Annotated in this window: 107 protein-coding genes and 1 tRNA gene (2 of these 108 running past the window's edge); 68 read left to right on the forward strand and 40 right to left on the reverse strand. The window is 66.3% G+C overall.

Features of this window, described 5'->3' with window-relative positions:
* Positions 1-626, reverse strand: the 5' portion of a protein-coding gene (locus ACZYRS_RS14025; protein WP_463419750.1) for an HD domain-containing phosphohydrolase. It extends 901 nt beyond the left edge of the window; only the first 626 of its 1,527 coding nucleotides appear in the window; its start codon is at positions 624-626; its stop codon lies beyond the left edge, outside the window.
* Between the two features lie 201 nt (positions 627-827).
* On the opposite strand from ACZYRS_RS14025, the gene ACZYRS_RS14030 reads away from it, so the two are divergent.
* Positions 828-1,406 carry a DUF308 domain-containing protein gene (locus tag ACZYRS_RS14030; protein ID WP_463419751.1) on the forward strand — a complete coding sequence of 193 codons (579 nt, stop codon included), beginning with the start codon at positions 828-830 and terminating at the stop codon, positions 1,404-1,406.
* A gap of 36 nt (positions 1,407-1,442) precedes the next feature.
* Here ACZYRS_RS14030 and ACZYRS_RS14035 read toward each other — a convergent pair whose 3' ends face one another.
* From ACZYRS_RS14035 to ACZYRS_RS14045, 3 genes are all read right to left on the reverse strand, one after another.
* A complete protein-coding gene (locus ACZYRS_RS14035) occupies positions 1,443-2,327 on the reverse strand; it encodes a DUF2971 domain-containing protein (RefSeq protein ID WP_463419752.1) in 885 nt (294 codons plus the stop codon).
* Positions 2,328-2,384: 57 nt separating this feature from the next.
* Entirely contained in the window at positions 2,385-3,947 is a 1,563-nt protein-coding gene (locus ACZYRS_RS14040; protein ID WP_463419753.1) for an ATP-dependent nuclease, read from the reverse strand.
* A gap of 312 nt (positions 3,948-4,259) precedes the next feature.
* Complete coding sequence (locus tag ACZYRS_RS14045; protein WP_463419754.1) at positions 4,260-4,556, reverse strand: hypothetical protein; 297 nt, start codon at positions 4,554-4,556, stop codon at positions 4,260-4,262.
* 439 nt (positions 4,557-4,995) lie between these two features.
* On the opposite strand from ACZYRS_RS14045, the gene ACZYRS_RS14050 reads away from it, so the two are divergent.
* From ACZYRS_RS14050 to ACZYRS_RS14060, 3 genes are all read left to right on the forward strand, one after another.
* Entirely contained in the window at positions 4,996-6,174 is a 1,179-nt protein-coding gene (locus ACZYRS_RS14050; RefSeq protein WP_463419755.1) for a S41 family peptidase, read from the forward strand.
* Between the two features lie 43 nt (positions 6,175-6,217).
* Positions 6,218-7,216: a leucine-rich repeat domain-containing protein gene (locus ACZYRS_RS14055; protein WP_463419756.1), complete on the forward strand. Its 999-nt coding sequence runs from the start codon at positions 6,218-6,220 to the stop codon at positions 7,214-7,216.
* A gap of 182 nt (positions 7,217-7,398) precedes the next feature.
* Complete coding sequence (locus ACZYRS_RS14060; protein WP_463419757.1) at positions 7,399-8,412, forward strand: patatin-like phospholipase family protein; 1,014 nt, start codon at positions 7,399-7,401, stop codon at positions 8,410-8,412.
* Positions 8,413-8,562: 150 nt separating this feature from the next.
* Here ACZYRS_RS14060 and ACZYRS_RS14065 read toward each other — a convergent pair whose 3' ends face one another.
* Positions 8,563-9,216, reverse strand: coding sequence for a hydrolase (locus ACZYRS_RS14065; RefSeq protein ID WP_463419758.1), 654 nt, complete (start codon positions 9,214-9,216; stop codon positions 8,563-8,565).
* Positions 9,217-9,370: 154 nt separating this feature from the next.
* Between ACZYRS_RS14065 and ACZYRS_RS14070 the strand changes: the two genes are divergently transcribed.
* The 4 genes from ACZYRS_RS14070 to ACZYRS_RS14085 all read left to right on the forward strand — a co-directional run bounded on the left by ACZYRS_RS14070 (position 9,371) and on the right by ACZYRS_RS14085 (position 12,548).
* Complete coding sequence (locus ACZYRS_RS14070) at positions 9,371-10,300, forward strand: LysR family transcriptional regulator (RefSeq protein WP_463419759.1); 930 nt, start codon at positions 9,371-9,373, stop codon at positions 10,298-10,300.
* Positions 10,301-10,571: 271 nt separating this feature from the next.
* Positions 10,572-11,261 (forward strand): hypothetical protein, encoded by a 690-nt coding sequence (locus ACZYRS_RS14075; RefSeq protein ID WP_463419760.1) that lies wholly within the window; start codon positions 10,572-10,574, stop codon positions 11,259-11,261.
* 123 nt (positions 11,262-11,384) lie between these two features.
* Positions 11,385-11,810 carry a VOC family protein gene (locus ACZYRS_RS14080; protein WP_463419761.1) on the forward strand — a complete coding sequence of 142 codons (426 nt, stop codon included), beginning with the start codon at positions 11,385-11,387 and terminating at the stop codon, positions 11,808-11,810.
* A 150-nt stretch (positions 11,811-11,960) separates the two neighbouring features.
* A complete protein-coding gene (locus tag ACZYRS_RS14085) occupies positions 11,961-12,548 on the forward strand; it encodes a lipocalin family protein (RefSeq protein WP_463419762.1) in 588 nt (195 codons plus the stop codon).
* Between the two features lie 129 nt (positions 12,549-12,677).
* Here ACZYRS_RS14085 and ACZYRS_RS14090 read toward each other — a convergent pair whose 3' ends face one another.
* Together ACZYRS_RS14090 and ACZYRS_RS14095 are read right to left on the reverse strand one after the other, a co-directional pair.
* Positions 12,678-13,058 (reverse strand): nuclear transport factor 2 family protein, encoded by a 381-nt coding sequence (locus ACZYRS_RS14090; protein WP_463419763.1) that lies wholly within the window; start codon positions 13,056-13,058, stop codon positions 12,678-12,680.
* A 100-nt stretch (positions 13,059-13,158) separates the two neighbouring features.
* The gene (locus tag ACZYRS_RS14095; RefSeq protein ID WP_463419764.1) at positions 13,159-14,283 is read right to left on the reverse strand and encodes a 3-deoxy-7-phosphoheptulonate synthase; all 1,125 of its coding nucleotides are present in this window, start codon (positions 14,281-14,283) and stop codon (positions 13,159-13,161) included.
* A 130-nt stretch (positions 14,284-14,413) separates the two neighbouring features.
* Between ACZYRS_RS14095 and ACZYRS_RS14100 the strand changes: the two genes are divergently transcribed.
* Complete coding sequence (locus ACZYRS_RS14100) at positions 14,414-15,406, forward strand: OmpA family protein (protein WP_463419765.1); 993 nt, start codon at positions 14,414-14,416, stop codon at positions 15,404-15,406.
* A gap of 194 nt (positions 15,407-15,600) precedes the next feature.
* On the opposite strand, the gene ACZYRS_RS14105 is transcribed toward ACZYRS_RS14100, so the two are convergent.
* Positions 15,601-16,248, reverse strand: coding sequence for a hypothetical protein (locus ACZYRS_RS14105; protein WP_463419766.1), 648 nt, complete (start codon positions 16,246-16,248; stop codon positions 15,601-15,603).
* A gap of 46 nt (positions 16,249-16,294) precedes the next feature.
* Positions 16,295-16,732, reverse strand: a complete 438-nt coding sequence (locus ACZYRS_RS14110; RefSeq protein WP_443083345.1) for an Lrp/AsnC family transcriptional regulator — start codon at positions 16,730-16,732, stop codon at positions 16,295-16,297.
* 122 nt (positions 16,733-16,854) lie between these two features.
* Between ACZYRS_RS14110 and ilvB the strand changes: the two genes are divergently transcribed.
* Positions 16,855-18,645 carry a biosynthetic-type acetolactate synthase large subunit gene (gene ilvB, locus ACZYRS_RS14115; protein WP_463419767.1) on the forward strand — a complete coding sequence of 597 codons (1,791 nt, stop codon included), beginning with the start codon at positions 16,855-16,857 and terminating at the stop codon, positions 18,643-18,645.
* A 150-nt stretch (positions 18,646-18,795) separates the two neighbouring features.
* Here ilvB and ACZYRS_RS14120 read toward each other — a convergent pair whose 3' ends face one another.
* Positions 18,796-20,355: a cation:proton antiporter gene (locus tag ACZYRS_RS14120; protein WP_463419768.1), complete on the reverse strand. Its 1,560-nt coding sequence runs from the start codon at positions 20,353-20,355 to the stop codon at positions 18,796-18,798.
* A gap of 114 nt (positions 20,356-20,469) precedes the next feature.
* Between ACZYRS_RS14120 and ACZYRS_RS14125 the strand changes: the two genes are divergently transcribed.
* Both ACZYRS_RS14125 and ACZYRS_RS14130 read left to right on the forward strand, forming a co-directional pair.
* Positions 20,470-21,048, forward strand: coding sequence for a TetR/AcrR family transcriptional regulator (locus ACZYRS_RS14125; RefSeq protein WP_463419769.1), 579 nt, complete (start codon positions 20,470-20,472; stop codon positions 21,046-21,048).
* Positions 21,049-21,140: 92 nt separating this feature from the next.
* Positions 21,141-21,881 carry a 3-oxoacyl-ACP reductase family protein gene (locus ACZYRS_RS14130; protein WP_463419770.1) on the forward strand — a complete coding sequence of 247 codons (741 nt, stop codon included), beginning with the start codon at positions 21,141-21,143 and terminating at the stop codon, positions 21,879-21,881.
* Positions 21,882-21,904: 23 nt separating this feature from the next.
* On the opposite strand, the gene ACZYRS_RS14135 is transcribed toward ACZYRS_RS14130, so the two are convergent.
* Positions 21,905-22,738, reverse strand: coding sequence for an alpha/beta fold hydrolase (locus tag ACZYRS_RS14135; protein ID WP_463419771.1), 834 nt, complete (start codon positions 22,736-22,738; stop codon positions 21,905-21,907).
* On the opposite strand from ACZYRS_RS14135, the gene ACZYRS_RS14140 reads away from it, so the two are divergent.
* Entirely contained in the window at positions 22,737-22,973 is a 237-nt protein-coding gene (locus ACZYRS_RS14140) for a hypothetical protein (protein WP_463419772.1), read from the forward strand. The two genes, ACZYRS_RS14135 and ACZYRS_RS14140, sit on opposite strands and share 2 nt — an antisense overlap.
* Before the next feature lie 55 nt (positions 22,974-23,028).
* On the opposite strand, the gene ACZYRS_RS14145 is transcribed toward ACZYRS_RS14140, so the two are convergent.
* Positions 23,029-23,514, reverse strand: coding sequence for a MarR family winged helix-turn-helix transcriptional regulator (locus ACZYRS_RS14145; RefSeq protein ID WP_463419773.1), 486 nt, complete (start codon positions 23,512-23,514; stop codon positions 23,029-23,031).
* Positions 23,515-23,579: 65 nt separating this feature from the next.
* Positions 23,580-24,563, reverse strand: a complete 984-nt coding sequence (locus ACZYRS_RS14150) for an AraC family transcriptional regulator (protein ID WP_463419774.1) — start codon at positions 24,561-24,563, stop codon at positions 23,580-23,582.
* A 203-nt stretch (positions 24,564-24,766) separates the two neighbouring features.
* Between ACZYRS_RS14150 and ACZYRS_RS14155 the strand changes: the two genes are divergently transcribed.
* Positions 24,767-25,507: an aldolase gene (locus ACZYRS_RS14155; protein ID WP_463419775.1), complete on the forward strand. Its 741-nt coding sequence runs from the start codon at positions 24,767-24,769 to the stop codon at positions 25,505-25,507.
* Positions 25,504-26,808, forward strand: coding sequence for an MFS transporter (locus ACZYRS_RS14160; RefSeq protein ID WP_463419776.1), 1,305 nt, complete (start codon positions 25,504-25,506; stop codon positions 26,806-26,808). The genes ACZYRS_RS14155 and ACZYRS_RS14160 overlap by 4 nt, the downstream gene beginning before the upstream one ends.
* A 22-nt stretch (positions 26,809-26,830) precedes the next feature.
* On the opposite strand, the gene ACZYRS_RS14165 is transcribed toward ACZYRS_RS14160, so the two are convergent.
* Positions 26,831-28,573: a hypothetical protein gene (locus tag ACZYRS_RS14165; RefSeq protein WP_463419777.1), complete on the reverse strand. Its 1,743-nt coding sequence runs from the start codon at positions 28,571-28,573 to the stop codon at positions 26,831-26,833.
* 13 nt (positions 28,574-28,586) lie between these two features.
* Positions 28,587-28,997 carry a response regulator gene (locus ACZYRS_RS14170; RefSeq protein ID WP_463419778.1) on the reverse strand — a complete coding sequence of 137 codons (411 nt, stop codon included), beginning with the start codon at positions 28,995-28,997 and terminating at the stop codon, positions 28,587-28,589.
* Positions 28,998-29,140: 143 nt separating this feature from the next.
* Here ACZYRS_RS14170 and ACZYRS_RS14175 point away from each other — a divergent pair, with 143 nt between their 5' ends.
* Entirely contained in the window at positions 29,141-29,509 is a 369-nt protein-coding gene (locus ACZYRS_RS14175) for a response regulator (RefSeq protein WP_463419779.1), read from the forward strand.
* Positions 29,510-29,528: 19 nt separating this feature from the next.
* Here the strand turns inward: ACZYRS_RS14175 and ACZYRS_RS14180 are convergent, their stop codons facing one another.
* Both ACZYRS_RS14180 and ACZYRS_RS14185 read right to left on the reverse strand, forming a co-directional pair.
* Positions 29,529-30,197: an NAD(P)-dependent oxidoreductase gene (locus tag ACZYRS_RS14180; RefSeq protein ID WP_463419780.1), complete on the reverse strand. Its 669-nt coding sequence runs from the start codon at positions 30,195-30,197 to the stop codon at positions 29,529-29,531.
* Positions 30,194-31,057, reverse strand: a complete 864-nt coding sequence (locus tag ACZYRS_RS14185; RefSeq protein WP_463419781.1) for an SDR family oxidoreductase — start codon at positions 31,055-31,057, stop codon at positions 30,194-30,196. The genes ACZYRS_RS14180 and ACZYRS_RS14185 overlap by 4 nt, the downstream gene beginning before the upstream one ends.
* Before the next feature lie 99 nt (positions 31,058-31,156).
* On the opposite strand from ACZYRS_RS14185, the gene ACZYRS_RS14190 reads away from it, so the two are divergent.
* A complete protein-coding gene (locus ACZYRS_RS14190; RefSeq protein ID WP_463419782.1) occupies positions 31,157-32,053 on the forward strand; it encodes a LysR family transcriptional regulator in 897 nt (298 codons plus the stop codon).
* 129 nt (positions 32,054-32,182) lie between these two features.
* On the opposite strand, the gene ACZYRS_RS14195 is transcribed toward ACZYRS_RS14190, so the two are convergent.
* The 5 genes from ACZYRS_RS14195 to ACZYRS_RS14215 all read right to left on the reverse strand — a co-directional run bounded on the left by ACZYRS_RS14195 (position 32,183) and on the right by ACZYRS_RS14215 (position 36,478).
* Positions 32,183-32,344 carry a DUF2474 domain-containing protein gene (locus tag ACZYRS_RS14195; protein WP_198786114.1) on the reverse strand — a complete coding sequence of 54 codons (162 nt, stop codon included), beginning with the start codon at positions 32,342-32,344 and terminating at the stop codon, positions 32,183-32,185.
* On the reverse strand, positions 32,325-33,332 hold the full coding sequence (gene cydB / locus ACZYRS_RS14200; protein ID WP_463419783.1) for a cytochrome d ubiquinol oxidase subunit II: 1,008 nt from the start codon (positions 33,330-33,332) through the stop codon (positions 32,325-32,327). The genes ACZYRS_RS14195 and cydB overlap by 20 nt, the downstream gene beginning before the upstream one ends.
* Positions 33,322-34,776, reverse strand: a complete 1,455-nt coding sequence (locus tag ACZYRS_RS14205; protein WP_463419784.1) for a cytochrome ubiquinol oxidase subunit I — start codon at positions 34,774-34,776, stop codon at positions 33,322-33,324. Before ACZYRS_RS14205 ends, cydB begins: the two co-directional genes overlap by 11 nt.
* A gap of 210 nt (positions 34,777-34,986) precedes the next feature.
* Complete coding sequence (locus ACZYRS_RS14210; RefSeq protein ID WP_463419785.1) at positions 34,987-35,433, reverse strand: hypothetical protein; 447 nt, start codon at positions 35,431-35,433, stop codon at positions 34,987-34,989.
* A 163-nt stretch (positions 35,434-35,596) separates the two neighbouring features.
* The gene (locus tag ACZYRS_RS14215) at positions 35,597-36,478 is read right to left on the reverse strand and encodes an aldo/keto reductase family oxidoreductase (protein ID WP_463419786.1); all 882 of its coding nucleotides are present in this window, start codon (positions 36,476-36,478) and stop codon (positions 35,597-35,599) included.
* 114 nt (positions 36,479-36,592) lie between these two features.
* Between ACZYRS_RS14215 and ACZYRS_RS14220 the strand changes: the two genes are divergently transcribed.
* The 4 genes from ACZYRS_RS14220 (at position 36,593) to ACZYRS_RS14235 (ending at position 40,651) form a co-directional block, all read left to right on the forward strand.
* Positions 36,593-37,492 (forward strand): LysR family transcriptional regulator, encoded by a 900-nt coding sequence (locus ACZYRS_RS14220; RefSeq protein WP_463419787.1) that lies wholly within the window; start codon positions 36,593-36,595, stop codon positions 37,490-37,492.
* Positions 37,493-37,552: 60 nt separating this feature from the next.
* Positions 37,553-38,440 (forward strand): alpha/beta hydrolase family protein, encoded by an 888-nt coding sequence (locus tag ACZYRS_RS14225; protein ID WP_463419788.1) that lies wholly within the window; start codon positions 37,553-37,555, stop codon positions 38,438-38,440.
* A gap of 187 nt (positions 38,441-38,627) precedes the next feature.
* Positions 38,628-39,629, forward strand: a complete 1,002-nt coding sequence (gene dusA / locus ACZYRS_RS14230; protein ID WP_463419789.1) for a tRNA dihydrouridine(20/20a) synthase DusA — start codon at positions 38,628-38,630, stop codon at positions 39,627-39,629.
* Between the two features lie 233 nt (positions 39,630-39,862).
* Complete coding sequence (locus ACZYRS_RS14235) at positions 39,863-40,651, forward strand: IclR family transcriptional regulator (RefSeq protein WP_463419790.1); 789 nt, start codon at positions 39,863-39,865, stop codon at positions 40,649-40,651.
* Between the two features lie 17 nt (positions 40,652-40,668).
* Here ACZYRS_RS14235 and ACZYRS_RS14240 read toward each other — a convergent pair whose 3' ends face one another.
* Entirely contained in the window at positions 40,669-41,334 is a 666-nt protein-coding gene (locus tag ACZYRS_RS14240; protein ID WP_463419791.1) for a GntR family transcriptional regulator, read from the reverse strand.
* Positions 41,335-41,465: 131 nt separating this feature from the next.
* Here ACZYRS_RS14240 and scpA point away from each other — a divergent pair, with 131 nt between their 5' ends.
* From scpA to ACZYRS_RS14280, 8 genes are read left to right on the forward strand one after another with little or no spacing between them, the layout of a single operon-like run.
* Positions 41,466-43,628: a methylmalonyl-CoA mutase gene (scpA, locus tag ACZYRS_RS14245; RefSeq protein WP_463419792.1), complete on the forward strand. Its 2,163-nt coding sequence runs from the start codon at positions 41,466-41,468 to the stop codon at positions 43,626-43,628.
* A 14-nt stretch (positions 43,629-43,642) separates the two neighbouring features.
* Entirely contained in the window at positions 43,643-44,116 is a 474-nt protein-coding gene (locus tag ACZYRS_RS14250; protein ID WP_463419793.1) for a GNAT family N-acetyltransferase, read from the forward strand.
* Between the two features lie 44 nt (positions 44,117-44,160).
* On the forward strand, positions 44,161-45,159 hold the full coding sequence (gene meaB, locus ACZYRS_RS14255) for a methylmalonyl Co-A mutase-associated GTPase MeaB (protein WP_463422487.1): 999 nt from the start codon (positions 44,161-44,163) through the stop codon (positions 45,157-45,159).
* 38 nt (positions 45,160-45,197) lie between these two features.
* A complete protein-coding gene (locus ACZYRS_RS14260; RefSeq protein ID WP_198786126.1) occupies positions 45,198-46,742 on the forward strand; it encodes an acyl-CoA carboxylase subunit beta in 1,545 nt (514 codons plus the stop codon).
* A 20-nt stretch (positions 46,743-46,762) separates the two neighbouring features.
* On the forward strand, positions 46,763-46,885 hold the full coding sequence (locus tag ACZYRS_RS14265) for a hypothetical protein (protein WP_269823163.1): 123 nt from the start codon (positions 46,763-46,765) through the stop codon (positions 46,883-46,885).
* The gene (gene accC, locus ACZYRS_RS14270; RefSeq protein WP_463419794.1) at positions 46,878-48,926 is read left to right on the forward strand and encodes an acetyl-CoA carboxylase biotin carboxylase subunit; all 2,049 of its coding nucleotides are present in this window, start codon (positions 46,878-46,880) and stop codon (positions 48,924-48,926) included. The genes ACZYRS_RS14265 and accC overlap by 8 nt, the downstream gene beginning before the upstream one ends.
* Positions 48,926-49,957 (forward strand): biotin synthase BioB, encoded by a 1,032-nt coding sequence (gene bioB / locus ACZYRS_RS14275; RefSeq protein ID WP_463419795.1) that lies wholly within the window; start codon positions 48,926-48,928, stop codon positions 49,955-49,957. The genes accC and bioB overlap by 1 nt, the downstream gene beginning before the upstream one ends.
* A complete protein-coding gene (locus tag ACZYRS_RS14280) occupies positions 49,954-50,439 on the forward strand; it encodes a VOC family protein (RefSeq protein WP_463419796.1) in 486 nt (161 codons plus the stop codon). The genes bioB and ACZYRS_RS14280 overlap by 4 nt, the downstream gene beginning before the upstream one ends.
* Positions 50,440-50,551: 112 nt before the next feature.
* On the opposite strand, the gene ACZYRS_RS14285 is transcribed toward ACZYRS_RS14280, so the two are convergent.
* Positions 50,552-51,049, reverse strand: coding sequence for an Lrp/AsnC family transcriptional regulator (locus ACZYRS_RS14285; protein WP_463419797.1), 498 nt, complete (start codon positions 51,047-51,049; stop codon positions 50,552-50,554).
* 121 nt (positions 51,050-51,170) lie between these two features.
* On the opposite strand from ACZYRS_RS14285, the gene yedA reads away from it, so the two are divergent.
* On the forward strand, positions 51,171-52,082 hold the full coding sequence (yedA, locus tag ACZYRS_RS14290) for a drug/metabolite exporter YedA (protein ID WP_463419798.1): 912 nt from the start codon (positions 51,171-51,173) through the stop codon (positions 52,080-52,082).
* 14 nt (positions 52,083-52,096) lie between these two features.
* Here the strand turns inward: yedA and ACZYRS_RS14295 are convergent, their stop codons facing one another.
* The 4 genes from ACZYRS_RS14295 to ACZYRS_RS14310 form a co-directional block, all read right to left on the reverse strand.
* On the reverse strand, positions 52,097-52,735 hold the full coding sequence (locus ACZYRS_RS14295) for a LysE family translocator (RefSeq protein ID WP_463419799.1): 639 nt from the start codon (positions 52,733-52,735) through the stop codon (positions 52,097-52,099).
* Complete coding sequence (locus ACZYRS_RS14300) at positions 52,732-53,367, reverse strand: RnfABCDGE type electron transport complex subunit B (RefSeq protein ID WP_463419800.1); 636 nt, start codon at positions 53,365-53,367, stop codon at positions 52,732-52,734. Before ACZYRS_RS14300 ends, ACZYRS_RS14295 begins: the two co-directional genes overlap by 4 nt.
* A gap of 17 nt (positions 53,368-53,384) precedes the next feature.
* A complete protein-coding gene (locus ACZYRS_RS14305) occupies positions 53,385-54,824 on the reverse strand; it encodes a polyhydroxyalkanoate depolymerase (RefSeq protein WP_198786134.1) in 1,440 nt (479 codons plus the stop codon).
* Between the two features lie 156 nt (positions 54,825-54,980).
* The gene (locus ACZYRS_RS14310) at positions 54,981-56,177 is read right to left on the reverse strand and encodes an amino acid aminotransferase (RefSeq protein ID WP_463419801.1); all 1,197 of its coding nucleotides are present in this window, start codon (positions 56,175-56,177) and stop codon (positions 54,981-54,983) included.
* 105 nt (positions 56,178-56,282) lie between these two features.
* On the opposite strand from ACZYRS_RS14310, the gene uvrB reads away from it, so the two are divergent.
* From uvrB to ACZYRS_RS14360, 10 genes are all read left to right on the forward strand, one after another.
* Positions 56,283-58,400 (forward strand): excinuclease ABC subunit UvrB, encoded by a 2,118-nt coding sequence (gene uvrB, locus ACZYRS_RS14315; protein ID WP_463419802.1) that lies wholly within the window; start codon positions 56,283-56,285, stop codon positions 58,398-58,400.
* Between the two features lie 234 nt (positions 58,401-58,634).
* Positions 58,635-59,171: a Fe-S cluster assembly transcriptional regulator IscR gene (iscR, locus tag ACZYRS_RS14320; RefSeq protein ID WP_093237517.1), complete on the forward strand. Its 537-nt coding sequence runs from the start codon at positions 58,635-58,637 to the stop codon at positions 59,169-59,171.
* Positions 59,172-59,259: 88 nt separating this feature from the next.
* Positions 59,260-60,480, forward strand: a complete 1,221-nt coding sequence (locus ACZYRS_RS14325) for an IscS subfamily cysteine desulfurase (RefSeq protein ID WP_198786136.1) — start codon at positions 59,260-59,262, stop codon at positions 60,478-60,480.
* Positions 60,481-60,546: 66 nt separating this feature from the next.
* Positions 60,547-60,966 (forward strand): Fe-S cluster assembly scaffold IscU, encoded by a 420-nt coding sequence (iscU, locus tag ACZYRS_RS14330; protein WP_013542156.1) that lies wholly within the window; start codon positions 60,547-60,549, stop codon positions 60,964-60,966.
* A 1-nt stretch (position 60,967) separates the two neighbouring features.
* Complete coding sequence (gene iscA / locus ACZYRS_RS14335; protein ID WP_463419803.1) at positions 60,968-61,291, forward strand: iron-sulfur cluster assembly protein IscA; 324 nt, start codon at positions 60,968-60,970, stop codon at positions 61,289-61,291.
* Positions 61,292-61,354: 63 nt separating this feature from the next.
* Complete coding sequence (gene hscB / locus ACZYRS_RS14340; RefSeq protein WP_463419804.1) at positions 61,355-61,873, forward strand: Fe-S protein assembly co-chaperone HscB; 519 nt, start codon at positions 61,355-61,357, stop codon at positions 61,871-61,873.
* A gap of 6 nt (positions 61,874-61,879) precedes the next feature.
* A complete protein-coding gene (gene hscA / locus ACZYRS_RS14345) occupies positions 61,880-63,742 on the forward strand; it encodes a Fe-S protein assembly chaperone HscA (protein ID WP_463419805.1) in 1,863 nt (620 codons plus the stop codon).
* Positions 63,743-63,751: 9 nt separating this feature from the next.
* Positions 63,752-64,090 carry an ISC system 2Fe-2S type ferredoxin gene (gene fdx, locus ACZYRS_RS14350; RefSeq protein ID WP_013542153.1) on the forward strand — a complete coding sequence of 113 codons (339 nt, stop codon included), beginning with the start codon at positions 63,752-63,754 and terminating at the stop codon, positions 64,088-64,090.
* A complete protein-coding gene (gene dnaQ, locus ACZYRS_RS14355) occupies positions 64,090-64,812 on the forward strand; it encodes a DNA polymerase III subunit epsilon (RefSeq protein ID WP_463419806.1) in 723 nt (240 codons plus the stop codon). Before fdx ends, dnaQ begins: the two co-directional genes overlap by 1 nt.
* Before the next feature lie 57 nt (positions 64,813-64,869).
* Positions 64,870-64,944, forward strand: a tRNA-Val gene (locus ACZYRS_RS14360).
* Positions 64,945-64,996: 52 nt separating this feature from the next.
* On the opposite strand, the gene ACZYRS_RS14365 is transcribed toward ACZYRS_RS14360, so the two are convergent.
* Positions 64,997-65,794, reverse strand: a complete 798-nt coding sequence (locus ACZYRS_RS14365) for a DUF1266 domain-containing protein (RefSeq protein WP_463419807.1) — start codon at positions 65,792-65,794, stop codon at positions 64,997-64,999.
* A 238-nt stretch (positions 65,795-66,032) separates the two neighbouring features.
* Between ACZYRS_RS14365 and ACZYRS_RS14370 the strand changes: the two genes are divergently transcribed.
* The 4 genes from ACZYRS_RS14370 (at position 66,033) to ACZYRS_RS14385 (ending at position 68,508) form a co-directional block, all read left to right on the forward strand.
* The gene (locus ACZYRS_RS14370; protein WP_463419808.1) at positions 66,033-66,155 is read left to right on the forward strand and encodes a stereocilin; all 123 of its coding nucleotides are present in this window, start codon (positions 66,033-66,035) and stop codon (positions 66,153-66,155) included.
* A gap of 32 nt (positions 66,156-66,187) precedes the next feature.
* The gene (locus tag ACZYRS_RS14375; protein ID WP_463419809.1) at positions 66,188-67,291 is read left to right on the forward strand and encodes an NAD(P)/FAD-dependent oxidoreductase; all 1,104 of its coding nucleotides are present in this window, start codon (positions 66,188-66,190) and stop codon (positions 67,289-67,291) included.
* Between the two features lie 131 nt (positions 67,292-67,422).
* Positions 67,423-67,719 (forward strand): glycine zipper domain-containing protein, encoded by a 297-nt coding sequence (locus tag ACZYRS_RS14380; protein WP_198786144.1) that lies wholly within the window; start codon positions 67,423-67,425, stop codon positions 67,717-67,719.
* A gap of 69 nt (positions 67,720-67,788) precedes the next feature.
* Positions 67,789-68,508: a phage holin family protein gene (locus tag ACZYRS_RS14385; RefSeq protein ID WP_463419810.1), complete on the forward strand. Its 720-nt coding sequence runs from the start codon at positions 67,789-67,791 to the stop codon at positions 68,506-68,508.
* A gap of 18 nt (positions 68,509-68,526) precedes the next feature.
* Here ACZYRS_RS14385 and ACZYRS_RS14390 read toward each other — a convergent pair whose 3' ends face one another.
* Positions 68,527-69,603: a quinone-dependent dihydroorotate dehydrogenase gene (locus ACZYRS_RS14390; RefSeq protein WP_463419811.1), complete on the reverse strand. Its 1,077-nt coding sequence runs from the start codon at positions 69,601-69,603 to the stop codon at positions 68,527-68,529.
* A 40-nt stretch (positions 69,604-69,643) separates the two neighbouring features.
* Here ACZYRS_RS14390 and rpiA point away from each other — a divergent pair, with 40 nt between their 5' ends.
* The gene (gene rpiA / locus ACZYRS_RS14395) at positions 69,644-70,351 is read left to right on the forward strand and encodes a ribose-5-phosphate isomerase RpiA (protein ID WP_198786147.1); all 708 of its coding nucleotides are present in this window, start codon (positions 69,644-69,646) and stop codon (positions 70,349-70,351) included.
* A gap of 19 nt (positions 70,352-70,370) precedes the next feature.
* On the opposite strand, the gene ACZYRS_RS14400 is transcribed toward rpiA, so the two are convergent.
* The 5 genes from ACZYRS_RS14400 to ACZYRS_RS14420 all read right to left on the reverse strand — a co-directional run bounded on the left by ACZYRS_RS14400 (position 70,371) and on the right by ACZYRS_RS14420 (position 77,237).
* Entirely contained in the window at positions 70,371-71,024 is a 654-nt protein-coding gene (locus ACZYRS_RS14400; protein ID WP_463419812.1) for a glutaredoxin family protein, read from the reverse strand.
* 30 nt (positions 71,025-71,054) lie between these two features.
* Positions 71,055-73,103: a M3 family metallopeptidase gene (locus tag ACZYRS_RS14405; RefSeq protein ID WP_463419813.1), complete on the reverse strand. Its 2,049-nt coding sequence runs from the start codon at positions 73,101-73,103 to the stop codon at positions 71,055-71,057.
* A gap of 30 nt (positions 73,104-73,133) precedes the next feature.
* Positions 73,134-73,991: a bifunctional methylenetetrahydrofolate dehydrogenase/methenyltetrahydrofolate cyclohydrolase FolD gene (folD, locus tag ACZYRS_RS14410; protein ID WP_463419814.1), complete on the reverse strand. Its 858-nt coding sequence runs from the start codon at positions 73,989-73,991 to the stop codon at positions 73,134-73,136.
* 76 nt (positions 73,992-74,067) lie between these two features.
* Entirely contained in the window at positions 74,068-74,700 is a 633-nt protein-coding gene (locus tag ACZYRS_RS14415) for a response regulator transcription factor (protein WP_012747279.1), read from the reverse strand.
* Positions 74,697-77,237, reverse strand: a complete 2,541-nt coding sequence (locus tag ACZYRS_RS14420; protein ID WP_042577214.1) for a PAS domain-containing sensor histidine kinase — start codon at positions 77,235-77,237, stop codon at positions 74,697-74,699. The genes ACZYRS_RS14415 and ACZYRS_RS14420 overlap by 4 nt, the downstream gene beginning before the upstream one ends.
* A 216-nt stretch (positions 77,238-77,453) precedes the next feature.
* Between ACZYRS_RS14420 and aceE the strand changes: the two genes are divergently transcribed.
* The 4 genes from aceE to lpdA (ACZYRS_RS14440) are packed head-to-tail and all read left to right on the forward strand — an operon-like array spanning position 77,454 to position 84,331.
* Positions 77,454-80,183, forward strand: a complete 2,730-nt coding sequence (gene aceE / locus ACZYRS_RS14425; RefSeq protein ID WP_463419815.1) for a pyruvate dehydrogenase (acetyl-transferring), homodimeric type — start codon at positions 77,454-77,456, stop codon at positions 80,181-80,183.
* Positions 80,184-80,232: 49 nt separating this feature from the next.
* The gene (gene aceF, locus ACZYRS_RS14430) at positions 80,233-81,909 is read left to right on the forward strand and encodes a dihydrolipoyllysine-residue acetyltransferase (protein ID WP_463419816.1); all 1,677 of its coding nucleotides are present in this window, start codon (positions 80,233-80,235) and stop codon (positions 81,907-81,909) included.
* The gene (locus tag ACZYRS_RS14435) at positions 81,906-82,499 is read left to right on the forward strand and encodes an Ntn hydrolase family protein (RefSeq protein ID WP_198786153.1); all 594 of its coding nucleotides are present in this window, start codon (positions 81,906-81,908) and stop codon (positions 82,497-82,499) included. The genes aceF and ACZYRS_RS14435 overlap by 4 nt, the downstream gene beginning before the upstream one ends.
* Positions 82,496-84,331, forward strand: a complete 1,836-nt coding sequence (gene lpdA, locus ACZYRS_RS14440; protein ID WP_463419817.1) for a dihydrolipoyl dehydrogenase — start codon at positions 82,496-82,498, stop codon at positions 84,329-84,331. The genes ACZYRS_RS14435 and lpdA (ACZYRS_RS14440) overlap by 4 nt, the downstream gene beginning before the upstream one ends.
* 97 nt (positions 84,332-84,428) lie before the next feature.
* Here lpdA (ACZYRS_RS14440) and ACZYRS_RS14445 read toward each other — a convergent pair whose 3' ends face one another.
* Entirely contained in the window at positions 84,429-85,010 is a 582-nt protein-coding gene (locus ACZYRS_RS14445) for a C40 family peptidase (protein ID WP_198788557.1), read from the reverse strand.
* 241 nt (positions 85,011-85,251) lie between these two features.
* Here ACZYRS_RS14445 and ACZYRS_RS14450 point away from each other — a divergent pair, with 241 nt between their 5' ends.
* Positions 85,252-86,382, forward strand: a complete 1,131-nt coding sequence (locus tag ACZYRS_RS14450; RefSeq protein WP_463419818.1) for a PQQ-dependent sugar dehydrogenase — start codon at positions 85,252-85,254, stop codon at positions 86,380-86,382.
* 22 nt (positions 86,383-86,404) lie between these two features.
* On the opposite strand, the gene ACZYRS_RS14455 is transcribed toward ACZYRS_RS14450, so the two are convergent.
* Both ACZYRS_RS14455 and ACZYRS_RS14460 read right to left on the reverse strand, forming a co-directional pair.
* Positions 86,405-87,175, reverse strand: coding sequence for an alpha/beta fold hydrolase (locus ACZYRS_RS14455; RefSeq protein ID WP_463419819.1), 771 nt, complete (start codon positions 87,173-87,175; stop codon positions 86,405-86,407).
* Between the two features lie 10 nt (positions 87,176-87,185).
* Positions 87,186-88,823, reverse strand: a complete 1,638-nt coding sequence (locus ACZYRS_RS14460) for a 4-hydroxyphenylacetate 3-hydroxylase family protein (RefSeq protein WP_463419820.1) — start codon at positions 88,821-88,823, stop codon at positions 87,186-87,188.
* A 114-nt stretch (positions 88,824-88,937) separates the two neighbouring features.
* Between ACZYRS_RS14460 and ACZYRS_RS14465 the strand changes: the two genes are divergently transcribed.
* The 9 genes from ACZYRS_RS14465 (at position 88,938) to ACZYRS_RS14505 (ending at position 100,423) form a co-directional block, all read left to right on the forward strand.
* Positions 88,938-89,642 (forward strand): TetR/AcrR family transcriptional regulator, encoded by a 705-nt coding sequence (locus ACZYRS_RS14465; RefSeq protein ID WP_463419821.1) that lies wholly within the window; start codon positions 88,938-88,940, stop codon positions 89,640-89,642.
* A gap of 12 nt (positions 89,643-89,654) precedes the next feature.
* Entirely contained in the window at positions 89,655-90,257 is a 603-nt protein-coding gene (locus ACZYRS_RS14470; RefSeq protein WP_198788562.1) for an isochorismatase family protein, read from the forward strand.
* 98 nt (positions 90,258-90,355) lie between these two features.
* A complete protein-coding gene (locus ACZYRS_RS14475) occupies positions 90,356-92,323 on the forward strand; it encodes a propionate--CoA ligase (RefSeq protein ID WP_463422488.1) in 1,968 nt (655 codons plus the stop codon).
* 179 nt (positions 92,324-92,502) lie between these two features.
* Positions 92,503-95,379, forward strand: a complete 2,877-nt coding sequence (locus ACZYRS_RS14480) for a 2-oxoglutarate dehydrogenase E1 component (protein WP_463419822.1) — start codon at positions 92,503-92,505, stop codon at positions 95,377-95,379.
* A 55-nt stretch (positions 95,380-95,434) separates the two neighbouring features.
* On the forward strand, positions 95,435-96,706 hold the full coding sequence (gene odhB, locus ACZYRS_RS14485) for a 2-oxoglutarate dehydrogenase complex dihydrolipoyllysine-residue succinyltransferase (protein WP_463419823.1): 1,272 nt from the start codon (positions 95,435-95,437) through the stop codon (positions 96,704-96,706).
* Between the two features lie 16 nt (positions 96,707-96,722).
* The gene (locus ACZYRS_RS14490; protein ID WP_463419824.1) at positions 96,723-97,202 is read left to right on the forward strand and encodes a GNAT family N-acetyltransferase; all 480 of its coding nucleotides are present in this window, start codon (positions 96,723-96,725) and stop codon (positions 97,200-97,202) included.
* Between the two features lie 15 nt (positions 97,203-97,217).
* On the forward strand, positions 97,218-98,648 hold the full coding sequence (lpdA, locus tag ACZYRS_RS14495; protein ID WP_463419825.1) for a dihydrolipoyl dehydrogenase: 1,431 nt from the start codon (positions 97,218-97,220) through the stop codon (positions 98,646-98,648).
* A 12-nt stretch (positions 98,649-98,660) separates the two neighbouring features.
* Positions 98,661-99,761, forward strand: coding sequence for a cell division protein ZapE (gene zapE / locus ACZYRS_RS14500; protein ID WP_463419826.1), 1,101 nt, complete (start codon positions 98,661-98,663; stop codon positions 99,759-99,761).
* Positions 99,758-100,423: a hypothetical protein gene (locus ACZYRS_RS14505; RefSeq protein ID WP_198788569.1), complete on the forward strand. Its 666-nt coding sequence runs from the start codon at positions 99,758-99,760 to the stop codon at positions 100,421-100,423. Before zapE ends, ACZYRS_RS14505 begins: the two co-directional genes overlap by 4 nt.
* Positions 100,424-100,434: 11 nt before the next feature.
* On the opposite strand, the gene ACZYRS_RS14510 is transcribed toward ACZYRS_RS14505, so the two are convergent.
* Positions 100,435-101,223: a PP2C family protein-serine/threonine phosphatase gene (locus tag ACZYRS_RS14510; protein ID WP_198788570.1), complete on the reverse strand. Its 789-nt coding sequence runs from the start codon at positions 101,221-101,223 to the stop codon at positions 100,435-100,437.
* A 108-nt stretch (positions 101,224-101,331) separates the two neighbouring features.
* Here ACZYRS_RS14510 and ACZYRS_RS14515 point away from each other — a divergent pair, with 108 nt between their 5' ends.
* Positions 101,332-101,535 carry a YdcH family protein gene (locus tag ACZYRS_RS14515; protein WP_041943815.1) on the forward strand — a complete coding sequence of 68 codons (204 nt, stop codon included), beginning with the start codon at positions 101,332-101,334 and terminating at the stop codon, positions 101,533-101,535.
* The gene (locus ACZYRS_RS14520; protein WP_463419827.1) at positions 101,532-103,598 is read left to right on the forward strand and encodes an ATP-dependent DNA helicase; all 2,067 of its coding nucleotides are present in this window, start codon (positions 101,532-101,534) and stop codon (positions 103,596-103,598) included. The genes ACZYRS_RS14515 and ACZYRS_RS14520 overlap by 4 nt, the downstream gene beginning before the upstream one ends.
* Before the next feature lie 14 nt (positions 103,599-103,612).
* On the opposite strand, the gene ACZYRS_RS14525 is transcribed toward ACZYRS_RS14520, so the two are convergent.
* Positions 103,613-104,419, reverse strand: coding sequence for an outer membrane protein assembly factor BamD (locus ACZYRS_RS14525; protein WP_198788572.1), 807 nt, complete (start codon positions 104,417-104,419; stop codon positions 103,613-103,615).
* Between the two features lie 71 nt (positions 104,420-104,490).
* Here ACZYRS_RS14525 and ACZYRS_RS14530 point away from each other — a divergent pair, with 71 nt between their 5' ends.
* The 7 genes from ACZYRS_RS14530 to ACZYRS_RS14560 all read left to right on the forward strand — a co-directional run.
* The gene (locus tag ACZYRS_RS14530) at positions 104,491-105,459 is read left to right on the forward strand and encodes an RluA family pseudouridine synthase (RefSeq protein ID WP_463419828.1); all 969 of its coding nucleotides are present in this window, start codon (positions 104,491-104,493) and stop codon (positions 105,457-105,459) included.
* Positions 105,460-105,588: 129 nt separating this feature from the next.
* On the forward strand, positions 105,589-106,488 hold the full coding sequence (scpB, locus tag ACZYRS_RS14535) for an SMC-Scp complex subunit ScpB (protein ID WP_463419829.1): 900 nt from the start codon (positions 105,589-105,591) through the stop codon (positions 106,486-106,488).
* On the forward strand, positions 106,475-108,277 hold the full coding sequence (locus ACZYRS_RS14540; RefSeq protein WP_463419830.1) for a pseudouridine synthase: 1,803 nt from the start codon (positions 106,475-106,477) through the stop codon (positions 108,275-108,277). Before scpB ends, ACZYRS_RS14540 begins: the two co-directional genes overlap by 14 nt.
* Positions 108,278-108,429: 152 nt before the next feature.
* Positions 108,430-108,855, forward strand: a complete 426-nt coding sequence (gene ndk, locus ACZYRS_RS14545) for a nucleoside-diphosphate kinase (RefSeq protein ID WP_013542117.1) — start codon at positions 108,430-108,432, stop codon at positions 108,853-108,855.
* Positions 108,856-108,876: 21 nt separating this feature from the next.
* Complete coding sequence (gene rlmN / locus ACZYRS_RS14550; RefSeq protein ID WP_463419831.1) at positions 108,877-110,031, forward strand: dual-specificity RNA methyltransferase RlmN; 1,155 nt, start codon at positions 108,877-108,879, stop codon at positions 110,029-110,031.
* 4 nt (positions 110,032-110,035) lie between these two features.
* On the forward strand, positions 110,036-110,890 hold the full coding sequence (gene pilW / locus ACZYRS_RS14555) for a type IV pilus biogenesis/stability protein PilW (RefSeq protein WP_198788577.1): 855 nt from the start codon (positions 110,036-110,038) through the stop codon (positions 110,888-110,890).
* On the forward strand, positions 110,883-111,059 hold the beginning of the coding sequence (locus ACZYRS_RS14560) for a helix-turn-helix domain-containing protein (protein WP_463419832.1). The gene runs 789 nt beyond the window's last position; only the first 177 of its 966 coding nucleotides appear in the window; it begins with the start codon at positions 110,883-110,885; its stop codon lies off the right edge, out of view. Before pilW ends, ACZYRS_RS14560 begins: the two co-directional genes overlap by 8 nt.

The following is a 111,059-nucleotide window of genomic DNA, read 5'->3' on the forward strand; positions in this document are numbered from 1 at the left end:
CAGGCATCGACCAGCGCGCCCGGGTACACGCTGTCTGCGCGGCCGCGCGCGAGCGTCATCGCTTCGTCCAGGCCGTAGAGGCGGCTGAAGATCTCGATGTCGCTCGCCAGCGCCACGACGTAGGTCGCGAGCGGCACGGCATCGCCCTGCAGAAGACCGGGCACGCCGCCGCCGTCGTAGGTCTCGAAGATGGCGCGCAGCGCCGCTTCGGTGTCGGGGCCGAGGCCCAGCGTGTTCGCGATGTCGCCGGCGATCTCGCAATGGATGTTGGCCATGGCGAGCATCGCGCCCGGAATGGCCGCGCTGCGCGGTTGCTGCTGCTGTAGTTGCTGCTGCTGCGGTGCGCGCGGCTTCTGCGATGCGAGCAGCGCTTGCCGGCCCTGCACGTCGTCGTCCAGAAAGTCCGCGAACTCCTGCGCATTGGCCGTGCAGCCCGACCAGCGCAGCAGCGCGACGTGCCGGGCGGCCTCGACCTGCGCGGGGGCGCAGCGCGCCTCGGTCGCAATCATTCCCGCGAGCCACGCGGTGCGCAGCGAATGGTCGGTCGGCTGGCCCATGCTCAGGTCGCCGATGAAGGCGAGCGCGCGGATGGCGTCGAAAACGGCAATGGTCGAGTCGTCGGACATGAGGGGCGGAAGGCAGGAGAGGGTGAAAGCAAAAGCCAGCATCGCACAGTCTTTCGGGCCTTGTCGGTCATTCGACCGATACCGCGGGCGGGGCGGCTTCAACAGAATGGGCTGCACCCGCCTCGCTCGAGGGGCGACGAGCTTTCTTCCTCCTTTTTCTTCTTCCTCTTTTCAACCTCGCGGCCTTCAACCGCCATTGCCATGTCCAACACCAACCCCTCTGCACTTCAGCGAGCCGCGTGGCTTCGCAAGCTCTACTTCGTTCGCGCCGCGTTTTCCTTCGCGTGGGTCGCGCTCGCCTTCACCGTTGCCAAGGGCTCGCCCGTCGTGGCGAGCGCGCTGCTCGTCGTCTACCCCGCGTGGGACGCGCTGGCGAACCTGTGGGACGCCCGGATGACCGGCGGCGCCAAGGCCAACCCCACGCAGGTGGCGAACGCGTGGATGAGCGCGCTGGTCACCGTGGCCGTTGCGGCATCGCTCGGGCTCCATCTGCAGATCATCCTGGCGATCTTCGGGGTGTGGGCGATCGTGGCGGGGCTGCTGCAGCTGGCGACCGCCATTCGCCGGCGCAAGGGCGACAAGGGGCAGTGGGTGATGATGCTGAGCGGGGCGCAGTCTGCGCTGGCTGGCGGGTTCTTTGTGGCGCAGCAAGGGAGTGCGGCGCCTGTGGTGCAGACGTTTGGGGGGTATGCGGCGGTGGGGGCTGTTTATTTCTTGATTTCGGGGCTTGTGATTCTGCTGCGGCAGTCCAAGGACAGAACCGAGGTGGCGGCGTCCTAGAAGATCAGAACGTGTGAAGTGGAGCAGCGAAGAGGTTTACGGCGAGCTTGGTTGATCCTGGAGAGTTAATCGGAACTCCCTTGAGTCAGCCACCGCCTTTTTGACTCGAACGCCGGCGTATTCGGCATGGGAAGTCAATATCGCTAGCACTTTATTGAGAGTCTCAGGCAATACCCGAGCCCCCAAAATTACGGATTTAACTGCGCTACGAGGAAAGGTAAACAGGTCAATAGGATATGGCTTTACGTCGATCCTTTTACTTGCATCCGCGAGAGGTTTTAATAGCCTCCATTCGTTTTCATACGCCCAATCGCTGCTTTTTATTAAAAATAAAACAATTCCATTCATATCTTTAAAGTCAAGATTTGGGCGCTCCCGTCGATAATTGACGCGACGAAGTCGATTGAATTCGTCTTGCGCCGAACGTTGGGCATGAAAATATTCGTGGTGCGCATCAAATTCAACGACGAACCCTTCATGATTCTGCGCGTAATGGGGCCACATTAATATGTTTGTCGGCTCCTCCGTAAGGCACAGCGCGCCCACAAGTGTATCCATGGAAGAGAGAATTCTTCGCTTCATCTCAACTGATGTATTGGAGTAAAACGATATTATTTCGGACTGCTTTTCTGCAAATGCTGCATTAAATAGTTGCAGATAGGTAGCATAGGGAATTTTTCTTTTTTGATCGTCGCTAAATTGATCGTAAGAAGATTCGGCTTGCTCCAATGTTTCGAGTTCAAGCGCTTTTAGAAGTTCTTGAGGAGGCGTTAATTCTGAAATGTCAGGACGTCCTTCAAATGGGTCATTGAAAGCGCATAATGGTGTATATCGGATCATGCCGCTGTCTAAGCAGTCTAGCCTCTCAGGGCTGAAATACTTGTAGAGCCGTTGCGGTACATCTTCTCGTCCAATCGCCATATTTGCCGTCCTTACCCGCTTGAATTAATTCGATCTACTTCATCCGTTTTTGCTGAATCACAAATGCGTACCCAAGAGCTCGCAAATTTTTAGCCGAATGCCTTCAAGTTCCGAGTTTGCCGAAGCACATATAACGGGAATGAGCATGTCAATCGTTTGCTCGCGCGTCAGCCCAAGTTGCTTGGATATTTCGAAAAATTCGCTATGTTTTCCCGCCTGAAGTCCGTATTCTAAGTACATCGTCATATCGTCTTCCTCGGCAGAAACCACGGCAGCAATCGCTGGAATTATTTTCTTTGCTTCGCCAATTAGCCATAGTTCCGGCCAACTCTCGGATGGTAAATAGGAGATGCGATTGGCTAGCCAATCATCAAAATCATGCTTAATATTTTCGGCCATTGCCTTCGCATGCTTTGTATTGGCTAATTCTAAAGCGCGCTGATCACCATCAAATATTGCCAGAATTGGGCGGTTTTCCTTTCGCATATATGCGGCGGCCAATTGCCGTGCCATGGCAGTCGCCGACCCAATTCTTACCACGTCAACTCTGATTCTCAAGTTCGCCGGAAGCGCCGCTGCAATGATCGACTGGGCAATATCGTCTTCCACATAAATCTGTAACTCCTTGTCCTGAACGGCACCCAGCTTGGCCATTGCAAAATCAGATGATATTCCTGGCGTAATGCGAGTTTTCCCATTGACTTGCTCAATGAATATTCGAGCATCTTCCGGCAAAGAATCAAATATCTCGCGCGAGTGTGTCGTACATAGGATTTGAGTGTTCGTTTCGAAGCAAGTCGCTTTTAAACTCTGCATAAAGCGACGTTGGGCCTCGGAATGCAAGCCTAATTCAATTTCGTCAAGAACGATCAGCGAACCTCCGCCACATGCATAAATCGTTGAGAAAATTTCAAAAAGTGCATTTTCTCCTGCGCCCATGTTAAATCCCGAATAAACGGTTTGTCCAATTCGAACTAATGGCAGGCTGTATTTTGAATGGGAGAGCAACCGATATTCGTCGTATTGCTTTCCCAATATTTTCCCGACGATTGTTTTTACTTTATTTTCCCAGCCCTCCATTTTAATGCTGGAAAATGCCTTTGAATATGAGCGCGACTGACTTCTTTCGCTATGCGGTACTATGCGCTCGATTCCAAGAAATACCACAGGCTTTGCCAGGCGAGAGTCGTAATCGTTCCATTTTCCCCCGAGGCTTTTCCAGCGCCGCTGATACCCCAATCCGCAGCCATCAGGATATTTTGTCTTGTCGAAAGTATTGACTGCAAAGGTGTAATGAATGTCTACGCCATCAGGTGATTTTTCTGCGGTGTGCTGAATAAAAAAATCGCTAAATGTGTAGTAGCTGTTTTTTCTTCTTGGTAGCTTAAATCCACCTTTTTGATTATGATAAGCACAGCACGCAATAGCGATGAGGGTTGATTTGCCGGCTCCATTTTTTCCAGCAATGGCAGTTATTGGGTAATCAATGGCTAGCGAAAATGGCGTCACTCCTCTAAATGTTCCATCGACGAGTTCGATTTTCCGGAGCAAAGATTTGGTGTAGTCGTTGGCAAACCATTTGCGAAGATCTTTATCCAGCTTGGAATCGTTGTATTTCATGCTTCTATAGTCGCCGAGAAAATGGAGTTCTTGGCGTAGTCACTCCAAGCCAAGGTTGAGCTTATAGATGTAACGCCTTATTTCATTCGGCGTGAAGAGGGCGTACCCCAGATTGGAGGTCTCTGTCGTTCTTCTGCGCAGGTGCTGGATAGCAATCGGTACTGGAGATTTGCAGTCGAGTTGTCCCTTCGCACGACGCGGAGCGAGGGGCCTTGCTATGCCATTGGCCTCGCAAGACTCCACTTGCGGCCCAAATCCTGGGACCGGGGCCACTGGGCGCGGCGACGCGTCTCTGCGCGACGCGCCTTTCACTCATGCGTTATCGGTCGGCGCCACGCCGCGTTGCCCGGCCCGCTCTTTCTCACACCGCTGGTGCAACTCCCCCGCCTCATCCACCAGATCCGCAATCAGCCAGATCACGTTATCCAGATGCTTCGGCCCCACGTCACCGAACCAGTCGATGCTGTCGCCGTAGCAGCACGCCAGCAGCGATTTCAGTTGCGTCAGCCTGTTCTCAAGAAGATCCGCCGCGCTGGGCCCGTCCGGGGGAGTGGTCGAGTTGCCGCGGGGTGTGGGCGTGGGACGCCCGGCCATAATTCGATCAGCCATGTTTTGTGCTCTCTTTCAAAGTGTTTGCACGTCATGTGGTTAGACGGCTGGGGTGCTGACACACCCCGGCCGTCGCCTTTTGTGCCCCGCGTTTTTTTCATCGAATGCACATCGCACCGATGGCCCGCCGCGAGGCGAAGCGGTTCATCCGTCAAAGCGTGTGGTGTGTGATGCCTTCCTTGCCCACGGTGTGGGTCGTTGAGTGACGAGGCATCCACTTTAGAGAGAGCCGGCGCGTGCGGGGAAACTGAATGCGCTAGTAATTCTCGGAACGCGCAGGTTTCGCTTCATCGCTGCAAATTGCTAATGTTTGCGAGGCGAGGGCGCGCAGATTTCCGCGTCATTGGGCGCTGGCAGAATCACCCGGTTTTTCGCCGCGCAGACTCTGGCCCGGGCAGCGGCACCCGCACATCGACAAACCAAAACAAGGGAGGCCGCATTGAAACTCGCCGTCTTCGGAACGCTGCTCGCGGCAGCATCCGCCATTGCCATCGCGCAGGACAGGACCGAGATCCGGCCCATACCGCGCGACGAACTGCAGGCCCTGGCCGGTGCCTACACCATCCTGCGCGAATCGCTGCCCGAGAAGCCCGACGATCGGGCGCTCATCGTCTCGGCCATCAGGGGCATGGTGCAGGGCTCGGACCCCGAGGGAGGCGAGTACTTCACGCCCGCCGAGAACGAGAAGTTCATGGCGTCGCCGCTTCCCGATGCCGGCACGATGGGCGTTGAATTCCGCACGCGCCAAGGCCGCACCGTGCTGGCCCCCATCGAAGACGGTCCGGCCGCGCAGGCGGGCATCCGGTTCGGCGACCAGCTCTATGCCGTCGACGGCACGCACACGCAGGACCTGGAGGCGCATCAGGTGGTGCAGTTGCTCCGGGGCCGCCAGGGCACCAGCGCGACCCTCACGGTGTTCCGGGAGTCCGATCTGTCGGTCCGGGCGATTCCGGTGCAGCGGCGCGTGGTCTCGGTGGCGGGCCCGAAGGTCTCGCGCCCGGGGCCGTCCGTGGCGATGCTGCGCATTCCGTCGTTCAAGGAATCGACATTGCGGGACACCGCGGCGTTGCTGCGCGACGAGTGGCGGCGCCAGCCGTTCAAGGCGCTGATCCTGGACCTGCGCGCCTGTCCGGGCGGGCTGGTCGATGCGTCCATCGGCGTGGCCTCGATGTTCCTGCCGGCCGACACGCTGGTCGCCACGTTCAGCGGCCGCACGCCGCGCTCCCAGCAAGTCTTCCGCGCAACGCAAGGCGACTATTCGCGCGGCACCGGGCCCGACCCGCTCGCCGAGTTGCCCAGAGAGATTCGCACCCTTCCGCTGGCCGTGCTGGTCGATGAGGCCACCGCCTCGGGCGCGGAGATCGTCGCGGCCGCATTGAAGGACCACAAGCGCGCCACGCTCTATGGCCGCACCAGCTTCGGCAAGGGAAGCATCCAGACGATGACGCGCCTGGGCGATGCAAGCGCGATCAAGTACACCAGCGCGTACTGGGCCTCACCGGCCGGCTCGCGCATTCACGGCGTCGGCGTGGTGCCCGATACGGAGGTGGGCGGGCACAACCCCGATGCGTCGGTGCAGGCGGCCGTTGCGGCACTGCTCGACCGCAAGCAGCAATGAACTGAACGCAGACACCCCCTAGACACCCCCAGGAGGCAGCACCGTGCGACACCACTTCGGCGATTTTCTGGACCGCGAGGGCAGCTACTGGACCATCGTTCCCAACCGGGAGCGCTACGCCCATCGCATCGACGACGTGCCCGAGGCGAGTGCCGACATCACCATCCTCACGATCAGCAAGGACGACCCGAACTGGCAGCGCGTTCTCGCGTTCCCCCACCTCGTCGAGCTCACGCTGCACGAGCCCTCGGCCGAGCAGCTGGCGGCCATCGGCGCGCTCCCGTCGGTCCAGCGCCTGCGCATCACGCATGCGCGGCCGAAGACGCTCGATTTCATCCGCCCGATGCATGCGCTGCAAGAGCTCGTGCTGGAGTACGTCTCGGGCTTCAGCGACCTCTCGCCGCTGGGCGCACTGCCCAACCTTCGCGCGGTGCACATGGAAAACCTGCGCAGGGTGTCGAGCTTCGGCGGCCTCGCGGGCTCGACGAGTCTCAAGTACCTTGCGATCCACGGCACCACCGATTGGGAGCAGCCGATCGAGGACTTCGAGTTTCTTCGCGGGCTCTCGCAGCTGGAGGTGTTGGCGCTGTGGCAGGTCAAATGCCGCGCGCCGTATCCCGCGCTGCTCCCCGCGGTTCACCTGCGTCAACTCCAGAAGCTGAACGTGCACAGGAGCTATCTGCCGACGGACGAATACGCGTTGCTGGAAGAGGCGCTGGCCGGCGTCGAAGGCGTGGGTTGGGGCCCGTGCGGCACGGTGGCGCGCTCGGAGATTCCGCTCCCGGCCAGCGACCCGCGCGCGCGGCTTTCGGATGACGTCATCCGTTCGGATCATCCGGAGGTGGTGTTGCACTACACCGGCCGCCGCTTCATCGGCGACCCCGCTTCGCAGTGGTTCGAGTTCACGGGGCGAGCGGCCGGGCGGGTGAAGTGCAGCAGCGCGTCCGCGGAAGCGAAGCGCCTGGAGAAGTCGCAGCGCTACGAGGCGATGAGGCTGCAGGCGAGGGCGCTTGTGGCGCAAGAGCGGGGGCGCGCCGCGTAGCGTGCGGGGTGGCGCCTTGGTAGTGGGCTGGGCGCGTCGCGCAGCAGCCGGTGACCGCGATGTGCCTGTAATGACGTGAAATGGATCGGTGCACGAAGAAGCGCCACAGTGCGGCTCATCCATTCATCGACCGATCCACTCGTTCGTTCATTCGTTCACTCACTCAAGCAAGGAGCACTGCCATGACTTTCAAGATTCTCTGCTGCGACGGCGGCGGCATTCGCGGCGTCATCACCGCGCTGCTGATCCAGGACCTGGACCGCAGCTTCGGCATCGTCAAGGGCGCGAACGGTTTTGCCGGCACCTCCACCGGCGGCCTGATCTCGCTGGGCCTGGTGAGCGGCGTGGGCATCGACGCCATCGTCGATCTCTACGAGAACCAGGGCGCCACCATCTTCGAGCCCAACGGCTGGTTGCTGGAGGCCGAGGCCAAGCAGCAAGACCGCCGCCCGGCGCAGTCGACCGAAGAGCTGCTGCGCAGCGGCCCGGGCATCTTCAAGAGCCAGTACGTCAACACCGGTTTGCAGAAGGTGGCGCAGCAGCTGGTGGGCACCGGCGCGCTGTCGTCGGCGAGCCGCTTCGTGGCCGTCAACTCCGCGCGGCTGTGGGACGCGAGCGACAACAGCTGGGCGCCATGCACGCTCTCCAATGGCGGCAGCAACACCTACCGCGACGTGAGCATGGTGGACGCGGCGCTCGCCACCTCGGCCGCGCCGACGTACTTTCCGCCGTACCAGGTGGGCGGCTTCGGCTACTTCGCCGACGGCGGCACCTTCGCCAACAACCCCTCGATGACGGCCGTGGTGGAAGCGATCTATCAGGGCTACGCCACCGGCACGTCGGACATCGTGATGCTGTCGCTGGGCACCGGCGCCAATCCGGTGGGCGTGCCGCCGGCCTCGGTGCCCGATCCGCTGGCCTGGGGCGTCACGCACTGGCTGTGGCCGTTCAGCAATGGCCCGGTGCCGGCGACGGCGCTGCTCAACCTCACGATGGATGCGACCGCGCAGCTGGCGGCGATCCAGGCGCAGCAACTGCTGGGCAACAACTACATGCGCGGCAACGTGCCGCTGGCCCAACCCTTCGCGCTGGACGATTACAAGAACGTGGGCGAGCTGGTAAGCGCGACGCAGAACTATATAAAGACCGCCGAGTGGGCGGCGGTGCGCAACTGGGTGGAGCAGAACTGGGCCTGATTGGGGACGGGTGCGGGAAGGGCGCGGGGAGGGTGCCAGAAGGCGCGCGCATCGCTGATGGCGGCCTTGCGACAGCGAGGAATGAGGAGGTCCCGAAAGCCCTTGGCCTTCGCGCTACGTTAAGTCGAGACCTCGCTATCCCCGCTCAGGTCATGCCGCGTTGGCGGGCACCGGCGTGTTGAGCAACTGCTGCTCCCACAAAAACGCGATGCCGCTGCCCGCCGCATGGTGCTTGAGGATGTCGACGAACTCGGCGGTGTGCTCGGTCCGCGCGTGGTCGCGCTGCCATTCGGACACCAGTGCGAGCCACGTCATCATGTTCGCGCCGGCCGCGATCATGCGCTGGATGGCCACCTGATGCGCCTCCGTCGAGACCGCGCCGCACGCATCGGTGATCACCGTCACATCCCAGCCTTCGCCCAGGGCCTGGATCACGGGCATTGCGACGCAGATCTCGGTGTACAGGCCTGCGATGACCAGTTGCTTCCGGCCTGTGGCCTTGACCGCGTCCACGACCTTCTTGTCCTGCCAGGTGTTGATGAGCGTGCGGTCGATCACTTCCTGGCCCGGGAACACATCGGTGATCTGCGGAAAGAGCAGGCCGCCGCGCTCGGCGACCACGGTGGTCAGGATGGTCGGCACGCGGTAGGCCTTGGCGGCCTTCGCCAGCGCCGCGGTGTTGTTCACCACGGCCTGCGGGTCGTGGCTGTTGAGGTTCGCGAGCTGGAATGGCTGGTGGTCGATCAGAACGAGTACGGAGTCTTCGGGACGAAGAAGCGAGGCGAGGCCATTTCGAAAAGTCATTGATACATCCTTGATTGCCCTCGTGGAGGGGATTGGGTTTCGTCAGGGAACATGCGCCTAAAGCGCCGTTGCCTGAATGCATTGTGTTGTTCCTTAAATCGATGCGGTAGTACCATTTCGAGGCGAGCTGTGTCGCGAAACAAGGAACGCCAAGTTGGACATCGAAGAACTGGAAACCTTCGTGGAAGTTGCGGATGCCGGCGGGGTTTCGGCCGCGGCGCTGCGGCTGGGCGTGGCCAAGTCGATCGTCAGCCGCCGCCTGTTGCGGCTTGAAAAGGAACTGGGTGTCCAGCTGCTTTCGCGATCCACCCGCGGGGCCGCGCTCACGGAGGCTGGGGCCACGTTCCGGGACCATGCGGCCAGGGTCTGCGCCGAGATCGACGCGGCCCGCGATGCGATCCTGCCCGCCGGCGAATTGCGCGGGCGCTTGCGTGTGGCGGTGCCGCTTTCTTTCGGGCTGACGCACTTTGCGCCGATCCTCGCGGAGATGGCGCGGCGCCACCCGCTGCTTCACGTGCAGGCCTGCTACAGCGACCGCTTCGTCGATCTCATCGCGGAGGGCTACGACTGTGCGATACGGGTGGGCCATCTGCAGGACTCCGGCCTCGTCGCGAGGCGCATCGGTCATCTGCGTGGGCTGCTGGTCGCGAGTCCTGGCTACGTCGAGGCGCACGGGTCGCCCGAGACCCTGGAGGAGTTCGCCGCGCACCAGGCCCTCATGCAGGGCACCGAGGCCTGGCAACTCACGGACGGCGACAAGGTCATCACGGTGCGGCCGCAGGGGCGCTTCAAGAGCGACAACGGCACGGCGCTGGTCGCGGCCGCGACGGCGGGCCTGGGCATCGCCTACCTGCCCGAGTCGCTCATCCATGAGCAGCTGGCCTCGGGGGCGCTGGTGCCGGTCATGACTCGTCATCCGCCGCCACCGGCGGGGGCCTATGTCATCCGCCCGCCGGGCCAGCATCCCGCGCGGAAGATACGTGTCCTCACCGAGATCCTGATCGAGTATTGCGACCAGTCTGCGCACCTTGCGGGGGCTGCACCGGTCGAAGCCGATCTCTCGACGACACCTTTCGCGCAGTGATGACGCCACTGCGCAGTTGGGCTGCGACTGCACGCGCGGCGACGTACCGCTGAGCCAGTCGTTCGGTCTGGACGATTTACAAGAATGTGGGCGAACTGGTAAGCGCGACCCAGAACTACCTAAAGACGCCCGCGTGGGCGACGGTGCGCAACGGGGTGGCGCAGAACTGGGCGTGAGGGTCGCGGTCGCCGCCTAGGGGCGGCTCGGGTTGCCGCTTGCGCTGCGCTGCGTTAGCCTCCCGGCTCCAAACCACACTGCCAGGAGCCTCCCGATGCCCAGTCGCTTCATTCTTTCCGCGGGCGCCGCCGCCGCTGTTGCCGCCGCCGCACTGATCGTCGGTTGCGGTGCCATGGGTTCGTCATCGGGCGGCAAGCCCATGAGCTTCTTCATCACGAGCGCCAACCCCGGCAAGGGCGGCGACCTGGGCGGCCTCGCCGGCGCCGACCGCTTCTGCCAGTCGCTGGCCACGAGCGCGGGAGCGGGCGGCAAGAACTGGCGCGCCTACCTGAGCACCACCGCCGCGAACGGGCAGCCGGCCGTCAATGCGCGCGACCGGATCGGCACTGGTCCGTGGACCAACGCCAAGGGCGTGGTCGTCGCCACCGGCGTGGCCGACCTGCACAGCGCCAACGCCAAGGTCGGCAAGGACACCTCGCTCACCGAGAAGGGCGAGGTCGTCTCCGGTTTCGGCGACACGGTCAACCGCCACGACATCCTCACGGGCTCCCGCCCCGACGGCACGCTGGCCGTGCCAGAGGCCGGCAAGGACACCACGTGCGGCAACTGGACCAAGAGCGACGGCGGCTCCGCCATCGTGGGCCACCACGACCACAAGGGGACCAATCCCGATCCGGTCGCGAATGCGTCGTGGAACTCATCGCACGGTACGCGGGGGTGCAGCGTCGATCAGCTGAAGATGAGTGGGAGCGCTGGGTTGATGTACTGCTTCGCGGCGAACTGAATTCGGCGGGCGGTTGTGCGCGCGTCGGACAGGGTCAGGCCGGGCACAGTGTTGGGGGGCAGGCAGCGTTGAGCTGGGCCCTTATCCCGCTCACCACTGCGAACGCTTCGACCAAGGAAATCCATGGCAAAGATGATCTTCGTCAGCCTTCCCGTTGCTGACCTCCAGACCTCGATCGCCTTCTACGAGGCGCTGGGCTTCCGGCGCAACCCGAAGTTCAGCGACGACGCTTCGGCGTGCATGGTGTGGAGCGAGGCCATCCACGCGATGCTGCTCGCGCACGACAAGTGGCGCAGCTTCACCGACCGACCGCTGCCGGCGCCCGGAACCGCGGGGGTGATGCTGTCGCTGTCCCTGGAGAGCCGCGACGCCGTGGACGCGATGAACCTGGCCGCAACAGCCCATGGCGGCAAGGCGGATGTCAACCCGGTGCAGGACCTGGGGTTCATGTATGGCCGGGACCTCGCCGATCCCGACGACCACCTGTGGGGAGCGTTCTGGATGGACCCGGATGCGGCTGGGGCTGGGGCTTCCGAGCCCAAGCGCTGAATGCGGGTGTCGGCCGCCGCCCGCGATGCGCTTGTGCTTGTGCTTATATTCGGCCTGAAGCGAGAAGGCTTGCAAAGCCGCAGGCCCCCGTCCGACGCCTCCGGCGCGGAACGGCCGGTACCTTGCCAGCGAACTTCCGGAACCGCCACCATGAAACGTGCGCCTTCGCAATTCGCCAAGCCGACCATCCTGCTTGCCGCCGCCTTCTTCACGGCGCTGTTTGTCGCCGGCTGCGCCGTGTCGCCGAACGTCACGATCCGGCCGGTGCCACAGGTCGACCTGCAGCGCTTCGCTGGCGACTGGTACGTGATCGGCAACATCCCCACGCGGCCCGAGCGCAACGCCTTCAACGCGGTCGAGTCGTACACGCTGCAGCCCGACGGCAAGATCGCCACGCGGTTCCGTTACCGTGAAGGCGCGTTCGACGGCGAGCTCAAGACGATGAACCCGGTCGGCACTGTAGTGCCCGGTACCAACAACGCGGTCTGGGGCATGCAGTTCGTCTGGCCGATCAAGGCCGAATACGTGATCGTCGACATCGACCGCGATTACCAGCTGACCATCATCGGCCGCAGCGACCGCGACTACGCCTGGATCATGGCGCGCACGCCGCAGATCTCCGAGGCGTCCTACCAGACGGCGGTGGCGCGCCTGAAGGAGCTGGGCTATTCGGTGGACAACCTGCGCCGTGTGCCGCAGCGCTGGCCGGAGGCGCCCGCGGCGGGTGCAAGGCCGTAGCGCCTGACGCGTTCCACGCCGGGCAACCATCTCTGCGCCAGCCCGCCTCGTGCGATCGGCCGTCGGGCCTGCTGAACGAGTTTTCCAGCCTGGGCGCCCCTTTGCCGGTGGGCTGAGAGGGCGCCGCGGTCAGCGTTTCTGCGCGGCGGCTCCGGCCTCCAGGGACCCCTCGATGACGAACGCATGCAGCCCGGCCATCTTGCCCTCGCGAAAGCGCCACACATCGCAGTAGGCGTGGCGCGTGTCCTTGCCCGCTTCATCCTTCAGCGTGATCTCGCCGAAGGCCGCGACGATGTCGCCCTCCGCGATCAGGCGATGGACCTCGAACCGCGGCGGCGCCTTGTACGCGGTCGCCATCCACTGGCGAACGGCCTCTTTGCCGTTGAGCGTTTGCTCGCCCACGAAGGTCCATTGCGTGTCCTCGGTGCAGAACGCGAGGAACCCTTCGTAGTCGCCTTGGACGATGGCCGCGTTGGCCTTCTCCAGAATCGCTTTGTTTGCCACTGGCATCCGGGACTCTCCTGTGTGAGTTGAGTGAGCCCCGCGTACACGATGCACCCGATGTACCCGATGCAGCGGCGCCTCGCGAACGAGTAAGCGCCCTCGGGCTTTACGCCTTTGTCAGCCGCCGCCGCGTCTTGACCGCAGAAGCCAGTCCCTCGAGCACCGGCACGGTCTGCGCAAAGCCGATGCACGCATCGGTGATCGAGACGCCGTGTTTGAGCGCCACGCCAGGCTTCAGGTCTTGCCGGCCCTCTTCGAGATGGCTCTCGATCATGAGGCCCGTGATGCGCCGCTCGCCGCCCGCGATCTGCGCGGCAACGTCCTCGGCCACCACGATCTGGCGCTGGTGCTGCTTGCTGCTGTTGCCGTGCGAGACATCGATCATCACCTGCGGGCGCAGGCCGTTCGCCAGCAGCGCCTGGCAGCTGGATTCGACATCCGCGGCCGAGTAGTTGGGCGCCTTGCCGCCACGCAGGATGACGTGGCAGTCGTCGTTGCCGCGGGTCTCGAAGATCGCGGCCATGCCCATCTTGGTCATGCCCATGAAGGCATGCGGCGCGCGGGCCGCGAGGATGGCGTCGGCCGCCACCTTGACGCTGCCGTCCGTGCCGTTCTTGAAGCCCACCGGGCAGCTCAGGCCCGAGGCCAGTTGCCGGTGGCTCTGGCTCTCGGTGGTGCGCGCGCCGATGGCGCCCCAGGCGATGAGGTCGGCAATGAACTGCGGGCTCAACAGGTCGAGAAACTCGGTGCCGGTGGGCAGGCCCAGCGTGGTGAGTTCGAGCAGCAGGCGCCGCGCGCGCTCCAGGCCTTCGTTGATCGCGAAGCTGCCGTCCAGGTGCGGGTCGTTGATGTAGCCCTTCCAGCCGACGGTGGTGCGCGGCTTCTCGAAGTAGGCGCGCATCACGATGAGCACATCGTCCTGCAGCGAGTCGGCCACCTTCTTCAGGCGCTGCGCGTATTCGATGGCCTGGTCGTGGTCGTGGATGGAGCAGGGGCCGACCACGACCACCAGGCGGTCGTCGCGGCCGTGCAGCACGTCGGCAATGGCCGCGCGGCTGCCCTCGACCAGCGCGAGCGTGTTGTCGCGCACGGGCACGCGCTCCTGCAGCAGCGCGGGGGTGATGAGGGGGCGAACGGCACCGATGCGCACGTCGTCGATGCGGGTGGTGTCGAGCGTGCTGTCGCGGGAGCCGATTTCGGCGTCGTGGAGGGGATCGTCGAGGCGGGGCATGGTCGTGGCTTTGGTGTTGGTTTCGGGTGGCGCTGGCGCGATTGTCCACGGCATAGGCCATCCGTCGAATGCACAACGGCCGGGGCGCGTCCTAGCATCCCAGGCAATGCCGCTCTTCTCGATGCCCCAGATGAAAAAGCTCGCCTTCTTCGCTGCCACTGCCACGCTCGGCCTGGCCGCCTTCGCCGCTGCGCCGCCCGAGAAAGACCACCCCCTCGTCGGCCGCTACGAAGGCGCGGTGCTCGACGGCACCAAGGTCATGGCTTTCGACGAGGTCGGCCTCATCAAGGAGCCGTTCCAGAACTGGGGCGGCGGCAAGCCCGAGCTGCTCAAGCTCGAGGGCAAGATCTCGCTCTACCACTACAAGCTGCCCGATGGGCGCTCGACCCTGGAGGTGCAGCGCAACTACGAGTCGAGCCTGAAGGCCAAGGGCTTCGAGGTGCTCTTCACCTGCGGCACGGCCAACGCGTCCTGCTACAAGAAGCGGCCCAACAGCGTGGACACCAACACGCCCTACGACTTTGCGCTGGCCTTCGACGACCCCGAGTGGCCGCGCCTGGGCAAGGGCGGCGACTACGTGCGCAACTATTTTTCGGTGAGCGGCCGCTACCTGCTCGCGAAGAAGACGGGCCCCACGGGCACCGTGTACGCGAGCATCGCGCTGGCCGAGCACAACGCCGATGTCGGCAACCATGCCTTCGTGCGCGTGGTCGAAAGCAAGGCGATGGAGGGCGACAAGATCGTGTTCGTCGACGCCTCGGCCATGCAGAAGAGCCTGGCCGAGACGGGGCGCATCAACCTCTACGGCATCCTGTTCGACCTGGACAAGGACGTGATCCGCCCCGAGTCGCAGCCCACGCTCGATGAGATGACCAAGCTCATGCGCAACAACCCGCCCCTGAAGCTCTCGGTGGTGGGGCACACCGATGCGCAAGGCGAGGCCAGGCACAACGACGACCTCTCCAAGCGCCGCGCGGTCGCGGTGATCGGCGTGCTGGTGAAGGCGGGCGTGGACCCGCGCCGCTTCACCACGCGCGGCGCGGGCGCGGCCGAGCCGGTGGCGCCGAACGACAACGAGGCGGGGCGGGCGAAGAATCGGCGGGTGGAGTTGATCCGGCTCTGAGCGTGGGGCGCTTCGACAAGCTCAGCGGGAACGGCTCTGTCTTTTCGGGCACGACCTAGGTCGCTTCTTCAACACCGTTCGAGTTGAGCCAACACCGTTCGGGCTGAGCTTGTCGAAGCCTTGCGCGGCGCTTCGACAAGCTCAGCGTGAACGGTTTTGAGGTATCGAGCGCAACCGAAGCCAGCCCTCAGCCCTCAGCCTTTCAACACCGCGAACGTCGTGGACCAGTTCCCGGGCGCGGTATCGACCAGCGCGTTCAGGTGCGCCTGCAGCCGATCGGCGATGCCCGCGAGCGTCGTGCCTTCGGCCAGCGGTTCGTTGCCGCTGATGACGTCGATCCATTCGTCCGCATCTTCGGCGCCGGCTTCTTCCGGCACTTCCCATCCGCCCGCCGCGCCGAGCAAATAGCGCAGGTGATATTCGATGGCGAAGCCGGGCTCGACCGTGCCTTCGCGGCGCACGCGCGCAAGCCGCGTGACTACATCGGCCAGCGCCGTGCTGCTGAACGCGCGGCTCTCGGGTTCGGACGCGAGTTCGGAGCCTTCGACCGCGTAGCCCGCGAGCTCGCGCCAGTAGGCCTCGTCGTGCATGCCGTCGCGCTGCGCCATGTGCCGGCTCGCGAAGCGCGCGGCGAGGTCGATGTCGGCGATGAGCGGCGAGAGCACCAGGTCGCTCGCGAAGTCGAAGCCGAAGAAATACATCGTGCCGTCCAGCGTCACCGCCTCGATGGCGCCGACGTGGCCGTCGCGTCCGGCCAGAGGCAAGGGAACGGCGGGACCGGTCTCGGCGGGCTCGGCGGGCGCCGGGGCCGGCGGCTTTTTCTTCTTGAGGAAATCGAACATCCGAAGATCCTTTGGGGGAGTTCAGTTCAAGGCGATGTTCGCACCTTCAGATGACGGGCACGCTGGTCTCCTTGAGTACCCGAAGCACGAAGTGCGATTTGCTGTGGCGGATGCCGGGGATCTTGTAGAGCTTTTCGCGCAGCAGCCGCTCGTAGTCGCGCGTGTCGCGCACAGCGATGCGGATGTAGTAGTCGTAGTCGCCCGAGACGAGGTAGGCCTCCTGGATCTCGGGAATGGTCGCGAGCACGCGGCCGAAGTCGTAGAGGGTTTCGTCGGTGTGGCTCTCCAGCGTGACCTGCACGATCACCGAATCGTGATAGCCGAGCTTGGCCGGATCGATGGCGACGGTGTAGCGCTTGATGACGCCGTGGGCCTCCAGCTTCTTGATGCGCGTCCAGCAACTGGTGGGCGAGAGGCCCACCTCGTTGCCGATTTCCTGCAGGGTCTTGCGGGAGTCCAGCAGCAGCACGCGGAGGATGGCCATGTCGATCTTGTCGAAAGATCCTTCTTCGGAAGTGGCGGTTTTCCGATTGGTTTTCATAAATTGAACCCAAAGAGCCAAAAGAAAGAAGCAAATTCTGCCTCAGAAGCGGAAGAATTGACGGCATGAGATTGCTTGATCCAAACCTTCTACCCCTCACGTCTTCCCTGTCCCTTCATCCTGAAGCGCCGCCCCGCGTGCGCAACGGCGCGGAGGCCCTGCTCGATACGCTGGTCGAGTGCGGCGTCGACACCATATTCGGCTACCCCGGCGGCGCGGCGCTGCCGCTGTACGACGCGCTGCACGGCGAGCCGCGCCTTCGCCATGTGCTGGTGCGCCACGAGCAGGCCGCGGTGCACGCGGCCGAGGGCTATGCGCGCAGCACGGGGCGCGTCGGCGTGGTGCTGGTCACCTCGGGGCCGGGGGTGGGCAACACGATCACGGGGCTGCTCGATGCCATGAGCGATTCGGTGCCGGTGCTGTGCATCAGCGGGCAGGTGGCCACGGCGGTGATCGGCACGCAGGCCTTCCAGGAGAGCGATGCGCTGGGCATGTCGCGCCCGGTGACCAAGTGGAACCAGCAGGTGCGCGCGGCCGACGACGTGCCGGCGCTGGTGCGCCGCGCGCTGGAGATCGCATCGACGGGCCGGCCGGGGCCGGTGCTGCTCGATGTGCCGAAGGACATCCAGTTGATGCGCCTGGGTGGCGTTTCGACGCCGCTTCGTCCGCTGCGCACCAGCCGCGCGGCGCTGCCGCCCAAGGCGATGCTGCAGCGCGCGGCGGACCTGCTCTCGACCGCGCGGCGGCCGGTGCTCTATGGCGGCGGCGGGCTCATCAACTCGGGGCCCGCGGCGTGCGAGGCCTTCACGCAACTGGTGCACCGCCTGCATGCGCCGTGCACGCTCACGCTGATGGGCCTGGGCGCCTTCCCGGCATCGGACGCGAAGTTCATTGGCATGCTGGGCATGCACGGCAACCTGGAAGCCAACCTCGCGATGCACGAGGCCGACCTCGTGGTGTGCGTCGGCGCGCGCTTCGACGACCGCGTGACCGGCAAGCTCGACGAGTTCTGCCCGCATGCGCGAAAGATCCACATCGACATCGACCCCGCGAGCATCAACAAGATCGTGCAGGTCGATGTGCCGATGGTGGGCGACTGCGCGGCGATTCTCGATGCGGTGCTGGCGCTGCTGCCCGAAGAGGGCTTTGCGCCCGAGCGGCTCGCACCGTGGTGGGCGCGCATCGAGCGCTGGCGCGCCGAAGACTGCCTGAAGTTCGCGCCGCGCGCCGATGCCATCCTGCCGCAGCAGTTGATGACCTCGCTGCAGCAGGCCATCGGCCGCACGGGGCGCGACGCGATCGTCTCGACCGACGTGGGCCAGCACCAGATGTGGGCCGCGCAGTACCTGCGCTTCGACAGCCCGCGGCACTGGCTCACCTCGGGCGGCGCGGGCACGATGGGCTACGGGCTGCCCGCGGCCATCGGCGCGCAGGTGGGCCACCCCGATGCGCTGTGCGTGTGCGTGAGCGGCGATGCATCGGTGCTCATGAACATCCAGGAGCTGTCGACGGCGGTGCAGCACCGCGCGGCCGTGAAGCTCGTGCTCTGCAACAACGGCTACATGGGCATGGTGCGGCAGTGGCAGGAGTTGAACCACGGCAACCGCCTGAGCCACAGCTGGAACGAGGCGCTGCCGGATTTCGTCGCGCTCGCCAAGGCATTCGGGTGGGGCGCGCGTCGCGTGTCGGACCCGGCCGAGCTCGAAGCCGCGCTGGCCGAGTGCCTCGCGAGCGAAGGGCCGTTCTTTCTCGACGTGCAGGTGGCGGCGCAGGAGAACTGCTTTCCGATGATGCCGTCGGGGCATGGGCACCACCGGGTGATGCTGGCGAAGGACAGGTGGTACGAGGAGGCCTGATGCATTGCCTTTATCCCTCCCCCGCTGGGGGAGGGCAGGGGTGGGGGCAAGCGGCGTTCGATCAAGCGCTGCGATGCGTTGGAGGCCGTCGTGCCCCCACCCCAACCCTCCCCCAGAGGGGGAGGGAGCAATGCAGGCAGCGCGCAGGCGCTACACGCTCTGCAGCCTCACATCGTTCGCCGGAATGGCATTGAGCTCCGCCCAGTCCATCTCCTCTTCGAGCCGGTGGTACGTGTCGTCCTCGATCTGCCCGCTCTCGCGCAGCACCTCGAGCGCCCGGCGCTGCGCGCGGATCGCCGTGGCGCGCAGGCGGTCGTGCGCGGTGCGGGCCTGCGGCTCATGCTCGTCGGCGGCGATGGTCCGCGCGGCGCGGTATTCGTCGCGCACGGCACCGGCCTCGCCGCCGGGCTCGGCTTCGAGTGCGGAGAGCGCCGCATCCATCATCGCGATGCGCGCGAGCGAAACTTCCTTGTCCTGCGATGCGTCGGGCTCGATCTTCAGCGCCCTGATGAGCGGCCCGATGGTGAAGCCCTGGATCACCAGCGTGCCCAGCACCACCGCGAACGCGCTCAGCACGATGAGGTCGCGCCCCGGAAAGTCCGCCGGCAGCGCAAAGGCCGTGGCCATGGTCACCAGCCCGCGCATGCCCGACCAGCCGACCAGAAAGCCGATGCGCTTCGAAGGAATCGAGATGCCCTTGGGCTTCAACCCCAGCCGGTGCTTCACCGTGCGCATCACCGCCCCGTAGAACATCACCCATGCCACCCGCACCGCGATGACCAGCGCGAGCACGAGGCCCGCGAACTGCAGCGCATGCACGAGCGCGGGGCCCGAGAGGCGATCCAGAATGCCGCGCGCCTGCAGCCCCATCAAAAAGAACGCGAGCACGTTGAGCGTGAACACCACCGCGCCCCACACCGCATACGACTGCACGCGGTCGCGCGGCGCGCTGCGGCTGGGTGCGTACTGCCCCAGCTTCATGCCGAAGGCGACCACCGAGATGATGGGCGAGAGGTGCAGCCGCTCGGCCACGATCCACGCGGCGAAGGTCATCACGAACTGGAAGATGATGGCCGAGCGCGTGCCCGCGAAGAGCGGGCCCACGAGCTGCAGGTAGATCTTGCCGAGCAGGAGGCCGGCCACCGCGCCGCCCGGCACCGCGACCAGCAGCATCGGCAGCGAGCTGGAGATGGGCGCATGCCCCGCGCCCGCGGCCGACACCGCCACGCCGAACACTAGCAGCGCGACCGCGTCGTTGAGCAGGCTCTCGCCGTTGATGAGCGAGAGCGTGCGCCGCGGAATGCGGAACTGCTGCATCACCGCCGCCGCGGCCACCGCATCGGGCGGCGCGACGATGGCGCCGAGCGTGATGGCCGCGGCGATCGGCAGGCCCGCGAAGGCCCAGCCGGCCCAGGCCACCACGGCGGTGGTGAGCAGCACGGCCACCAGCACCAGCGAGACCAGCGGCATCCAGTTGCGGCGCAGCTCGCGCGGCGAGGTGTCGAAGGCCGAGTCGAGCAGCGCGGGCGCGATGAAGAGCGCGAGCGCCAGGTGCGGATCGAACTGGATGTGCGGCACCCACGGCATCGCGCCCAGCCCGACGCCGGCCAGCGCCAGCAGCGAGGGGTAGGGCAGCGCGAGGCGGCGCGAGAGCTGCAGCAGCAGGCAGGCCGCCACCAGCATGAGAAGGACGTTTTCGAAGATGTCCACGCGGGCTCCTCAGGTCTTCATGTTGTCCGGCGAATACTAAGAGGAGCCTGCGGGTCAATGGGGGTATTGCGCAGTTCAGGACATATCAGTCCGGAATTTCCTATACTCCGAGCCATGGCCCGACCCAAAGCATTCGACCGCGAAACCGCCCTGCAGGGCGCGATACCCGTGTTCTCCGACCTCGGCTACGACGGCACCTCCACCGAGGTGCTGCTCAAGGCCATGGGCATCAGCCGCCAGAGCATGTACGACACCTTCGGGGACAAGCGAAAGCTGTACCTGGAGGCGCTGCAGTATTACGTCGCGAGCAACGTGGCCGAGCACATCCGCGTGCTCAATGGGGCGAGCTCGCCGCTCAAGGGCATCGAGGCGATGCTCAACGCGATGGCTGCCAAGCCGAGCACCGATGCGGAACCGGGCTGCCTGGGGATCGGGGCGATCTGCGAGTTCGGCCGCTCGGATGCGGAGGTGTCGCTGCTCACCGATACGGCGGGGCGCACCTTGCTCTCGGCCATCGAGCGGCGCATTGCCGAGGCGAAGGCGGCGGGCGACATCGGCAAGGCGGTGGACACGCGGGATGCCGCGCAGTTCGTGTCGGCCACGCTCTCGGGGCTGAAGATCGCGGCGCGTGGCGGTGCCTCGGCCGAGACGCTGCGCGGCGTGGTGAAGGTGGCGGTTCGCAGCCTCAAATAGGCGGCGGGCGGGCAGATCAAGGAGCGCCCTTATGGGCGCATTTTTTGGCTCTATTCTGGATCGAACGATCCGTTAAAAAAGGACGAAACATCATGACTGGAACATTGAGCGGCAAGGCCGCATTGGTCACGGGCGGCTCGCGCGGCATCGGCGCGGCCATCGTGCGGCGGCTGGCGAACGACGGCGCGGCCGTCGCGTTCACCTATGCGGCGTCGGAAGAAAAGGCGAAGGCGCTCGCGGCCGAGATCGCATCGCAAGGCGGCAAGGCCCTGGCCATCCGGGCCGACAGCGCCGACCCGAAGGCGATACAGCAGGCGGTGTCGCAAACGGCCGAGGCTTTCGGGCGGCTGGACATTTTGGTCAACAGCGCCGGCATCCTGATTCCGGGCACGGTCGACGCCTACGACCTCGCCGATTTCGACCGCATGGTGGCCGTCAATGTGCGCGCGGTGTTCGTCGCCACGCAGGCCGCGGTGCCGCACATGCGGGAGGGCGGGCGCGTCGTCACCATCGGCAGCGTCGCGGCGGACCGCAGCGGCTTCGCGGGCACGTCGGTCTACAGCATGACCAAGGGCGCGGTGGCTTCGCTCACGCGGGGGCTGGCGCGCGACCTCGGCCCGCGCGGCATCACGGTGAACGTGGTGCAGCCCGGGCCGACCGCCACCGACATGGCGCCCGAAGCGGTGATCGGCGAGCGCATGAGCGCGCTGATGGCGCTCGGGCGCATGGGGAAAGACAGCGAGATCGCCAGCCTCGTGGCCTATCTCGCCGGGCCCGATGCGGGCTTCGTGACGGGCGCGGCGCTCACCGCGGACGGTGGGTACCTCGCCTGAGCCGCATCGGACGGCTCACTCGATCAGGACTTGATGAACGCCAGCAGGTCGGCGTTGAACTTGTCCTTGTGCGTGTCGGTCAGGCCGTGCGGTGCGCCCGGGTAGACGATGAGCTTGTTGTTCTTCACCAGCTTGGCCGAGGCCAGGCCCGCGGCGCCGATCGGCACGATCTGGTCGTCGTCGCCGTGCACGATGAGCGTGGGCACGTCGAACTTCTTCAGGTCTTCGGTGAAGTCGGTTTCCGAGAACGCCTTGATCGAGTCGTAGGTGTTCTTGTGGCCGCCGATCATGCCCTGCGCCCACCACGAATCGATGAGGCCTTGCGACGACTTCGCGCCGGGGCGGTTGAAGCCGAAGAAGGGGCCCGAGGGCACGTCCTTGTAGAACTGCGAGCGGTTGGCCAGCTGCGCGGCGCGCAGGCCGTCGAACACCTCGATGGGCAGGCCCCCGGGGTTGGCCGCGGTCTTGAGCATGAGCGGCGGCACGGCCGAGATGAGCGCGGCCTTGGCCACGCGCTGGGTGCCGTGGCGGCCGATGTAGCGCGCCACTTCGCCACCGCCGGTGGAGAAGCCGACCAGGACGACGTTCTTCAGGTCCAGCGTCTCGATGACGGTGGCCAGGTCGTCGGCGTAGGTGTCCATGTCGTTGCCGTTCCACGGCTGGCTCGAGCGCCCATGGCCGCGGCGGTCGTGCGCGACGGTGCGGTAGCCCAGCGAGGCGAGGAAGAGCATCTGCGATTCCCAGCTGTCGGAATTGAGCGGCCAGCCGTGGCTGAACACGACGGGCTGGCCGTTGCTGGGGCCCCAGTCCTTGAAGTAAAGCTGGGTGCCGTCCTTGGTGACGATGGTGTTGCTCATGACTTTCTTTCCTTTGAATGAAGAGGCCGCGCCGGCCTTCGGCGCAGCGGTGGATGCGGCGGATGCCGCGGTGGAGAAGCCGGTGCCCACGAGGGCGCCGGCTGCGACGGAAGCGCTACCGAGCAGCAGGTTGCGGCGGGTCGGGGTAGCGGTCAAGTTCTTTGCGTGTGACATGGTGCGTTCCTTCGGTGACGTGGTGGAGATGGAAGAGTGGAATTCGTATCGTGTGTATTAATATCGTGTGCGATATAAATGGCATGAAAAAACAGGAGGGCGGATGCGGCGGGCCATCACGCGTTCCTGTCGAGGTTCGAGCGCAGGGAGAGCAGTTCGTCGCGGAGCCGGCCGATGTCGCCGGGCTCCAGTGCCATCGCTTCGGCCACGCAGGCGGGCAGGGCGCGCGCCTTCTTGTGCAGGGCGCGGCCTTCGGCGGTGAGGGACACGATGACCTGGCGTTCGTCCGATGCGGAACGCACGCGCTGGACGAGGCCGCGCGCTTCGAGGCGCTTGAGCAAGGGGGTGAGGGTGGTGGTCTCCAGCGAGAGCCGTGTGCAGATCTCGGAGACGTTGATGCCGTCGCGCTCCCACAGCACCAGCATGACCAGGTACTGCAGGTAGGTGAGGTCCAGGTCGTGCAGCAGGCCGCGGTACACCTTGTTGAGGCTGAGCATCGTCGAGTACACGGCGAAGCAGAGCTGCTCGTCGAGCGCCAGCGGATTGGTCCTGGCGGCTTCGGCGGGTGCAACAGGTCGTGTGGCGGGGCGCTTGGAAGGCATGGGCCGGATATTAGATCGCATGCGATCTAATCGCAAGAGATATTTTTACCGGCGCCCTGATCCGCTCAGTCCGGCGACTTGCGATAGACACCGGGCGGTGCGCCGAACTGGCTGCGAAAGCACCGGCTGAAATGGCTCGCATCGCCGAAGCCGTTGCGGTAAGCGATCTCCGAAACGCTCAGGTGATCGAGCCTGCGGTTCTCGAGTTCTTCCTTCGCGCGTTCGAGGCGGCGCGCCTTCAGGTACGCACCGTACTGCGTGCGCTGCATCTCGAAGAGGCGGTGCGTGAGCCGCTTGGAAATACCCAACTCCCTGGAGACCGCATCGACCGACAGCTCCGCATCGCCCAGGTGCGCCTCGATGTAGGCCACGAGCCGCTGCCAGCGGTCGCGCTCGCGGCGCTTGCCCTCGGCGGCATCGTCGTCCACGGACTCGCACGACTCGCAGTAGGTCGCAGCCAGCAGCGAGACGAAGGACTGCTCCGAGAAATACGCGAGCGCCGGCGTGCCCTGCACCGGGCCGGGGAACACGTGGCCCATGTGCGTGCGCGCGGCCTCGGCCAGCCGCGAATCGGCCCGCGCGAGCGTGGGCACGAAGCGCTCGTGCAGGTCCGCATGGATGCCGAAGAATCGGCCCGCCGGCACGCGCAGCATCACCAGCTTGCCAGGCGTATCGAGCGTGCACATCGAAGGCATGCGCGTGGTGCGAAAGGTGATGTCGCCCGCGCGAAAGGGCATGCGCCGGCCGCCCTGGTCGATGGTGCCTTCGCCCTCGACGGCGATCATCGCGAGCACGTCGCCGGTGCCGCTGGGCGAAGCGAGCGCGGAGTCGTGCCGCACCGCGAGCGGCGTCGAGGTGAAGCTGATGGCGAAGCCGCCGCCCACGAGGCGGCAGGCCTCCAGGCTCATGCGCGGGTTGCTGTCCTGCACGCTCAGTTCGCCCGGGTAGACGAGCGAGTCGAGCGCGCTGGAGTAGCCCTGCACGTCGCCCGGATAGAACGGGCGAAAGCGCGGTGCAAAGCTCAGGTCGGATGCGGTGTCGTGGTGCATGGTGGGGCTCCTGCGGTTGGCCCGCACGCTTCGTGCCAAGCGACCGCAGTCTAGGTGCGGCGGCTGCTCGCAACGATCGAGACTTTCCACTAGTGCGCCGTCCCGGTTGGCACGCCGGGTCAATCGGCGTGCGCTCACGCACAAGAGCAAACCGCGCCTTGCTTCTTACATTGGCCTTCACGTCAATGCACAGGAGCCACAGCGTGACAACCCACGACAACCCCACACCGTCCTTCGACGGACTCAGCTACGGCGATTGGAGCGAAGCCGAGAAGCTCGCGCTCAGCTGCCGCATCCTCGCCAGGGAAGGGCACTCCGAAACGTTGGCCGGGCAGGTCACCGTGCGGCAGTCCGACGGCACCTTTCTCACCACGCCGCTCGCGCATGCCTTCAGCGAGATCCGCCCGCAGTCGGTGATGCGCATCGACGATTCGCTGCGCGTGCTCGAAGGCCGCGGCGTGCCGAACCCCGCGGTGCGCTTTCACCTCTGGGTCTACAAGCGAAGGCCCGATGTGAACTGCGTGATGCACACGCACCCGCCGTATGTGTCGGCCCTCTCGATGACGGGCGAGCCGCTGCAGATCGCGCACATGGACGCCACGCCGTTCTTCGACGACTGCGCGTTCCTCGCGGAATGGCCCGGCCTGCCGATCGCCGACGTGGAGGGCGAGATCATCTCGGCCGCGCTCGGCCCCAAGCGCTGCGTGCTGCTCGCCAACCACGGCTTTTTGGCCGCGACGGGGAGCATCGAGGAATCGCTCTACATGTCGGTGCTCATCGAGCGCGCGGCGCGCAACCAGCTGATCGCGCAGTCGGCCTACGGGCGGCTCAAGCTGGTGGACCCGGCGCTGGCGAAGGAGTCGCATGACTTCCTGCTGCAGCGGAGCATCGTGAACGCGAGCTTCGCGATGTTCGCGCGGCAGATCACCGGGGAGCAGCCATGAGCAGCATCGCTTCTCCGTTGCAAGGTGCCGCCGTGGTAAAGAAGCACCAGAGCATGTGGAAGATCGGCGCCGCCACCATGGTGGGCACGGCCATCGAGGCCTTCGACTTTCTCGCCTACGGCACCGCGGCGGCGCTGGTGTTCAACAAGCTCTTCTTTCCGAACTTCGACCCCACGGTCGGCACGCTGGCCGCCTTCGGCACCTTCGCGAGCGGCATGCTGGCGCGGCCGCTGGGCGGCATCGTCTTCGGGCACTTCGGCGACCGGCTGGGGCGAAAGTCGATGCTCACGCTGAGCCTGTTGATGATGGGCATCTGCACCGTGCTGATCGGCCTGTTGCCCACTTACGAATCGATCGGCATGTGGGCCGCGGTGCTGCTGGTGCTGCTGCGCATCGGGCAGGGGCTTTCGTTCGGCGGCGAGCTCGGCGGCGCGATGCTGATGGCCGTGGAGCATGCGCCGCCAAAGTGGCGCTCGCTGGTGGGCAGCATGCCGCAGATGGGTGCGCCGATCGGCGTGCTGCTGTCCTCGGGCGCCTTCGCGCTGGTCACGCAACTGCCCGAGGCGAGCTTTCTGAGCTGGGGCTGGCGCCTGCCGTTTCTTGCGAGCGCGGTGCTGATCGTGCTGGGCGTTTTCATCCGCATGAAGGTGGAGGAGTCGCCCGAGTTCATGCAGGTGAAGGTGCACCAGAAGACGGCCGTGCTGCCGGCGCGCGAGGTCGTCGTGGCGCACTGGAAGCCCTTGCTGCTGACCATCGGCGGCAAGCTGGCCGAGGTGACGCTGATCTACACGATCCTGGTGTTCTCGATCTCGTACGCGACCAGCCGCCTCGGGTTCTCGCGGGCCGATGCGCTGCATGCGCTCATCGCGGGCTCTGTCGTGATGGTCTTCACCATTCCGGCCAGCGGCTGGCTCGCGGACAAGGTGGGCGCGCGGCGGCTCTATGTGGTCGGCGGGCTGCTGCTGGCCGTGATGGCGGTGCCGTTGTTCCAGGCGATCGGCAGCGGCTCGCTCACGGCGTACACGGTGGCGATGGTGATCGCGCTGTCGATCAACTACGCGCTGATGTTCGCGCCGCAGTCGAACCTGTATGCGGCGCAGTTCCCGGCGGAGCTGCGCTACTCGGGCATCTCGATCGGCATCCAGTTCGCGGCGGCCATCGGCGGCGGGCTGGCGCCGATCATCGCGGCGACGCTGGTGGCGAAGTATTCGAGCATCGTGCCGGTGGGCATCTATGTCGCGGTGCTGGGCGTGATCGCGGCGGTGTGCGCGTATTTGATGCGGCCGACTTCGAACGAGTGATCGAACGAATGAGCCGTTGTCGTCAGGAGTGGCCGTCCACCCGCATCTGGAAGAGGAAGTAGGGCGGAATGCAGGCGCCGCGCCCCTCGGGCTGGCCCTCGGCCTGCGCGCAGATGAAGTCGTCTCGGCACGGCTGCTGCGCCGAGCAGCTGCGCAGGTTGCCGGGGCGCGTGTGCTTGGCGAGGCAATCGCCGAAGGGCTTGTTCGCGGCGAGGCACTGGTTGAAGTCGCTGAGGATGGCGATGCCGCCGCAGGTGCCGTTCCTGTCGCGCGGATCGCAAGGCCCCGAGCACATGCCGCCCGGGAAGCCGACCGAGGTTTTCTCGCACACGGAAGACGCGCCTTCGCAAGCGACGCGCGGCAGTTTCTCGGCGCGGTCCAGCCACGGGTTGGCGGACTGCGTGATGCGCGTGGGCTCGCAGCTGGCGCCGACCGTGGCCTTCTCGGGCGCTGCGGGCGCTGCGTTTGCGGCGTCCGGTTCGGCGAGCGGCCGGAACGGATCGGGCTGCGGCGTCGACAGCGCGGCGTGCACATACGCGCCGCGACGCGCCAGTTCGTCCTGCAGATGCGGCGAGTGCGGCAGCGCGAGCGCATTGCCGGTCGTGAAGGTGCGCGATGCGCCGCGCCGGTCGCTGCCCAGCAGGTGAAAGCCTGCGACCGCGCGGCTCTGGTGGCAGCCCGCGCAGCTGAGATCGTCGAGGCGGCGCAGCACGGCCTGAGGCGATTGCAGCGTGCGGCTGCCGGGCACGGCTTGCCAATCGCCGGGTGAGAAGACCTGCGCGAACGGCCGGTTTGCGAGGCGCGCGAGGCCGCGCGGCGCGACCGAGATCGATTCGGTCGCGAGGAATTTCTCGGGGATCCGCACCGAGGCTTCGTCCAGTGCGCGCAGGTTGGCGGGCTGCTGCAGCCACTGCTGCAGTTCCTCTCGCAGTGGCGCGTTGGCCTTCAGGCGCGCGACATCGGGCGTGTTCTCCAGCGGTGCCACGTCGAAGCGCTTCGCGCCGGCGTTCCATCGGAAGGCGCGCAGCATGTACTCGGCATGGCCGCCGAGGTCGGGCCGTACCGCCGAAGGCCAGCGCACGCTCTGCAGGTTGGTGGTGATTTGCGCGATGCGCGCGGGTGCGAGACGCTGCGGCGCGAGCGGACCGTCGGGCGACACGAGCCAGCGGCCGAGCGCTTCGTCGGGCATCGAAGCCTGCGGCGGCTGCCAGACTCGCGCGGCGGCGGCGCAACTGCCACTCGCATCGGGCGCATCGCCGCGCAGCTCGACGTTGACGGTCATCGGCAGGCGCGACTGCATCGCGGCGGTGCGGTACGTGAGCCGGTACACGAGCCGCGTCTCGCCGCATGCGCCGTTCTGGAAAGGCCGGCGGTCCATGCGGTTGGCCACGCCCACCAGTTCGAAGAAGGCATCGGGGCTCGCGAGCCAGCGCGCGTCGAACAGCCGGTGCGGATAGCGCGCGATGCCGACGCCGGCCTGCTTGTCGGCACGCTGGATGCGCGCGAGGCTGTCGCCGAGCGGCGTGGCGATGGACTGCCACGCCGCGGAACGCATCAACGACTGGTTGGTCGCGATGCCGTCGGGTGAAGGAGGTGCATCGCCGGTCCAGTGCGCGAAGCTGGCGCCGGATTTTTCGGCGGCCTGCAATGCGGTGGGGGAGGTGATGAGCAGCAGAGGCTCGTTCGCTTGCGCGAAGGCCGGTGCGAGCGCCAGTGCGAACGCCAGTGAAAAGGCGAAGGACAGGCAGTGTTTGAAGATCGGCACGCGGCCGATTGTGTCAGCGCCGGGGCGTGATGTTCAGCTTCGCGCAGAAGTCGTAGAAGGCTTCGAGCTGAAGCGATTTGTCGAACACCGCATCCACGCCCGCCGACAGCGCGCCTTCGCGCACCTCGGAGGTCGCGTAGTTCATGAGCACCACGGTGCGCTGCGCGGGCGACTTGTGGTCCTTCAGGTACTGCGCGACGGTGAGCCCGTTGCCTTCGGCGAGGAACACGTCGATGACGGCCGCGTCCCATTCGTCGGGGTTGGCCTTGAGCCAATCGATGGCTTCCGTGGAGGTGGTTGCGGTGCCGATGACATCGCATTCGGAAAATTCTTGCAGCCCGTCGGTCAGCGTGGTCGCGATCAGAGGGTTGTCTTCTATGAGGTAGATGCGGGTCATCGTTGTAGGCGAGAGAGTACGTTCCATCGGCTTGTCTCGGCCGAGGGGGTCATTGTCGGGGCGCATGCCCGGTGCCGAGTAAGACAACGCCGCCATCTGTCGTACATCCCTGTGGGGTGGTGGGCCGCGGCGGGTGCAACACGGCGAGTTGTCTGGAAAAATACAACGCAATGACCACTGATCCGCAACCCAAGCTTCGCGTGCTGCTCGTGGAGGACGACGTCGACACGCTCGCCACCACCCTGAAACTGCTGGAGGCCCTGGGGCACTGGGCGACTGGCGTCAAGAGTGCCGAGGCCGCCATCTCGCGCTTCTTCCACGGGGCCTTCGACGTGGTGATGGTGGACATCGGGCTGCCCGCGCTGTCGGGCCACGACTTCGCCGAGCGGCTGCTGCGCGACCACCATGTGCCCGTGATCTTCGTGACCGGGCAGGCCCAGCCGGCCGAGCCGCTGGCGGGAACCACGTGGCTGCGCAAGCCCTACACGGTCGAGCAGCTGACCCAGGCGCTGGAGCGCGCGGTGGTGTCGCCTTCGTAGACGGGCCTTGCCACGGGGCTCACCAGGAGATCAGGGGCGAGCGGCGCAGCCAGGCATCGCCTTGCACCTGGTCCAGCACGAAGCTGGCGACGTCCGCCCGCGCGATGGTGCCGCCGTGGAACGCGGAGAGATCCGTGAGAGCACGCACCGGCGCGCGCACTGCCTTGTCGTTCAGCACCGAGGGGCGCACCAGCACCCAGTCGAGCCCGCTCTCCCGGACCACGGCCTCCTGCCGGTTCTTGTCCGCGTAGACTTTTCGCAGAAGCGCGGGAAAGATCAGCCGGTCGAAAAGAAACCCGCCGTGGCCGGCGCTGTCGCCCGCGCCCATGCCGGTGACGCACACCAGGCGCTTGACGCCTTCCGCGCGCATCGCATCGACCAGCGCGCGCGTGGCGGTGGAAAGAAGGGTCACTTCGCGCAAGGGGCTGGCCGGCGTGCCCAACGCACTCACCACCGCGTCCGTGCCCGCGAGGGCCTTGCGCAAGGCCCGCTCGTCACGGGCGTCGCCCACGCTGATCTCCGCGCCCTCGAGGCCCGTCGCCTTCTCCGGGGAGCGCACCAGGGCGCGAACGTCGTAGCCGCGCGAAAGCGCCTGCTGGACGATCGATCGGCCTGTTCCTCCGGTGGCACCGAGCACCAGGAGTTTCGGGCGTGCCGGCCCGCTGCCGGCGGCTTTGGTTTCGTTCATGACGACGCCTCGGCGGCGAAGTCGCGGTACGAGCGCAGCGGGCGGCCCAGCAGCGCGACCAGGCGCTCCACGTCGCCCGCATCCGGGGTCATGCCCTCGGTGAGAAAACGTTCGCTCATGAGGCGCATGTCGTACGCCATCCAGCCGGGCATGAAGTTCAGCAGGTTCTTCTCGAAGCCCGCGGTGTCGTCGCCGCCGTAATTGATCGGGCGGCCCAGCGCGGCCGACCAGATGCCGGCGACGTCGGCCCCCGTGAGCGCGTCGGGGCCGACCAGGTTGATCCGGCTCAGCGGAAGCGATCCGGGCGCGTGCTCGCGTCGAAGCAGCTCGAGGGCGGCGATCTCCGCGATGTCGCGCGTGTCGATCATGGCCAGGCCCTTGCTGCCGATGGGCATCGGGTACACGCCGTGGCCGGTGACCACGTCCTTGATGGTGAGGTCGTTCTGCATGAAGTAGGCAGGCCGCAGGATGGTGGCGCCGAAGTTCATCTGCTCGAGCATCCGCTCCACGCCGAACTTGCCCGCGAAGTGGGGCACGTTCAGGTACTTGTCGCTGTGGATCACCGAGAGGTAGACGATGCGATCGATGCCCGCATCGCGTGCCACGTTCAGGGCGACGAGCGCCTGCGTGAATTCGTCCGGCACCACGCCGTTGAGCAGGAACAGCGTGGAGACCCCGGCCACGGCGCGGCGCAGCGACGCGACATCGAGCAGGTCGCCTTGAACGACTTCGACGCCGGCGGGGAACTCGGTCTTTGCCGGGTCGCGGACCAGTGCGCGAACCGCGGCGCCGCGGTTTACGAGTTGCTGCACGACCTGGCGGCCGATGGCGCCCGATGCGCCGGTGATGAGGATGGTCATGAGAAAGCTCCGTTGGGTTGAATGAGCCCAAATCTTCGTTGTTCCGTTTCATGCTCGATAGCCCTTATATTTGGACACTTCGTCTCATGGGTGGAACACATGGATTTACCTGCGCTGGCTGACTTCAACCTCGTCGCGCGGCATGGCGGGTTCGGCCGTGCCGCGCGGGAATCGGGCCGCCCCAAGGCCACGCTCTCGCGCCGGGTGTCCGACCTGGAGAGCGGCTTGAACCTGCGCCTGTTCGAGCGCGGCGCCCGGGTGTTGAAGCTCACCGAGGAGGGGCGCGCGCTCTACGAGAGGACATCGGTGCTGCTCGCCGAAATCGACGAGACGGCGGCGGCCATCGCATCGGGCGGCGACACGCCGCGAGGCAGCTTGCGGGTGAGCGCGCCGCTGCTGTTCTCGCAGGCGGCCATGGGCAAGCTGGCGGCGCGGTTCGCGTTGATGCATCCGCTGATCCGGCTGGAGGTCACCACGGAGGACCGCGCGGTCGACATGGTGGAAGAGGGCTACGACCTGGTGATTCGCGTCAACCCCCACCCCGACGCGCGGTTGGTGGGGCGGATCTTCATGAGGGATCGGCTGGTCGTCGTTGCCAGCCCGCAGCTCAAGCCGCCAGCGCGCAAGGCGACGGTTCCGGCGGTCATGCGAGGCGGGGGCTTCGATGCCGCGGCGCCGTCGTGGGAGTACACGGCAAAGACCGGCAAGAAGCGCATCACGGTGGAGCCGGTGCTGAGCCTGTCATCGCTGGTCATGGTGCGCGATGCGGTGCGTGCGGGCGTCGGTGCGGCGCGCCTGCCGGTGTCGCTCGTGACGCAGGACCTGGCCGTCGGCAGGCTGGTGTGCTGGGGCGATGTCGAGGGCCCGGAGATCGCGCTGTGGGCCTTGTATCCGTCGCGCCGCCTGCTGAGCAACCGGGTATCGACGTTCCTCGAATTTCTGAAGGAAGCGTTTCCCCTCGGGTCGCCCGAAGAGCTGGCGGCCTTCATCGATTGAGGTCGCGCCGGCTGCGCGTTGGCGCAGCGGCGCGGGGGCGCGCAGGCATCGGCTTGCCTGTAAGTCGCGTGCGCCATATCCCGATGAAGAGAAAGCGCTGAAGAGAATGGCGCCGAAAAAACGGCGCCGCTACCGCGAGAGCCCCACCGCCGTCATCAGGAAGCGGAACACCACCGCCACCACGAACAGCGCTGTCACGCTCGCGAGCCAGATGGCCACGAGCCACGCGAGGCGCCGGCGCCAGGTGCGCGGCCGCGCTTCCTGCCCGGCCTCAGTGGTACCCGTCGCCATGCCGCACCTTGCCGCGAAACACCCAGTAGCTCCATGCCGTGTACATGAGGATCACCGGAATGATCAGCAGCGCCCCCACCAGCGCGAAGCCCAGGCTCTGCGGCGGCCCGGCCGCCTGCCAGATCGAGATGTCCGGCGGAATCACGTTCGGCCAGAGGCTGATGCCCAGGCCCGTGTAGCCGAGGAAGAGCAGCCCGAGCGTGAGCACGAACGGCGTGCCGTGGCCGTCGCCGCGCAGCGCGTACAGCAGCCGCCACACGACTGCGCCCACCAGGAGCGGCACCGGCAGGAAGTACAGCAGGTTCGGCAGCGTGAACCAGCGCCGCGCGATGGCTTCGTGCGCGAGCGGCGTCCACACGCTCAGCACCGCGATCACCGCGAGCATCGCCCAGACGAGCGGCCGCGCGAGCGTGCGCATGCGCGCCTGCAGTTCGCCCTCGGTCTTCATCACGAGCCAGGTGGCGCCCAGCAGCGCATACGCGGCCACCAGCGCGAGCCCGGTGAACACCGAGAAGGGCGAGACCCAGTCGAACGGGCCGCCCGAGAAATTGCCATCGACCACCTTCAGGCCGTTGAGAAACGCGCCCAGCGTCACGCCCTGGAAGAAGGTGGCGGTGAACGAGCCGCCGATGAATGCCGCGTCCCACCAGCGGCGCTTGCCCGCGCGCGCCTTGAAGCGGAACTCGAACGCCACGCCGCGAAAGACCAGCCCGATCAGCATGAGGATGAGCGGCAGGTAGAACGCGCTCAATATCACCGCGTACGCGAGCGGAAACGCCGCCAGCAGCCCCGCGCCGCCGAGCACCAGCCAGGTCTCGTTGCCGTCCCACACGGGCGCGACGGTGTTCATCATCACGTCGCGGTCGTCCTTGGCGGGCACGAGCGGAAAGAGGATGCCGATGCCCAGGTCGAAGCCGTCCATCACCACGTACATCATGATCCCGAAGAGGATGATGACGGCCCAGATCAATGCGAGGTCAATGCCCATGGCGAGCCTCCGGTGCGGCGAGGTCGCCCTCTGCATCGACGCCTTCGCGCGCGGCCGACAGCGGGCGCATCGGATGGCGCGGCTCGCCCGGCCCGCCATGAACCGGTGGCTCCGGCGGTTCGTGGTCGTCGTCCGGCGGGCCCTTGGCGATCAGGCGCAGGCCATAGGCCGTGCCCGCGCCGAACACCGCGATGTACACCAGCACGAAGAGCGCGAGCGTGAAGCCCACCTGCGAGGCCGAATGCTGCGGCGACACCGCATCGGCCGTGCGCATGAGCCCGTACACCACCCAGGGCTGGCGGCCGATTTCTGTTGTGTACCAACCCGCAAGAATGGCCACCAGACCGGCCGGCGACAGCAGCAATGCGAAGCGCAGGAACAGGCGATGCGAGAAGACCCGCCCGCGCCGCCGCAGCCACAGGCCCCACACCGCCAGCGCGATCATCAGCACGCCCAGTCCCACCATGAGGCGGAAGGTCCAGAACACGATGGTGGAATTGGGCCGGTCTTCGCGCGCGAAGTCCTTGAGCGCGGGGATCTGCCCGTCCCAGCTGTGCGCGAGCAGCAGGCTGCCCGCGCGCGGAATCTCGATCGCGTAGCGCGTGACCTCGGCCTGCATGTCGGGCCAGCCGAACAGGATGAGCGGCACGCCTTCGCCCTCGGGCGTGCGCTCCCAGTGGCCCTCGATGGCCGCGAGCTTGGCCGGCTGGTGTTCCATGGTGTTCAGGCCGTGCTGGTCGCCGATGAGCGCCTGGATCGGCGCGGCCGCCAGCAGCATCCACAGCGCCATCGACAGCATGGTGCGCACGCGCGTGTCGTCGCGCCCGCGCAGCAGGTGCCACGCCGCGCCGCCGCCCACCATGAGTGCCGTGGCGATGTACGAGGCCACCACGGTGTGCGCGAGGCGGTAGGGGAACGAGGGGTTGAAGATCACGCGCAGCCAGTCGACCGGCACCACGCGCCCGTCGATGATCTCGTGGCCCTGGGGCGTCTGCATCCAGCTGTTCGAGGCGAGGATCCAGGTGGCCGAGACGAGAGTGCCGATGGCCACCGCGAGCGTGGAGACGAAGTGCAGCCCGGGGCCCACGCGGTCGCGCCCGAAGAGCATCACGCCGAGAAAGCCGGCCTCCAGGAAGAACGCGGTGAGCACCTCATAGGCCAGGAGCGGCCCGGTCACGCCGCCCGCGAAGCGCGAGAAGTTGCTCCAGTTGGTGCCGAACTGGTAGGCCATGACCAGGCCCGACACCACGCCCATGCCGAAGGCCACGGCGAACACCTTGATCCAGAACTGGTAGAGGTCCAGGTACACCTTGCGGCCGGTGCGAAGCCACAGGCCCTCCAGCACGGCGAGGTAGCTGGCCAGGCCGATGGTGAGCGCCGGGAAAACGATGTGGAACGAGATCGTGAACCCGAACTGGATACGCGCGAGCGTGAGGGAGTCCATGACCTGAGCATCTCCATTGAACGTGGTGCATCGGTGCTGCGCCAGGAGTCATTGAACATCAGGCCCAAGGTCTTGGGAATAGGACACATCGCCCTTGGACATTTCGTCCGCATCCGCGTCCCGGTGCGCGGCCCCTGCCGCCAGGCGGTTCCCTCAGGCCGCGCGGCAGGCGGGCGCCGGTGCTTCACGCATCACGCTTCGCGCTGGCGGCTAGGAGCAGGACAGCTTCAATGCCTCGATGCGGCCGCCGAAGCCGAGCTTGCGCACCAGGCCGCCTTCGCGGCTGTTGGGCTCGAAGCGCACGGTGCGGTCCCTGAACATGGCGTGCTCGTACACCTCCAGCGTGGCGCGGGGGCCGACGCTCACGCTGTCGATGTCGCGCTTGAGTTGGCGCGCGGTGCCCTTGTCCATGCTCTGGACCTGGGCCGGGCCCACGAGGGTGGCCACATCGCCCTGGAAGTCGCGCTTCGAATAGAACTGGGCCCAGCAGCCCGAGGCCAGCCGCGGGTCCTCGATGCGCAGCGGGACGAGCAGGATGGTGGGGTCGGGCTGGTTCTCCACGCCCGAACCCGCGGTGGAGGACGAGGTGGGCGCGTTGCTGGCGCAGGCGCCGAGCGCAACGGCGCCTGCGATCAGAAGGTAGCGATGAAGATTCATGGGTCGGGGCCGGGGTCGGCCGATGGCGGTTTCGAAGCGGCTTAAGCTATCGCGCCGGCGGCTGCGCTGCGTAGGAGCAGGACGCGACCGGCGGTCGTTCCCGCTCCCGATAGCCGGCCGATCATCTCTTCGTTCCTTCATGCCCCAACGGCTGGTGCTGTCGTCATGTCGCGACCACCGGCGCGGCCACACGGTCCAGCGCTTGCATCGCGTCCGCCGGCAACGCCAGCTTTCCGGCGGCCAGGTTCTCGCGCAGATGCCCGACCGACGAGGTCCCGGGGATCAGCAGGATATTGGGCGAGCGGCGCAGGAGCCAGGCCAGCGCCACCTGCATCGGGGTGGCGTCAAGACGCGCTGCGATCTCCGACAGCGCGGAAGACTGAAGCGGCGTGAATCCGCCGAGCGGAAAGAACGGGACATACGCAATGCCATCTCTCGCCAGATCGTCGATGAGCGCGTCGTCGTTGCGATGCACGAGGTTGTACTGGTTCTGCACGCAGGCGATGCGGCAGATGCCGCGACCCTGCGCGACCTGCGCGGGCGTGACGTTGCTCAGGCCGATGTGGCGCACGAGGCCCTGGCGCTGCAGGTCGGCCAGCGCGGTGAGCGGTGCCTCGATCGAGCCCTCGGCCGGACCGTGCACGTCGAACATGATCCGCAGGTTGACCACCTCCAGCACATCCAAGCCGAGGTTGCGCAGGTTGTCGTGCACCGCCTGCGTGAGCTCTGCGGCGGAGAAAGCCGGCAGCCAGCCGCCCGTGTCGGAGCGCTTCGCCCCGATCTTGGTGACGATGACGAGGTCCTTTGCATAGGGCGCGAGCGCCTCGCGGATGATCTGGTTGGTGATGTGCGGTCCGTAGAAGTCGCTGGTGTCGATGTGGTCCACACCGCTGGCGACGGCTTCGCGCAATACGGCTACTGCCGCATCGCGGTCCTTGGGCGGGCCGAACACGCCGGGGCCGGCGAGTTGCATGGCGCCGTAGCCGAGCCGTTGGACGGTGCGGTCGCCGAGGGTGAATGTGCTGTCGATCTGGCTGCCGGGCATGATGGTTTTCCTTGCGTGCTGTAGAGATAAAGGGGTGTGTGAAGGCAGTCTAGGCAGCGCATGCGTGTTTGATAAGCCGAGATAATCGGCACGGGCTGTGCAGGATCCAGAACAATGAAAGTCGATCTCGGAGATCTCAATGCCTTCGTGGCAGTCGCAGGCGCCAAGGGCTTTCGGGACGGCGCGCGCCTGAGCGGCGGGAGCGCCTCGAGCCTGAGCGAGGCGGTGCGCCGGCTGGAAACCCAGCTCGGGGTGCGCCTGCTGCATCGCACGACGCGCAGCGTGCGGCCCACGGAAGCCGGAGAACGGCTGCTCGAGCGCCTGCGGCCTGCGCTGACCGAGGTCGAGGCCTCGCTGGATGTGGTGAACGGCTTTCGCGACCGTCCGGCGGGCACGCTCAAGCTCAATGTGCCGATCAGCGCCGCGCGGCTGGTGCTGCCGTCGATCGTGCCGCGGTTTCTTGCCGCCTACCCGGAGATCTCGCTGGAAGTGATCGCGGAGGACAGCTTCGTCGATGTGCTGGCCGCCGGTTGCGACGCCGGCATTCGCTACGACGAGCGGCTCGAACAGGACATGGTCGCGGTGCCGATCGGCCCGCGCGTGCAGCGCTTCGCGGCAGCCGCGGCGCCGTCGTACCTGGACCGCCGCGGCAGGCCCGAGCATCCGCGCGACCTGCTCGGCCACGCGTGCCTGCGGGGGCGTTTCGCGAGCGGCTCCATGCCGCCGTGGGAGTTCGAGCGCGATGGCGAGACCCTGCGCCTCGACGTCACCGGGCAACTGATCGTGCGGATCGGCTCGGCCGCCGAGCTCTCGGTCGATGCGGCCATCGCCGGCGCCGGGGTGATCTATCTGTTCGAGGACTGGCTGCGGCCTCACATGGACAGCGGTGCGCTCGAGCCGATCCTGGAGCCTTGGTGGCCGCGTTTCTCTGGCCCATTTCTCTACTACTCCGGCCGTCGGCTGCTGCCCGCGCCGCTTCGGGCCTTCGTGGATTTCATACAGCGCGGGGCCTGAGTGCCGAGGTGCCCTCGCAGCCTCGTCGCGCTGTGTAATGCGATCTCGACAAGGACACCCATGAATTTCCGAAGCCGCTTCTTCTCGCGCCTCGTGTCGGGCATGGCCGCCGCGCTGCTTGCCGTGCTCGCGCCCACCCGCGCACTGGCCGACATCACCGTGCAGGAAATCAAGATCCCGATGACGGTCAAGGGCATGTTCAGCGACTCGCACATCCAGCTGTCCGCCACCGAATACAAGCCCGAAGGGGAGGGCCCGTTTCCGCTCATGCTGATCAACCACGGCACGCCGCGGTCGCCGGCCGATTTCCCGACATGGAAGAACTTCCTCGGTTGGCAGGCGCAGCTCTTTGCGCGGCACGGCTTCGTGGTGATCAATACCTTGCGCCGCGGCTATGGAAGCTCCGACGGGCCGTGGGCCGAGAACTACTTCAGCTGCGGCAACCCCGACTACATCGGCGCCGGACTCGAAACCGCCAAGGACATCGACGCCGCGCTCGCGTACGCCCGCGCACAACCTTATGTCGATGCGAAGCATGTGGTGCTGGTCGGGCATTCCGCCGGCGGCTTCGGTGCGCTGGCGCTGTCCAGCCAGAACCCGCCCGGCGTCGTCGGCACGATCAGCTTCGCCGGCGGGCGCGGCTCACGCGGGCCCGACGACGTCTGCTACGACGGCAAGCTGGTCGCGGCCTTCAGCCACTACGCCAGCACCACCCATGTGCCGATGCTGTGGTTCTATTCCGAGAACGATCACTTCTTCAACCTCGCGCTTGCGAAGCGATTGGGCGAGGCTTATCGGGCCAAGGGCGTGGACCTCGAACTGGAAATCGTGCCGCCCTATGGCAACGAGGGGCACAGCTTCTTTCAGGGGCGGCCGAATGTCGGCGTCTGGGCGCCGACGGTGGATGCGTTCTTCAAGAAGATCGGGTTGCAGGAGCATGTGCAGTAAGCGCATGCGGGATGCGCTCGGGGGGCGGCGGCTGGCGAGCCGTCGTGCGGATTGCCATCCCGCACGCGGCACCTTGGATGGCGGCCCATGAGAAACTACCCGGCTGATGCAGCCGATGTCTGGCTGATGGTGACGGGACCCGCGCCTTCCCGAACCGGATGGCGTGCACACGCAGGGTTCCAAGCGTATGAGTGATCAATCCAAGTTGTCGAATCTCAAAGAAAAAACCGTCTCGGTCGCGCCGATGATGGACTGGACGGACCGTCACTGCCGGTACTTCCATCGCCTGATGTCGCGTCACGCGCTGCTCTACACCGAGATGGTGACGACCGGCGCGCTGGTGCATGGCGATGTGCCGCGGCACCTTCGCTTTCACGCTGAAGAACACCCTGTGGCGCTGCAGCTGGGCGGCAGCGAGCCAGCCGACTTGGCGCACTGCGCGAAGCTCGGCCAGGAATGGGGCTACGACGAGATCAATCTGAACTGCGGCTGCCCGAGCGAGCGCGTGCAGCGCGGCGCGTTCGGCGCCTGCCTCATGAACGAGCCGCAGCTGGTGGCCGACTGCGTGAAGGCGATGGTCGATGTGGTCGATGTGCCGGTCACCGTGAAGCACCGCATCGGCATCGACAAGATCGAGAGCTACGAGTTCGTGCGCGACTTCGTCGGCCAGGTGAGCGAAGCGGGGTGCGGCACCTTCATCGTGCATGCGCGCAATGCGTGGTTGAAGGGCCTGAGCCCCAAGCAGAACCGCGAGATTCCGCCGCTGCGTTACGCGCTGGTGCATCGGCTCAAGCACGACTTTCCCGCGCTGAGTTTTTCCATCAATGGCGGCATCTCGGTCAACGAGCAGGTGCACGAGCATCTGCGGCTGCTCGATGGCGTGATGGTGGGGCGGGAGGCGTATCACAACCCCTGGTGGCTCGCCGAGTGGGACGCCGAGTTCTTCGGCGCCGCGCCGCAGCCGCTCACGCGCGAAGAGGTGGAGTCGCTGATGTGCGATTACATGGTGCGCGAGGCGGCCGAGCACGGCACGCAGTGGTCATCGATCGCGCGCCACATGCTGGGCCTGCGCAACGGCCTGCCCGGCGCACGCCGCTGGCGCCAGGTCTGGAGCGACCATCGCCTGAAGACGCGCCCGCCGCACGAGGTGATGGCGCTCGCGCACGAGCCGGTCGCGCAGGCCGCCTGAGCCGGCTGGCGGCCAGGCCGCTTTTCGCTTTCCCGGCGCATCCGCCTCGTCTTCGAACTCAGTGATTTCGTGCGTTAGTTCGCTCGAAACGGCTCTTTTTCGTCGCTGAATCGAGGCGTTTTACCTTTTTTAACGGAACATGGTTCCGAAACAATGCGGCAACAAGTGTGGCTTACACGCCTGTTTTTGCTCAAGAATAAAGAGGTCAGGGAAACAAAAAAAAGGTTCTTCACATGAGCGAAGCTGTTGGCAGCAAAGAGGAAGTGAGCGCACTGGCACGCGGCTTGGCATTACTCAAGACCATCGGGATGGCAGCCGCGCCGATGGGCAACCGGGATCTGGCCGACACGACGGGCATCCCCAAGGCGACCGTCTCGCGGTTGACCGCCACGCTGGTGGGCGCCGGGTACCTGCGCCAGTCGCGCGACAGCGAGCGCTTCAGCCTCGGGCCGGCGCTGCTCGACATGAGCAGCCGGTATCTGCGGCATTTCGATTTGCGCACGGTCGCGCGGCCCCATCTGACGGAGCTGTCGGAGTTCGCGGGCGCCAGCATCCACGTGGGCGTGCGCGACGAACTCGACATGCTGGTCATCGATTCGCTGCGGCCGCGTTCGGCGCTCATCAGTTCGCGCATCGAGGTGGGCACGCGCCTGCCGATCGCCACCTCGGCCGCCGGCCGCGCGTACCTGGCGGCGCTACCGCAGTCCGAGCAAGCCGTGCTGCTGGAGCAGATCCGCACCGAGACCGGAGAGAACTGGCCCACGGTGGAGCCCGGCCTGCTGGCGGGCATCGAGGAATACGCCCGCCTGGGCTATTGCAGTTCCTTCGGCGAATGGCACCCCCACATCCATGCCCTGGGCTTCGCACTGCAGGGCCCGGGCGGCGAACGCTACGGCCTGAGTTGCGCCGGCCCCGCCTACCTGCTGCCCAAGGACGTCATGCTCAGCCGCGTGGCGCCGCGGCTGCAGGAAATTGCCCAGCGGATCGCCAAGGAAGCCGGCACCGCGGCGGACGCCGGCTGAGCGGCCGCCCGCGAACTCTAGTTCGCCGCTTCCAGGCCGTTCTTGAAGTGCTCGCGCATGCGCGCCATGGCGCCAGCAGCGTCGCGCGATTCGATCGCGGCCATCACCGAGCGGTGCTCGGCCAGCGATTCGGCGATGCGCCCCGCCTTCAGCAGCGAGTTGTGGCGGTTGAGCTTCATCACCTTTCGAAGGTCCGCCACCATCTGGTCGCGCCACTTGTTGTTGGCGATGGCCAGGAGCTGCATATGAAAGCGCTCGTTGAGCGCGAAGAAGTGCTCGCGGTCTTCCTTGCCCGGCGCGGCCGCGGCTTCGAGCTCGGTGTGCAGGCGTTTCAACTCGGCGCGCTCGGCATCGGTGGCGCGCTCGGCCACCACGCCGGCCGCGTCGCTCTCCAGCAGCGAGAGCAGGTGGTAGACGTCCGCCAGGTCCTGCTCGGACACCTCGGTCACGTAGGCGCCGCGGCGCAGCTTCATCGTCACCAGCCCTTCGGCGGCCAGCACCTTGAGCGCCTCGCGCAGCGGGGTGCGGCTGATGCCGTACTCCTCGGCGAGCTTGAGTTCGTCGATCCAGCTGCCGGGCTCCAGCTCGCGGCGGAAGATCCGCAGGCGCAGCAGCTCGGCCACTTCTTCGTAGAGGGCGCGCGGGGTGAGCGGAGTTAATGGAGTCAAGGGGACGGCGGACATGGGCAGGAATGTACCGCAGAAAACGGGTTTGAATTAATAATTATGGATCGGTTAGACTCGCTGCCGGCCTGCAAATCCTTGCGGGCGAATTTGCGAATCCCCTGCAAGACAACTGCAAAGCGGCGCCTTCCATGAGCAGCACACCCGAACCCACCTTCAAGCCCGCCGACCTCGGCGCCTGGGCCAAGTCCGCGGCCAAGTCCGCGCCGGGCGGCGACGTGAGCGCGCTGAACTGGGTCACGCCCGACGGCATCACCGTCAAGCCGCTCTACACCGCGGCCGACCTGCAGGGGCTGAAGTACACCGACACGCTGCCCGGCTTCGAGCCGTACCTGCGCGGCCCGCAGGCCACCATGTACGCGGTGCGCCCGTGGACCATTCGCCAGTACGCCGGCTTCTCGACCGCCGAGGAATCGAACGCCTTCTACCGCAAGGCGCTGGCCGCGGGCGGGCAGGGCGTGAGCGTGGCCTTCGACCTGGCCACCCATCGCGGCTACGACAGCGACCACCCGCGCGTGACCGGCGACGTCGGCAAGGCCGGCGTGGCGATCGATTCGGTGGAAGACATGAAGATCCTGTTCGACCAGATCCCGCTGGACAAGGTCTCCGTCTCGATGACGATGAACGGCGCCGTGCTGCCGGTGCTCGCGGGCTACGTGGTCGCAGCCGAGGAGCAGGGCGTGGCGCAGGATCAGCTGAGCGGAACCATCCAGAACGACATCCTCAAGGAGTTCATGGTCCGCAACACCTACATCTTTCCGCCCGCGCCGAGCATGCGGATCATCGGCGACATCATCGAGTACACGGCGCAGAACATGCCCAAGTTCAACTCGATCAGCATCAGCGGTTATCACATGCAGGAGGCCGGCGCGAACCAGGCGCTCGAACTTGCATTCACGCTGGCCGACGGCAAGGAATACGTGAAGACCGCGCTGGCCAAGGGCCTCGATGTCGATGGCTTCGCCGGGCGCCTGAGCTTCTTCTGGGCCATCGGCATGAACTTCTATCTGGAAGTGGCCAAGATGCGCGCGGCGCGCCTTCTGTGGTGCCGCATCATGAAGGAGTTCGAGCCCAAGAACCCCAAGAGCCTGATGCTGCGCACGCACTGCCAGACCTCGGGCTGGTCGCTCACCGAGCAGGACCCGTACAACAACATCGTGCGCACCACCATCGAGGCGATGGCCGCGGTGTTCGGCGGCACGCAGAGCCTGCACACCAACGCGCTGGACGAAGCCATTGCGCTGCCCACCGAGTTCAGCTCGCGCATCGCGCGCAACACGCAGCTCATCATCCAGGAAGAGACGCACATCACCAACGTGGTGGACCCCTGGGCCGGCAGCTACATGATGGAGAAGCTCACGCAGGACATGGCCGATGCGGCCTGGGCCATCATCGAAGAAGTCGAGGCGATGGGCGGGATGACCAAGGCGGTGGACAGCGGCTGGGCCAAGCTCAAGATCGAGGCGGCCGCGGCCGAGAAGCAGGCGCGCATCGACTCGGGCAAGGACGTGATCGTGGGCGTCAACAAGTACAAGCTCAAGAACGAGGACGCGATCGACAGCCTCTCGATCGACAACGTGATGGTGCGCGACCAGCAGGTGGCGCGGCTGCAGAAGATCCGCGCGTCGCGCGACAGCGCCAAGGTGCAGGCCGCGCTCGATGCGCTCACCGAAGCGGCCGAGAACGGCACGGGCAACCTGCTCGCGCTGAGCATCGACGCGGTGCGCCTTCGCGCCACGGTGGGCGAGATTTCGGATGCGCTCGAAAAATCATTCGGCCGCCATCGGGCCGACACGCAAAAGGTGACCGGTGTGTACGCAGCTGCCTATGACTCCGCCGAGGGCTGGGAAGCCCTCAAGACCGAAATCAACGCCTTCGCCGAGGAACAGGGGCGCCGTCCTCGCGTGATGATCTCCAAGCTCGGGCAGGACGGGCACGACCGCGGCGCCAAGGTGGTGGCCACGGCCTTCGCCGACCTGGGCTTCGACGTGGACATGGGGCCGCTCTTCCAGACGCCCGAGGAGTGCGCGCGGCAGGCGATCGAGAACGACGTGCATGCCGTCGGCGTGAGCACCCTCGCGGCCGGCCACAAGACGCTGGTGCCGGCCATCATCAACGAGCTCAAGAAGCAGGGCGCAGACGACATCATCGTGTTCGTCGGCGGCGTGATTCCGCGGCAGGACTACGACTTTCTCTATGAGGCCGGCGTCAAGGGCATCTACGGACCGGGCACCCCGATCCCGGCCAGCGCCAAGGACGTGCTGGAGCAGATCCGCGCGGCGGTCGCGGCCTGACCGGGACGCCAGACGTGGGCGATCTCTTGTCGCGGCTGTCGCTGCAGCCCGTGGATTCCAGCGATTTCGAGGACATGCTGGCCGTGCGCATCGATGCGATGCGCCCGAGCCTGGAGCGTGTCGGTCGCTTCGACCTTGCGCGTTCGCGCGAACGGCTGAGCGCGGGGTTCGCCGTGCCGTTCATGCACCACATCGTGCTCGACGGCGACCAGCGCGTGGGCTTCGTCACGCTCAAGCCCGAGGGCGCGGATGCGCTGAGGCTCGATCATCTTTATTTGCGCACCGGCTTCCAGGGCAGTGGCATCGGCGAATGGGTGATGCGCTGGGCCAAGGCCGAAGCGCGCGAAAAGAACCTCGACATCAAGCTCACCGCGCTCGTGCAGAGCGATGCGAACCGCTTCTACCTGCGGCACGGCTTCGTGCTGGAGGGCGAGGAGGGCGTCGATCTGCACTACCGCTGGCGCGTGACCGCGGAGGCCGCGTGCTGAACTCGGTGGAAGCGCTGGAGCGCGCCATCGGCGATTCGAACGGCATGGTGCAGCGGCGCGCGATCGCCAAGGCGATCACGCTGCTCGAATCCACGCGGGCCGACCACCGCACCCAGGCCGACGAGTTGCTCACCGCGCTGCTGCCGCGCACCGGCCATTCGTTTCGCCTCGGCATCTCGGGCGTACCGGGCGTGGGCAAATCGACCTTCATCGAGACGCTGGGTCTCTTGCTGATCGACAAGGGCCATCGCGTCGCGGTGCTCACCATCGACCCGTCGTCCACCGTCTCGGGCGGTTCCATCCTCGGCGACAAGACGCGCATGGAGCGGCTCTCGGTGCACGAGCGCGCCTACATCCGCCCGAGCCCGTCGAGCGGCACGCTGGGCGGCGTGGCCGAGAAGACGCGCGAGGCGATGCTGGTGTGCGAGGCCGCGGGCTACGACGTCGTGATCGTCGAGACCGTGGGCGTGGGCCAGAGCGAGACCGCGGTGTCCGGCATGACCGATATGTTCGTGCTGATGCAGCTGCCCAACGCCGGCGACGACCTGCAGGCGATCAAGAAGGGCGTGATGGAGCTCGCGGACCTCGTGGTCATCAACAAGGCCGACATCGACAAGGACGCCGCCACGCGCGCGCAGGCCCAGATCACCTCGGCGCTGCGCCTCTTCGGCCACCAGGGCAACCCGGACCACGCGCATGCGGTGCACGACGCGCACAGCGGCGCGGAGGTGCGCTTCTGGCTGCCCCGGGTGCTGCAGCTGAGCGCGCTCGCGGGCACGGGCGTCGATGCCTTCTGGGAAGCCGTCACCCAATTCAGATCGCTGCAGACCGCCAACGGCAAGCTTGCCAGGCGCCGCGAAAAGCAGGCGACCGCGTGGATGTGGGAGCGCATCGACGCGGGCCTCAAGCACGCCTTCAGGCACCACCCGCAGGTGCGCGAGCTGCTGCCGCAACTCACCCAGCAGGTGGCGCAGGGCGCGCTGCCGGCATCGACCGCGGCGCGCCAGCTGCTCGCGGCGGCGGCCATCACTGCCAGCCCCTGACAACACACGATTCACGACCACAGCTTCGGAAGCACACCATGCAAGAACTGATTGAACAACTCGAACAGCGCCGCGCCAAGGCGCGCCTGGGCGGCGGACAGAAGCGCATCGACGCGCAGCACGCCAAGGGCAAGCTCACGGCGCGCGAGCGCATCGAGCTCCTGCTGGACGACAACACCTTCGAAGAGTGGGACATGTTCGTCGAGCACCGCTCGGTCGATTTCGGCATGGCCGAGCAGAAGATCCCCGGCGACGGCGTGGTCACCGGCTACGGCATGATCAACGGCCGCCTGGTGTTCGTGTACAGCCAGGACTTCACCGTCTTCGGCGGCGCGCTCAGCGAAGCGCATGCCGAGAAGATCTGCAAGGTGATGGACCAGGCGATGAAGGTCGGCGCACCGGTCATCGGCCTCAACGATTCGGGCGGCGCGCGCATCCAGGAAGGCGTGGCGTCGCTGGGCGGCTATGCCGACGTGTTCCAGCGCAACGTGATGGCTTCGGGCGTTGTGCCGCAGATCAGCATGATCATGGGCCCGTGCGCGGGCGGCGCGGTGTATTCGCCGGCCATGACCGACTTCATCTTCATGGTGAAGGACTCCAGCTACATGTTCGTCACCGGCCCCGACGTGGTGAAGACCGTGACGCACGAGACCGTGACGGCCGAGGAGCTCGGCGGCGCCATCACCCACACCACGCGCAGCGGCGTGGCCGACATGGCGTTCGAGAACGACGTGGAGGCGCTGATGATGCTGCGCCGCCTGTACAACTACCTGCCGCTCAATAACCGCGAGAAGCCGCCCGTGCGCCTGGGCAACAACGGCCAGGGCGACCCGGCCGACCGGCCCGACTACTCGCTCGACACGCTGGTGCCCGACAACCCGAACAAGCCCTACGACATCAAGGAGCTGATCCTCAAGGTGGTGGATGACGGCGACTTTTTCGAGCTGCAGCCCGACTATGCGAAGAACATCGTGATCGGCTTCGCGCGCATGGAAGGCCAGACGGTGGGCATCGTGGCGAACCAGCCGCTGGTGCTGGCGGGGTGCCTGGACATCAAGAGCAGCATCAAGGCCGCGCGCTTCGTGCGTTTTTGCGATGCGTTCAACATCCCGGTCATCACCTTCGTGGACGTGCCCGGCTTCATGCCCGGCACGGGGCAGGAGTACGGCGGCATCATCAAGCACGGCGCCAAGCTGCTCTACGCGTACGCGGAATGCACGGTGCCCAAGATCACCGTCATCACGCGCAAGGCCTATGGCGGCGCGTACGACGTGATGGCGTCCAAGCACCTGCGCGGCGACGTCAACCTCGCCTGGCCGCGCGCCGAGATCGCGGTGATGGGCGCCAAGGGCGCGGTGGAAATCATCTTCCGCGAGGACAAGAACGACCCCGAGAAGCTCGCCGCGCGCGAGGCGGAATACAAGGCGCGTTTTGCGAACCCCTACGTGGCAAGCGCACGCGGCTACATCGACGACGTGATCCTGCCGCACGAGACGCGCAAGCGCATCTGCCGCTCGCTGGTGATGCTGCGCGAGAAGAAGCTCGAGAACCCGTGGCGCAAGCACGGGAACATTCCGCTGTGAGCGGCACGGAGAAGAAGAACATGTTCAAGAAGATCCTGATTGCCAACCGCGGTGACCAGCCGCGCAGCGGCGCAGCGACGAAGTCACATTGCTTGGCACGCGAAGCGTGCGGCGATTTCACCGCGGAGACCACAGATGTTTAAGAAGATCCTGATCGCCAATCGCGGTGAAATCGCCTGCCGCGTGATTCAAACGGCCAAGAAGATGGGCATCCTCACCGTCGCCGTCTACTCCGACGCCGACAAGGAAGCGCGCCACGTCGAGCTGGCCGACGAGGCCGTGCACATCGGCGCCGCGCCCAGCCGCGAGAGCTATCTGCAGGCCGACCGCATCATCGCGGCGTGCAAAGAGACGGGCGCCGAGGCGGTGCATCCGGGCTACGGCTTCCTCTCGGAGAACGAAGCCTTTGCGCGCAAGGTCGAGGAAGAGGGCATCGCCTTCATCGGACCGAAGCATTATTCGATCGCGGCGATGGGCGACAAGATCGCCTCCAAGAAGCTCGCGAACGAAGCGAAGGTCAACACCATTCCGGGCTGGAACGACGCCATCGAGACGGCCGAGCGCGCCGTGGAGATCGCCAAGGACATCGGCTATCCCGTGATGATCAAGGCCTCGGCCGGCGGCGGCGGCAAGGGCCTGCGCGTGGCCTATGACGACAAGGATGCTTTCGAGGGCTTCACCTCGTGCCGGAACGAAGCGCGCAACAGCTTCGGCGACGATCGCGTGTTCATCGAGAAGTTCGTCGAGGAGCCGCGCCACATCGAGATCCAGGTGCTGGGCGATTCGCACGGCAACGTGATCTACCTGAACGAGCGCGAGTGCTCGATCCAGCGGCGCCACCAGAAGGTGATCGAAGAGGCGCCGTCGCCCTTCATCAGCGACGAGACGCGCAAGGCCATGGGCGCGCAGGCGGTGCAGCTGGCCAAGGCGGTGAACTACCAGAGCGCGGGCACGGTGGAGTTCGTGGTCGGCAAGGACCAGAGCTTCTATTTCCTGGAGATGAACACCCGGCTGCAGGTGGAGCACCCGGTCACCGAATGCATCACGGGGCTGGACCTCGTCGAGCTGATGATCCGCGTGGCCGCAGGCGAAGAATTGCCGCTCACGCAGGAAGAGGTCAAGCGCGATGGCTGGGCCATCGAGTGCCGCATCAACGCCGAAGACCCGTTCCGCAACTTCCTGCCTTCGACCGGGCGCCTGGTGAAGTTCCAGCCGCCGGCCGAGTCGATGTTCGCGAGCGACACGGAGCACCTGCAAGGCGTGCGCGTGGACACCGGCGTGTACGACGGCGGTGAGATCCCGATGTACTACGACTCGATGATCGCCAAGCTCATCGTGCACGGCAAGGATCGCCAGCATGCGATCGCCCGCATGCGCGAGGCGCTCAACGGCTTCGTGATCCGCGGCATCAGCAGCAACATCCCGTTCCAGGCGGCGCTGCTCGCGCATCCGAAGTTCGTGGCGGGCGATTTCAACACCGGCTTCATCGCCGAGCACTACGGCAAGGGCTTCCACGCGGAAGATGTGCCGCACGCCGATCCGTCGTTCCTCGTCGCGCTCGCAGCCTATGTGCACCGCCGCTATCGCGCGCGCGCCTCGGGCATCAGCGGGCAGCTCGCGGGCCATGGCGTCAAGGTGGGCGAGCAGTTCGTGGTGGTGGAGCTCGGGCCCGAGGGCAAGCATGTGCAGCACCCCGTGTCGGTCACCGATTTCCACGGCAAGACCGGCGCGAGCGCGGTGGCCGTGGGCGGCAAGAGCTACAAGATCGACAGCAGCTTTGCGCTCGGCGCGATTCGCGTGCAGGGCATGGTCAATGACAAGCCCTTCACCGCACAAGTGGAGCGCGGCGCGGGCAAGAACCCGCTGGCGCTGCGCGTGTCGCACGACGGCACGCAGATCGAGGCCATGGTGCTGTCGCCGCTGGGCGCGCGCCTGCTCGAACTGATGCCCTACAAGGCGCCGCCGGACCTGAGCAAGTTCCTGATGTCGCCGATGCCAGGTCTCCTGGTCGAGGTGTCGGTGCAGCCGGGGCAGCAGGTGCGTGCCGGCGAGAAGCTGGCCGTCATCGAGGCCATGAAGATGGAAAACGTGCTCTTCGCCACGCAGGACGGCGTGGTCGGAAAAATCTCGGCAGGCAAGGGCGAATCGCTCGCTGTCGACCAAATCATTCTGGAGTTCAACTGATGGGTGCCAACGACCTGCAACAGACGATCACGCTGCACCGGCCCGCAAAGCCGCTGACGCCGCAAGGCCCGTGGTCGGTCGAGGCGATCCAGGCGCTGCTCGACAAGCCGCTGATGGACCTGCTGTTCGAGGCGCAGACGGTGCACCGCGAGCACTTTCCCGAAGGCGACATCGAGCTGGCGACGCTGCTGTCGGTCAAGACCGGTGGCTGTCCCGAGAACTGCGGCTACTGCCCGCAGTCGGCCGAATTCGACACCGGCGTGAAGGCGCAAAAACTCATGGAGGTCGACGAGGTGCTGCGCGCCGCGCAGGCCGCCAAGGACGCGGGCGCCACGCGCTTCTGCATGGGCGCCGCATGGCGCGCGCCGAAGGACCGCGACGTGGAGAAGGTGGTCGTGCTGGTCGAGGCGGTGAAGGGCTTGGGGCTGCAGACCTGCGCCACGCTCGGCATGCTGGAGCCGCACCACGCGCACCAGCTGAAGGCCGCGGGCCTCGACTACTACAACCACAACCTGGACACCGCGCCCGAGTACTACACCGACGTCGTCGATACGCGCAGCTACCAGGACCGGCTCGACACGCTGGCCCATGTGCGCAGCGCCGGCATCAGCGTGTGCTGCGGCGGCATCGTCGGCATGGGCGAGCAGCCGGTGCACCGCGCGGGGCTGATCGCGCAGCTGGCCAACCTGAATCCGTACCCGGAGTCGGTGCCGATCAACAGCCTGGTGCGCGTGCCGGGCACGCCGCTCGCAGATTCGGAGCCGGTCGATCCCTTCGACTTCGTGCGCATGATCGCGGTCGCGCGCATCACGATGCCGACCGCGCGCGTGCGGCTGTCGGCCGGGCGCCAGCAGATGGGCGACGCGGTGCAGGCGCTGTGCTTCATGGCGGGCGCGAATTCGATCTTCTATGGCGACAAGCTGCTGGTCACAGGCAACCCCGACGTGGATGCGGACGTGCAGCTGCTGCGCAAGCTCGGCCTACAGCCGCGCCGCACGACGACCACCGAAACGGTGGAGGTCTGCGCATGACGGCCGCGGCGCGTCCCTTCAAGGTGCTGGGCATCCAGCAGATCGCCATCGGCGGGCTCGACAAGATGCGCCTGCAGAAGCTCTGGGTCGACATGCTGGGGCTCGAAGTCACCGGCACGTTCAAGAGCGAACGCGAGAACGTCGACGAGGACATTTGTTCGATGGGCAGCGGGCCGTTCAAGGTCGAGGTCGACCTGATGCAGCCGCTGGACCCGGACAAGAAACCCGCGGTGCACGCGACGCCGCTCAACCACGTGGGGCTGTGGATCGACGACCTGCCCAAGGCCGTCGAATGGCTCACGGCGCAGGGCGTGCGCTTTGCGCCCGGCGGCATTCGCCAGGGCGCGGCCGGTTTCGACATCTGCTTCCTGCACCCGAAGGCGAACGAGGAGTTTCCGATCGCGGGCGAGGGCGTCTTGATCGAGATGGTGCAGGCGCCGCCAGAAGTGGTGAAGGCCTTCAGCGCGCTGGCGAACCACTGACCTCCAACAACCGTTCGGGCTGAGCTTGTCGAAGCCTCGCGCACGGCTTCGACAAGCTCAGCCCGAACGGGTTTTGGACCTTTGAAAAATTGACTCCGGCCTCTCAGCCGTATCAGGCATTGAGCACCTTCCTGATCGGCGGCCGCACATCCGAGCGGTGCGGCGGCAGCATCGGCTGGTGCTCGCGCGCCGGGTTCAGGATGATCGAGGTGGCCGTCTCGGTGAGGATGCAGAACTTGGTGACCACCGCGTCGAGGTGGCTCACGTCGATCACGGCGATCTCGAGGATCCAGCTGTCCTCGCCGGTCACGTTGTAGGCGTTCACGCACTCGGGCGTGTCCTGCACGAGCTTCACGACATGGTCGTAGTCGGCGCGGCCGACGCGGATGATCGCGCGGATGCCGTAGCCCAGCTTGCCGAGGTTGACGGTGGCGCGGTAGCCGCTGATGACGCCCGCGGCCTCCAGCTTCTTCACGCGCTCGGTCACGGCCGGCTGGCTCAGGTGCACGCGGCGGCCGAGTTCGGCCATCGTGAGGCGCGCGTCGCTCTGCAATTCGGTGAGGATGCGCGTGTCGTGAGCGTCAAGCGCGGGGTTCAAGGTGAAGTCCATGGAACTCCTTTAAATCGACGGTGATGGAGCGGCAGAACCGTGGAATGTCCATGGTTCGTGGGAGGCGGCTTTCATACCATGGGCGGCGCTTCAGTACCAATAAAACAAGAGACTCCTCGATATGCCAACCCTTGCCGCTCCCGCCGCGCCCGGTGCCAACCGCGGCGCGCTTCCGCCTTTGCTGTGGCTTTGCCTCGCCGCCACCTGGGTGGTGTGGGGCTCGACGTATCTGGCGATCAAGTACGCGCTGATCAGCTTTCCGCCGTTCCTGCAGATGGGATCGCGCTTCCTGTTCGCGGGACTGCTGCTGGCCGCGTGGATGCGCTGGCGCGGCGCCGCGTGGCCTTCGAAATTGCAATGGCGCAATGCGCTGGTGGTCGGCGCGTTGATGCTCGGCGGCGGCATGGGCGGCACAGCGCATGCCGAAGTCACGATCGGCTCGGGGCTCGTGGTGGCCTTCATCGCGGTGGTGCCGCTGCTGATCGCGCTGCTGAATTTGATCTGGGGCATCAAGCCGACGCGCATGGAGGCGGCGGGCATCGCGCTCGGGCTCATCGGCGTGCTGATGCTCACGCAGGGCAGCGGCTTCCAGTCGTCGCCCGCGGGGTTGGCGGCGATTTCGATTGCCTGCATCTGCTGGTCGATGGGCAGCGTGCTGAGCCAGCGCAGCCTGCCGCTTGCGCCAGGCGCGATGGGCTTTGCGAGCGAGATGATCTGCGGCGGCGTGGTGCTGCTGGTGCTGGCAGCCGTCTCGCGCGAGAGCCTCGCGTGGCCACCGGCGCCAGAGGCCGTCTGGGCCTGGCTGTACCTGGTGGTGTTCGGCTCGCTGATCGCCTTCAACGCCTACATGGTGCTGCTCGCGAAGGCGCCGGCCGCGCTGGCGGCGAGCTACACCTTCGTGAACCCCGTGATCGCGATGCTGCTGGGCGTGTGGATCGCCAACGAGACCGTCACGCGCTTCGAGTGGTATGCGGTGGCGGTCGTGCTGGCCGGGGTGCTGTTGCTGCTCTTCAAGCGCCCGAAAAAGAACTGAAGGGCTGAACGCCCTCAGGTGCCCGGACGGCGCCAGAACGCCAGCGTGGCCGCCAGCAGCCACATGCCGGCCGCGCAGCTGCGGTTCAGCACCTTGAGGCCGCGGCGCGAGAGCCAGCGCACGGCCTGCGTGCCGGCGGCCGCGTAGGCCAGCATCACGCAGGTGTCGAGCGCGACGAAGATCGCGCCGAGCAGCAGGTACTGCGGGCCTTGCGGCTGGGTGATGTCGATGAACTGCGGCAGGAAGGCCGCGAAGAACAGCACCGTCTTCGGGTTTGACAGTGCCACGAGCAGGCTGCGCACGAGGGCCACGCGGCCATGCGGGCGGACCTCGACGGCGGACTTGGCCAGCGCCGTGCCGAGATCGGTCGCGTCGCTGCGCCAGAGCTTGATGCCGAGCCACACGAGGTAGACGACGCCCGCGATTCGGATCGCGTTGAAGAGCAGCTCCGACGTCGCGAGCAGCGAACCCAGCCCGAGCGCGACGACCGCGATCAGCGTGGTGCTGCCGAGCGACGCACCGGCGATGCCCCAGCTCGCGCGCCGCATGCCGCCGTCGATGCCGTTGGACAGCGCCAGCAGCATCGTGGGGCCGGGGATCACCGCGAGGGCGAGCGAGGCGACGACGTAGATCAGCAGGGTGTCGAGGGTCATGGCTGGGGTTTGGCTTTTTCGCGTTGCTCGGCCGCGGCGCGGGCTCGCGCCAGCGCGGCTTCGACGATGGAGCGCTTGCGTGTGTCGGCGGCTTGGGGCTCGGAGACGGCGGGTGTCGGTTCGGCTTCGCGCTTGGCCGCATCGCGGTGCTGGCCATGCAGCTTGTAGCGTTGCAGCGCGGCTTCGGCTTGCGCCTGCGACCAGGCTTGCCAGCCGCTGCGGCCCGGCGTTTCGACTTCGAGCGAAATGCAGTCGACCGGGCAGACCGGAATGCAGAGTTCACAGCCCGTGCAGTGCGCCTCGATCACCGTGTGCATGCGCTTGTTGATGCCGACGATCGCATCGGTTGGGCAGGCATCGAGGCACAGCGTGCAGCCGATGCACCAGGCCTCGTCGATGACGGCCATGGAGCGCGGGCCTTCGGTGCCGAATTGCGGATCGAGCGGCAGCGCGGGGCGGCCGGTGACGAGCGCGAGGCGATCGATGCCTTCGGCGCCGCCCGGCGGGCACTGGTTGATGTCCGCTTCGCCATCGGCGATGGCTTGCGCGTAGCCGGCGCAATCGGGGTAGCCGCACCGTGTGCACTGCGTTTGCGGCAGTGCGTCGTTGATGCGTGCGGCCAGCCCGTTCACTTGAGGTTGCGCGCGCCTCAGCGCGCGGCGCTGGCGCGGGGCTTCTTGGCAGCGGCCGCGGGTTTCTTGGCGGGGGCGGCCACGGCAGCCTTCTTGGCGGCCGGCGTTTTCTTGGCCGCAACGGCAGCGACCTTCTGGCCCGGCTTGACGCGGTCTTCGGCCGCGAGGCTTTCGCGCGCGCCGGCACGGCTTTGCGGCTGGTCGTTCGCGGCGATGAACTTCACCAGCTTCGGGTAGACGAGGTCGCGCCAGCGGCGGCCGCTGAAGATGCCGTAGTGGCCCGCGCCCTTGACTTCGTAGTGCTCGCGCTTCGAATCGGCGACGCCGGTGCACAGGCTGTGCGCGGCTTCGGTCTGGCCCGAGCCGGAGATGTCGTCCAGCTCGCCTTCGACCGTCAGCAGCGCGGCCGTGCGGATGTCCTGCGGACGCACGCGCTCGATCTGGCCTTCGGGGTTCTTCACGTCCCAGGTGCCGTTCACGAGCTCGAACTGCTGGAACACGGTGCGGATGGTGTCCAGGTAGTAATCGGCGTCCATGTCGAGCACGGCGTTGTACTCGTCGTAGAACTTGCGGTGGGCCTCGGCGCTGGCGTCGTCGCCCTTGATGAGGTCCTTGAAGTAGTCGTAGTGGCTCGAGGCGTGGCGGTCGGGGTTCATCGCGACGAAGCCGGTGTGCTGCAGGAAGCCCGGGTACACGCGGCGGCCTTCACCCGCAAAGCCCTGCGGCACGCGATAGATCACGTTGTTCTCGAACCATTCGTAGCTCTTGTTCATCGCGAGGTTGTTGACCGCGGTGGGCGACTTGCGGGCGTCGATCGGGCCGCCCATCATCGTCAGCGTGAGCGGCAGCGCTTCCTTGCGGCTGGCCATGAGCGAGACGGCCGCGAGCACCGGCACGGTGGGCTGGCACACGCTGACCACGTGGCAGTTGCCATACTCGGCCTGCAGGCGGCGGATGAACTCCTGCACGTAGTTGATGTAGTCGTCCAGGTGGAATTCGCCTTCCGACATCGGCACGAGGCGGGCGTTTTTCCAGTCGGTGATGTAGACCTTGTGGTCCTGCAGCATGGTGCGCACGGTGTCGCGCAGGAGCGTGGCGTAGTGGCCCGACAGCGGCGCCACGATCAGCACCACGGGCTGGCTCTTGAGCGTCTTGAGGATGTGCGGCTCGTCGGTGAAACGCTTGAAGCGGCGCAGTTCGCAGAAGGGCTTGTCGAGCTCGACGGCCTCCTGGATGACGACCTCTTCGCCATCGACCTTCACCGACTTGATGTTGAACTCGGGCTTCTCGTAGTCCTTGCCCAGGCGATAGAGCAGGTCGTAGCCGGCGGCCATGCGCTGTGCCATCGGCAACTGGCCCCAGACGGCGCCCTGGCCGTAGAGCTTGGAGGCCGCCTGCGCGAAGTCCGAGAACGGCTCCATCAGGGAACGCTGGGCTTCGTAGAGTTGATAGAGCATTGCGGGTCTTGGAGTGGATTGTTGCAGTGCAATATATCAGCGCATCTGCCGCCATGCAGGGGGCCTAACCCCTAGTCCGACCCAGCGAAAGGGGCCGATTCCTGCGAAAGATGTGAAGGAATCGCCGGAAGACGGATTCCTTCACACCGGTGTCACTTAGATGACCTTGGCGATCGACGCGCAGACGTAGTCGATGTTCTTGCTGTTGAGCGCGGCCACGCACATGCGGCCAGTGTCGGTGCCGTACACGCCGAACTCATTGCGCAGGCGCACCATCTGGTCTTTGGTGAGGCCCGAGTAGCTGAACATGCCGATCTGCGTGGTGATGAAGCTCATGTCTTCTTTCACGCCCGCGGCCTTCAAGCCGTCGACCAGCTTCTGGCGCATGGCCTTGATGCGCACGCGCATCTCGCCCAGTTCCTTTTCCCACAGGGCGCGCAGTTCGGCATTGCCGAGCACCGCGGCCACCACGGCGCCGCCGTGGATCGGCGGGTTGCTGTAGTTGGTGCGGATGGCGATCTTGAGTTGCGAGAGCACGCGGCCGGCTTCTTCCTTGTTCTCGCACAGCACCGAGAGGGCGCCCACGCGTTCGCCGTAGAGGCTGAAGCTCTTGGAGAAGGAGGTCGAGACGAAGAAGGTGAGGCCCGCTTCGACGAACTTGGCGACGGCCGCGCCGTCTTCCTTCAGGCCGTAGCCGAAGCCCTGGTAGGCCATGTCCAGGAAGGGCACGAGGCCCTTCGCCTTGACCGCGGCAACGACCTGGTCCCACTGCTCGGACGTGATGTCGTAGCCGGTCGGGTTGTGGCAGCAGGCATGCAGCACGACGACGGAGCCCGCGGGCGCCGCGTTGAGCGCGGCCAGCATGCCGTCGAAGTTGATGCCGCGCTTGGCGGCGTCGTAGTAGGGGTAGCTGTCGACTTCGAAGCCCGCGTTGGTGAACAGGGCGCGGTGGTTTTCCCAGCTCGGGTCGCTGATCAGCACCTTGGCCTTGGGGTTGAGCTTCTTCAGGAAGTCGGCGCCGACCTTCAGGCCGCCGGTGCCGCCGATGGCCTGGATGGTGGCCACGCGGCCCGATTGCACGGGTTCGCTGTCGGCACCGAAAACCAGCGTCTTCACGGCGTTGTCGTACGCCACGATGCCGTCGATGGGGAGATAACCGCGCGCCGAGGGCGCTTTCATCATGTCTTGCTCTGCGGCCTGCACGCACTGGAGCAGGGGCAGCTTGCCGTTGTCGTCGTAATAGACGCCGACGCCGAGATTGACCTTGTTGGGGTTGGTATCGGCGGCAAATTGCTCGTTGAGGCCGAGGATCGGGTCGCGCGGTGCCATTTCGACCGCGGTGAACATAGACATGGAAAGGTCCTTTGGGATGAAAGCTTCGCTGGCAACCGGACTTGCGCTACGCTTTCCGGTTGCCTTGAATTTTACCGGCGCCATCGCCACCTGTCGGGAACAGCCATGCCAGAGAACACCGAAGCCATAGCAGACCTGAAGAAACTGGACCCGATCGGTCCGGCGAAACAGGGCGAATTCATCCGCTACCCCGACTCCCCGTTCGAGCTTTTCCAGCCGTATCCGCCGGCCGGCGACCAGCCCAAGGCGATCGACGGGCTCGTCGAGGGCGTGATCGACGGCGAGGTGTTCCAGACGCTGCTGGGCGTCACGGGCTCGGGCAAGACCTTCACCATGGCCAACGTGATCGCGCGGCTGGGCCGCCCGGCCATCGTGTTCGCGCCCAACAAGACGCTGGCCGCGCAGCTCTACAGCGAGTTCCGCGAGTTCTTTCCGAAGAACGCGGTCGAGTACTTCGTGAGCTACTACGACTACTACCAGCCCGAGGCCTACGTGCCGCAGCGCGACCTGTTCATCGAGAAGGACTCCTCGATCAACGAGCACATCGAGCAGATGCGCCTGTCGGCCACCAAGAGCGTGCTGGAGCGGCGCGACACGGTCATCGTGGCCACGGTGAGCGCCATCTACGGCATCGGCACGCCCGAGGACTACACGCAGATGCGTTTCATCATGCGGGTGGGCGACAAGATCGGGCAGCGCGACGTGATCAGCCGGCTGATCCGCATGCAGTACACGCGCAATGAGCAGGACTTTGCGCGCGGCACGTTCCGCGTGCGCGGCGACACGATCGACGTGTTTCCGGCCGAGCACAGCGAACTGGCGATCCGCATCGAGCTGTTCGACGACGAGATCGAGTCGCTGCAGCTGTTCGACCCGCTCACGGGGCGCATCCGCCAGAAGATCCCGCGCTTCACGGTGTACCCGTCGAGCCACTACGTGACGCCGCGCGACAAGGTGCTGGGCGCGGTCGAGACCATCAAGATCGAGTTGGCCGAGCGGCTGAAGGAATTCGTAGGCCAGGGCAAGCTCGTGGAGGCGCAACGCCTGGAGCAGCGCACCCGCTTCGACCTGGAGATGCTGGCCGAGATCGGTCACTGCAAGGGCATCGAGAACTACTCGCGCCACCTCTCGGGCGCGGCGCCGGGCGATCCGCCGGCCACGCTGACGGACTATCTCCCGAAGGACGCGCTGATGTTCCTCGACGAGAGCCACCAGATGATCGGCCAGCTCAACGCGATGTACAGCGGCGATCGGGCACGCAAGACCACGCTGGTCGAGTACGGCTTCCGGTTGCCTTCGGCGATGGACAACCGGCCGCTCAAGTTCGAGGAATTCGAGAAGCGCATGCGGCAGGCGATCTTCGTTTCGGCCACGCCGGCGCAGTACGAGAAGGACCACTCCGGTAATGTCGTCGAGCAGTTGGTGCGGCCGACGGGCCTGATCGATCCCGAGGTCGAGGTGCGTCCCGCCACGCACCAGGTGGACGACGTGCTGGGCGAGATCCGCATTCGCGTCGACAAGAACGAGCGCGTGCTCATCACCACGCTGACCAAGCGCATGGCCGAGCAATTGACCGACTACCTGGGCGATAACGGCGTCAAGGTGCGCTACCTGCACAGCGATGTGGACACGGTCGAGCGGGTCGAGATCCTGCGCGACCTGCGCCTGGGCACCTTCGACGTGCTGGTGGGCATCAACCTGCTGCGCGAAGGCCTGGACATCCCGGAGGTGTCGTTGGTCGCGATCCTCGATGCGGACAAGGAAGGGTTCCTGCGCGCCGAGCGCTCGCTGATCCAGACCATCGGCCGCGCGGCGCGGAACCTGAACGGCAAGGCGATCCTGTATGCGGACCGCATGACCGAATCGATGAAGAAGGCCATCGACGAAACCGAACGCCGACGCGCGCGCCAGATCGCCCACAACGAGGCCAACGGCATCACACCGCGCAGCATCGTCAAGCAGGTGCGCGACCTGATCGACGGGGTCTACAGCGAGAAGACCGGCAAGGAAATGGCCAAGCTCGACCTGGAGCGCGCCAAGGTCGAGGACATGAGCGAGAAGGACATCGCGCGGGAAATCAAGCGGCTGGAGAAGCTCATGCTCGAACACGCGCGCAACCTCGAATTCGAGAAGGCGGCGCGGGTTCGGGACCAGCTGGCGCTGCTGCGCGAGCAGGCGTTCGGGGCGGCGGGCGGGGACAACATCGCGATCTTGCCGTCGTAGGCCGGAAGTCCGCGTTCTTCAAGGGGTTGGCGCTGGGGTTTACCCCAGCAGAGTTGAGGGCCTTCTGCTATACTTGACCGAAACACTCAACAACAAAAACTAGAACTTCGCGATGAAGGACCGACTCCTACCGACTGGTTCACCAGTGTCAGGGGTCGGGCAGGGCGGAGACGAAGTCACCGCGGTCCAGGACCACGGTGTCATTTCAACGGTAAGCACTTGAAGGAGCTTGCGATGCGTCTCACTACCAAAGGCCGTTTTGCGGTCACCGCCATGATCGATCTGGCCCTGCGCCAGAACACCGGTCCGGTCACCTTGGCTGCAATCAGTCAGCGGCAGCAGATTTCGTTGTCGTACCTCGAACAACTGTTCGGCAAGCTGCGCCGTCACGAATTGGTCGAATCGACCCGCGGCCCCGGCGGCGGCTACAGCCTCGGCCGCAAGGCTGCGGACATCACGGTGGCCGACATCATTGTTTCCGTCGATGAACCCATCGATGCCACGCAATGCGGCGGCAAGGAAAATTGCCTCGGCGAAGCCGGCCGCTGCATGACGCACGAGCTGTGGGCTTCGCTGAACCAGCGCATGGTCGAGTTTCTCGATTCCGTCACCCTGCAGAAGCTGGTCGACGACCAGATCGCCAAGGGCGTGCAGATCGAGAACAAGCCGGTCGTCAAGCGCGCGATCTCGGCGCAGCCGGTGGTCAAGCCGATTCGCGTGAATGCGCCGAATTCGGTGTTCGCCCTCGGCAACGTCTTCGCCAAGTCCTGATGCCTTGAATCGCGGCAGGCGCCTTCGGGCGCAGCTGCGAGAGAAGCCCAGATCAAAGAACAACCCCCCACGCCAGCCCGAGCCAGCCATGGACGTCACTCCTCATTTCCCGATCTATCTCGATTACGGCGCGACCACGCCGGTCGACCCGCGTGTGGTCGACGCCATGATTCCCTGGTTGCGCGAGCACTTCGGCAACCCGGCGTCGCGCAGTCACGCATGGGGCTGGGAAGCTGAAGAGGCGGTCGAAAAGGCGCGCGGCCAAGTGGCGGACCTGATCAATGCGGACCCCCGCGAAATCGTCTGGACCTCGGGTGCCACCGAGTCCATCAACCTCGCCCTCAAGGGCGCGGCCCAGTTCTACAAGGGCAAGGGCAAGCACCTGATCACGCTGAAGACCGAGCACAAGGCCGTGCTCGACACCATGCGCGAGCTCGAGCGCCAGGGCTTCGAAGTCACTTACCTCGACGTCGAGGAAAACGGCCTCGTCGATCTGGACAAATTCAAGGCGGCGATCCGCCCCGACACCATCCTGGCCAGCGTGCTCTTCGTGAACAACGAGATCGGCGTGATTCAAGATGTGGTCGCGCTGGGCAACGTCTGCCGCGAAAAGGGCGTGATCTTCCACGTCGATTCGGCCCAGGCCACCGGCAAGGTCGACATCGACATCACGCAATTGCCCATCGACCTGATGAGCCTCGCCTCGCACAAGACCTACGGCCCCAAGGGCATCGGCGCCCTGTACGTGCGCCGCAAGCCCCGCATTCGCCTCGAAGCGCAGATGCACGGCGGCGGTCACGAGCGCGGCATGCGCTCGGGCACCTTGCCCACGCACCAGATCGTCGGCATGGGCGAGGCCTACCGCATCGCCAAGCTCGAGATGAAGGACGACATCGCCCATGCGCGCCGCCTGCAGCAGCGCCTGCTCGATGGCCTGAAGGATGTTGAACAGGTGTTCATCAACGGCGACCTCGAACGCCGCGTGCCGCACAACCTGAACATGAGCTTCAACTACGTCGAAGGCGAATCGCTGATCATGGGCATCAAGGGCCTGGCGGTGTCGTCGGGTTCGGCCTGCACCTCGGCCAGCCTGGAACCCAGCTACGTGCTGCGCGCCTTGGGCCGCAGCGACGAGTTGGCCCACAGCAGCCTTCGCATGACCATCGGCCGTTTCACGACCGAAGAAGAAATCGACTACGCCATCTCGACCATCAAGCACAACGTGGCCAAGCTGCGCGAGCTGAGCCCCCTCTGGGAGATGTTCCAGGACGGCGTCGACATCAGCACGATCCAGTGGTCGGCCCACTGACACGAACGCAGACACGAACGGCCCGCCCCGAGGCTCCACGATTGAACAAAGTTTGAGAGGTACACCATGGCATATTCTTCCAAGGTCATCGACCACTACGAAAACCCCCGCAACGTCGGCTCCTTCGAAAAAGGCGACGACTCGGTAGGCACCGGCATGGTCGGCGCGCCGGCCTGCGGCGACGTGATGAAGCTGCAGATCAAGGTCAACCCCGAAACCGGCGTGATCGAAGACGCACGCTTCAAGACCTACGGCTGCGGCTCGGCCATCGCCTCGTCCTCGCTCGTGACCGAATGGGTCAAGGGCAAGACGCTCGACGAAGCGGCTGCGCTCAAGAACGCGCAGATCGCCGAAGAACTGGCGCTGCCGCCGGTCAAGATCCACTGCTCGATCCTCGCGGAAGACGCCATCAAGGCAGCCGTGAGCGATTACAAGGCCAAGCACGGCGCCAAGACAGCCGAGTCGGCCGCCGAAGCTGTTCACTGAAATGGCCGTCACGCTGACCGAAGCCGCTGCGCGCCACGTCACCCGCTACCTCGGCAAACGGGGCAAGGGCGTGGGCGTGCGGCTGGGCGTGAAGACCACCGGCTGCTCGGGCTTGGCCTACAAGCTCGAGTACGTCGACGAGTTCACGCCTGAAGACGTGATTTTCGAAGACCACGGCGTGAAGGTGCTGGTCGATCCGAAGAGCCTGGCCTATATCGACGGCACGCAGCTGGATTTCGTGCGCGAGGGCCTGAACGAAGGCTTCAAGTTCATCAATCCGAACGAGCGCGATCGCTGCGGCTGCGGAGAAAGCTTTCGCATCTGATGCGTCGTCGCTGACCGCGACCACAGCCGCCACCATGTCATGTGCTGGCGGTTTTTTCTTGCCATGAACCTGAACGACACCGACTTTGAACTGTTCGCCGTCCCGGCGACCTTCGCGCAGGACCGCACCGCGCTCGATGCGCGCTGGAAAGAGCTGCAGCGCGAGGCCCACCCGGACCGCTTCGCCGCGCAGGGCGCCGCGGCGCAGCGCGTGGCCATGCAGTGGTCGGTGCGCATCAACGAGGCCTACCAGCGGCTGAAGGACCCGATCCGCCGCGCGAGCTACATCTGCGAGCTGCACGACGCGCCGCTGAACGCCGAGAACAACACGGCGATGCCGCCTGATTTTCTGATGCAGCAGATGGAATGGCGCGAGGCGCTCGACGATGCAGGCGACATCGCCGCGGTCGAGAAGCTGCAGGCCGAAGTCGATGCCGGCCGCGCCCGCGCGCTGTCGTCGCTCGACTGGCTGATCGACGAGAAGGGCGACTACCCCGCCGCCGCGCAGCAGGTGAGAGCCCTCATGTTCATTGAGCGCTTCGGACAGGACGTCGAAGCCAAATTCGATCAGTTGGGACAATAAGCCCTTATGGCTCTTCTTCAGATTTCCGAACCCGGCCAGGCGCCCGATCCGCACCAGCGCCGCATCGCCGTCGGCATCGACCTGGGCACCACGCATTCGCTGGTGGCCGCGGTGCGCAACGGCGTGGCCGAGTGCCTGCCCGACGACCAGGGCCGCGTGCTGTTGCCCTCGGCTGTGCGCTACCTCGAGGGCGACCGCCGGCAGATCGGCTTCGATGCGCTCGCCGCTCGCGCGCAGGACCCCGCCAACACCATCACTTCGGTCAAGCGCCTCATGGGCCGCGGGCTGGCCGACATCGCGAACCGCGACGCCATGTCTTACCGCATCGGCGGCGACGAGGGCGGCATGGTGAAGGTGCAGACCTCGGTGGGCGAGAAGTCGCCGGTCGAGATCAGCGCCGAGATCCTGGCCACGCTGCGTTTCCGCGCCGAAGACACTTTCGACGACGAGCTCTACGGCGCCGTCATCACCGTGCCGGCCTACTTCGACGAAGGCCAGCGCCAGGCCACGAAGGACGCGGCGCAACTGGCCGGCCTCAACGTACTGCGCCTGATCAGCGAGCCCACGGCCGCGGCCATTGCCTACGGCCTGGACAACGCGAGCGAAGGCGTCTACGCGGTCTACGACCTCGGCGGCGGCACCTTCGACATCTCGATCCTGCGGCTGACCCAAGGCGTGTTCGAGGTCATCGCGACCGGCGGCGATTCGGCGCTTGGCGGTGACGACTACGACCACGCGCTCGCCGATTTCGTGCTCGCGCAAACCGGCGTAAAAGTCGGCAACGACAGCGACAAGGCCGCAGTGCTCGTGGCGGCCCGCGCGGCGAAAGAAGCGCTGACCGATTCGGGCACCGTGGCCTTCCACGCCGACGTGGCCGGCGGCGCAGCGCAGTTCGTCCTGACGCGCGCACAGTTCGACGCGGCCACCAAGCCGCTCACGGACAAGACCATCGCTGCCGTCCGCAAGGCCCTGCGCGATGCGAAGCTCAAGGCCGACGACCTGCAAGGCATCGTCCTGGTCGGCGGCTCCACCCGCATGCCGCAGATCCGCGAGGCCGTGGCCGCATTCTTCGGCCGCGAGCCGCTGGTCAACCTGAACCCGGACGAAGTCGTCGCGCTCGGCGCGGCGATCCAGGCCAACCAGCTGGCCGGCAACAACGGGGCGGGCGACCTGCTGCTGCTCGATGTGATCCCGCTCTCGCTCGGCATCGAGACGATGGGCGGTTTGGTCGAGCGCATCGTGCCGCGCAACCAGACCATCCCGACGGCAATGGCGCAGGACTTCACGACCTACCAGGACGGCCAGACGGCCCTCGCGCTGCACGTGGTGCAGGGCGAGCGCGACCTGGTGTCCGACTGCCGCAGCCTCGCGCGCTTCACGCTGCGCGGCATTCCGCCGATGGCGGCCGGCGCGGCGCGCATCCGCGTGACCTTCACCGTCGATGCCGATGGCCTGCTGAGCGTGAGCGCCAAAGAGCAGGGCAGCGGCGTCGAGGCGAGCGTGGCCGTCAAGCCGTCGTATGGACTCTCCGACGACCAGATCGCAACGATGCTGCAGGAGAGCTTCTCCACCGCGCAGCAGGACATGCAGGCCCGCGCGCTCGTCGAAGCGCGCGTCGATGCCGACCGCATGCTGCTCGCCACGCAGAGCGCGCTCGATGCCGACGGCGACCTGCTGAACGAAGACGAGCGCGCCGTCATCGACGCGTCGATGACCCGGCTGCGCGAAGCCGCCAAGGGCAGCAGCGAAGCCGCCGCCATCGAGGCCGCCACCAAGACGCTGGCCAACGACACCGAAGCCTTCGCCGCCCAGCGCATGAACGCGGGCATTGCGCGCGCACTTGCCGGCCGCAAGGTCGAATCCCTCTAGAACAACAACATGCCCACGATCAAGATCTACCCGCATCCCGAGTACTGCCCGCAAGGCGCCGAGATCACCGCGCCCGCCGGCACCTCGATCTGCGAGGCGCTGCTGGACAACCACATCAACATCGAGCATGCCTGCGAGATGAGCTGCGCCTGCACCACCTGCCACGTGATCGTGCGCGAGGGCTTCAACTCGCTCAACGAGGCGGAAGAGGGCGAAGAAGACCTGCTGGACCGCGCCTGGGGCCTGGAGCCGCAATCGCGCCTGAGTTGCCAATCGATCCTGGCGCAGGAAAATGTGACGATCGAGATTCCGAAGTACTCGATCAACCACGCCAAGGAAAACCACTGATGTCGCGCCAGATCGTCCTCGATACCGAAACCACCGGGCTCTCTGCCGAGAACGGCGATCGCATCATCGAGCTCGGCTGCGTGGAGCTGTTCGCCCGCAAGCTCACCGGCAACGACCTGCACATCTACTTCAACCCCGAGCGCGAGAGCCATGAGGACGCGCTGAAGGTGCACGGCCTGACGACCGATTTCCTGCGCGACAAGCCGAAGTTCGCCACGCTGGGCAACGACATCATCGAGTACCTGCGCGGCGCCGAAATCATCATCCACAACGCGGCCTTCGACGTCGGCTTCCTCAACAAGGAGTTCGAGCGCGCGGGCCTGCCGCTGCTGCGCAGCTTCGTCGGCGAAGTGACCGACACGCTGGCCATGGCCAAGCTGGTCTACCCGGGCAAGCGCAATTCACTGGACGCGCTGTGCGACCGTTTCGGCGTCGACCGCTCGAACCGCACCTTCCACGGCGCCAAGCTCGACGCGCAGCTGCTGGCCGACGTCTACATCAACCTCACGCGCGGCCAGGACGCGCTGCTGATCGATGTGGCATCGAACGAGCCGGCGCAGGGCACCACCGTGGTGGCGATCGACTTGAGCCAGTTCGAACTGCCGGTGATCACGGCCGGCGAGCAGGAGCTGGCGGCGCACGAGGCGGTGTTGTCGCAGCTCGACAAATCCAGCGGCGGACGCACGCTGTTTCGCCAAAATGGCGAAAATGCTGTGGCATAATCGAAGGCTTCGCACACAGCGCGATTGATTTCCACGGCACTGCATCCGCGGTGCCACGGGCGGTTAGCTCAGGGGTAGAGCACAGCATTCACACTGCTGGGGTCGGAGGTTCGAAACCTCCACCGCCCACCACAATTCCACGACACGGCACCTTCGGGTGCCGTTTTCGTTGATGCCGCCGATGTCAGCGGAAGGGCACGCTGCGGTAGGGGCTGCGGGCGTCGTTCAGCAGCATGCGGTTCGTGCGCAACAGGTGCTCCTCACGCGCGTCGGAATAGCGCCAGATCAGGCCGGCGGCAATGTACGCGGCACTCACCTGCGACCAGTCGGCATAGGCCTCGCGCACTTGCGAATTCAATGCGCCGGCGAAGCCCGCGAATTCCCCGCGCTCGATGAATCCCAGCTGCACCGCCCACCGCGACAGGCTCGCCAATCGCACGGCATCCCAGGCGACCAGGTTGGTGATCTGGGGCGGCGAAGCCTTGAAGTGCTTGCGCAAGGCATTGACCCAGCTTGAACTGCCCGACGTCAGCTGGGTCAGGTCCGTCACCGACCGCCCGCTCTCGGCCGCCAGCGCGCGGTAGTCCAGGCTCTTGCGCGCCTTGATCTGGAAGAACGCGGGAAACCATGCATCCATGACAAGCCGCAGCACAGCCGGCGTGCTCTGGGTTGCCTCGTCGATCGCGGCAACGGCCCGCCACGTGGACAGGTAGGTCGAACGCTGTCCTTCCTCTGCGAGCCAACGGGCCGTTTCCTCGAAGCTCTCGCGGTCGTGCACGTTCCAGACTTCGGCGATGCCCTCGCGCAACTCGCCGTCGTCTTTTCCGGTGGCCACGGCATTCACGAAATCGCCGTTGAACGCGGACAGCGGCGCGCTCAGCGTGACCAGCCATTGCTCCTCGGCCGTGAGCGTCTCCGCGGTGCTGAAATGAAGCTTGTCGTTGTCGAGCAGCGCATGCCCGAGCGTGTCCCTGATGCCCATTGATTTCCCTCCAGTTTTTTCAAGCGTGTCCGCGTCCGGATCGGATGCCCGGGGCGTCGGATGCGGATCTTAAACAGCAGCTGTCGTTGGGTTCGATCTTCTTTGAGGTGGGGTAAGACTTTGGTGTGAGCCGCAGATCGAACGCGAGCGAACTGTCGGTTTGGGCCGACGCCAGGTGACGCTGCATGCTGGCCGGCCGTCCGCGGCAACGGCATAGAAGAGGGCAAAGGAGACGACCATGGCCACCCATCCCGACCTTCCAACCCCCGTCACACCCAACCTGCCCGTGGAGCCCGACGAAGGGCCGAGCACACCGCCCGACGAGCCCACCGACCCCGAGCCGCCGCCCACCGCCACGTGAGCCATGCGCGCGGGCCGCGATAAGCTCGCGCCATGGACGAAATCGATTGCGCCGTCATCGGCGGTGGTGTGGTGGGACTGGCAGTGGCGCGCGCCTTGGCGCTCGCGGGCCGGGAGGTGTTGGTGCTCGAATCCGAGGGTGCCATCGGCACCGGGACCAGTTCGCGCAACAGCGAAGTCATTCACGCCGGCATCTATTACCCGCAGGGCTCGCTGAAGGCACGCCTTTGCGTCGAAGGGCGGCACGCGCTCTACGCGTATGCGGCCGAGCGCGGCGTGCCGCACCAGCGCTGCGGCAAGCTCATCGTGGCGACTTCTGCCGATCAGGTGGGCCAGCTCGAAGCGATCCGCGCGAAGGCTGCGGCCAACGGCGTTGACGATCTCGTGCAGATCACCGCCGAGCAGGCCCAGGCAATGGAACCGCAGCTGCATTGCACGGCCGCGCTGCACTCGCCCAGCACCGGCATCGTCGACAGCCACGCACTCATGCTGAGCCTGCTCGGCGACCTGGAGAACGCGGGCGGCATGCTGGCGCTGAAGTCGCCCATCACGCGCGCCGAATGCAGCGGCAGCGGCATCGTCCTGATCGCGGAGGACGGTACGGCGCTGCGCTGCCGCAGCGTGGTCAATGCGGCGGGCCTCGGCGCGCCGGCGTTGGCCAGGCGGTTCGAAGGACTGCCAGCCTCTGCAATTCCGACGGAATATTTCGCCAAGGGCAATTACTTCACCCTCTCGGGCCGCGCGCCGTTCAGCCGTCTCATCTACCCAGTGCCCGAGCCCGGTGGCCTCGGCGTTCATCTGACGATCGACCTGGGCGGCCAGGCCAAGTTCGGCCCCGACGTGCAATGGGTCGACTCGGCCGATGACCTCGTGGTGGACCCCGCCCGCGGCGATGGTTTCTACGCCGAGGTGCGCAAGTACTGGCCCGCGCTGCCCGACGGTGGACTGATCCCCGGCTACGCCGGCATGCGACCCAAGATCTCGGGCCCGGGCGAGGCAGCGGCCGACTTCAGGATCGACGGTCCCGCGTCGCACGGCGTGCCGGGCCTGGTCAATCTGTTCGGCATCGAGTCGCCGGGGCTCACCAGCAGTCTCGCGATCGGCGCCCACGTCGCGCGGCTGCTGGCCGATGCATGAGGCCAATGCGCGCACAAGTCTGCACATCTGCCGCGCATGAGGGGCTTTCGAGCCTGTAACATGACACCACGCCATTTGCTGGCGTGAAGCCGCCGGCGCGGTGCCGGTGTCATCACGGAGGAAAGATTCCAATGAGTGCATCCCAAAATCTTGAAGCAGCAGCCGAAGACATCGCAAGCGACGTGCGCGGCGTGCTGGCCAGCAAGGACCTGGATTCGGTTCCCCACATCAAGGCGCTGCGCCAGCGCATCGACACCAAGCTCGCCATTGCGCGCGAACTCGCCGCCGAGAAGAGCAAGCTCGCCGCCAAGAAGGCGCGCGAGGCGGCCTCCGCCACCAACGCCTACGCCCACGACGAACCTTGGCAGATCGCAGGCGCCGCACTGGCCGTCGGCGTGCTGGTGGGTCTGTTGCTTGGCCGCCGCTGATCGCGCTGACCCAAGCGCGCACTGCCGGACCGTTCGCCGCCGCTCGCTGAGCGGGGCCGGAGCATGCCCATGAGGCTGCTCTCCCTGTTCGGCTTGAGCGGCCGCATCCGCCAGTTGCGCATCGCCGCCGCCGAAGGCGCACTGGCCGCCGAAGACCGCGTGCAGCTGCTGCGCATGGCCTGGGAGGACGAGAAGCAGCGCCTGAAGCTAATGCTCGTCCTCGTGGTGGCCGTGCTCGGGCTGACCACTGTCACGGTGGCCCTGCTCTCGATGGCGGTGGTGGTGCATTTCTGGGAAACGCCGTACCGCATCACGGCCGCATGGTCGGTGGCGGGCGTGTGGATCGTGCTCTGGCTGGCCGCCGCTGCCGGCTTGCTGCTGACCCTGCGCAATGCCTCCAACAGCTTCATTCCCGCACGCCAGGAGTTCGCGCGCGACTGGGCCTGGGCGCAGGACAGCTTCGGGATCGGCAAGGACCCCGAAGACGAGGAAGCCCCGCGTCCCCCGCGGCCGGCCACGCGCGAGGAATTGCTCGCGCGAATGGAGCGTCAGCGCGAGCGCATCGCAACCCTGCAGGGCGGTCGCGAGACGCAGCCGGCGGGCACCACCGAGCGCGAGCGCGAGGCGCCCCCGCCGAACGAAACGGCCACGGCCGCCGCACTGCGGATTGCACGGGCGCATCCGGTGGCCACCGGCGTCGTCGCCGCGGCTGCCATGGTGGTGATCCGCCCGAAGCGCCTGCTGCGCTGGGCGGCCGTCATCGCGCCGATCCTCTGGCGCATGCGCTGAAGAGGAAGTGAAAAAGCCTCAGGCCTTGCTGCGATCGCGCAGCAGCGCCTGGGCCGCTTCGCGCACCAGGGCAGGGCCGCGATAGATCAGGCCGGTGTAGATCTGCACCACGTCCGCACCCGCGGCGATCTTGGCCTTGGCATCGGCCGCGCTCAGGATGCCGCCCACGCCGATGATCGGGAAGTCCTTCCCCAATGCCGCGCGCAGTTGCGCAATCACGCGGTTGCTCGCCTCGCGCACCGGTGCGCCCGAAAGGCCGCCGGCTTCATCGGCGTGCGGCAGGCCCGCCACCGCATCGCGCGACAGCGTGGTGTTGGTCGCGATCACGCCGTCCATCCGGTGACGCTGCAGCGTCGCGGCTATGACCGCGACCTGTGCTTCATCGAGGTCGGGCGCGATCTTCACGAACAGCGGCGAGCGCTTGCCGTGGCGAGCAGCCAGCGCCTCGCGCCGTTCGGCCACCGCGCCGAGCAGCGCATCGAGCGCCTCGTCGCTCTGCAGCGTGCGCAGGTTGGCCGTGTTGGGGCTCGAGATGTTGATCGTCACGTAGTCGGCATGCGGGTACACGCCGTCCAGGCACGCCAGGTAATCGTCCACCGCGCGCTCGATCGGCGTGGCGGCGTTCTTGCCGATGTTCAGGCCCAGCAGCATCGGCGTCTTGCCGCCGCCGCTCTTGCGAAAGCGCGCCTTCTGCACGTTGGCCAGGAACGCGTCGAGCCCTTCGTTGTTGAAGCCGAGCCGGTTGATCAGCGCATCGCGCTGCGGCAGGCGGAACATGCGCGGCTTCGGGTTGCCCGGCTGCGCTTTCGGTGTCACCGTGCCGACCTCGACGGAGCCGAAGCCCATGGCCGCGAAGGCGTCGATGCAGCGAGCGTTCTTGTCGAGACCGGCGGCCAGGCCCACGCGGTTCGGAAAGACGAGGCCGGCCAGCGTGACGGGATCGTCCACGCGCGGGGCGGCATAGGCGCAGGCCAGCGGCGTGTTCTGCGTGCGGGCCAGGCCGTCGAGGGTGATTTCGTGGGCGTGCTCGGGATCGAAACCGAACAGGAAAGGGCGGGCCAGGCCGTAGAGCGAAGAGGGCAGCAGCAGGGGCATCGGATAATTCTCGACTTCAATGAGCCAAGGATTCTCCGCGATGACCGCACCCGCCTCCCCATCCCCCGCCGTCCTGTCCCAGGACGAACTTAAGGCCCAGGTCGGCCGCGCCGCATTGGCCTACGTGGTCAAGGGCGAGATCGTCGGTGTGGGCACCGGCTCGACCGTCAACAAGTTCATCGACGCGCTGGCCACGATCAAGGACGAGATCAAGGGCGCCGTCTCCAGCTCGGTCGCATCGACCGAGCGCCTGCGCGCGCTGGGCATTCCGGTGTTCGACAGCAACGAAGTGGAAGAGTTGGCCGTCTACATCGACGGCGCCGACGAAATCGATCACCGGGGCTTCATGGTGAAGGGCGGCGGCGCGGCGCTCACGCGCGAGAAGATCGTCGCGGCGCAGTCCAGGCGTTTCGTCTGCATCGCCGATGCGTCCAAGCTGGTCGAGACGCTGGGCGCCTTCCCGCTGCCGGTGGAAGTGATCCCGATGGCGGCGCGCCGCGTGATGCGCCAGTTCGCGGCCATGGGCGGCATCGCCCAGGTGCGCGAGAAGGACGGTCTGCCGCTGGTCACCGACAACGGCCAGCACATCGTCGATGTGACGGGCCTTCAGATCGCCGATCCGCTCGCGTTCGAATCCGAGGTGAGCCAGTGGCCCGGCGTGGTGACGGTCGGCGTCTTCGCGCACCAAAAGGCCGATGTGTGCCTGCTGGGCACCGCGACGGGCGTGAAGACGATGCAGTTCGCCTGAAGCGGCGAGCCGCCCGGCGTCAGAACTTGATGCCGGCCGGGTTGCCAGCGCCCGGATCGCTCGGTGCGGCGGGCGGTGGCGCGGTTTGTGCGGGTTGTGCGGCGGGTGCAGCGGCGCGCGGCGCAGGCGCCGCTTGCTGCGCGGCGACCAGGGGCCGGGCCGGCGCATTGCGGTAGCCGGCGGGCAGGCTATTGCTCTTGGGGTAGCCGGCCGCGTCGAGGTACTGCGACCATTCGGTATCCCCGTAGCCCTTGAGCTGCTGCGTGCCGATGGTGAGCAGCGGCAGCGAGCTCTGGCTGCTCAGGCGCTGCAGCGCCTCAATCTCTTCATTGCTCTTGACCGTGCGCTCGTCGAACGGAATGCCGCGCGTGGTGAGCAACGTGCGGGCCGCGCTGCAGGGCGCGCAGTCTTCGCTGGTGTAGAGCGTGACGGGATAGCGCTGTGCCACCTGCCGCAGTTCGTAGGGCAGCCCCGCCGTATTGGCCGGTGAGCTGGCGCCTTGGGACGGCGCTGCCGGTTCGGTGCTGGCGGCGGGCGCGCGGTCCGAGAAAGTGACCTTGCCGTTCTTGTCGACGTTGCGATAGATCGGCTGGGCCATCGCGCCTGCGGCGAGGAGCAGCAGGGCGAGGCCGGTCAGGCGACGCGACGGGAATTTGTAAGACGTCAGATACATGTCCCGAGTATCGCAAGCTTCAGCGCCGCATCAAGCGGGCTGGGCCTCGGCCATGCCCTGGTGTCGCAGCAATGCATCAAGCTGGGGCTCGCGGCCGCGGAAAGCCTTGAACGAATCCATGGCACTGCGGCTGCCGCCGGCCTCCAGGATGGCCTGCCGGTATTTGCGGCCGGTTTCGATGTTCGGCTCGCCATCGGCGCCCACGGTTTCCTCGAAGGCCGCGTAGGCGTCGGCGCTCAGCACCTCGGCCCACTTGTAGCTGTAGTAGCCGGCCGCATAGCCGCCCGAGAAGATGTGGCTGAAAGTATTCGGCGTGCGGCTGAACGGCGGCGAAGGCATCACCGCCACCTCGCTGCGCACCTTGCCCAGCAGCGCCATCACGTCGCCGGTCTTCGCGTCGGCCGCGTGGTACTCGGTGTGCAGCAGCATGTCGAACAGCGAGAACTCGATCTGGCGCAGCGTCTGCAGCCCGCTCTGGAAGTTCTTGGCGGCGGTCATCTTGTCGAAGAGGGCGCGCGGCAGCGGCTCGCCGGTGTCCACGTGCGCCGTCATGTGGCTGAGCACATCCCACTCCCAGCAGAAGTTCTCCATGAACTGGCTCGGGAGCTCCACCGCGTCCCACTCGACGCCGCTGATGCCCGAGACGTCGCGCTCGTTCACCTGCGTGAGCATGTGGTGCAGGCCGTGGCCGAATTCGTGGAAGAGCGTGGTCACGTCGTCGTGCGTGAGGAGCGGCGGCTTGCCGTCCACGCCGCTCGCGAAGTTGCAGACCAGCTGCGCGACCGGCGTCTGCAGCACGCCGTCGTCGGGGCGCAGCCACCGGGCGCGCACGTCGTCCATCCAGGCGCCGCCGCGCTTGGCGGCGCGGGCGGAGGGGTCCAGGTAGAACTGCCCGACCTTCTGGCCGGCACGCTCGATGCGGTAGAACTCCACGCTCGGGTGCCACGTCGGCGCGCTGTCGCGGCGGATCGACACCTCGAACAGCGTCTCGACGATCTTGAAGAGGCCCGCCATCACCTTCGGCGCGGGGAAATACTGCTTCACCTCTTGCTCGCTGAAGGCATAGCGCGCTTCCTTGAGCTTCTCGCCGATATAGCTCCAGTCCCAGGGCTGCGGATCGGTGATGCTCAATTGCTCGGCGGCAAAGGCGCGCAGGTCGGCGAGATCGCGTTCGCCATACGGCTTGGCCTTGGTCGCCAGATCGCGCAGGAACTTGACGACCTGCTCGGGCGATTCGGCCATCTTCGGCACGACCGAGAGTTCGCCGAAATTCTTGTAGCCCAGGAGCTTGGCCTCTTCTTCGCGCAGCGAGAGGATCTCGGTGATCAGCGCGGTGTTGTCGAAGGCCGCGTCGCCGAATTCGCTGGCGCGGGTGACGTAGGCGCGATAGAGCGTTTCGCGCAAGGCGCTGCTCCTGGCGAACTGCATCACCGGCAGGTAGCAGGGCATCTTGAGCGTGAGCTTGTAGCCGTCCTTGCCGTCGGCCTCGGCGGCGGAGCGCGCGGCGCTCACCACGTCTTCGGGCACGCCTTCGAGCTCGCCCAGCTTGGCGTAGTAGGCGAAGGCGTCGGTCGCGTCGAGTGCGTTCTCGCTGAACTTCTGGCTCAGCTCGGCTTGGCGTTCCTGGATGTCGGCGAAGCGCTTCTTGGCGTCGCCCTGCAGTTCGGCGCCGCCCAGCACGAAGTTGCGCACGGCGTTGCGGTGCGCCTGGCGCTGCTCGGCATTGAGCGTGGCGACGTCGATGGCCTTGTACTTGGCGTAGAGCCGCTCGTCGGAGCCCAGGCGCGTCCAGAACGCGGTGACGCGCGGCATCGCCTCGTTGTAGGCGGCGCGCAGTTCGGGCGTGTCGGCCACGGCGTTGAGGTGGCCGACGGCGCCCCAGGCGCGGCTGAAGCGCTCGGAAGCCACGTCCAGCACCTTCGAGATCGCGTTCCAGTCGGCGGGGAATTCGGGCGCCGTCACGGCCTGCAGCGCGGCCTCGGCATCGGCCAGCAGCGTGTCGACCGCAGGCGAGACGTGTTCGGGCTTGATGCGGTCGAACAGCGGGAGATCGGTGAAGTCGAGGAGGGGGTTCGTCATGTGTTTATCTGGCGGCCTTGCGGCTGCAGTTCAAGAGCGTCCGGCCACTCGTTCGGCGGATTCGACGGTGTTGACCATCAGCATCGTGACCGTCATCGGTCCCACGCCGCCCGGCACGGGCGTGATGTGGCTTGCCACCTCGCGAACGCCGGCAAAGTCGACGTCGCCGGCGAGCTTGCCGTCTTCCTTGCGGTTCATGCCCACGTCGATGACGATCGCGCCGGGCTTGACCATGTCGGCCGTCAGCGTGTTGCGGCGGCCCACGGCCGCCACGACCACGTCGGCCTGCCGCGTGTAAAGGCCCAGGTCCGGCGTGCCGCTGTGGCAGACGGTGACGGTGGCGTTCGCCTGCAGCAGCAGCAGGGCCATCGGCTTGCCGACCGTGTTGCTGCGGCCGATCACGACGGCGTGCTTGCCCTTCAGGTCGATGCCGGTGCTCTCGATCAGCTTCATGCAGCCGTAGGGCGTGCAGGGCCGAAAGCCGGGCAGGCCGGTCATGAGTTCGCCTGCCGACAGCACCGAATAGCCGTCGACGTCCTTGCTGGTGGAAATGGCCTCGATGACCTTGTGCGGATCGATGTGCCTGGGCAGCGGCATCTGCACGAGGATGCCGTGGATCGACGCGTCGGCATTGAGTGCGGCGATGCGCGCGAGCAGATCGGCTTCGCTGAGTTCGGCGGGGTAGCGCTCGAGCACCGAGCGCAGGCCGCGTTCTTCGCAGGCCTTGACCTTCTTGCCCACGTAGACCTCGCTGGCCGGGTCGTTGCCGACCAGGATGACGGCAAGGCCCGGGGTGAAGCCGCGTGCGGTGAGTGCTGCGGCGCGGGTGGCGACTTCGGCCAGGAGCTGGCGCGAAAGCGCGGTGCCGTCGATCAGTTGAGCTGTCATCGGTTTCGATCTTCCAATTAAAAACGCCCGCTTGCGCAGGCGTGGGGAGCATTCATTGCTATCGGAGGGACAGCGTCTAGGCCTTGGCCGCGGGGGCCGCCTGTCCGAGCGCGATCTTCAGCAGGTCGGCCACGGTGTTGGCGTTGAGCTTTTCCATGATGTTGGCGCGGTGCGCCTCCACCGTCTTGATACTGATGCCCAGGTCGTCGGCGATCTGCTTGTTCAGGCGGCCGGCGACGATGCGCTCGAGCACCTGCGCCTCGCGGCCGGTGAGCTTGGACAGCAGCGCGTCGCGGCTGGCCGACTGCTGGTGCTGCGTGAAGGCGCCGCGCGCGTGTTCGAGCATGCGCTCGACCAGCGTGACGAGTTCTTCGTCGTTGAAGGGCTTCTGGATGAAATCCATCGCGCCCTTCTTCATGCTGTCCACCGCCATCGGCACGTCGCCGTGGCCGGTGATGACCACGATCGGAAGCGGGGAGCGCCGCTCGATCAGCCGATCCTGCAATTCGAGGCCGGTCATGCCGGCCATGCGGATGTCGACGATCAAACAGGCGACTTCGCGCGGGTCGTATCGGGAGAGAAAGGATTCGGCGGAATCGAAACAGCGGACTCTGTAGTCCTTGCCTTCGAGCAGCCATTGCAGCGAATCGCGTACGGCTTCGTCGTCGTCGACGACATAGACCGTGCCCTTCTTCGGAATCAAACTCATGCAGGTACCTTTGCCTCGTCGCTAGCTACGGAACTGATAGCGTCCAACACCGGAATCCAGAAGGAAAAACGGCATCCGATCACATCCGGGCCATTGTAGATGTTCTCCGCCTGCATCCGGCCGCGGTGCGACTCCACAATCGTGCGACATAAATTCAGCCCGATGCCCATGCCTTCGGGCTTGGTGGAGAAGAAGGCTTCGTACAGCCGGTCCATCACTTCGGGCGAGAGGCCCTTGCCCGTGTCCTGCACCGAGAACTCGATGGCGTTCTGCCCCTCGATGGTCTTGGGCAGCACGCGCAGCTCGACGCTGCGGCGCGCGAGCGGCCGGTCTGCCAGGTCGATGGATTCGGCCGCGTTCTTCAGCAAATTGACCATCACCTGCTCGATCAGGATCGGATCGACCCGCACCACCGGCAGCCGCGCGGCCACGTAGTGGTTCAGGCGCACATTGCGCCGGCGCAGCTCGATGCCCGCGAGCTCGACCGCTTCGCTCACCATGGTGGCCACGTCGGCCGGCGTGCGGTTCGGCTCGCTGCGCTTCACGAAGGAGCGGATGCGCTGGATGATCTGGCCCGCGCGCTGGGCTTGCTTGGAGGTCTTCTCCAGCGCGGCAAGCAGCGCCTCGGTGTCGATCGTCTGCCCCTTGATGCGCGACATCATCCCGTTGCAGTAGTTGGTGATGGCGGTGAGCGGTTGGTTGAGTTCATGCGCGACGCTCGACGCCATCTCGCCCATCGTGATGAGGCGGCTCGCAGCCTGGGCCTTGTCGGCCTGCGCGGCGGCTTGCTCTTCGGCATCGCGGCGCGGCGTGATGTCGGTGGCGATCACGAGCTGCGCGAGGCGCCCGTCCACCCAGGTCAGGTAGCGCGACCGCACTTCGAGCCACTTGCCCAGGTGCGGCACGAAGATCTCGTTGTTGGCGGCTTGCGCGGCGGTGAGCGTGTCGATCGGCAGACCGGCGTACGGGTCCACGTCGTCCAGGCCCTCGTCGTGCGCGTTCGATGCCGGCACGCCGGCCTGCGCCACCATGCCCAGGTGGCCCACGGTGTCCGAGCCGAACCAGAGGCGATACAGCTTGTTCGCGAACAGCAGCTCTTCGCTGCCGATGGGAGCGACCGACACCGCAGCGTCGAGCGCTTCGAGCACTGTAGTGAAGCGCTCGTAAGAGGCCGACAGCTGCTCGCGGATGCGCGTCGGCTCGGTGATGTCGGTCATCGACGTCATCCAGCCGGTCTGGTGGCCGCGCGCGTCGATCAGCGGAGAGACGTAGAGCCGCGCGTTGAACACGCTGCCGTTCTTGCGCTTCACGCGCACCTGGAAGCCGCCGGGGAGAGCCCGGCCGTGCAGCTCTTCTTCGAGCCGCTCGTTCATCACTTCGCGGTCGGATTCGAGCCAGTAGGGGAAGGGCGGCGACTGGCCGACCAGTTCGGCTTCGCTCCAGCCGGTCATCGCGCAGAACGCGGCGTTCACGTAAGTGATGCGGCCCTGCAGGTCGAGCACGCGCATGCCGGTCAGCATGGAGTTTTCCATCGCGCGGCGGAAGTTGGTTTCGGCGACCAGCCGCTGCTGCGCCTGCAGGCGCCGGCGCGTGTGGCGCCAGGTGCCGATCAGCATCCAGCTGGTGAGAACGCTGAGCGCGCAGACCAGCCAGAAGAGGCCGTTGCCCACCACGCCCTGCGAGGTGCGGTAGGCCTGCGCGCGCAGCAGCAGCGCATTGCCGACGGGCGACACGGGCACTTCGTATTCGTTGGTTCGCTCGGACCACGGCAGCAGCCGCGTGCCGCTGTCCTTCAGGTTGGCCGTGTTGCCGGCGATGACGTTGCCCTTCGCGTCCAGCAGCGAGACCGCGTAGCGCGCCTGCACCTCGGAGGGCATGCCGTAGCGCAGCAGCCCGTCGACCGAGAACTCGCCGAGCACCACGCCCGCGAACAGGCCCTGGTCGAAGAGGGGGATGTGCAACTGCAGCATCGCGGCCGGATCGCCGCCGGCCACCGGCTGCGAATACACCGGCTGGCGCAGCTCGCGCGCCAGCGCGTAGTTGCTCTCGATGTCGCCAGGCCGCAGCACGTCGCCGATCAGGTGCTGCTGCGCGGGGTGCACGCTGGGCGCGGCATAGCCGGCCTTGAAGCGGCGGCGGTCGTCGATCCAGGTGATGGTCTGCAGCTCGGGGAACTGGCTCACGAGCGATTCGGCGCGGCTCGTGAACTCGGTCGGGTCGATCTCGCGGTTGGAGGCATCGCGCGCGATGCGCATCAGTTGCTCCTGGCGCTCCAGGAGGCGCAGGCGCATGCGCTGCTGCGCGTATTCGACGTCGCGGCGCACCGACTCCTGCTCGCGCTCGACCTCCTCGGTGCGCAGGTACCAGAAGGCGGAAACGATGGCGGCGAGGAACAGCAGCACCGCGGCCATCGGCGCCAGCATGGCGACCGCGTCCTGCAGCACGGGCGTTTGCCGACGCCACCAGCGGCGCCACCAGGACAGCGGCGAGGCATTCACGGCACTGCGGGCAACCGCCAGCGGAGAGGAAAAAGGCATCGCGCGAGTTTAGGGGATGCCCCTCGGAAAACGTCGGAAAAGCGCCAGTGTCATTGATCCCTTCGCGGTCGGGTCCTGTCAGGAAAAGTCACAAAAATATCACATTAAGAAATCGTCATGCGCCATTTGAAATAACAGGATTTCTATGCGAAACTCGCCCGCGTTTATTGCAGAGCGCACTAAATTACAGCCACAGCCCTAAAAGGAGAGACAAGCATGTCGGCAAATCCCGAGAACCTGTTCGGCTCGGCCGCAAACGATGCGGACGCCCAGGAGACCCGTGAATGGATGGATGCACTGTCTTCCGTCATCCAGAGCGAGGGTCCCGAGCGGGCCCACTTCCTTCTCGAGCAGCTGCTCGAACATGCCCGGCAGCACAGCATCGACAAGCCGTTCTCCGCCAACACCGCCTACGTCAACACCATCGAGCCCGACCAGGAAGAGCGCTGCCCCGGCAACCTGGAGATCGAAGAGCGCCTGCGCGCCTACATGCGCTGGAACGCGATGGCGATGGTGGTCAAGGCCAACCGCCACCACCCCGCCGAAGGCGGCGACCTCGGCGGCCACATCGGCTCCTTCGCCTCGCTGGCCAACATGTTCGGCGCCGGCTTCAACCACTTCTGGCACGCCGAGAGCGAGAACCACGGCGGCGACTGCCTCTACATCCAGGGCCACGTCTCCCCCGGCATCTATGCCCGCGCGTACCTCGAAGGCCGCCTGACCGAAGAGCAACTGCTCAACTTCCGCCAGGAAGTGGACGGCAAGGGCCTCTCCAGCTACCCGCATCCCAAGCTGATGCCCGAGTTCTGGCAGTTCCCCACGGTGTCGATGGGCCTCGGCCCGCTCATGGCCATCTACCAGGCGCGCTTTCTCAAGTACCTGCACGCCCGCGGCATCGCCAACACCGAGAACCGCAAGGTCTGGGTGTTCTGCGGCGACGGCGAAATGGACGAAGTCGAATCGATGGGCGCCATCGGCCTCGCAGCGCGCGAAGGCCTCGACAACCTGGTCTTCGTCATCAACTGCAACCTGCAGCGCCTGGATGGCCCGGTGCGCGGCAACGGCAAGATCATCCAGGAGCTGGAAGGCGAATTCCGCGGCTCCGGCTGGAACGTCATCAAGCTGATCTGGGGCAGCGGCTGGGACCAGCTGATCGCCCGCGACAAGGAAGGGGCCCTGCGCAAGATCATGATGGAGACGAACGACGGCGACTACCAGTCGTTCAAGGCCAACGACGGCGCCTACGTTCGCAAGCATTTCTTCGGCCGCGACCCGCGCACGCTGGAGATGGTCGCCAAGATGAGCGACGACGACATCTGGCAGCTGCGCCGCGGCGGCCACGACTCGCAGAAGGTCTACGCGGCCTTCGACGCGGCCGTCAAGCACAAGGGCCAGCCCACGGTGCTCCTGATCAAGACGGTCAAGGGCTTCGGCATGGGCAAGATCGGCGAGGGCAAGAACAACGTCCACCAGACCAAGAAGCTGAGCGACGAGGACATCATGGCCTTCCGCGATCGCTTCAACATCCCGATCCCGGACAGCCAGATCGCCGACCTGCCGTTCTACAAGCCGGCCGACGACACCCCGGAAATGAAGTACCTGCACGAGCGCCGCAAGGCCCTCGGTGGCTATCTGCCGCACCGCCGCACCAAGGCCGACGAGAGCTTCACGGTGCCCTCGCTGGAAACCTTCAAGTCGGTGATGGAGCCCACGGCCGAAGGCCGCGAGATCTCCACGACGCAGGCCTACGTGCGCTTCCTCACGCAGCTCCTGCGCGACAAGGCGCTCGGCCCGCGCGTGGTGCCCATCCTGGTGGACGAGGCCCGCACCTTCGGCATGGAAGGGTTGTTCCGCCAGATCGGCATCTACAACCCCGCAGGCCAGCAGTACACCCCGGTCGATAAAGACCAGGTCATGTACTACAAGGAAGACAAAGCCGGCCAGATCCTGCAGGAAGGCATCAACGAGGCCGGCGGCATGTCCAGCTGGATCGCCGCGGCCACCTCGTACAGCACGAACAACCGCATCATGGTGCCGTTCTACGTGTACTACTCGATGTTCGGCTTCCAGCGCATCGGCGACCTGGCCTGGGCGGCCGGCGACATGCAGGCCCGCGGCTTCCTGCTGGGCGGCACGTCGGGGCGCACCACGCTGAACGGCGAAGGCCTGCAGCACGAAGACGGCCACAGTCACATCCTGGCCAACACCATCCCGAACTGCGTGAGCTACGACCCGACCTTCGCGCACGAAGTGGGCGTGATCCTGCACCATGGCTTGAAGCGCATGGTCGAGAAGCAGGACAACGTCTACTACTACCTGACGCTGCTGAACGAGAACTACGCGATGCCAGGCCTGCAGCCCGGCACCGAAGAGCAGATCATCAAGGGCATGTACCTGTCCAGGCAGGGCCCGGTGGTCAAGGCCGCCAAGGGCAGCAAGGAAGCGCCGACCGTGCAACTGCTGGGCAGCGGCACCATCCTGCGCGAGAGCTTCGCGGCGCAGGAACTGCTCGAGAAGGACTGGGGAGTATCGGCTTCCGTGTGGAGCTGCCCGAGCTTCAACGAGCTCACCCGCGACGGCCAGGACGCCGACCGCTGGAACCTGCTGCACCCCGACCAGACCCCGCGCGTGCCCTTCGTGGCCGAGCAACTCGCGCCCACGACCGGTCCGGTGGTGGCCTCGACCGACTACATGAAGGCCTATGCGGAGCAGATCCGCCCCTTCATCCCGAAGGGCCGCACCTACAAGGTGCTGGGCACCGACGGCTTCGGGCGCAGCGACTTCCGCAACAAGCTGCGTGAACACTTCGAGATCAATCGTCACTACATCGTGGTGGCCGCGCTCAAGGCGCTGAGCGAAGATGGCGCCGTGCCGGTGGCCAAGGTGGTGGAAGCGATCAAGAAGTACGGCATCAATGTCGACAAGGTCAACCCGCTCTACGCTTGAACATCAACAACCAACGAACGAACGGCGCCTCGCGGCGGGAGACAACGATATGGCAGCAGTGGAAGTGAAGGTGCCGGACATCGGCGATTTCGATGAAGTCGCGGTGATCGAGGTGCTCGTGAAGGTGGGCGACACGGTCAAGGCCGAGCAGTCGCTCATCACGGTGGAATCTGACAAGGCGTCGATGGAGATTCCTTCGTCGACCGCCGGTGTGGTCAAGGAAATCAAGGTCGAGGTCGGCGGCAAGGTGAAGGAGGGCTCGGTGGTGCTCGTGCTGGAGGCCGAAGGTGCCGCCGCCGCACCGGCGCCCGCGCCTGCTGCAGCGCCGGCTCCTGCGGCAGCCGCTCCTGCGCCTGCAGCCGCGGCGCCCGCACCGGCTGCTGCACCTGCAGCAGCCTCCGGCCCGGTCGAGATCAAGGTGCCGGACATCGGCGACTTCAAGGACGTCGCGGTCATCGAGCTTCTGGTCAAGCCCGGCGACACGATCGCGGCCGACCAGTCGCTGATCACGGTGGAGTCGGACAAGGCCTCGATGGAGATTCCGTCGTCCGGCGCCGGTGTGCTGAAGGAACTCAAGGTCAAGGTCGGCGACACGGTCAACATCGGTGACCTGATCGCGATCCTGGAAGGTTCGGCCGGTGCGGCGCCCGCGCCAGCTCAAGCTGCGGCGGCAGCCCCGGCCGCGGCAACCGCCAGCGCACCCGCGCCGGCCGCTGCTTCGCCGGCCCCGGCTGCAAGCCCGGCAGCCGTCGCTGCGCCGCACGATCCCACCACGGCGCCCAGCGCCAGCCTGCCGCACGCCTCGCCCTCGGTGCGCAAGTTCGCCCGCGAACTCGGTGTGCCGCTCGAAGAGGTCAAGGGCTCCGGTCCCAAGGGCCGCATCACGCAGGAAGACGTCCAGGGCTTCACCAAGGCCGTGATGAGCGGCCAGGCCAGCACCAAGGCCTCGGCGGCCAAGGCGCCGGCCGGTGGCGGCAGCGCGGATGGCGCGGCGCTGGGCCTCATCCCGTGGCCCAAGGTCGACTTCGCCAAGTTCGGCGCGGTCGAGCGCAAGGACCTCTCGCGCATCAAGAAGCTCAGCGGCGCGAACCTGCACCGCAACTGGGTGATGATCCCGCACGTCACCAACCACGACGAAGCCGACATCACCGAGCTCGAAGCCTTCCGCGTCTCCACCAACAAGGAGAACGAGAAGTCGGGCGTGAAGGTCACGATGCTGGCCTTCGTGATCAAGGCGGTGGTCGCGGCGCTGAAGAAATTCCCCGACTTCAACGCGAGCCTGGATGGCGACCAGCTCGTCTACAAGCAGTACTTCAACATCGGCTTCGCGGCGGACACGCCCAACGGGCTCGTGGTGCCGGTGCTCAAGGACGCCGACAAGAAGGGCATCCTGCAGATCAGCGCCGAGATGGGCGAGCTCGCCAAGAAGGCGCGCGACGGCAAGCTCGGCTCGGCCGACATGCAGGGCGGGTGCTTCTCGATCAGCTCGCTCGGCGGCATCGGCGGTACGCACTTCACGCCCATCATCAACGCCCCCGAAGTGGCCATCCTCGGCCTCTCCAAGGGCCAGATGAAGCCGGTGTGGGACGGCAAGCAGTTCGTGCCGCGTCTCACGCTGCCGCTGTCGCTGTCGTATGACCACCGCGTGATCGACGGGGCCCTGGCTGCGCGCTTCAACGCCTACCTGGGCCAGGTGCTCGCGGACTACCGTCGAATCCTGCTATGACCACGGTAGTGGCCGTCCGCAAGGGCGGCCAGGTCACGATGGCAGCGGATTCTCTGGTGACCTTCGGCGACACGCGGCTCTCGCACCGCGCCGAGGCGAACCAGAAGATCTTCACCGTCGAGGACGCGGCGGGCACGAGCCTGTTCGCCATGGCCGGCGCCGCGGCGCACTTCCTGGTGCTGCAGCACGCGCTGGCCGCGCAGGAGCGCGAGAAGCTCCTGTTCGGCAGCAAGCACGAGATCTTCCGCACCTTCACGATGCTGCATCCGGTGCTCAAGGACTCGTTCTTCATGCAGACCAAGGAAGACGACCACGAGCCCTACGAGTCGAGCCAGTTCACGATGCTGATGGCCAACCAGAGCGGCATCTACGGCATCTACAGCTACCGCGAGGTGTTCGAGTTCAAGGAGTTCTGGGCCATCGGCTCGGGACGCAGCTTTGCGCTGGGCGCCATGCACGCGGCCTATGGCATCAAGTCGCGCACCTCACGCGACGTGGCGGAGGCGGGGATCGCCGCCGCCTGCGAATTCGATCGCAATTCGGCCCCACCGGTCGACGTTCTCACACTCAAACTGAAAGTGTCCAAATGAGCGAACAACAAATCAAGGTGCCCGACATCGGCGACTTCGACGAAGTCGCGGTGATCGAGGTGCTGGTCAATGTCGGAGACACGGTCAAGGCCGAGCAGTCGCTGATCACGGTCGAATCGGACAAGGCCTCGATGGAAATCCCGTCGTCCGCCGCCGGCGTGGTGAAGGCCATTGCCGTGAAGGTGGGCGACAAGGTCAAGCAAGGCTCGGTCGTGCTGACGCTGGAAGTGGGAGGTGCCGCGGCTGCTTCACCGGCTGCCGCAGCGCCTGCGCCTGCCGCAGCGGCTCCTGCGCCCAAGGCTGCTGCGCCGGCCCCCGCGCCGGCGCCGGCCGCAGCGCCCGTCGCGTCCACCTACGGCGGCAAGGTCGATGTCGAGTGCGACGTGATCGTGCTCGGTGCCGGTCCCGGCGGCTATTCCGCCGCCTTCCGCGCGGCCGACCTGGGCCTGAAGGTCGTGCTGATCGAGCGCTATGCCACCCTCGGCGGCGTGTGCCTGAACGTCGGCTGCATCCCCTCGAAGGCGCTTTTGCACGTGGCTTCGGTCATGGACGAGGTCAAGCATTTTGCCGAACTGGGCGTGAGCTTTGCCGCGCCCACGGTCGATCGCGCCAAGCTGCTCGGCCACAAGAACAAGGTGGTGGGCAAGCTCACCGGCGGCCTCACGGCCATGGCCAAGATGCGTAAGGTGACGGTGCTGCGCGGCGTGGGCAACTTCATCGATCCGTACCACCTGGAAGTCGAAGAGACCTCCGGAACCAGCTGGGACACCACCGGCAAGAAGCAGACTGTCAAGTTCCGCAACGCGATCATCGCGGCCGGCTCTCAGTCGGTCAGCCTGCCGTTCATGCCCAAGGGCGATCCACGCATCGTGGATTCCACCGGCGCGCTCGAAATGGGCACCGATCCCAAGCGCATGCTCGTCTTGGGCGGCGGCATCATCGGCCTCGAAATGGGCACGGTGTATTCCACGCTGGGCGCGCGGCTGGACGTTGTCGAAATGCTCGACGGCCTCATGCAGGGCGCCGACCGCGACCTCGTCAAAGTCTGGCAGAAGATGAACGCGCCGCGCTTCGACAACATCATGTTGAAGACCAAGACGGTCGGCGCCGAGGCCACGAAGGAGGGCATCAAGATCACCTTCGAGGGCGAGAACGCACCCAAGGAGCCGCAGGTGTACGACCTCGTGCTGCAGGCCGTGGGCCGCAGCCCCAACGGCAAGAAGATCGGTGCAGAGAAGGCCGGCGTCACGGTGAGCGACCGCGGGTTCATTCTGGTCGACATCCAGATGCGCACCAACGTGCCGCACATCTTCGCCATCGGCGACATCGTGGGCCAGCCCATGCTGGCGCACAAGGCGGTGCACGAGGCGCACGTGGCGGCCGAGGTGATCGCCGGCGAGCAGAAGGGCTACAAGGAGCTCTCCAGCGCCGCCTTCAATGCCCGCGTGATCCCCAGCGTGGCCTACACCGACCCTGAGGTGGCGTGGGTCGGCCTCACCGAAGACCAGGCCAAGGCCGAAGGCATCAAGGTCAAGAAGGGCCACTTCCCGTGGACCGCATCGGGCCGCGCCATCGCCAACGGCCGGGACGAAGGCTTCACCAAGCTGCTGTTCGATGCCGAGACGCACCGCATCCTGGGCGGCGGCATCGTCGGCACGCATGCGGGCGACATGATCGGCGAGATCGCGCTGGCCATCGAGATGGGCGCGGACGAGATCGACATCGGCAAGACCATCCACCCGCACCCGACGCTGGGCGAAAGCATCGGCATGGCGGCGGAAGTGGCGCACGGCACCTGCACCGACCTGCCGCCGGTGAAGAAGGCCGCCTGATAGCTCGGTAGAGGCAGAGGCGCTATCGGCGCCCATAAAAAAATCCCGCCTCGGCGGGATTTTTTTCGTCCTGATCCTTGAGGGATCGGAGGGTGGATCAGTCGCCGGTGCGGGCGTTGGCTGCGGCGGCCTTGATCTCTTCGGTCGGTGCGCCGCCGAGCACGCGGCGGGCGCCGTCGAAGCGGCGCTGCCAGTAGCTGCCGTTCATGTCTTCGACACGAACCTGGGCGCCCGAGCGGGGGGAGTGGATGAACTTGCCTTCGCCGACGTAGATGCCGACATGGCTGAAGGCGCGGCGCATGGTGTTGAAGAACACGAGGTCGCCGGGCTTGAGCTGGCTGCGGTCGATCTTCTCGGTGGCGGCGGCTTGCTCTTCGGCGCGGCGGGGGAGCATGTGGCCGACGGTCTGGTTGTACATCGCGCGGACGAAGCCGCTGCAATCGAAACCGGATTCCGCCGTGTTGCCGCCGCGGCGGTAAGGAACGCCCAGGAAACCGATGGCGGTGACCACCAGGTCGGAAGTTCGTTCGGTGACGGTTTGACGGACCTGCTTGAGTTGCCCGATCAGACCCTTGTCTGCGAGCAAGCCGGCCAGTTCGTCATCGGTTCGGTCCTGTGAAGGGGCTGCATGGACAGCGACGGCAAACAGGAGGGACGCGGGTAGGACGAAAAAACGCATGGCGCGTAGGATATTGATGACGCGCAGTTATGTCAATTTAAACTGAATTAGCGAATGTGTCTGCAAATCATTGATCTGCTTGAATTTTTCCGATTCGGCCGAATAAAAAATGTAACGGTGGACCTTTATGTTCCATAAGTGGTTCGTTTCAAATGGGCCTTCAGGCCCGAAGTGAACTGTCCGGTGGGGTGGATGCTGACGCTATTTCTCGCCAAGATGACGCCAACTACCCGGAAAAAACATGAACTTTCGGATTAACTTGGCCATTCGCCTTGCCCGCCGCGCCGTTTTCATCGCCGTGCTCGGAGTTGGCGGATTGTCTTTCGCCCAAGGGCGCCCCGAAACGGTGGCGACCGGCTTCGAGAACCCATGGGGCGTGAGTTTTCTGCCGGGCGGCCGCTACATCGTCACCGAGCGCCCGGGCCGCATGCGGCTGATCGGCGCAGACGGCAAGATCGGCGCCCCCATCGCCGGCCTGCCCGCCATCGCCGCGGGCGGCCAGGGCGGTTTACTCGACGTGCTGGCCGACTCGGCCTTCGAAAAGAATCGCACGCTTTACTTCTGTTTCTCCGAGCCCGAAGCCGGCGGCTCCGGCAACAGCACCGCGCTGGCGAGCACGCAGCTGTCGGCCGATGGCGCCCGGCTCGAGAACCTGAAGATCATCTTCAGCCAGAAACCCAAGGTGGCGAGCCGCTCGCATTTCGGCTGCCGCATCGTCGAGGCGCGCGACGGCACGCTGTTCCTCACGCTGGGCGACCGCTTCAGCCGCAAGGAAGACGCGCAGAAGCTCGACAACCACCATGGCAAGGTCGTGCGCATCAGCAAGGACGGCTCCGTGCCGAAGGACAACCCGTTCGTCGGCAAGCCGGGCGCGTTGCCCGAGATCTGGAGCTACGGCCATCGCAACGGGCAGGGCGCCACGCTCGCGCCCGACGGTCGCTTCTGGATGACCGAGCACGGCCCGCAGGGCGGCGACGAAATCAACATCCCGCAGGCTGGCCGCAACTACGGCTGGCCGGTGATCACCTACGGCGAGAACTACGGCGGCGGCAAGATCGGCGACGGCATCACGGCCAAGGACGGCATGGAGCAGCCGCTGCATTACTGGGTGCCGTCGATCGCGCCGTCGGGCATGGCGTTCCTCACGAGCGACCGCTATGGCGCGGCGTGGAAGGGCAACCTCTTCGTGGGCTCGCTGAAGTTTGGCTACCTCGACCGCATCGAACTGAAGGACGGCAAGGTGGTCGCCGAGCACAAGCTGCTGACCGACAGCCGGGCGCGCATTCGCGACGTGAAGCAGGGGCCGGACGGTTTGCTCTACGTGCTGACCGACGAGTCCGACGGCAAGCTGCTGCGCCTGCGGCCGAACTGAGCGCCCGAACTGAACGCGCGAGTCAGCCGGGGCAGCCCGGCAGGGGCAGCGTCGGCAGCATGCGGCGCCAGAGCCGCGTCCATTCAGGCCAATCGTGGCCGCCTTCCGTCGTGAAGACACGGTCCGGCGGCAACGCGGCGGCGAGCAGCCGGTGGCTGAATGCAAAGCGGTCGTCGACCGCGTAGCCAAGATAGAGCGGCGGCCGCGCGCCGAAGGTGGCGGCGGCGCCGACGTAGCCGCGCAGCCATTGCCAGAGCTGCGTTTCGTTCGGCGTGCGTGGATCGCTGCCGGGTGGATCGCTCAACGGGCCGGTCCAGCGGGCGATGCCGCCGGCATTGGCGATGTCGGTGCTGAGGCCGCGTTCGCCGAGATAGGGCGCAAGGGTGACGAGGCCCGCGAGCTCGCCGGGGTGCGTCTGCGCATAGAGCAGTCCGCCGAAGCCGCCGACCGAGATGCCGACGATCCAGATCGACTTGTAGCCCTGGCTGCGCGCTGGCGCCATCACGTCCTGGCTCAATCGCTCGAGGATGGTCTTGCTGTTGTAGTAACCGAGGTGAGCGTCGACGCGCATCACGTCCACCGCGAGCCGGTTGTCGCTCAGGGCGCTGACGAAGCCTTCGCGCACGAACTCGTCGGGGTGCGAGTACGCGCCGGGCAGCATGACGACGAGCGTATCGGCGTTCGGCGTGCAGGCGCTCTTTTCGAGCGTGGTCTCCAGCGGCACCTTGGCCGTGCGCAGGCCGCCGCAGCCGGTGGCCAGGAGGGCCGCACAAAGCGCCGAGAGAATTCGCATCCGCCGGAGTCTAGGCGCGCTCGGCGCTCTCGTTGCGCCGCGAGGCCGGCAGGTCGACCATCACCGGCTGGCCGGGCGTGGTGCAGCCGGTGTCGCAGCATTTGCCGGGCTGGCGGTTCTTCGTGATGGCGCGTGCCGGGTCGTGTGGCGCCGCGGCCGGCGATCCGTCCGCCGCGATGCCGCGTTCCAGGATGCGCTCGACCAACTCGACCTTGGAGCCGACCGGGTAGTTGCGCCAGATCTCCTGCTTCATCGCCGCCGGCGAGCCGCCGCCGTGCAGGCTGATCACGCTGTACCAGCCGCCCTGGTAGCCGGCCGTCAGGTCTTCGATGAAGCGGGCCGTCTCGATCCGCTGCTCGTAGGGAATCGCCGGGTTGGCGCGCAGCACGTCCGACAGGCGCGCGGCGGTCTCGGGGTTGTGGTCTTCGTCGGGGCCGGGCAGCGTGACGATCAGGCCGCCGCTCACGTAGTGCGCGATGCGGTGCATGTCGTAGATCTTTGTCGCGAGCAACAGCTTGCCGATGTTGCTGAACACCGGGTCGGGCATGAAGACCTCGCAGTGTTCATCGGCCTTGCCGTAGACGCTGGCCGCCACGCCGCAGGCGAAGAAACTCTCGGTGATGGTGATGAGCTCGACCATCTGCTCGCGCAGGTGGCTTTCCTTGCCGGGGTCGAAGCCGTTGGCCTCGCACATCAGTGCGCCGGCGCCGATCAAGAGGTCGCCGAAACCCGCGCGCGCGCCGATGCAGCTGTGGCGGTGGTGGGTGGCGTAGCTGTAGGTGAGGTGGCCCGAGTGTTCCCATTCGCCGGCGTAGAACACGCGCTCCCACGGCACGAACACGCGGTCGAACATGCACACGCCGGTGCTCTGGCCGTACTTGCGGCTGAAGAGGGCGTCGCCGTGCTCGAACTTCTCGCCGGGGCGGCCGGCAGGGCGCGCGACGATGGTGAGGCCGGGCGCGTCCAGCGGCACGGCGCAGCAGACGGCGAAGTCGGCGTCTTCCCGGCCCATGTTGCGGCAGGGCATGACCAGCAGTTCATGCACATAGGGCGCACCGGTCACGATCGCCTTGGTGCCCGAGATCACGATGCCGCGCGCATTGCGCTCGACCACGTGCAGGTAGCTGTCGACATTCGCCTGCTCGTGCGGCCGGCGGCTGCGGTCGCCCTTGGCGTCGGTCATGGCGACGCCCAGCGTCAGGTCCTGGTCCTGCACGCGGTGCAGGTACTCGCGAAAGCGCGCGGTGTGCTCGGTGCTGCCGCGCGCGTCGTCGATGCGGGCCGACACCTGGGCGATGGCGTTGAGCGCATCGTGCGTGAGGTAACGCTGGGCGCAGCCGGTTTCCTGGCAGACCAGCCGCACGGCCTCCAGCTTGTTGAGCAGGTCGCCCGAACTGGTGTTGATGTGCGAGAGCCGGTTCACCCGCTTGCCGCTGGTGCGCTGCACGGCGGTCATCAGGGGCTCGTACTGGGTCTTCAGCGCGTAGTCGTAGGTGAGGGCGATGGCATTGATGCCGGGCTGGAAGGCGGCTTCGTCGGCCACGCTGTCGACGCGGCGGCCGTCCACGAACACGTTGGGGCTGTAGCGGCGCAGCGATTCGCGGAAGTCGGCGCCGGACATGAGGGCGGCGGGGAGCGGTGCGTTCATCTTTTTTGTCTCCGGATTTTGATCGTCGGCGCAAATATTTGAACACTGTTCATTTTTTATATCAACGTTGAAAAATATGAACCGGTGCGCAATCCGAGGCTTATAGTGCCGCCCATGCACGCCAAGCTCCAACGCCGCCAGACCCTCACCGACGCCCGCCGGGCCCTGGTGCTCGACGCGGCCCGCACGGTGTTTTCGGAAGCGGGGATCGAGGGCGCGAGCATCCGCGAGATCGCGAAAAAGGCCGGCTACACGCCGGGCGCCATCTACTCGTACTTCGAGAGCAAGGAGGCGATCTACGCCGCGCTGCTCGACGAATCGCTGCTGCGCCTGCAGGCCGCAGTGGCCGAGGCGAAGGTGTCCAGGTCCCGGCCGGACAAGACCCTGGCCGCCAAGGCGCAGGCGTGGTTCGACTTCTACGCGGCGAACCCGCGCGACCTGGACCTCGGCTTCTACCTCGTGCACGGCATGCGCCCCCGCGGCCTGACCAGCGAGCTGGACCACGAACTGAACGACCGCCTCTACGACGCGCTGCGCCCCTGCGAAGACGCGCTGCTGGCCATGGGCCTGGACGCAGCGCTGGCGCTGCAGGAAAACACGGCCCTCTTCGCGCACGGCGTCGGCCTGCTGCTGATGCAGCACACCGGGCGCATCCGCATGTTCCGGCAGTCGGCCGATGCGCTGTTCAAGACCTACCTGGCGCAACTGACCCAGCGATCCGCCGCTCCGGCGACGAACGAAGACACCGCCGCGCCCGCCGAGGCGGGCCAACCGGATCTTTTCGGTGGTACGGTTCAGCCCCATCCAACCGATACCTGAAAGACCCCGTTCATGCTGCTCGACGCCTCGCTCTCCCAACTCGTTCTGGTCGACTACCAGGCGCGGCTGATGCCGGCGATCTTCGAGAGCGAAGCGGTCGCGCAGAACGCGGTGCGGCTGGGCAAGCTGGCGCGGCTGTTCGAGGTGCCGGTGTTCGGCACCGAGCACAACCCCTCCAAGCTGGGCGAGAACATGCCCGACATCCGCGCGCTGTGCCAGCGCACCCTGCCCAAGATGCATTTCAGCGGCGTGGAAGAGGGCCTGGGCGAATGGCTGCGCGTGCCGGCCAAGGCGCCGCAGGGCAATGCCCGCAGCCTCCCCAAGCACCTGCAGAAGCCCGCCGCCGCGGCCGAGGAGCGCAACACCATCGTGATCGCCGGCTGCGAAGCCCATGTCTGCCTGCTGCAGACGGCGCTCGACCTGCTCGAAGACGAGTTCGAAGTCTGGGTGGTCACCGATGCCTGCGGCTCGCGCACCGAGCGCAACCGCGATGCCGCGTTCGACCGGCTGGCCGGCGCCGGCGCCGAGCTCGTGACGACCGAGATGGTTGCCTTCGAGTGGCTGCGCACCGCGGAACATCCCGCATTTCCTGAAGTGCTCGCGCTGGTCCGATAGCCCGATAGCCCGACAGCTAAGTAGCGGCCTGCCGGGCAGGGCTCGGCCGGATTGTTCCGGCCGTCAGCTTGCTGCAAGATCGATCTCCATAATTATGAATTCAGTTTTGGCGAGGCTGCCGGAACCGGACCCATAACAGGAGACAAACCGAGATGAGCCGCTACGAAGAGTTCTACCGCCAGTCCGTCGACGCGCCCGAGGCCTTCTGGGCCGAGCAGGCGAAGCTGATCGACTGGCAGGCCCCCGCCACGCAGATCCTCGATGCCAGCCAGCCGCCGTTCGCGCGCTGGTTCGTGGGCGGCACCACCAACCTGTGCCACAACGCGGTCGACCGGCACCTGGCCGCGCGCGGCGACCAGCCGGCGCTGATCTTCGTTTCCACCGAAACCGGCGTGGAGAAGAGCTACAGCTTCCACGAACTGCACGCCGAGGTGCAGCGCACCGCCGCCAGCCTGGTCGAACTGGGCGTGGGGAAGGGCGACCGCGTGCTGATCTACATGCCGATGATTCCCGAAGCCGCCTTCGCGATGCTGGCCTGCGCGCGCATCGGCGCGATCCATTGCGTGGTGTTCGGCGGCTTCGCGAGCGGCTCGCTGGCCACGCGCATCGAGGACGCCGAGCCCAAGGTCGTCGTGAGCGCCGATGCGGGCTCGCGCGGCGGCAAGGTCATCGCGTACAAGCCGTTGCTGGACGAAGCGATCCGCCTGTCGACGTACAAGCCGGCCGCCGTGCTGCTCACCGACCGCGGCCTCGCGCCCATGGACCTGACCGCCGGTCGCGACCACCTGGCCAGCGAGCTGCGCCAGAAGCACATCGATGCCCAGGTGCCCTGCACATGGCTCGCCTCGACCGACATCAGCTACACGATCTACACGAGCGGCACCACCGGCAAACCCAAGGGCGTGCAGCGCGACGTGGGCGGCTACGCCGTGGCGCTGGCCGCGAGCATGAAGCACATCTTCGACGGCCGGCCCGGCGAAACGTATTTCTCCACCAGCGACATCGGCTGGGTCGTGGGCCACAGCTACATCGTGTACGGCCCGCTGATCGCGGGCATGGCGACGATCATGTACGAGGGCCTGCCCACCCAGGGCATCGACCAGCAGCCCGACGGCGGCATCTGGTGGCGCCTGGTCGAGAAGTACAAGGTGACCGTGATGTTCAGCGCGCCCACCGCGGTGCGCGTGCTCAAGAAGCAGGACCCGGCGCTGCTGAAGAAGTACGACCTCTCGACCCTGCGCGCGCTGTTCCTGGCGGGCGAGCCGCTGGATGAGCCGACGGCGCGCTGGATCAGCGAGGGCCTGGGGGTGCCGATCATCGACAACTACTGGCAGACCGAATCGGGCTGGCCGATGATCACCATCGCCAACGGCGTGGAGGCCAAGCCGAGCAAGTTCGGCAGCCCGGGCATCCCGATGTACGGCTACCGCATCAAGATCCTGCATGAATCGACGGGCGAGGAACTGACAGCGCCGAACGAGAAGGGCGTGGTGGTGGTCGAGGGCCCGACGCCGCCCGGCTTCATGCAGACCGTGTGGAAGGACGACAAGCGCTTCGTCGACACCTACTGGAAAAGCGTGCCCGGCAAGATGGTCTATTCGACCTTCGACTGGGGCATCCGCGACGCGGACGGCTATTTCTACATCCTCGGGCGCACCGACGACGTGATCAACGTCGCGGGCCACCGCCTGGGAACGCGCGAGATCGAGGAGAGCATCTCGGGCCACGCCAACGTGGCCGAGGTCGCGGTGGTGGGCGTGGCCGATGCGCTCAAGGGGCAGGTGGCGATGGCCTTCGTCGTGCCGAAGGACGGGCGCGCAGTGACCGACGCCGAAGCGGCGCTGAAGCTCGAGGGCGAGATCATGAAAGTGGTGGCCGACCGCCTCGGCGCACTGGCGCGGCCGGCGCGCGTGCGCTTCGTCTCGGGCCTGCCCAAGACCCGCAGCGGCAAATTGCTGCGCCGCGCCATCCAGGCGGTGTGCGAGGGGCGCGATCCGGGCGACCTGACCACCATCGACGACCCCGCCACGCTGCAGCAGATCAAACAGTTACTCGATAGAGGCTGATATCTCCCCGATGGGGGTTGCGGACCCCCATGCCGGCGTCATATGGTTGACGTGGCACAATGCCAAGGTACTCAGGCCCTTCCCCAGCCACAGTCGCATCCGCCAATCGGTTCAGCCGTGTCGCGGAAGGTTTCTTAACCAGCTAGTGCTTCCTTCAGGGAAGCGAAGGTCAGCGGATCATGAGCGATTCCTCTACGCCCACGGCGTACACCGCCTATCAAGGCAACACCTACCTCTTCGGCGGCAATGCGCCCTATGTCGAGGAGATGTACGAAAACTACCTCTCCAACCCCGGCAGCGTTCCCGACAACTGGCGTTCGTACTTCGACGCCCTGCAGAACGTGCCCGCGGCCGACGGCACCAACACCCGCGACGTCCCGCACCTGCCGGTCGTCAACGCTTTTGCCGAGCGCGCCAAGCAGGGCACGACCAAGGTCGTGCAGGCCAGCGGCGCCGACTCCGAACTCGGCCGCAAGCGCACCGCCGTCCAGCAGCTGATCGCCGCCTACCGCAACGTCGGCGCACGCTGGGCCGACCTGGATCCCCTGAAGCGCGCCGAGCGCCCGGCCATTCCGGAACTCGAGCCCTCGTTCTACGGCTTCACCGATGCCGACCTGGAGACGGTGTTCAACACCAGCAACACCTTCTTCGGCAAGGAGACCATGTCGCTGCGCGACCTGCTCAACGCCTTGCGCGAAACGTACTGCGGCACGATGGGCGCCGAGTACATGTACACCACCGACCAGAACCACAAGCGCTGGTGGCAGCAGCGGCTCGAAAGCGCCCGCACCAACCCGCAACTGAACGCGGACCAGAAGAAGCACGTGCTCAACCGCCTGACCGCGGCCGAGGGCCTGGAGCGCTTCCTTCACACCAAGTACGTCGGCCAGAAGCGCTTCTCGCTCGAAGGCGGCGAGAGCTTCATCGTCTCGATGGACGAGCTGATCACCCAGGCCGGCGCCAAGGGCGTTCAGGAAATCGTGATCGGCATGGCCCACCGCGGCCGCCTGAACGTGCTGGTCAATTCGCTGGGCAAGATGCCGGCCGACCTGTTCGCCGAATTCGACCACACCGCCCCCGAAGAGCTCCCCAGCGGCGACGTGAAGTACCACCAGGGTTTCAGCTCGGACGTGACCACCCCCGGCGGCCCGGTGCACCTGAGCCTGGCGTTCAACCCCTCGCACCTTGAGATCGTGAACCCCGTGGTGGAAGGCTCGGTGCGCGCCCGCATGGACCGCCGCGCCGACCCGCTGGGCAAGCAGGTGCTGCCCGTGATCGTGCACGGCGACGCCGCCTTCGCGGGCCAGGGCGTCGTGATGGAAACGCTGGCGCTGGCCGAAACCCGTGGCTATTCCACGGGCGGCACGGTGCACATCGTCATCAACAACCAGATCGGCTTCACCACCAGCGACCCGCGCGACAGCCGCTCGACGCTGTATTGCACCGACATCGTCAAGATGGTCGATGCGCCGGTGCTGCACGTGAACGGCGACGACCCCGAAGCCGTGGTGCTCGCCACCCAGCTCGCGCTGGACTTCCGCATGGAATTCCAGAAGGACGTGGTCGTGGACATCATCTGCTTCCGCAAGTTGGGCCACAACGAGCAGGACACCCCCTCGCTCACCCAGCCGCTCATGTACAAGAAGATCGCCCAGCACCCCGGCACGCGCAAGCTGTACGCCGACAAGCTGGCCGCTCAGGGCCTGGGCGACACGCTCGGCGACGACATGGTCAAGGCGCAGCGCGCGGCGTTCGATGAAGGCAAGAACACCGTCGATCCGGTGCTCACCAACTTCAAGAGCAAGTACGCCGTCGACTGGAGCCCGTACCTCAACAAGAAGTGGACCGACGCCGGCGACACCGCCATTCCGTCGTCCGAGTGGAAGCGCCTGGCCGAGAAGATCACCACGGTGCCGGCCGGCTTCACGGTGCACCCGCTCGTGAAGAAGGTGCTGGACGACCGCGCCGCCATGGGCCGCGGCGACGTGAATGTCGACTGGGGCATGGGCGAGCACATGGCCTTCGCCTCGCTGGTGGCCAGCGGCTACCCGGTGCGCCTGTCGGGCGAAGACTCGGGCCGCGGCACGTTCACGCACCGCCACGCCGTGCTGCACGACCAGAACCGCGAGAAGTTCGACACCGGGACCTTCACGCCGCTGCAGAACGTGGCCGAGAACCAGGCACCGTTCGTCGTCATCGACTCGATCCTGTCGGAAGAGGCCGTGCTCGCGTTCGAATACGGCTACGCCTCGAACGACCCGAACACGCTCGTCATCTGGGAAGCCCAGTTCGGCGACTTCGTGAACGGCGCGCAGGTGGTGATCGACCAGTTCATCGCCTCGGGCGAAGTGAAGTGGGGCCGCGTCAATGGCCTCACGATGATGCTGCCGCACGGCTACGAAGGCCAGGGCCCCGAGCACAGCTCGGCGCGCCTGGAGCGCTTCATGCAGCTGAGCGCGGACACCAACATGCAGGTGGTGCAGCCCACCACGGCCAGCCAGATCTTCCACGTGCTGCGCCGCCAGATGGTGCGCAACCTGCGCAAGCCGTTGATCATCATGACGCCCAAGTCGCTGCTGCGGAACAAGGACGCGACCTCGCCGCTCGCCGAGTTCACCAAGGGCAGCTTCCAGACCGTCATTCCCGACAGCAAGGGCCTGAAGGCCGAGAAGGTCAAGCGCCTGATCGCCTGCTCGGGCAAGGTGTACTACGACCTGGCCAAGAAGCGCGAAGAGCAGGGCAACGACGACGTGGCGATCATCCGCGTCGAGCAGCTCTACCCGTTCCCGCACAAGGCCTTCGCTGCCGAGATCAAGAAGTACCCGAACCTCGCGGACGTGGTGTGGTGCCAGGACGAGCCGCAGAACCAGGGCGCCTGGTTCTTCGTGCAGCACTACATCCACGAAAACATGCAGGACGGCCAGAAGCTGGGCTACTCCGGCCGTGCCGCCTCGGCATCGCCGGCGGTGGGGTACTCGCACCTGCACCAGGAACAGCAGAAGGCGCTCGTCGATGGCGCGTTTGGCAAGCTCAAGGGCTTCGTGCTGACCAAGTAATCCAGGCCTCTTTTTCACACGAACACCCTCAAGAAAAACACGGAGCAATCTCCAAATGTCTATCGTAGAAGTCAAAGTCCCCCAGCTTTCCGAATCCGTGGCCGAAGCCACCATGCTCACCTGGAAGAAGAAGGCCGGCGACGCCGTCGCCGTCGATGAAATCCTGATCGAGATCGAGACCGACAAGGTCGTGCTGGAAGTGCCCGCACCCTCGGCCGGCGTGCTGGCCGAAATCGTGCAGCCCGATGGCGCCACCGTGGTGGCCGACCAGCTGATCGCCAAGATCGACACCGAAGGCAAGGCCAGCGCCGCAGCGCCTGCAGCGGCACCCGCTGCCGCCGCACCGGCTGCAGCTGCGCCTGCACCGGCCGCCGCTGCCGCCGCCACCGGCGGTTCGAAGTCCGACGTTGCCATGCCCGCCGCCGCCAAGCTGCTGGCCGACAACAACCTGAAGACGGGCGACGTGGCCGGTACCGGCAAGGACGGCCGCGTCACCAAGGGCGACGTGCTCGGCGCCGTGGCTTCGGGCGCCAAGCCCGCAGCACCTGCTGCAGCCATTCCGGCACCGGCCGCCAAGCCCGCGCTGCCGCAGGTCGCGGCGCCGGTCGGTGCGTCCGACCTGGGCGAGCGTCCGGAACAGCGCGTGCCGATGAGCCGCCTGCGCGCCCGCATCGCCGAGCGCCTGATCCAGTCGCAGTCGACCAACGCGATCCTCACGACCTTCAACGAAGTGAACATGGCGCCCGTCATGGAACTGCGCAAGCGCTTCCAGGACAGCTTCACCAAGGAACACGGCGTGAAGCTGGGCTTCATGTCCTTCTTCGTGAAGGCCGCGGTGCACGCGCTCAAGAAGTACCCGGTGATCAACGCCTCGGTCGACGGCAACGACATCCTGTACCACGGCTACTTCGACATCGGCATCGCCGTCGGTTCGCCGCGCGGCCTGGTGGTGCCGATCCTGCGCAACGCCGACCAGATGAGCTTTGCCGACATCGAGAAGAAGATCGCCGAGTACGGCAAGAAGGCACAGGACGGCAAGCTGGGCATCGAAGAGATGACCGGCGGCACGTTCTCCATCTCCAACGGCGGCACCTTCGGCTCGATGCTCTCGACGCCGATCATCAACCCGCCCCAGTCGGCCATCCTCGGCGTGCACGCCACCAAGGACCGCGCTGTGGTGGAGAACGGCCAGATCGTCATCCGCCCGATGAACTACCTGGCCATGAGCTACGACCACCGCATCATCGACGGCCGCGAAGCCGTGCTGGGCCTGGTCGCGATGAAGGAAGCGCTGGAAGATCCGTCGCGCCTCCTGTTCGACATCTGATCCGCGCGCGCTGCCGATGGAGTGGCATTGCAAGCCTTTCGACGCTTTGACGGCGTCGCAGCTCTACGCGATTCTGTCGGCGCGCAGCGAAGTCTTTGTCGTGGAGCAGCGCTGCGTGTACCTCGATGCGGACGGCAAGGACGCGCAGGCGCACCATCTTTTCGCAATGGACGATGTGGATGGCGCAGGCGGTGCGCGGGGCCGGCCGCAGGTGGCTGCGTACCTGCGGCTCCTGCCGCCGGGCGTGTCCTACGAGGAAGCCTCGATCGGACGCGTCCTCACGGGCACCGCGTACCGCGGCCGTGGCCTCGGGCAGGAGCTCCTGAACCGCGGCCTCGCGCAGGCGAACGGGTTCTGGCCCAACGCCGCGCTGCGGATCGGCGCGCAGGCGTACCTGCAGAAGTTGTATGAGTCGGTGGGCTTTGCCTCGGTTGGCGAGCCCTACGACGAAGACGGGATACCGCACATCGAGATGGTGCGGCGCGTTCATCACTAAATTTTCGGAAATCAAATGACCACCAAACAATTCGACGTCATCGTCATCGGCGGCGGCCCCGGCGGCTACATCGCCGCGATCCGTGCGGCGCAACTGGGCTTCAACGTGGCCTGTATCGACGAGTGGAAGAACGCCAAGGGCGGTCCCGCACTCGGCGGCACCTGCACCAACGTCGGCTGCATTCCCTCGAAGGCGCTGCTGCAATCGTCGGAGCATTTCGAGCACGCCGGCCACGGCTTTGCGGACCATGGCATCAACGTGTCGGGCCTGTCGCTGGACATCGGCAAGATGCTGGCCCGCAAGGATCAGGTCGTGAAGCAGAACAACGACGGCATCACCTACCTTTTCAAGAAGAACAAGATCGCGTCGTTCCACGGCCGTGGCTCGTTCGTGAAGGCGGCCGAAGGCGGCTACGAGATCAAGGTGGCGGGCGCCGCCGAGGAAACCATCGTCGGCAAGCACATCATCGTGGCCACGGGCTCCAATGCCCGCGCGCTGCCGGGTGCGGCCTTCGACGAAGAAAACATCCTGTCGAACGACGGTGCGCTGCGCATCGGCGCGGTGCCCAAGAAGCTCGCGCTGATCGGCTCGGGCGTGATCGGCCTGGAAATGGGTTCGGTGTGGCGCCGCCTCGGCTCGGAAGTGACGGTGCTCGAAGCGCTGCCCACGTTCCTGGGTGCAGTGGACGAACAGATCGCCAAGGAAGCCAAGAAGGCATTCGACAAGCAAGGCCTGAAGATCGAGCTGGGCGTGAAGGTCGGCGAGATCAAGTCGGGCAAGAAGGGCGTCTCGATCGCCTGGACCAACGCCAAGGGCGAAGCCCAGGTGCTGGACGTCGACAAGCTGATCGTCTCGATCGGCCGCGTGCCCAACACCATCGGCCTCGCAGCCGATGCCGTGGGCCTGGCGCTGGACGAGCGCGGTGCCATCACCGTGGACGGCGACTGCAAGACGAACCTGCCCAACGTGTGGGCGATCGGCGACGTGGTGCGCGGCCCGATGCTGGCGCACAAGGCCGAGGAAGAGGGCGTTGCCGTGGCCGAGCGCATTGCCGGCCAGCACGGGCACGTCAACTTCAACACGATTCCCTGGGTGATCTACACGCACCCCGAAATCGCGTGGGTCGGCCAGACCGAGCAGCAGCTCAAGGCCGAAGGCCGCGCCTACAAGGCCGGCACCTTCCCGTTCCTGGCGAACGGCCGCGCACGCGCGCTGGGCGACACGACCGGCATGGTCAAGTTCCTGGCCGATGCGACGACGGACGAGATCCTGGGCGTGCACATGGTGGGCCCGCAGGTCAGCGAGCTGATCTCCGAAGCCGTGGTGGCCATGGAGTTCAAGGCCAGCGCCGAGGACATCGCGCGCATCTGCCACGCGCACCCGTCGCTGTCGGAAGCCACGAAGGAAGCCGCCCTGGCGGTCGACAAGCGCACGCTCAACTTCTGATGCGCTGATCCCTTGGCCAGCGTCAAAGAGGCTTACGAGAAGGAACTCGCCGCGCGCGGGTTCCACAGCGATCCCGCGCAGCTGCATGCCGTGGAGGCGCTGGATCGCTGCGCGAACGAATGGGCCGAGTACAAGGCCCAGCGTTCCAACGCGCTGAAGAAGTTCATCAACCGGCCCGAGCTGCCGCGCGGCGTCTACATGTACGGTGGCGTCGGGCGGGGCAAGAGCTTCCTGATGGACCTGTTCTTCAACGCGGTGCCGCTGCGCCGCAAGACGCGGCTGCACTTCCACGAATTCATGCGCGAGGTGCACCGCGAGCTGCGCGAGTTGCAGGGCACGGTCAACCCGCTCGACGAGCTGGGGCTGCGGATTTCGAAGCGCTACAAGCTCATCTGCTTCGACGAGTTCCACGTCGCGGACATCACCGACGCGATGATTCTTCACCGCCTCTTGGTGTCGCTGTTCGAGAACGGCGTGGGCTTCGTCACCACCTCCAATTTCAAGCCCGACGACCTGTACCCCGGCGGGCTGCACCGCGACCGCATCCTGCCCGCGATCGCGCTGCTCAACGAGAAGCTCGAAGTGCTGAGCGTGGACAACGGCACCGACTACCGGCGCCGCACGCTCGAGCAACTGCGCATGTACCTCACGCCGAACGACGCGTCGGCCGAGAAGGAAATGCGCAAGGCCTTCGACAAGCTGGCAGAGACGGCCGACGAAAACCCGGTGCTGCACATCGAGGCGCGCGAGATCCGCGCGCGGCGCAAGGCCGGCGGCGTGGTGTGGTTCGACTTCAAGACGCTCTGCGGCGGACCGCGCTCGCAGAACGACTACCTGGAGATCGCGAGCCAGTTCCACACCGTGCTCCTGTCCGACGTGCCGCACATGCCGGTGCGCATGGCTTCGGAAGCACGCCGTTTCACCTGGCTGGTGGACGTCTTGTACGACCGGCGCGTGAAGCTCATCATGTCGGCTGAGGTTCCGCCCGAGGCGTTGTACACCGAGGGTCCGCTGGCGCACGAGTTTCCGCGCACGGTCTCCCGGCTCACCGAAATGCAGTCGAGCGAGTTCCTCTCCCTGGAACGCCGCATCGTCGATACCCGACTCACATGAAAAAAATCGCCCTTGCCTTGCTGATGACGTTGGCCAGCCTTCCGCTCTGGGCGCAGTCGAACGCCGCGGCCGGCAACGCCAACCTCGATGCCGAACGCAGCCGGCTCTCCAGCGAGCGCGAAGCGATCGAAGCGCGCTTCGTGCTGGAGCGGACGGCCTGCTACAAGAAGTTCGCGGTCGAAGACTGCCTGCGCGAGAGCCGCGGCCGCCGGCGCACGGAGCTGGACAGCATCAAGCGCCAGGAAACGGCGATCAACGACATCCAGCGCCAGCGCGCCGGTGCCGCGGAGTTGCAGAAGCTCGACCAGAAGGCCGCGACGCAACGCCCGGCGGACACGAACGAAAAGAAAGAGCAGTCGCAGCAGGGCCAGAAGGACCGCGAGCAGCGCGCCGCCGACCATGCCACCAGCCGTGCCGCCACGGCCGCCGAGGCCGCCGAGCGCCAGCGGCAGTTCGACGACAAGCAGAAGGCGCACGCCGATGCACAGGCCAAGGCCGCACAGCGCCGCGCCGAGGCGCCGACCACCGCCGCGCAGTTCGCCGACAAGCAAAAGAAGGCCGAAGAGCACAGGGCGAGCCGCGAGCGGCAGAACGCCAACCGCACCAAGCCGCGCGGCGCGCCGCTGCCGCCGGCCACGGCCGCATCAGCGCCGGCGCGCTGAGCGCGATGCGATCAGGCGGTGGCCGCAGCGGCCGCCGTCTCCGGCAGCGAGTCGAACTTCAGCACGGCGATCGAGATGTTGTCGCCCGTGCCGCGAGCCCGGCGACGCGCTTCTCCCACCAGGATTTCGACCGCATCGCGCGGCGGCTGCGCATACAGCACGCTCGCCAGCTCCGCGGGGCTGAAGTAGTGCCAAAGGCCGTCGCTGCAGGCCATCAGCAGGTCGCCCGGCTGCATCTTCGGGATGTAGTGCGGGTCGATGGGCGGCGGCGTCGTGGCCATGCCCAGGCACCCGAGCAGGATGTTGCCTTGCGGATGCACGTTGGCCTCAGCCTCGCTGATCTGGCCGCGGTCGACCAGCGCCTGCACGTACGAATGGTCGCGCGTGCGCTTGATGAGCTGCCCGTCGTGAAAGTGATAGATGCGCGAGTCGCCCGCATGGATCCACGCGCAGTCGCCCTTGGGGTTCATGAGAAATGCGGCCAGCGTGCTGTGCGGCTCCTGCTCGCTGGAGATCGCGGTGAGCTTGATGACCGTGTGCGCGTCGTCGAGCAGTTGGCGCAGCACGGCCTCGGGGTCGTCGCGGTCGGGGTGGTAGCGCGTGAAGAGCTGGCGCGCGGTCATCAGCACCTGGTCGGAGGCCTTGCGGCCACCGCTGCGGCCGCCCATGCCATCGGCGATGACGCCCAGGACACAGCCGGGCGTGCGCGGATGGCTCATCATCAACACCTGGTCCTGTTGATAGGGGCGGTCTCCCTTGTGGAGGCCGGTGGCGGCGGCAAGTCGAAAGCCTTGGGTCATGAGCACATGTGCGCCAAAGGCGCGCTTCCTGTCTTCTCGTAAATTCGTATCAGGACGTATTATCGAATGAACATGCGCCGCGCAAACCCTGCGTTCGCACACCCACCGTTGGACTCCAATCTCCACTCCCTTTCCCGCCAGCTGATCGAACTGCGCATCGAGCACGCCGATCTCGACGCCACCATCGACCGCCTCGCCGAAGCCTCGCCGCAAGACGAGCTCCTGCTGCGGCGCCTGAAGAAGCGCCGTCTCGCGCTGCGCGACCAGATCACGCGCGTGGAGAACATGCTCGACCCGAGAGAGCCCGCGTGACCGATACGCTCGAGGACAAGGTGCGCGATGCGTTCGCGCAGGGCGGGGTGCTTTCGCATGCGGCCGAACAGTTCCGCGAACGCTCGGGCCAGACCGACATGGCGATGGCGGTGGCACGCACCATCGACCAGGGCGGCGTGCTCGTGGTCGAGGCCGGCACCGGTGTCGGCAAGACTTTTTCGTACCTCGTGCCGGCCCTGCTGAGCGGCGAGCGCGTGCTGCTGTCGACGGCCACCAAGACCCTCCAGGATCAATTGTTTGGCCGCGATCTGCCACGCTTGGTCGAGGCTTTCGGGCTGCCGGTGCGCACAGCGCTCCTGAAGGGGCGCGGCAGCTACTTGTGCCTGCACCGGCTCGACACGGCGCGCCACGACGCCTCGCTGCCCGAACGCGGGAGCCTGCGCACGCTCGCCAAGATCGAGCAATGGTCCAAGGCCACGCGCACCGGCGACCTGGCCGAGCTGCCGGGGCTGGACGAGCGCTCGCCGCTCATTCCGCTGATCACGTCCACGCGCGAGAACTGCCTGGGCGCGCAGTGCCCGCAGTTCAAGCCCTGCCACGTCAACCTGGCGCGGCGCGAGGCGCTGGCGGCGGACATCGTGGTCATCAACCATCACCTGTTCTTCGCCGATCTCGCGGTGCGCGAGACCGGCATGGCCGAACTGCTGCCGACCGTGAGCGTGGTGGTGTTCGACGAGGCACATCAACTCAACGAAACCGGCGTGCAGTTTCTCGGCGCGCAACTGGGTAGCGGCCAGGCGCTCGACTTCGCGCGCGACATGTTGGGCGCCGGCCTGCAGCATGCGCGCGGGCTGGTCGATTGGCAGCAGCTGGTGGCGGCGGTCGAGCGTGCCGCACGCGAGCTTCGGCTCGTGGTCGGCAAGCAATGGCCCGGCGCCAAGCTGCGCTGGCTGGGGCAGTCGCCGGAGGGCGTCGATCCGGGGGCCTGGCAGGGGGCGCTCGAAGACCTGCAGCATTCGTTCGAGGCCGCCGCCGAGGGGCTCGATACCGTCAGCGAAATTTCTCCCGACTTCGTGCGCCTGCACGAGCGAGCGCAGCAGCTCGCCAAGCGCGCGGCGCGTTTCGCGCTGCCATGCGCGGTCGATTCGGTGCGCTGGGTGGACGTGGGCTCGCAGCTGCGGCTGATCGAATCGCCGCTCGACATCGCCGAGGCGATGCGCAAGCGCGTGCTCAAGATCAGCGAGCCGGGCGACGAAGACGACAGCGACACCGACGCCTACGGCGAGCGCCCCGCCGCGCAGGAGCGGGAGCCCGACCGCCGCGCCTGGGTCTTCACCTCCGCCACGCTGGGCGACGAGCCCACGTTGCGCTGGTTCACCGAGCCCTGCGGACTGGGCGATGCCGAGGTGCTGCGCGTGCAGAGCCCGTTCGACTACGCATCGCAAGCGGCGCTCTACGTGCCGCGCGTTTTTCCGAAACCCAACGACGCTTCGCACAGCGCGAAGGTCGCGCAACTTGCTGCACGCGGCGCCGCCGAACTCGGCGGCCGCACGCTGGTGCTGACGACCACGCTGCGCGCGTTGCGCACCATCGGCGACGCGATGAAGCAGCACTTCGAACTGCTCGATGCGGCGGTGCGGCCCGAGGTGCTGGTGCAAGGCGAGCTGCCCAAGCGCGTGCTGATGGAGCGATTCCGCGAAGGCGCAAACGAGGGGCGTGCCGGCTGCGTGCTGGTGGCGTCGGCGTCGTTCTGGGAAGGCTTCGATGCGCCCGGCGATGCGCTGCAACTGGTGGTCATCGACAAGCTGCCGTTCCCGCCGCCCAACGATCCCCTGGTCGAAGCACGCTCGCAGCGCCTGGAAGCGCAAGGGCGCAGCTCGTTCAGCGACTATTCGTTGCCAGAGGCGGCCGTGGCGCTCAAGCAGGGGGCGGGGCGTTTGATTCGCCGCGAGACCGACAGCGGCGTGCTCGCGATCTGCGACACGCGGCTGGTGGCGATGGGCTATGGCCGCCGCCTGCTGGCGGCGCTGCCGCCGATGCGGCGGCTGGAAACCGAAGCGGATTTCGAGAGCGCCATCGGCGCCCTCAAGAATCCTTACTAGGCGTTAGAAGCGCCTTACCAGAGCTTCCACCAGGGGTCGTTGTTGCCCTTGAAGCCGTTGGCCAGGTAGGTGCTCTGCGGATAGTTGGTGGTCAGCACGCGCTGGGCGTCGTCGCGCAGGTCGTTCATGCCGAGGGCGTCGTACGACTTCACCATGATGTACAGGGCTTCTTCGAGCGCCGGCACTTCGCGGTAGTCGGACAGCGCGATTTGCGCCCGATTGATGGCCGCCAGGTAGGCGCCACGCGAGTAGTAGTAGCGCGCCACGTGAACTTCGTACTGCGCGAGCGAGTTCACGATGTAGTTCATGCGCTGGCGCGCGTCGGGGGCGTAGCGCGAATCGGGAAAGCGCGTGACGAGGTCACGGAACGATTCGAACGATTCCTTGGCGGCCTTCTGGTCGCGCTCGGACAGGTCCTGGCGCGTGAGGAACGCGAACATGCCCAGGTCGTCATTGAAGTTGATCACGCCCTTCAGGTACAGCGCGTAATCGAGAGCCGGGCTGGCCGGATGCAGCTTCATGAAGCGGTCGATGGTGGCGATGGCATTGGCCTTTTCGCCGCCCTTGTACTGGGCGTAGGCCTTTTCGAGCTGGGCCTGCTGCGCGAGCGGGGTGCCGGCGGCGCGGCCTTCGAGCTTCTCGTACAGGGGCACGGCCTTGTCGTAGGCGCCCGAGCTGGATTCTTCCTTGGCTTCCGAGTAAATGCGGTTGGGGCTCCAGCCGGCGGTCTTGTCTTCCTTGGTGGAAGAGCAGCCGGTAGCGAGCAGAGCCGCCGCGCTGAGCGCGATCCAGGCGGGGACCGATAATTTGGCGCGAAACATCACATACGGCTTTCGTGAAACAGTTGCCTTCAATTATATCGACCGACCCTTCAGCCGATCCCCCGGAAACCATGGAGCTCGAAGAGGGCGCCGATCCGGTCGAGCCGAGCGAACTGCGCCCCTTTGCCATCAGCCAGGCCCAGCATGGCCAGCGGCTCGACCGGGCGCTGGCCGTCCTGGTGCCCGAATTTTCCAGGAGTTACCTGCAGCAACTGATCGAAGCCGGCGCTGTCGAGCTTCAGGGCCGCGCGCTCACCAAGGCCTCGGCCACCGTGCGCGCGGGACAGGCGGGCCACATCGAACTGCGGCCCACGCCCCAGAGCCAGGCCTTCCGGCCCGAGCCGATGGACCTCGTCACCGTATTCGAGGACGAGCACCTGCGCATCGTCGACAAGCCGGCCGGGCTGGTCGTGCATCCGGCCCCGGGCCATTGGAGCGGCACGCTCCTGAACGGGCTGCTGGCGCTCGATGCCAAGGCCGTGCTGCTGCCGCGCGCGGGCATCGTGCACCGGCTCGACCGCGACACCAGCGGGCTGATGGTGGTCGCGCGCACCCGCGCCGCGATGGACGCGATGGTGGCGCTGATCGCCGCGCGCGAAGTCAAGCGGCAGTACCTGGCGATCGGGCACAAGCCGTGGGCCGGCGCCGCGGCGCGTCAGGTCGATGCTCCGATCGGGCGCGATCCGCGCAACCGGCTGCGGATGGCCGTGGTCGACCTGGAGCGCCAGTCGGGCAAGACGGCCCGCACCCTGATCGAGCGGCTCGACAGCCACTCCGAAGGCTGCGTGGTGCGCTGCACGCTCGAAACCGGCCGCACCCACCAGATTCGCGTGCACATGGCGTCGATCGGCCATCCGCTGGTGGGCGACGCGCTGTACGGCGGTGCCCCGGCCGTCGGCCTGACGCGCCAGGGGCTTCATGCGTTCCGGCTCGCGTTCGTGCACCCCGTCACGCAAGCGGCGCTGGAGTTCCGCTCGCCGCCGCCGCCGGACCTCGTTCAGGCTTTGCAGTCCTGGGGGCTGGACTACAATCGCGCCTGACGGCCCGAGGGCCGCGCCGGCCCCCCGATGCCGGCCCTGCGTTGCACTCGCCGCGTGCCGGCAACGCCTCCTTCTTTCATCCTTCTGAACAAGCGCCCCCGAGGCGCCTTTTCCCGGATAACGCGAACCATGAATACGGCGGATGCCAAGCGCATTCTCGAAACCGCCTTGATCTGTTCGAGCCAGCCGTTGCCGGTGCGCGATCTGCGCGTGCTGTTCGACGACGAACTGGGTGTGGACACCATCAAGGTGCTGTTGCTTGAACTGCAGGAAGACTGGGCGCAACGCGGCCTGGAGCTGGTGAGCGTCGGCAGCGGCTGGCGCTTCCAGAGCCGGCCCGAAATGCGCGACCACCTCGATCGCCTGCATCCCGAGAAGCCGCCGCGATACACGCGCGCCGCGCTCGAAACGCTGGCCATCATTGCCTACCGTCAGCCGGCCACGCGCGGCGACATGGAAGACATCCGCGGCGTCACGATCAACTCGCTGATCTTGAAGCAACTGGAGGACCGCGGCTGGGTCGAGGTGATCGGCCACCGCGAAACCGTCGGCCGGCCCGCGCTGTACGCGACCACGCGCCAGTTCCTCGACGACCTCGGTCTCGCTTCGCTGGACCAGCTGCCGCTGATCGAAACCCCCGCGCAGCAGGCCGCGCTGGTCGACGCGCTCGAGCAGGCCTCCGGCAACCAGCCGGGCCTGCCGATGGATGCGGTGGCCGAGTCCGATGCCGACGCGTCCGCCGATGGCGACGCGGACGTGATGCCGGGCGAAGCGACGCAAGAAGCTCCCTTGACAGCCGACGGCACGATCGAAGCCGCCCCCGAAGTGGTGGAAGCTGCAGCCGCGCAGGTGGCCGAAGACGCCGCAGCGGCCGAAGCGGATGAAGCCCCGCTTCCCGCAGCCGACGAGGCCGGGTCTCCCGCCGAAGCCGAGCCCACCTCCGTTACCGATTCCGACCCCGATGCCGCGTCCCAGGACGAGGCCGACCCCCACGCAGTTCCTCCGGAAAAACCCCATGAGCCCATCTGACACCGACGACGCAGGAATTCCGCCGGTCGCGCCTGAATCCGAGAAAAAGGAGGCGCCAGCGACCGAGCAGGCTGCGGATGCGGGCATCGATTCCGCAGCGCCTGCCGATGGCGAGGCTCCCAAGAAGCGGCGCCCGCGCAAGAAGAAGGTGATCGAGGTGGCTGCCGATGAGGCCGAGGCATCGCCCGTGGCCGAGCAGGCCGAGCCCGTAGAGCCCGTGCTCCAGGCGCCGGTTGTCGCAAGTGCATCCGAAGAAGTCCAACCGGTCGAAGCCGCTCGCCAGGAGCGCCCCGCAGAGGAAGCTCCCCGCGGTGACCAGAACGATCAGGGTGACGACGAGGACGAAGACGAAGAGCCCGACGAGGAAGAAGACGACCTCGACCGCGCCCGCCGTGCCGCCGAGCGCGAGCAGCGCAATGCACCGCCGCCAGAGCCGATCCGCTTCGCGGACGTCATCTCGGGCCAGTTCGACGCCGACGAGGAAAGCCCCGAGGTGCCGCCGCTCAAGCGCGTGCTGCTGCCCGAAGCCGATTCGCCCAAGCTGCACAAGGTGCTGGCGCAAGCGGGCCTGGGTTCGCGGCTCGAGATGGAGTCGCTGATCCTGCAGGGCCGCATTTCCGTCAACAACGAGCCTGCCCACATCGGCCAGCGCATCCAGTACGGCGACCAGGTCAAGATCAACGGCAAGCCGATCCGCTACCGCATCGCGCCACCGCCGCCGCGCGTGATCGCGTACCACAAGCCCGTGGGCGAAGTGGTCACGCATGACGATCCGCAGAACCGGCCCACGGTGTTTCGCAAGCTCCCGCGCCTGCAGCAGGGCAAGTGGCAATCGGTCGGCCGCCTCGACCTGAACACCGAAGGCCTGTTGCTGTTCAGCAGCTCCGGCGACCTGGCCAATCAACTGATGCACCCGCGCTTCGGCCTGGAGCGCGAGTACGCGGTGCGCGTGCTGGGTGCGCTCAGCAGCGAAGAGAAGCAGAAGCTGCTCGACGGCGTGCGCCTGGAAGACGGCATGGCGCAGTTCGGCACCATCGAAGAGGGCGGCGGCGAGGGCTCCAATTGCTGGTACCGCGTGACCATTTCCGAAGGCCGCAACCGCGAAGTGCGCCGGCTGTTCGAGTCGGTGGGCCATGCGGTCAGCCGGCTGATCCGCATCCGCTATGGCGCGATGGTGCTGCCGCGCGGCCTGAAGCGCGGTGCCTGGATGGAGCTGGACGAGCGCGACATCCGCGCGCTGTTCCAGGCCTCCGGCGGTGCGGCCGCGCGCCCCGCGGCGCCCCAGCAACGTGGCCCCGGCGGCCCCGAGGGCGGTGGCCGCAACGGGCGCAACAAGAAGCGCCGCGGCAACCGCAACGGCGGTGGCCAGGGTCAGGGACAAGGACAGCAACCGCGCGAAATGCGCGATGACGGGCGCGAGGCGCCCATTCCGAATCCGCTGGGCGACGGCCGTGCGCCGCGCGGCGATCGCGGTGGCCGTGCCAACCGCGGCGGCGGTGGTGGTGGCAACGGCGGCCCGCCGCAGCAGCGCCGCGGCAATGCCGGCGGCGGCAACCGGCAGGGGCAGGGCGGTGGAGGCAATCGCCAGCAGGGCGACGATCGCCAGCCGAGCGGTGCCAATCAGCCCGACCCGATGAAGACCTCGCTGGGCTACATCGGCGCGGACAGCTTCTCGCGCCAGCGCAAGGAGCAGCGCGGAGGACCGGGGGGGCGCCGCAGCGGCGGCGGTGGCGCTCCGGGCGGCGGCGGTTACGGCGGCCCGGCCGGCTCGCGCCGCCGCGGACGCTGAAAGCCAGCCGTCACGGCGCGGCTTGCGCGGGGTTTTCACCAACCCCAGGGGCCGCGCCGGTTAAAATCAGAGGCTTTGTCGACTCGTGACGAAACAAATTCGTTGCAGTTGTGACAAAACACTTCAAAATCAAAGCTGCAGGAAGCATTTCAATGGCTATCGAACGTACTCTCTCCATCATCAAGCCCGACGCCGTTGCCAAGAACGTCATCGGCAAGATCGTCTCCCGCTTCGAAGCTGCCGGCCTCAAGATCGTCGCTGCCAAGCTGGTGCATCTGTCGCGCAACGAAGCCGAACAGTTCTACTCGGTCCACAAGGAGCGCCCCTTCTTCAAGGACCTGGTCGAGTTCATGATCTCGGGCCCCGTGTTCGTGCAAGTGCTCGAAGGCGAGAACGCCATCGCCAAGAACCGTGACCTGATGGGCGCCACCGACCCCAAGAAGGCAGCCGCCGGCACCATCCGCGCCGACTTCGCCGACAGCATCGACGCCAACGCCGTGCACGGTTCGGACGCTCCTGAAACCGCAGCGAACGAAGTCTCGTTCTTCTTCGCCGGCCTCAACGTCTACGCACGCTGAAGCTGTCTGCCGACTGATTCCATGACCACGGCCAACCTGCTCGACTTCGATCTCGAGGGTTTGGCTGCGTTCTGCGAAAAACTCGGCGAGAAGCGTTTCCGCGCCACGCAGCTGTTCCGCTGGATCCACCAGCGTGGCGCCAGCGACTTCACCCAGATGACCGATCTGGCCAAGTCGCTGCGCGAGAAACTCGCGACCACCGCGCGCGTGGAGGCCTTGCCGGTCCTCACGCAGCACGAATCCAAGGACGGCACGATCAAGTGGCTGTTCGACGTCGGCGACGGCAATGCCGTCGAAGCCGTATTCATTCCCGAGGACGACCGCGGCACGCTGTGCGTGTCGTCCCAGGCCGGCTGTGCGGTCGGTTGCCGCTTTTGCTCGACCGGGCATCAGGGCTTCAGCCGCAACCTGAGCACGGGCGAAATCGTCGCCCAGCTCTGGTTTGCCGAACACTTCCTGCGCAAGCACTTGAAGCGCACCGAACGTGTCATCTCCAACGTGGTGATGATGGGCATGGGCGAGCCGCTGCAGAACTACACCGCGCTGGTGCCCGCGCTGCGCACCATGCTCGACGACAACGCCTACGGCCTCTCGCGCCGCCGTGTCACCGTGTCGACGTCCGGCGTCGTGCCGATGATCGACCGCCTGGGCACCGACTGCGCCGTGGCCATGGCCGTGTCGCTGCACGCGCCCAACGATGCGCTGCGCGACGACCTCGTGCCGCTCAATCGCAAGTACCCGATCGCCGAACTGCTCGAGGCCTGCAAGCGCTATCTCGTGCACGCGCCGCGCGACTTCATCACCTTCGAGTACTGCATGCTCGACGGCGTGAACGACCAGCCCGAGCATGCGCGCCAGCTGATCGAGCTCGTGCGCAAGCACGATGTCTCGTGCAAGTTCAACCTGATTCCGTTCAACCCGTTTCCGGCCTCGGGCCTCCTGCGCTCGCCGCAGCCGCGCGTGCTGGCGTTCGCCCGGACGCTGAGCGAGGCGGGCCTCGTGACTACCGTGCGCAAGACGCGCGGCGACGACATCGATGCCGCCTGCGGGCAGCTCGCCGGCGACGTCAAGGACCGCACCCGCGCCGCCGAACGCATGGCCCAGCGCCGTGCGACCGAACGCCCCGTCGTCTTGCATCCGATGCGCAAGACCCCCACCGTCCCCCAGGAGCATTGAAACGATGAGCATGGCCTTTCCGATGACCACCGCGAGCACGCAGCGCCTGCTGGCTGCCAGCCTTGCCGGTGTCGCCGTGGCGTTTCTGCTCGCCGGCTGCGTCAACACGCGGACCACCACCACCAGCCTGGCCGACACCAGCTCGGGCAAGGGCAACGAGATCGTCACCGAGTCCGACGAGACCAGCCGGCAGCGCCGCGCTCGCCTGCGCATGGAGCTGGCCTCGGGCTATTTCGAACACGGCCAGACCACCGTTGCGCTCGACGAGATCAAGCAGGCGCTGGTGGCCGACCCCAACTACGCGGACGCCTACAACCTGCGCGGCCTCGTCTACATGCGCCTGGAGGATGCGGGCCTGGCCGAGGACAGCTTCCGCCGTGCGATCGCGATCGCGCCGCGCGACCCCAACATTCGCCACAACTACGGCTGGCTGCTGTGCCAGCAAAACCGTTTCGGCGACGCGGCGCAGCAGTTCACCGAAGCGCTCGCCGTGCCCAGCTACAACGACCGCGCCAAGACCCTCATGACGCAGGGCGTCTGCGAGCTCAAGGCCGGACTGCGCCCGCAGGCCGAGCGCAGCCTCTTGCAGGCCTATGAAATCGACGCCGGCAATCCGGTGGTCGGCTTCAACCTGGCGTCGGTGCTGGCGCAGCGCGAAGAGTGGCAGCGCGCGCAGTTCTACATCCGCCGCGTCAACAACAGCCCCTCGGCCAGCGCCGAGACGCTCTGGCTGGGCATCAAGATCGAACGCAAGCTCAACAACCGCGAAGCCATCGCGCAGTTGGGAGGCCAACTGCAACGCCGCTTCCCCCAATCGCGGGAGGCATCAGCGTACGAGCGCGGGAATTTCAATGACTGAACGGGTTTCGGAGTTCGGCACTTCCGCGGCGCTGCCGCTCGAGGAAGGCGACATCACGCACAAGACGGCCGGCGACCTGTTGCGCGAGGCGCGCGAGGCGCACGGACTGCACATCGATATGGTTGCCGCGGCCCTCAAGGTGCCACCGCAAAAACTCATGGCGCTGGAG

Source organism: Variovorax sp. AC194 (genome assembly GCF_979257995.1).

Excerpts from the sequence above, each read along its gene's own strand:
- ACZYRS_RS14030 (WP_463419751.1), top strand. The coding sequence starts at position 828 with ATGTCCAACACCAACCCCTCTGCACTTCAGCGAGCCGCGTGGCTTCGC.
- ACZYRS_RS14035 (WP_463419752.1), bottom strand. The coding sequence starts at position 2,327 with ATGGCGATTGGACGAGAAGATGTACCGCAACGGCTCTACAAGTATTTC.
- ACZYRS_RS14040 (WP_463419753.1), bottom strand. The coding sequence starts at position 3,947 with ATGAAATACAACGATTCCAAGCTGGATAAAGATCTTCGCAAATGGTTT.
- ACZYRS_RS14045 (WP_463419754.1), bottom strand. The coding sequence starts at position 4,556 with ATGGCTGATCGAATTATGGCCGGGCGTCCCACGCCCACACCCCGCGGC.
- ACZYRS_RS14060 (WP_463419757.1), top strand. The coding sequence starts at position 7,399 with ATGACTTTCAAGATTCTCTGCTGCGACGGCGGCGGCATTCGCGGCGTC.
- ACZYRS_RS14065 (WP_463419758.1), bottom strand. The coding sequence starts at position 9,216 with ATGACTTTTCGAAATGGCCTCGCCTCGCTTCTTCGTCCCGAAGACTCC.
- ACZYRS_RS14075 (WP_463419760.1), top strand. The coding sequence starts at position 10,572 with ATGCCCAGTCGCTTCATTCTTTCCGCGGGCGCCGCCGCCGCTGTTGCC.
- ACZYRS_RS14080 (WP_463419761.1), top strand. The coding sequence starts at position 11,385 with ATGGCAAAGATGATCTTCGTCAGCCTTCCCGTTGCTGACCTCCAGACC.
- ACZYRS_RS14085 (WP_463419762.1), top strand. The coding sequence starts at position 11,961 with ATGAAACGTGCGCCTTCGCAATTCGCCAAGCCGACCATCCTGCTTGCC.
- ACZYRS_RS14090 (WP_463419763.1), bottom strand. The coding sequence starts at position 13,058 with ATGCCAGTGGCAAACAAAGCGATTCTGGAGAAGGCCAACGCGGCCATC.
- ACZYRS_RS14095 (WP_463419764.1), bottom strand. The coding sequence starts at position 14,283 with ATGCCCCGCCTCGACGATCCCCTCCACGACGCCGAAATCGGCTCCCGC.
- ACZYRS_RS14100 (WP_463419765.1), top strand. The coding sequence starts at position 14,414 with ATGAAAAAGCTCGCCTTCTTCGCTGCCACTGCCACGCTCGGCCTGGCC.
- ACZYRS_RS14105 (WP_463419766.1), bottom strand. The coding sequence starts at position 16,248 with ATGTTCGATTTCCTCAAGAAGAAAAAGCCGCCGGCCCCGGCGCCCGCC.
- ACZYRS_RS14110 (WP_443083345.1), bottom strand. The coding sequence starts at position 16,732 with ATGGCCATCCTCCGCGTGCTGCTGCTGGACTCCCGCAAGACCCTGCAG.
- ilvB (WP_463419767.1), top strand. The coding sequence starts at position 16,855 with ATGAGATTGCTTGATCCAAACCTTCTACCCCTCACGTCTTCCCTGTCC.
- ACZYRS_RS14125 (WP_463419769.1), top strand. The coding sequence starts at position 20,470 with ATGGCCCGACCCAAAGCATTCGACCGCGAAACCGCCCTGCAGGGCGCG.
- ACZYRS_RS14130 (WP_463419770.1), top strand. The coding sequence starts at position 21,141 with ATGACTGGAACATTGAGCGGCAAGGCCGCATTGGTCACGGGCGGCTCG.
- ACZYRS_RS14140 (WP_463419772.1), top strand. The coding sequence starts at position 22,737 with ATGACTTTCTTTCCTTTGAATGAAGAGGCCGCGCCGGCCTTCGGCGCA.
- ACZYRS_RS14135 (WP_463419771.1), bottom strand. The coding sequence starts at position 22,738 with ATGAGCAACACCATCGTCACCAAGGACGGCACCCAGCTTTACTTCAAG.
- ACZYRS_RS14145 (WP_463419773.1), bottom strand. The coding sequence starts at position 23,514 with ATGCCTTCCAAGCGCCCCGCCACACGACCTGTTGCACCCGCCGAAGCC.
- ACZYRS_RS14150 (WP_463419774.1), bottom strand. The coding sequence starts at position 24,563 with ATGCACCACGACACCGCATCCGACCTGAGCTTTGCACCGCGCTTTCGC.
- ACZYRS_RS14160 (WP_463419776.1), top strand. The coding sequence starts at position 25,504 with ATGAGCAGCATCGCTTCTCCGTTGCAAGGTGCCGCCGTGGTAAAGAAG.
- ACZYRS_RS14170 (WP_463419778.1), bottom strand. The coding sequence starts at position 28,997 with ATGGAACGTACTCTCTCGCCTACAACGATGACCCGCATCTACCTCATA.
- ACZYRS_RS14175 (WP_463419779.1), top strand. The coding sequence starts at position 29,141 with ATGACCACTGATCCGCAACCCAAGCTTCGCGTGCTGCTCGTGGAGGAC.
- ACZYRS_RS14180 (WP_463419780.1), bottom strand. The coding sequence starts at position 30,197 with ATGAACGAAACCAAAGCCGCCGGCAGCGGGCCGGCACGCCCGAAACTC.
- ACZYRS_RS14185 (WP_463419781.1), bottom strand. The coding sequence starts at position 31,057 with ATGACCATCCTCATCACCGGCGCATCGGGCGCCATCGGCCGCCAGGTC.
- ACZYRS_RS14190 (WP_463419782.1), top strand. The coding sequence starts at position 31,157 with ATGGATTTACCTGCGCTGGCTGACTTCAACCTCGTCGCGCGGCATGGC.
- ACZYRS_RS14195 (WP_198786114.1), bottom strand. The coding sequence starts at position 32,344 with ATGGCGACGGGTACCACTGAGGCCGGGCAGGAAGCGCGGCCGCGCACC.
- cydB (WP_463419783.1), bottom strand. The coding sequence starts at position 33,332 with ATGGGCATTGACCTCGCATTGATCTGGGCCGTCATCATCCTCTTCGGG.
- ACZYRS_RS14205 (WP_463419784.1), bottom strand. The coding sequence starts at position 34,776 with ATGGACTCCCTCACGCTCGCGCGTATCCAGTTCGGGTTCACGATCTCG.
- ACZYRS_RS14210 (WP_463419785.1), bottom strand. The coding sequence starts at position 35,433 with ATGAATCTTCATCGCTACCTTCTGATCGCAGGCGCCGTTGCGCTCGGC.
- ACZYRS_RS14215 (WP_463419786.1), bottom strand. The coding sequence starts at position 36,478 with ATGCCCGGCAGCCAGATCGACAGCACATTCACCCTCGGCGACCGCACC.
- ACZYRS_RS14220 (WP_463419787.1), top strand. The coding sequence starts at position 36,593 with ATGAAAGTCGATCTCGGAGATCTCAATGCCTTCGTGGCAGTCGCAGGC.
- ACZYRS_RS14225 (WP_463419788.1), top strand. The coding sequence starts at position 37,553 with ATGAATTTCCGAAGCCGCTTCTTCTCGCGCCTCGTGTCGGGCATGGCC.
- dusA (WP_463419789.1), top strand. The coding sequence starts at position 38,628 with ATGAGTGATCAATCCAAGTTGTCGAATCTCAAAGAAAAAACCGTCTCG.
- ACZYRS_RS14235 (WP_463419790.1), top strand. The coding sequence starts at position 39,863 with ATGAGCGAAGCTGTTGGCAGCAAAGAGGAAGTGAGCGCACTGGCACGC.
- ACZYRS_RS14240 (WP_463419791.1), bottom strand. The coding sequence starts at position 41,334 with ATGTCCGCCGTCCCCTTGACTCCATTAACTCCGCTCACCCCGCGCGCC.
- scpA (WP_463419792.1), top strand. The coding sequence starts at position 41,466 with ATGAGCAGCACACCCGAACCCACCTTCAAGCCCGCCGACCTCGGCGCC.
- meaB (WP_463422487.1), top strand. The coding sequence starts at position 44,161 with ATGGTGCAGCGGCGCGCGATCGCCAAGGCGATCACGCTGCTCGAATCC.
- ACZYRS_RS14260 (WP_198786126.1), top strand. The coding sequence starts at position 45,198 with ATGCAAGAACTGATTGAACAACTCGAACAGCGCCGCGCCAAGGCGCGC.
- ACZYRS_RS14265 (WP_269823163.1), top strand. The coding sequence starts at position 46,763 with ATGTTCAAGAAGATCCTGATTGCCAACCGCGGTGACCAGCCGCGCAGC.
- accC (WP_463419794.1), top strand. The coding sequence starts at position 46,878 with ATGTTTAAGAAGATCCTGATCGCCAATCGCGGTGAAATCGCCTGCCGC.
- bioB (WP_463419795.1), top strand. The coding sequence starts at position 48,926 with ATGGGTGCCAACGACCTGCAACAGACGATCACGCTGCACCGGCCCGCA.
- ACZYRS_RS14280 (WP_463419796.1), top strand. The coding sequence starts at position 49,954 with ATGACGGCCGCGGCGCGTCCCTTCAAGGTGCTGGGCATCCAGCAGATC.
- ACZYRS_RS14285 (WP_463419797.1), bottom strand. The coding sequence starts at position 51,049 with ATGGACTTCACCTTGAACCCCGCGCTTGACGCTCACGACACGCGCATC.
- yedA (WP_463419798.1), top strand. The coding sequence starts at position 51,171 with ATGCCAACCCTTGCCGCTCCCGCCGCGCCCGGTGCCAACCGCGGCGCG.
- ACZYRS_RS14295 (WP_463419799.1), bottom strand. The coding sequence starts at position 52,735 with ATGACCCTCGACACCCTGCTGATCTACGTCGTCGCCTCGCTCGCCCTC.
- ACZYRS_RS14305 (WP_198786134.1), bottom strand. The coding sequence starts at position 54,824 with ATGCTCTATCAACTCTACGAAGCCCAGCGTTCCCTGATGGAGCCGTTC.
- ACZYRS_RS14310 (WP_463419801.1), bottom strand. The coding sequence starts at position 56,177 with ATGTCTATGTTCACCGCGGTCGAAATGGCACCGCGCGACCCGATCCTC.
- uvrB (WP_463419802.1), top strand. The coding sequence starts at position 56,283 with ATGCCAGAGAACACCGAAGCCATAGCAGACCTGAAGAAACTGGACCCG.
- iscR (WP_093237517.1), top strand. The coding sequence starts at position 58,635 with ATGCGTCTCACTACCAAAGGCCGTTTTGCGGTCACCGCCATGATCGAT.
- ACZYRS_RS14325 (WP_198786136.1), top strand. The coding sequence starts at position 59,260 with ATGGACGTCACTCCTCATTTCCCGATCTATCTCGATTACGGCGCGACC.
- iscU (WP_013542156.1), top strand. The coding sequence starts at position 60,547 with ATGGCATATTCTTCCAAGGTCATCGACCACTACGAAAACCCCCGCAAC.
- iscA (WP_463419803.1), top strand. The coding sequence starts at position 60,968 with ATGGCCGTCACGCTGACCGAAGCCGCTGCGCGCCACGTCACCCGCTAC.
- hscB (WP_463419804.1), top strand. The coding sequence starts at position 61,355 with ATGAACCTGAACGACACCGACTTTGAACTGTTCGCCGTCCCGGCGACC.
- hscA (WP_463419805.1), top strand. The coding sequence starts at position 61,880 with ATGGCTCTTCTTCAGATTTCCGAACCCGGCCAGGCGCCCGATCCGCAC.
- fdx (WP_013542153.1), top strand. The coding sequence starts at position 63,752 with ATGCCCACGATCAAGATCTACCCGCATCCCGAGTACTGCCCGCAAGGC.
- dnaQ (WP_463419806.1), top strand. The coding sequence starts at position 64,090 with ATGTCGCGCCAGATCGTCCTCGATACCGAAACCACCGGGCTCTCTGCC.
- ACZYRS_RS14365 (WP_463419807.1), bottom strand. The coding sequence starts at position 65,794 with ATGGGCATCAGGGACACGCTCGGGCATGCGCTGCTCGACAACGACAAG.
- ACZYRS_RS14370 (WP_463419808.1), top strand. The coding sequence starts at position 66,033 with ATGGCCACCCATCCCGACCTTCCAACCCCCGTCACACCCAACCTGCCC.
- ACZYRS_RS14375 (WP_463419809.1), top strand. The coding sequence starts at position 66,188 with ATGGACGAAATCGATTGCGCCGTCATCGGCGGTGGTGTGGTGGGACTG.
- ACZYRS_RS14380 (WP_198786144.1), top strand. The coding sequence starts at position 67,423 with ATGAGTGCATCCCAAAATCTTGAAGCAGCAGCCGAAGACATCGCAAGC.
- ACZYRS_RS14385 (WP_463419810.1), top strand. The coding sequence starts at position 67,789 with ATGAGGCTGCTCTCCCTGTTCGGCTTGAGCGGCCGCATCCGCCAGTTG.
- ACZYRS_RS14390 (WP_463419811.1), bottom strand. The coding sequence starts at position 69,603 with ATGCCCCTGCTGCTGCCCTCTTCGCTCTACGGCCTGGCCCGCCCTTTC.
- rpiA (WP_198786147.1), top strand. The coding sequence starts at position 69,644 with ATGACCGCACCCGCCTCCCCATCCCCCGCCGTCCTGTCCCAGGACGAA.
- ACZYRS_RS14400 (WP_463419812.1), bottom strand. The coding sequence starts at position 71,024 with ATGTATCTGACGTCTTACAAATTCCCGTCGCGTCGCCTGACCGGCCTC.
- ACZYRS_RS14405 (WP_463419813.1), bottom strand. The coding sequence starts at position 73,103 with ATGACGAACCCCCTCCTCGACTTCACCGATCTCCCGCTGTTCGACCGC.
- folD (WP_463419814.1), bottom strand. The coding sequence starts at position 73,991 with ATGACAGCTCAACTGATCGACGGCACCGCGCTTTCGCGCCAGCTCCTG.
- ACZYRS_RS14415 (WP_012747279.1), bottom strand. The coding sequence starts at position 74,700 with ATGAGTTTGATTCCGAAGAAGGGCACGGTCTATGTCGTCGACGACGAC.
- ACZYRS_RS14420 (WP_042577214.1), bottom strand. The coding sequence starts at position 77,237 with ATGCCTTTTTCCTCTCCGCTGGCGGTTGCCCGCAGTGCCGTGAATGCC.
- aceE (WP_463419815.1), top strand. The coding sequence starts at position 77,454 with ATGTCGGCAAATCCCGAGAACCTGTTCGGCTCGGCCGCAAACGATGCG.
- aceF (WP_463419816.1), top strand. The coding sequence starts at position 80,233 with ATGGCAGCAGTGGAAGTGAAGGTGCCGGACATCGGCGATTTCGATGAA.
- ACZYRS_RS14435 (WP_198786153.1), top strand. The coding sequence starts at position 81,906 with ATGACCACGGTAGTGGCCGTCCGCAAGGGCGGCCAGGTCACGATGGCA.
- lpdA (WP_463419817.1), top strand. The coding sequence starts at position 82,496 with ATGAGCGAACAACAAATCAAGGTGCCCGACATCGGCGACTTCGACGAA.
- ACZYRS_RS14445 (WP_198788557.1), bottom strand. The coding sequence starts at position 85,010 with ATGCGTTTTTTCGTCCTACCCGCGTCCCTCCTGTTTGCCGTCGCTGTC.
- ACZYRS_RS14450 (WP_463419818.1), top strand. The coding sequence starts at position 85,252 with ATGAACTTTCGGATTAACTTGGCCATTCGCCTTGCCCGCCGCGCCGTT.
- ACZYRS_RS14455 (WP_463419819.1), bottom strand. The coding sequence starts at position 87,175 with ATGCGAATTCTCTCGGCGCTTTGTGCGGCCCTCCTGGCCACCGGCTGC.
- ACZYRS_RS14460 (WP_463419820.1), bottom strand. The coding sequence starts at position 88,823 with ATGAACGCACCGCTCCCCGCCGCCCTCATGTCCGGCGCCGACTTCCGC.
- ACZYRS_RS14465 (WP_463419821.1), top strand. The coding sequence starts at position 88,938 with ATGCACGCCAAGCTCCAACGCCGCCAGACCCTCACCGACGCCCGCCGG.
- ACZYRS_RS14470 (WP_198788562.1), top strand. The coding sequence starts at position 89,655 with ATGCTGCTCGACGCCTCGCTCTCCCAACTCGTTCTGGTCGACTACCAG.
- ACZYRS_RS14480 (WP_463419822.1), top strand. The coding sequence starts at position 92,503 with ATGAGCGATTCCTCTACGCCCACGGCGTACACCGCCTATCAAGGCAAC.
- odhB (WP_463419823.1), top strand. The coding sequence starts at position 95,435 with ATGTCTATCGTAGAAGTCAAAGTCCCCCAGCTTTCCGAATCCGTGGCC.
- ACZYRS_RS14490 (WP_463419824.1), top strand. The coding sequence starts at position 96,723 with ATGGAGTGGCATTGCAAGCCTTTCGACGCTTTGACGGCGTCGCAGCTC.
- lpdA (WP_463419825.1), top strand. The coding sequence starts at position 97,218 with ATGACCACCAAACAATTCGACGTCATCGTCATCGGCGGCGGCCCCGGC.
- ACZYRS_RS14505 (WP_198788569.1), top strand. The coding sequence starts at position 99,758 with ATGAAAAAAATCGCCCTTGCCTTGCTGATGACGTTGGCCAGCCTTCCG.
- ACZYRS_RS14510 (WP_198788570.1), bottom strand. The coding sequence starts at position 101,223 with ATGACCCAAGGCTTTCGACTTGCCGCCGCCACCGGCCTCCACAAGGGA.
- ACZYRS_RS14525 (WP_198788572.1), bottom strand. The coding sequence starts at position 104,419 with ATGTTTCGCGCCAAATTATCGGTCCCCGCCTGGATCGCGCTCAGCGCG.
- ACZYRS_RS14530 (WP_463419828.1), top strand. The coding sequence starts at position 104,491 with ATGGAGCTCGAAGAGGGCGCCGATCCGGTCGAGCCGAGCGAACTGCGC.
- scpB (WP_463419829.1), top strand. The coding sequence starts at position 105,589 with ATGAATACGGCGGATGCCAAGCGCATTCTCGAAACCGCCTTGATCTGT.
- ACZYRS_RS14540 (WP_463419830.1), top strand. The coding sequence starts at position 106,475 with ATGAGCCCATCTGACACCGACGACGCAGGAATTCCGCCGGTCGCGCCT.
- ndk (WP_013542117.1), top strand. The coding sequence starts at position 108,430 with ATGGCTATCGAACGTACTCTCTCCATCATCAAGCCCGACGCCGTTGCC.
- rlmN (WP_463419831.1), top strand. The coding sequence starts at position 108,877 with ATGACCACGGCCAACCTGCTCGACTTCGATCTCGAGGGTTTGGCTGCG.
- pilW (WP_198788577.1), top strand. The coding sequence starts at position 110,036 with ATGAGCATGGCCTTTCCGATGACCACCGCGAGCACGCAGCGCCTGCTG.